General features: G+C 60.0%; 102 protein-coding genes, 2 tRNA genes and 3 pseudogenes. 52 read left to right on the forward strand and 55 right to left on the reverse strand.

All coding sequences use genetic code 11. The features are described from left to right. The first annotated feature begins 8 nt into the window (after positions 1-8). Entirely contained in the window at positions 9-4,550 is a 4,542-nt protein-coding gene (locus tag LG31_RS20140; RefSeq protein ID WP_238567514.1) for a choice-of-anchor K domain-containing protein, read from the forward strand. Between the two features lie 69 nt (positions 4,551-4,619). On the opposite strand, the gene LG31_RS0111305 is transcribed toward LG31_RS20140, so the two are convergent. Beyond that, on the reverse strand, positions 4,620-5,114 hold the full coding sequence (locus LG31_RS0111305; protein ID WP_033114575.1) for a hypothetical protein: 495 nt from the start codon (positions 5,112-5,114) through the stop codon (positions 4,620-4,622). 176 nt (positions 5,115-5,290) lie between these two features. Between LG31_RS0111305 and LG31_RS0111310 the strand changes: the two genes are divergently transcribed. Next, the gene (locus LG31_RS0111310; RefSeq protein ID WP_033114576.1) at positions 5,291-7,255 is read left to right on the forward strand and encodes a sensor domain-containing protein; all 1,965 of its coding nucleotides are present in this window, start codon (positions 5,291-5,293) and stop codon (positions 7,253-7,255) included. A gap of 63 nt (positions 7,256-7,318) precedes the next feature. Here LG31_RS0111310 and rraB read toward each other — a convergent pair whose 3' ends face one another. Next, complete coding sequence (rraB, locus tag LG31_RS0111315) at positions 7,319-7,654, reverse strand: ribonuclease E inhibitor RraB (protein WP_033114697.1); 336 nt, start codon at positions 7,652-7,654, stop codon at positions 7,319-7,321. Between the two features lie 264 nt (positions 7,655-7,918). Here rraB and LG31_RS0111320 point away from each other — a divergent pair. From LG31_RS0111320 to LG31_RS0111330, 3 genes and pseudogenes are all read left to right on the forward strand, one after another. Beyond that, a tRNA-Phe gene (locus tag LG31_RS0111320) sits at positions 7,919-7,994 on the forward strand. 4 nt (positions 7,995-7,998) lie between these two features. Next, a tRNA-Asn gene (locus tag LG31_RS0111325) sits at positions 7,999-8,074 on the forward strand. Between the two features lie 436 nt (positions 8,075-8,510). Further along, positions 8,511-9,784, forward strand: a pseudogene (locus LG31_RS0111330) (alpha/beta fold hydrolase). Positions 9,785-9,861: 77 nt separating this feature from the next. On the opposite strand, the gene LG31_RS0111335 reads toward LG31_RS0111330, so the two are convergent. From LG31_RS0111335 to LG31_RS0111415, 17 genes are read right to left on the reverse strand one after another with little or no spacing between them, the layout of a single operon-like run. Continuing rightward, on the reverse strand, positions 9,862-11,103 hold the full coding sequence (locus LG31_RS0111335) for a beta-ketoacyl-ACP synthase (RefSeq protein WP_033114577.1): 1,242 nt from the start codon (positions 11,101-11,103) through the stop codon (positions 9,862-9,864). Further along, entirely contained in the window at positions 11,100-11,825 is a 726-nt protein-coding gene (locus tag LG31_RS0111340) for a 3-ketoacyl-ACP reductase FabG2 (RefSeq protein WP_033114578.1), read from the reverse strand. Before LG31_RS0111340 ends, LG31_RS0111335 begins: the two co-directional genes overlap by 4 nt. Next, positions 11,822-12,280, reverse strand: coding sequence for a hotdog family protein (locus LG31_RS0111345; RefSeq protein ID WP_033114579.1), 459 nt, complete (start codon positions 12,278-12,280; stop codon positions 11,822-11,824). The genes LG31_RS0111340 and LG31_RS0111345 overlap by 4 nt, the downstream gene beginning before the upstream one ends. Continuing rightward, positions 12,277-13,443, reverse strand: coding sequence for a beta-ketoacyl-[acyl-carrier-protein] synthase family protein (locus LG31_RS0111350; RefSeq protein WP_033114580.1), 1,167 nt, complete (start codon positions 13,441-13,443; stop codon positions 12,277-12,279). Before LG31_RS0111350 ends, LG31_RS0111345 begins: the two co-directional genes overlap by 4 nt. Further along, complete coding sequence (locus LG31_RS0111355) at positions 13,440-13,997, reverse strand: DUF3261 domain-containing protein (RefSeq protein WP_033114581.1); 558 nt, start codon at positions 13,995-13,997, stop codon at positions 13,440-13,442. The genes LG31_RS0111350 and LG31_RS0111355 overlap by 4 nt, the downstream gene beginning before the upstream one ends. Next, positions 13,994-16,309, reverse strand: coding sequence for an MMPL family transporter (locus tag LG31_RS0111360; RefSeq protein WP_050513448.1), 2,316 nt, complete (start codon positions 16,307-16,309; stop codon positions 13,994-13,996). Before LG31_RS0111360 ends, LG31_RS0111355 begins: the two co-directional genes overlap by 4 nt. Beyond that, on the reverse strand, positions 16,296-16,892 hold the full coding sequence (locus tag LG31_RS0111365) for an outer membrane lipoprotein carrier protein LolA (protein ID WP_033114698.1): 597 nt from the start codon (positions 16,890-16,892) through the stop codon (positions 16,296-16,298). The genes LG31_RS0111360 and LG31_RS0111365 overlap by 14 nt, the downstream gene beginning before the upstream one ends. Further along, a complete protein-coding gene (locus LG31_RS0111370) occupies positions 16,892-17,314 on the reverse strand; it encodes an acyl-CoA thioesterase (RefSeq protein WP_141689715.1) in 423 nt (140 codons plus the stop codon). The genes LG31_RS0111365 and LG31_RS0111370 overlap by 1 nt, the downstream gene beginning before the upstream one ends. After that, positions 17,307-18,857: an HAL/PAL/TAL family ammonia-lyase gene (locus LG31_RS0111375; RefSeq protein WP_420796191.1), complete on the reverse strand. Its 1,551-nt coding sequence runs from the start codon at positions 18,855-18,857 to the stop codon at positions 17,307-17,309. Before LG31_RS0111375 ends, LG31_RS0111370 begins: the two co-directional genes overlap by 8 nt. Positions 18,858-18,864: 7 nt before the next feature. Then, positions 18,865-20,541: a glycosyltransferase family 2 protein gene (locus LG31_RS0111380; protein ID WP_033114585.1), complete on the reverse strand. Its 1,677-nt coding sequence runs from the start codon at positions 20,539-20,541 to the stop codon at positions 18,865-18,867. Further along, on the reverse strand, positions 20,538-20,903 hold the full coding sequence (locus LG31_RS0111385; RefSeq protein WP_033114586.1) for an ApeI family dehydratase: 366 nt from the start codon (positions 20,901-20,903) through the stop codon (positions 20,538-20,540). The genes LG31_RS0111380 and LG31_RS0111385 overlap by 4 nt, the downstream gene beginning before the upstream one ends. Beyond that, positions 20,903-22,294, reverse strand: coding sequence for an AMP-binding protein (locus tag LG31_RS0111390; protein ID WP_033114587.1), 1,392 nt, complete (start codon positions 22,292-22,294; stop codon positions 20,903-20,905). Before LG31_RS0111390 ends, LG31_RS0111385 begins: the two co-directional genes overlap by 1 nt. Further along, on the reverse strand, positions 22,291-22,854 hold the full coding sequence (locus LG31_RS0111395; protein WP_033114588.1) for a COG4648 family protein: 564 nt from the start codon (positions 22,852-22,854) through the stop codon (positions 22,291-22,293). The genes LG31_RS0111390 and LG31_RS0111395 overlap by 4 nt, the downstream gene beginning before the upstream one ends. After that, positions 22,854-23,099 (reverse strand): acyl carrier protein, encoded by a 246-nt coding sequence (locus tag LG31_RS0111400; RefSeq protein WP_033114589.1) that lies wholly within the window; start codon positions 23,097-23,099, stop codon positions 22,854-22,856. Before LG31_RS0111400 ends, LG31_RS0111395 begins: the two co-directional genes overlap by 1 nt. Positions 23,100-23,104: 5 nt before the next feature. Further along, entirely contained in the window at positions 23,105-23,365 is a 261-nt protein-coding gene (locus LG31_RS0111405; RefSeq protein WP_033114590.1) for a phosphopantetheine-binding protein, read from the reverse strand. Next, positions 23,346-24,140 carry a lysophospholipid acyltransferase family protein gene (locus LG31_RS0111410; protein WP_050513449.1) on the reverse strand — a complete coding sequence of 265 codons (795 nt, stop codon included), beginning with the start codon at positions 24,138-24,140 and terminating at the stop codon, positions 23,346-23,348. The genes LG31_RS0111405 and LG31_RS0111410 overlap by 20 nt, the downstream gene beginning before the upstream one ends. Beyond that, the gene (locus LG31_RS0111415; protein ID WP_033114591.1) at positions 24,125-24,838 is read right to left on the reverse strand and encodes a beta-ketoacyl synthase chain length factor; all 714 of its coding nucleotides are present in this window, start codon (positions 24,836-24,838) and stop codon (positions 24,125-24,127) included. The genes LG31_RS0111410 and LG31_RS0111415 overlap by 16 nt, the downstream gene beginning before the upstream one ends. A 252-nt stretch (positions 24,839-25,090) precedes the next feature. Between LG31_RS0111415 and LG31_RS0111420 the strand changes: the two genes are divergently transcribed. The 3 genes from LG31_RS0111420 to LG31_RS0111430 are packed head-to-tail and all read left to right on the forward strand — an operon-like array spanning position 25,091 to position 26,792. Beyond that, the gene (locus LG31_RS0111420; RefSeq protein WP_033114592.1) at positions 25,091-25,486 is read left to right on the forward strand and encodes a hypothetical protein; all 396 of its coding nucleotides are present in this window, start codon (positions 25,091-25,093) and stop codon (positions 25,484-25,486) included. A gap of 12 nt (positions 25,487-25,498) precedes the next feature. Continuing rightward, on the forward strand, positions 25,499-26,560 hold the full coding sequence (locus tag LG31_RS0111425; protein ID WP_033114593.1) for a methyltransferase: 1,062 nt from the start codon (positions 25,499-25,501) through the stop codon (positions 26,558-26,560). 19 nt (positions 26,561-26,579) lie between these two features. Then, a complete protein-coding gene (locus LG31_RS0111430) occupies positions 26,580-26,792 on the forward strand; it encodes a hypothetical protein (protein WP_050513450.1) in 213 nt (70 codons plus the stop codon). Positions 26,793-26,833: 41 nt separating this feature from the next. Here LG31_RS0111430 and LG31_RS0111435 read toward each other — a convergent pair whose 3' ends face one another. Both LG31_RS0111435 and LG31_RS0111440 read right to left on the reverse strand, forming a co-directional pair. Further along, entirely contained in the window at positions 26,834-27,742 is a 909-nt protein-coding gene (locus tag LG31_RS0111435; protein ID WP_033114594.1) for a pseudouridine-5'-phosphate glycosidase, read from the reverse strand. After that, entirely contained in the window at positions 27,736-28,827 is a 1,092-nt protein-coding gene (locus LG31_RS0111440) for a PfkB family carbohydrate kinase (protein WP_033114595.1), read from the reverse strand. The genes LG31_RS0111435 and LG31_RS0111440 overlap by 7 nt, the downstream gene beginning before the upstream one ends. Positions 28,828-29,030: 203 nt before the next feature. Here LG31_RS0111440 and LG31_RS0111445 point away from each other — a divergent pair, with 203 nt between their 5' ends. Next, positions 29,031-29,495: an RNA methyltransferase gene (locus LG31_RS0111445; RefSeq protein WP_033114596.1), complete on the forward strand. Its 465-nt coding sequence runs from the start codon at positions 29,031-29,033 to the stop codon at positions 29,493-29,495. Positions 29,496-29,501: 6 nt separating this feature from the next. Here the strand turns inward: LG31_RS0111445 and LG31_RS0111450 are convergent, their stop codons facing one another. Then, positions 29,502-30,254 carry a substrate-binding periplasmic protein gene (locus LG31_RS0111450; protein ID WP_050513454.1) on the reverse strand — a complete coding sequence of 251 codons (753 nt, stop codon included), beginning with the start codon at positions 30,252-30,254 and terminating at the stop codon, positions 29,502-29,504. 194 nt (positions 30,255-30,448) lie between these two features. On the opposite strand from LG31_RS0111450, the gene LG31_RS0111455 reads away from it, so the two are divergent. Then, positions 30,449-30,880, forward strand: a complete 432-nt coding sequence (locus tag LG31_RS0111455; protein ID WP_033114597.1) for a universal stress protein — start codon at positions 30,449-30,451, stop codon at positions 30,878-30,880. 67 nt (positions 30,881-30,947) lie between these two features. On the opposite strand, the gene LG31_RS0111460 is transcribed toward LG31_RS0111455, so the two are convergent. The 4 genes from LG31_RS0111460 to crp form a co-directional block, all read right to left on the reverse strand. After that, the gene (locus LG31_RS0111460) at positions 30,948-31,583 is read right to left on the reverse strand and encodes a murein L,D-transpeptidase catalytic domain family protein (protein WP_033114598.1); all 636 of its coding nucleotides are present in this window, start codon (positions 31,581-31,583) and stop codon (positions 30,948-30,950) included. A 177-nt stretch (positions 31,584-31,760) separates the two neighbouring features. Further along, a complete protein-coding gene (locus tag LG31_RS0111465) occupies positions 31,761-32,873 on the reverse strand; it encodes a porin (RefSeq protein WP_033114599.1) in 1,113 nt (370 codons plus the stop codon). Between the two features lie 327 nt (positions 32,874-33,200). Next, a complete protein-coding gene (locus tag LG31_RS0111470; protein ID WP_033114600.1) occupies positions 33,201-34,001 on the reverse strand; it encodes a putative RNA methyltransferase in 801 nt (266 codons plus the stop codon). Between the two features lie 108 nt (positions 34,002-34,109). Further along, entirely contained in the window at positions 34,110-34,748 is a 639-nt protein-coding gene (gene crp, locus LG31_RS0111475; protein WP_005335304.1) for a cAMP-activated global transcriptional regulator CRP, read from the reverse strand. A gap of 333 nt (positions 34,749-35,081) precedes the next feature. On the opposite strand from crp, the gene LG31_RS0111480 reads away from it, so the two are divergent. Next, complete coding sequence (locus tag LG31_RS0111480; RefSeq protein WP_033114601.1) at positions 35,082-35,486, forward strand: OsmC family protein; 405 nt, start codon at positions 35,082-35,084, stop codon at positions 35,484-35,486. A gap of 49 nt (positions 35,487-35,535) precedes the next feature. Further along, positions 35,536-35,832 (forward strand): MliC family protein, encoded by a 297-nt coding sequence (locus LG31_RS0111485; protein WP_033114602.1) that lies wholly within the window; start codon positions 35,536-35,538, stop codon positions 35,830-35,832. Between the two features lie 88 nt (positions 35,833-35,920). On the opposite strand, the gene LG31_RS0111490 is transcribed toward LG31_RS0111485, so the two are convergent. Genes LG31_RS0111490 through LG31_RS0111500 form a run of 3 tightly spaced genes read right to left on the reverse strand, consistent with a single transcriptional unit; the run spans position 35,921 to position 37,617 of the window. Beyond that, entirely contained in the window at positions 35,921-36,454 is a 534-nt protein-coding gene (locus LG31_RS0111490; protein WP_033114603.1) for a DUF4136 domain-containing protein, read from the reverse strand. Between the two features lie 16 nt (positions 36,455-36,470). Further along, positions 36,471-37,340 carry a phosphoribulokinase gene (locus LG31_RS0111495; protein WP_033114604.1) on the reverse strand — a complete coding sequence of 290 codons (870 nt, stop codon included), beginning with the start codon at positions 37,338-37,340 and terminating at the stop codon, positions 36,471-36,473. Positions 37,341-37,392: 52 nt separating this feature from the next. Further along, positions 37,393-37,617: a YheU family protein gene (locus tag LG31_RS0111500; protein WP_033114605.1), complete on the reverse strand. Its 225-nt coding sequence runs from the start codon at positions 37,615-37,617 to the stop codon at positions 37,393-37,395. A 99-nt stretch (positions 37,618-37,716) separates the two neighbouring features. Between LG31_RS0111500 and LG31_RS0111505 the strand changes: the two genes are divergently transcribed. Beyond that, complete coding sequence (locus LG31_RS0111505) at positions 37,717-38,868, forward strand: GGDEF domain-containing protein (RefSeq protein WP_033114606.1); 1,152 nt, start codon at positions 37,717-37,719, stop codon at positions 38,866-38,868. On the opposite strand, the gene LG31_RS0111510 is transcribed toward LG31_RS0111505, so the two are convergent. The 3 genes from LG31_RS0111510 to LG31_RS0111520 all read right to left on the reverse strand — a co-directional run bounded on the left by LG31_RS0111510 (position 38,847) and on the right by LG31_RS0111520 (position 41,610). Beyond that, positions 38,847-39,833 (reverse strand): hydrolase, encoded by a 987-nt coding sequence (locus tag LG31_RS0111510; RefSeq protein WP_033114607.1) that lies wholly within the window; start codon positions 39,831-39,833, stop codon positions 38,847-38,849. The genes LG31_RS0111505 and LG31_RS0111510 overlap by 22 nt on opposite strands. Before the next feature lie 68 nt (positions 39,834-39,901). Continuing rightward, the gene (locus LG31_RS0111515; protein WP_033114608.1) at positions 39,902-40,801 is read right to left on the reverse strand and encodes a chemotaxis protein; all 900 of its coding nucleotides are present in this window, start codon (positions 40,799-40,801) and stop codon (positions 39,902-39,904) included. 149 nt (positions 40,802-40,950) lie between these two features. Continuing rightward, positions 40,951-41,610, reverse strand: a complete 660-nt coding sequence (locus LG31_RS0111520; protein WP_033114609.1) for a hypothetical protein — start codon at positions 41,608-41,610, stop codon at positions 40,951-40,953. 39 nt (positions 41,611-41,649) lie between these two features. Here LG31_RS0111520 and LG31_RS0111525 point away from each other — a divergent pair, with 39 nt between their 5' ends. Together LG31_RS0111525 and slyD are read left to right on the forward strand one after the other, a co-directional pair. Next, positions 41,650-41,853: a YheV family putative zinc ribbon protein gene (locus LG31_RS0111525; protein ID WP_033114610.1), complete on the forward strand. Its 204-nt coding sequence runs from the start codon at positions 41,650-41,652 to the stop codon at positions 41,851-41,853. Between the two features lie 143 nt (positions 41,854-41,996). Further along, entirely contained in the window at positions 41,997-42,668 is a 672-nt protein-coding gene (gene slyD, locus LG31_RS0111530) for a peptidylprolyl isomerase (RefSeq protein WP_033114611.1), read from the forward strand. Positions 42,669-42,750: 82 nt separating this feature from the next. Here the strand turns inward: slyD and LG31_RS0111535 are convergent, their stop codons facing one another. Together LG31_RS0111535 and LG31_RS0111540 are read right to left on the reverse strand one after the other, a co-directional pair. Next, positions 42,751-42,966: a SlyX family protein gene (locus LG31_RS0111535; RefSeq protein WP_033114612.1), complete on the reverse strand. Its 216-nt coding sequence runs from the start codon at positions 42,964-42,966 to the stop codon at positions 42,751-42,753. Positions 42,967-42,980: 14 nt separating this feature from the next. Next, positions 42,981-43,949 carry a WD40 repeat domain-containing protein gene (locus LG31_RS0111540; RefSeq protein ID WP_033114613.1) on the reverse strand — a complete coding sequence of 323 codons (969 nt, stop codon included), beginning with the start codon at positions 43,947-43,949 and terminating at the stop codon, positions 42,981-42,983. 118 nt (positions 43,950-44,067) lie between these two features. Between LG31_RS0111540 and fkpA the strand changes: the two genes are divergently transcribed. Beyond that, positions 44,068-44,862, forward strand: a complete 795-nt coding sequence (gene fkpA, locus LG31_RS0111545) for an FKBP-type peptidyl-prolyl cis-trans isomerase (protein WP_033114614.1) — start codon at positions 44,068-44,070, stop codon at positions 44,860-44,862. A gap of 151 nt (positions 44,863-45,013) precedes the next feature. Then, entirely contained in the window at positions 45,014-46,420 is a 1,407-nt protein-coding gene (locus LG31_RS0111550) for a sigma-54-dependent transcriptional regulator (RefSeq protein ID WP_033114615.1), read from the forward strand. 56 nt (positions 46,421-46,476) lie between these two features. On the opposite strand, the gene LG31_RS0111555 is transcribed toward LG31_RS0111550, so the two are convergent. The 3 genes from LG31_RS0111555 to LG31_RS0111565 all read right to left on the reverse strand — a co-directional run bounded on the left by LG31_RS0111555 (position 46,477) and on the right by LG31_RS0111565 (position 48,308). Continuing rightward, positions 46,477-47,346 (reverse strand): tetratricopeptide repeat protein, encoded by an 870-nt coding sequence (locus tag LG31_RS0111555; RefSeq protein WP_033114616.1) that lies wholly within the window; start codon positions 47,344-47,346, stop codon positions 46,477-46,479. Positions 47,347-47,459: 113 nt separating this feature from the next. Further along, positions 47,460-47,795 (reverse strand): hypothetical protein, encoded by a 336-nt coding sequence (locus LG31_RS0111560; protein ID WP_033114617.1) that lies wholly within the window; start codon positions 47,793-47,795, stop codon positions 47,460-47,462. A gap of 171 nt (positions 47,796-47,966) precedes the next feature. After that, on the reverse strand, positions 47,967-48,308 hold the full coding sequence (locus LG31_RS0111565) for a DUF2956 domain-containing protein (RefSeq protein ID WP_033114618.1): 342 nt from the start codon (positions 48,306-48,308) through the stop codon (positions 47,967-47,969). A 259-nt stretch (positions 48,309-48,567) separates the two neighbouring features. Here LG31_RS0111565 and ushA point away from each other — a divergent pair, with 259 nt between their 5' ends. Beyond that, positions 48,568-50,295 (forward strand): bifunctional UDP-sugar hydrolase/5'-nucleotidase UshA, encoded by a 1,728-nt coding sequence (gene ushA / locus LG31_RS0111570; protein WP_033114619.1) that lies wholly within the window; start codon positions 48,568-48,570, stop codon positions 50,293-50,295. A gap of 470 nt (positions 50,296-50,765) precedes the next feature. Here the strand turns inward: ushA and LG31_RS0111575 are convergent, their stop codons facing one another. Further along, positions 50,766-51,626 carry a Tim44 domain-containing protein gene (locus LG31_RS0111575; RefSeq protein WP_033114620.1) on the reverse strand — a complete coding sequence of 287 codons (861 nt, stop codon included), beginning with the start codon at positions 51,624-51,626 and terminating at the stop codon, positions 50,766-50,768. A 135-nt stretch (positions 51,627-51,761) separates the two neighbouring features. On the opposite strand from LG31_RS0111575, the gene LG31_RS21275 reads away from it, so the two are divergent. The 4 genes from LG31_RS21275 (at position 51,762) to LG31_RS0111595 (ending at position 55,076) form a co-directional block, all read left to right on the forward strand. Continuing rightward, complete coding sequence (locus LG31_RS21275) at positions 51,762-51,953, forward strand: hypothetical protein (protein WP_033114621.1); 192 nt, start codon at positions 51,762-51,764, stop codon at positions 51,951-51,953. Positions 51,954-51,989: 36 nt separating this feature from the next. Continuing rightward, on the forward strand, positions 51,990-53,384 hold the full coding sequence (gene dnaB, locus LG31_RS0111585; protein ID WP_033114622.1) for a replicative DNA helicase: 1,395 nt from the start codon (positions 51,990-51,992) through the stop codon (positions 53,382-53,384). Between the two features lie 199 nt (positions 53,385-53,583). Beyond that, positions 53,584-54,657, forward strand: coding sequence for an alanine racemase (gene alr / locus LG31_RS0111590; RefSeq protein ID WP_033114623.1), 1,074 nt, complete (start codon positions 53,584-53,586; stop codon positions 54,655-54,657). Continuing rightward, positions 54,657-55,076, forward strand: coding sequence for a secondary thiamine-phosphate synthase enzyme YjbQ (locus LG31_RS0111595; protein ID WP_033114624.1), 420 nt, complete (start codon positions 54,657-54,659; stop codon positions 55,074-55,076). The genes alr and LG31_RS0111595 overlap by 1 nt, the downstream gene beginning before the upstream one ends. 120 nt (positions 55,077-55,196) lie before the next feature. On the opposite strand, the gene pepE is transcribed toward LG31_RS0111595, so the two are convergent. From pepE to LG31_RS0111635, 8 genes are all read right to left on the reverse strand, one after another. Further along, positions 55,197-55,922: a dipeptidase PepE gene (pepE, locus tag LG31_RS0111600; RefSeq protein WP_033114625.1), complete on the reverse strand. Its 726-nt coding sequence runs from the start codon at positions 55,920-55,922 to the stop codon at positions 55,197-55,199. A 250-nt stretch (positions 55,923-56,172) separates the two neighbouring features. After that, complete coding sequence (locus LG31_RS0111605; RefSeq protein WP_033114626.1) at positions 56,173-57,981, reverse strand: carbon starvation CstA family protein; 1,809 nt, start codon at positions 57,979-57,981, stop codon at positions 56,173-56,175. A gap of 217 nt (positions 57,982-58,198) precedes the next feature. Next, entirely contained in the window at positions 58,199-58,936 is a 738-nt protein-coding gene (btsR, locus tag LG31_RS0111610) for a two-component system response regulator BtsR (RefSeq protein ID WP_033114627.1), read from the reverse strand. Beyond that, positions 58,930-60,624 (reverse strand): sensor histidine kinase, encoded by a 1,695-nt coding sequence (locus tag LG31_RS0111615; RefSeq protein WP_033114628.1) that lies wholly within the window; start codon positions 60,622-60,624, stop codon positions 58,930-58,932. Before LG31_RS0111615 ends, btsR begins: the two co-directional genes overlap by 7 nt. A gap of 246 nt (positions 60,625-60,870) precedes the next feature. After that, positions 60,871-62,136, reverse strand: a complete 1,266-nt coding sequence (locus tag LG31_RS0111620) for an endonuclease/exonuclease/phosphatase family protein (protein ID WP_033114629.1) — start codon at positions 62,134-62,136, stop codon at positions 60,871-60,873. Between the two features lie 80 nt (positions 62,137-62,216). Continuing rightward, positions 62,217-63,017 (reverse strand): heme ABC transporter ATP-binding protein, encoded by an 801-nt coding sequence (locus tag LG31_RS0111625; protein ID WP_033114630.1) that lies wholly within the window; start codon positions 63,015-63,017, stop codon positions 62,217-62,219. A gap of 11 nt (positions 63,018-63,028) precedes the next feature. Next, the gene (locus tag LG31_RS0111630; protein WP_033114631.1) at positions 63,029-64,060 is read right to left on the reverse strand and encodes a FecCD family ABC transporter permease; all 1,032 of its coding nucleotides are present in this window, start codon (positions 64,058-64,060) and stop codon (positions 63,029-63,031) included. Continuing rightward, on the reverse strand, positions 64,057-64,908 hold the full coding sequence (locus tag LG31_RS0111635) for a heme/hemin ABC transporter substrate-binding protein (RefSeq protein ID WP_033114632.1): 852 nt from the start codon (positions 64,906-64,908) through the stop codon (positions 64,057-64,059). The genes LG31_RS0111630 and LG31_RS0111635 overlap by 4 nt, the downstream gene beginning before the upstream one ends. 167 nt (positions 64,909-65,075) lie before the next feature. Here LG31_RS0111635 and hutX point away from each other — a divergent pair, with 167 nt between their 5' ends. Beyond that, complete coding sequence (gene hutX / locus LG31_RS0111640) at positions 65,076-65,588, forward strand: heme utilization cystosolic carrier protein HutX (protein WP_033114633.1); 513 nt, start codon at positions 65,076-65,078, stop codon at positions 65,586-65,588. Then, entirely contained in the window at positions 65,585-66,142 is a 558-nt protein-coding gene (gene hutZ, locus LG31_RS0111645; RefSeq protein ID WP_033114634.1) for a heme utilization protein HutZ, read from the forward strand. Before hutX ends, hutZ begins: the two co-directional genes overlap by 4 nt. Positions 66,143-66,219: 77 nt before the next feature. Here hutZ and LG31_RS0111650 read toward each other — a convergent pair whose 3' ends face one another. The 3 genes from LG31_RS0111650 to LG31_RS0111660 are packed head-to-tail and all read right to left on the reverse strand — an operon-like array spanning position 66,220 to position 68,190. Further along, on the reverse strand, positions 66,220-66,603 hold the full coding sequence (locus LG31_RS0111650) for a hypothetical protein (RefSeq protein WP_033114635.1): 384 nt from the start codon (positions 66,601-66,603) through the stop codon (positions 66,220-66,222). Between the two features lie 37 nt (positions 66,604-66,640). Then, complete coding sequence (locus LG31_RS0111655) at positions 66,641-67,195, reverse strand: cysteine hydrolase family protein (protein WP_033114636.1); 555 nt, start codon at positions 67,193-67,195, stop codon at positions 66,641-66,643. Between the two features lie 26 nt (positions 67,196-67,221). Continuing rightward, on the reverse strand, positions 67,222-68,190 hold the full coding sequence (locus LG31_RS0111660; protein WP_033114702.1) for a ChaN family lipoprotein: 969 nt from the start codon (positions 68,188-68,190) through the stop codon (positions 67,222-67,224). Positions 68,191-68,371: 181 nt separating this feature from the next. Here LG31_RS0111660 and LG31_RS0111665 point away from each other — a divergent pair, with 181 nt between their 5' ends. The 28 genes and pseudogenes from LG31_RS0111665 to htpG all read left to right on the forward strand — a co-directional run bounded on the left by LG31_RS0111665 (position 68,372) and on the right by htpG (position 108,283). After that, positions 68,372-70,477 carry a TonB-dependent hemoglobin/transferrin/lactoferrin family receptor gene (locus LG31_RS0111665; RefSeq protein ID WP_033114637.1) on the forward strand — a complete coding sequence of 702 codons (2,106 nt, stop codon included), beginning with the start codon at positions 68,372-68,374 and terminating at the stop codon, positions 70,475-70,477. Positions 70,478-70,613: 136 nt separating this feature from the next. Then, positions 70,614-71,492 (forward strand): LuxR family transcriptional regulator, encoded by an 879-nt coding sequence (locus LG31_RS0111670; protein WP_238567515.1) that lies wholly within the window; start codon positions 70,614-70,616, stop codon positions 71,490-71,492. Between the two features lie 228 nt (positions 71,493-71,720). After that, positions 71,721-72,239: a type VI secretion system effector Hcp1 gene (gene hcp1, locus LG31_RS0111675; RefSeq protein WP_005332563.1), complete on the forward strand. Its 519-nt coding sequence runs from the start codon at positions 71,721-71,723 to the stop codon at positions 72,237-72,239. 333 nt (positions 72,240-72,572) lie between these two features. Further along, positions 72,573-74,513 (forward strand): annotated as a pseudogene (locus tag LG31_RS0111680) (type VI secretion system Vgr family protein); the annotation flags it as partial. Positions 74,514-74,627: 114 nt separating this feature from the next. Further along, the gene (locus LG31_RS0111685) at positions 74,628-76,016 is read left to right on the forward strand and encodes an SEL1-like repeat protein (protein WP_420796192.1); all 1,389 of its coding nucleotides are present in this window, start codon (positions 74,628-74,630) and stop codon (positions 76,014-76,016) included. A gap of 691 nt (positions 76,017-76,707) precedes the next feature. Continuing rightward, positions 76,708-77,211 carry a type VI secretion system contractile sheath small subunit gene (tssB, locus tag LG31_RS0111690; protein ID WP_033114640.1) on the forward strand — a complete coding sequence of 168 codons (504 nt, stop codon included), beginning with the start codon at positions 76,708-76,710 and terminating at the stop codon, positions 77,209-77,211. 38 nt (positions 77,212-77,249) lie between these two features. After that, the gene (gene tssC, locus LG31_RS0111695; RefSeq protein ID WP_033114641.1) at positions 77,250-78,731 is read left to right on the forward strand and encodes a type VI secretion system contractile sheath large subunit; all 1,482 of its coding nucleotides are present in this window, start codon (positions 77,250-77,252) and stop codon (positions 78,729-78,731) included. Positions 78,732-78,737: 6 nt separating this feature from the next. Continuing rightward, on the forward strand, positions 78,738-79,169 hold the full coding sequence (gene tssE / locus LG31_RS0111700) for a type VI secretion system baseplate subunit TssE (RefSeq protein ID WP_033114642.1): 432 nt from the start codon (positions 78,738-78,740) through the stop codon (positions 79,167-79,169). Positions 79,170-79,172: 3 nt separating this feature from the next. Continuing rightward, positions 79,173-80,939, forward strand: a complete 1,767-nt coding sequence (gene tssF / locus LG31_RS0111705) for a type VI secretion system baseplate subunit TssF (protein WP_033114643.1) — start codon at positions 79,173-79,175, stop codon at positions 80,937-80,939. Beyond that, positions 80,903-81,901: a type VI secretion system baseplate subunit TssG gene (gene tssG / locus LG31_RS0111710; protein WP_033114704.1), complete on the forward strand. Its 999-nt coding sequence runs from the start codon at positions 80,903-80,905 to the stop codon at positions 81,899-81,901. Before tssF ends, tssG begins: the two co-directional genes overlap by 37 nt. A 2-nt stretch (positions 81,902-81,903) precedes the next feature. Next, positions 81,904-83,133, forward strand: coding sequence for a type VI secretion system-associated FHA domain protein TagH (gene tagH, locus LG31_RS0111715; RefSeq protein WP_033114644.1), 1,230 nt, complete (start codon positions 81,904-81,906; stop codon positions 83,131-83,133). Continuing rightward, on the forward strand, positions 83,133-83,645 hold the full coding sequence (gene tssJ / locus LG31_RS0111720) for a type VI secretion system lipoprotein TssJ (protein ID WP_033114645.1): 513 nt from the start codon (positions 83,133-83,135) through the stop codon (positions 83,643-83,645). The genes tagH and tssJ overlap by 1 nt, the downstream gene beginning before the upstream one ends. A gap of 2 nt (positions 83,646-83,647) precedes the next feature. Continuing rightward, positions 83,648-84,982, forward strand: coding sequence for a type VI secretion system baseplate subunit TssK (gene tssK / locus LG31_RS0111725; RefSeq protein WP_033114646.1), 1,335 nt, complete (start codon positions 83,648-83,650; stop codon positions 84,980-84,982). Positions 84,983-85,005: 23 nt separating this feature from the next. After that, positions 85,006-85,785 carry a type IVB secretion system protein IcmH/DotU gene (gene icmH, locus LG31_RS0111730; protein WP_033114647.1) on the forward strand — a complete coding sequence of 260 codons (780 nt, stop codon included), beginning with the start codon at positions 85,006-85,008 and terminating at the stop codon, positions 85,783-85,785. A gap of 19 nt (positions 85,786-85,804) precedes the next feature. Next, positions 85,805-88,447, forward strand: coding sequence for a type VI secretion system ATPase TssH (gene tssH, locus LG31_RS0111735; RefSeq protein ID WP_033114648.1), 2,643 nt, complete (start codon positions 85,805-85,807; stop codon positions 88,445-88,447). Positions 88,448-88,449: 2 nt separating this feature from the next. Next, positions 88,450-89,988, forward strand: coding sequence for a sigma-54 interaction domain-containing protein (locus tag LG31_RS0111740; RefSeq protein ID WP_033114649.1), 1,539 nt, complete (start codon positions 88,450-88,452; stop codon positions 89,986-89,988). Continuing rightward, on the forward strand, positions 89,988-90,593 hold the full coding sequence (gene vasI / locus LG31_RS0111745; RefSeq protein WP_033114650.1) for a type VI secretion system-associated protein VasI: 606 nt from the start codon (positions 89,988-89,990) through the stop codon (positions 90,591-90,593). The genes LG31_RS0111740 and vasI overlap by 1 nt, the downstream gene beginning before the upstream one ends. Positions 90,594-90,602: 9 nt before the next feature. After that, entirely contained in the window at positions 90,603-92,045 is a 1,443-nt protein-coding gene (gene tssA, locus LG31_RS0111750) for a type VI secretion system protein TssA (RefSeq protein ID WP_033114651.1), read from the forward strand. A 42-nt stretch (positions 92,046-92,087) separates the two neighbouring features. Then, the gene (gene tssM / locus LG31_RS0111755) at positions 92,088-95,585 is read left to right on the forward strand and encodes a type VI secretion system membrane subunit TssM (protein ID WP_033114652.1); all 3,498 of its coding nucleotides are present in this window, start codon (positions 92,088-92,090) and stop codon (positions 95,583-95,585) included. Positions 95,586-95,631: 46 nt separating this feature from the next. After that, on the forward strand, positions 95,632-97,062 hold the full coding sequence (locus LG31_RS0111760; protein WP_033114653.1) for a VasL domain-containing protein: 1,431 nt from the start codon (positions 95,632-95,634) through the stop codon (positions 97,060-97,062). Positions 97,063-97,364: 302 nt separating this feature from the next. Then, positions 97,365-97,652 (forward strand): type VI secretion system PAAR protein, encoded by a 288-nt coding sequence (locus tag LG31_RS0111765; protein ID WP_033114654.1) that lies wholly within the window; start codon positions 97,365-97,367, stop codon positions 97,650-97,652. A gap of 10 nt (positions 97,653-97,662) precedes the next feature. Beyond that, positions 97,663-99,705: a type VI secretion system Vgr family protein gene (locus LG31_RS0111770; protein WP_033114655.1), complete on the forward strand. Its 2,043-nt coding sequence runs from the start codon at positions 97,663-97,665 to the stop codon at positions 99,703-99,705. Next, complete coding sequence (locus tag LG31_RS0111775; protein ID WP_033114656.1) at positions 99,705-100,541, forward strand: DUF4123 domain-containing protein; 837 nt, start codon at positions 99,705-99,707, stop codon at positions 100,539-100,541. Before LG31_RS0111770 ends, LG31_RS0111775 begins: the two co-directional genes overlap by 1 nt. Next, positions 100,542-103,742: a T6SS effector BTH_I2691 family protein gene (locus tag LG31_RS0111780; protein ID WP_033114657.1), complete on the forward strand. Its 3,201-nt coding sequence runs from the start codon at positions 100,542-100,544 to the stop codon at positions 103,740-103,742. Continuing rightward, entirely contained in the window at positions 103,742-104,485 is a 744-nt protein-coding gene (locus LG31_RS20145) for a hypothetical protein (protein ID WP_050513451.1), read from the forward strand. The genes LG31_RS0111780 and LG31_RS20145 overlap by 1 nt, the downstream gene beginning before the upstream one ends. Positions 104,486-104,649: 164 nt before the next feature. Next, positions 104,650-105,344: pseudogene (locus LG31_RS20485) on the forward strand (IS1 family transposase). Between the two features lie 257 nt (positions 105,345-105,601). Continuing rightward, positions 105,602-106,204 carry a recombination mediator RecR gene (gene recR / locus LG31_RS0111790; RefSeq protein ID WP_033114658.1) on the forward strand — a complete coding sequence of 201 codons (603 nt, stop codon included), beginning with the start codon at positions 105,602-105,604 and terminating at the stop codon, positions 106,202-106,204. A 165-nt stretch (positions 106,205-106,369) separates the two neighbouring features. Continuing rightward, entirely contained in the window at positions 106,370-108,283 is a 1,914-nt protein-coding gene (htpG, locus tag LG31_RS0111795; protein WP_033114659.1) for a molecular chaperone HtpG, read from the forward strand. 105 nt (positions 108,284-108,388) lie between these two features. Here htpG and LG31_RS0111800 read toward each other — a convergent pair whose 3' ends face one another. From LG31_RS0111800 to pspF, 6 genes are all read right to left on the reverse strand, one after another. Then, positions 108,389-109,174, reverse strand: coding sequence for a peptide ABC transporter ATP-binding protein (locus LG31_RS0111800; protein WP_033114706.1), 786 nt, complete (start codon positions 109,172-109,174; stop codon positions 108,389-108,391). A gap of 32 nt (positions 109,175-109,206) precedes the next feature. Beyond that, the gene (locus LG31_RS0111805) at positions 109,207-110,205 is read right to left on the reverse strand and encodes a peptide ABC transporter ATP-binding protein (RefSeq protein ID WP_033114660.1); all 999 of its coding nucleotides are present in this window, start codon (positions 110,203-110,205) and stop codon (positions 109,207-109,209) included. Then, positions 110,205-111,098 carry an ABC transporter permease subunit gene (locus tag LG31_RS0111810; RefSeq protein WP_033114661.1) on the reverse strand — a complete coding sequence of 298 codons (894 nt, stop codon included), beginning with the start codon at positions 111,096-111,098 and terminating at the stop codon, positions 110,205-110,207. Before LG31_RS0111810 ends, LG31_RS0111805 begins: the two co-directional genes overlap by 1 nt. A 35-nt stretch (positions 111,099-111,133) precedes the next feature. Then, on the reverse strand, positions 111,134-112,093 hold the full coding sequence (locus LG31_RS0111815; protein ID WP_033114662.1) for an ABC transporter permease: 960 nt from the start codon (positions 112,091-112,093) through the stop codon (positions 111,134-111,136). Between the two features lie 2 nt (positions 112,094-112,095). Continuing rightward, a complete protein-coding gene (gene sapA / locus LG31_RS0111820; RefSeq protein WP_033114663.1) occupies positions 112,096-113,691 on the reverse strand; it encodes an ABC transporter substrate-binding protein SapA in 1,596 nt (531 codons plus the stop codon). 83 nt (positions 113,692-113,774) lie between these two features. Beyond that, complete coding sequence (gene pspF / locus LG31_RS0111825; protein ID WP_033114664.1) at positions 113,775-114,815, reverse strand: phage shock protein operon transcriptional activator; 1,041 nt, start codon at positions 114,813-114,815, stop codon at positions 113,775-113,777. Positions 114,816-114,840: the final 25 nt, after the last annotated feature.

Genomic DNA, 114,840 nt, shown 5'->3' on the forward strand with positions numbered 1-114,840 from the left:
CGGGTGCGGTGACCACCACTATCACCGACGAGGCGGTACCGGGAGCGGAAGACACCGTGTATGCCCAGATCGAGGTGGATCAATCCAGGGTGGTGGAAGGTGGCGCGCTCAAATATACCGTGAGCCTGGTGGACAAGGACGGCAACGCCGTGACACTGCCGGCAGGCAAACTGGTGACCCTGAACTTGGCATGGAGCGGGGCGGCGGCCAATGATGGCGACACCAGCGGTCGTCCGGCCAGCGTGACCATCGGTGCAAACGGCAAAGCCGAATTTACTGTTACTACAGTAAACGACACCATTTATGAGATAGATGAAAAGCTTGCTGTAACTATCAGTGGTGTGAAGACCAATTCAGCATTTGAAGCTATCTCGATAGTAAATGGAAAAGGTAGTGCTGAGAGCGTCATTGTGGACAACGATGCTCCCCCTACCGTGGTGATCAATAAACCTGCGGTGGTGTCCGAAGAGGGGCTGGCCAACGGGTTGCCTGATACCACAGGTAATACAGATACCACGAATGCGACCGTCGCCAGCGGGACTATTACTGTGGGTGATGCCGATAGCAGTAGCGTTATGGTCAGCCTCACTGGTCCGTCCGGGCTCAAGTCCGGCGGGCTGGATGTGAAGTGGAACTGGGATGCATCAGGCAAGGTGTTGACCGGGTATACCGGTACCTTGGGTGGTGCGGACTATAAGGCTGTGCTTGATGTCAAACTGACCGCACCTGCAGGAAGCACCAAAGGCGATTGGGGTTATGACGTTACTCTGAAAGGAGCCCTCGATCATCCGGTGACTGGTGCCGAGGACACGCTGAGCTTCAACGTCGGAGTCTCTGTGTCTGATGGTCAGAGTACTACGGTTGGTTCGCTGCCCATCACGGTTGAAGACGATGCTCCCATTGCTCTTGCCACCGATGGTGTTTCCGTCACTAAGACAAACATTCCGAATGTATTGACTGGTCTGTTTGATTTGACTCGGTACTCGGCAACAGCAAACCAGAGAGAGCTTGATCTGGACGGGTTTAAAATCACGGCAAAAGGATTCAAGTCGTCGACCGATTCAACTCTTATTGCTGCAGATGTTAATGCTTCAACGGCTGGGCTTGGCGTTGCCAGTGGCGATAGCCCTTATCACAACCTGGCCAATGAAGTGGATTTCCGTCTCTTTGACAATGGCAAGTCTGCATCTGAGGAGCTAATCGTCAAGCTCGATCCGGGAACCGTGGCCTATGGTGCCAACATCAAGTTCAGCCAGATGTTTGGCGGCGAGAAGGAGAGTGGTGTCGTGGAGTTTTACCGCGGAGGAGTATTGATCTCCACACTGACATTTAGCTCGGATGCGGCAGGTGGAGAGTACAACCAAAACTTCCAGGTGCAGCAGGGCGGTTTTGACACCATGGTGATCAAGGCCACCAACAACGGCAACACCAATACCTCAGACAACAGCGACTTTACCGTCAAGTCTATCGAGTTCATAGGCTCCTCTACCCCGCAGGCTATTGCCTATGGTTCGGGTACAGTTGCAACGCAATGGGGGGCGGATGGTAAAGGTTATATGGCGCTGGACATCAAGCCGGAAGATTTTGAACGTGGCCTGCTGACGGCCACTGGCTCCCCCATCACTATCAGCAAGAGTGGGAACAACACCCTGCTGGGGAATGATGAGAGTGGCAAATTGGTCTTCAAGTTGGAGTTCACCCCTGCTACCGGCAAGTGGGAGTTCTTCCAGTATGCCGAGATGCAGCGTCCGGACGATGGCGACATCGACTTTACCTTCAAGGCATATGATCGCGACGGTGATGGCTCGCAGGGCAGCTTTGCTGTCAACCCGCTAGTACGCCCGACAGTGGTCAATATAACAAGTGACAGCGAGCTTGAAGGTACTAGTCTGCAACATGTCGTGACCCTGAGCGGGGTGACTAATGTGGCGACCGAGTACAACTTCTCCATTGCTGGCACTGGAACAAATGCCGCGACAAGCGCTGATTGGGGAAGGCCAACATTTAGCAATGGTGTGACTTTGAGCGCCGATGGCAAGAGTGTGAGCGTTCCTGCAGGGGTGACCAGCTTCACAGTCACTGTTCCTACGGTGAACGATCGTCTGGTTGAGACTAACGAGACTCTGCAAGTGACTGTGGGTGACAAGAGTGGCACCGGCACCATAGTCGACAATGATTTCTCGGTGCGGCTCGGTGGTGGTCTGGTCGATGAGGATGGTTTGTCTGGTGGCAACGCCGTCTTGCCCGAGCCTGTCGGGACGCCGACCAGCGGTCCGCTTTCGGTGACTCAATCGCTGCAGGTTACCGATGGCAATGGTGGCAACGTATCCGGCGTTCAGCTCAAGTTGGTCAGCATCACCGGATTGAGTGGCATTACCGGCATTGATGGCCAGCCCGTGAATGTGGTTCAGGATGGTGCGGGTCTCAAAGGTTACTTTGGAACCAATCCGGCCAATGTGGCCTTTACCGTAACGGTAGACAACAGCGCCAATCCGCCGAGCTATACCTTCACCCTGATCAAGCCGCTCAGCCACCTTGTGGATGGTCAAAGCAGTGTATTGAGCAGTCAGGATGAGCTGCGTCTCACAGTGAATTATGAGGTGAGCAAAGCTGGTTCCGATACTGCTACCGGTTCTTTCGATGTCGCCGTGCGTGATGATGTGCCGGTTGCTGTGGTCGATGATGCCAAAGTTAATGTGGTTGTTGATTCATTCCAAGTTTCGGGGGTTGATGCTAACTGGGTAAATTGGAGTGGTGGTTCGTATGTCAAAGTCAGTGACTCTGATGATGTTAACCCAGGTAAAGATCAGATTCGTTGGGGTGGGGGTAGTAATCCGTCTGGCTACGGCTTCCTGGACAATGATGCGGCATTGAATGGCGCAATTCCGATCAATGAAGAGATCAAACTGGGCACATTCACTCACTACAACAACCCGATTTATAACGATGCTATCAGTGCTGCAACGATGGAGGTCACTTTCTCCGTAACTGATGTACTGGGACGGGTCACACCAATAAAACTTGTTGTGAATTTCAATCATAACGAAACCCCCAATGACAAATGGGGGAATGGTGATGACATCATCTCGATCGGTAATACGACCGCAACCTTCAACTTTGAAGGTAAGGCATACACGCTGGAGGTACTGGGTTTCCGCGATGCGGGTGGCAATGTGGTGAAGACTATTTACACCAAAGAGAATGCCAGCAACAGCTTCGATCTGATCGTCAAGTTGGTGGAGGGATCTGGTTATCAGCTGCCGCAGACCACAGGAAATGTGCTGGCCAACGATCTTGCCGGTGCTGATGGTGGCCTGAGTGTCATTGGCTACGGAGTCGGCAGCAGCTCGACCACCTATACCAACGGCGCTGGTACCCAGGTAGTTGGTCTGTACGGGGTGCTGACCATTCTGGCCAACGGTGCCTATACCTATCAGGTCACCAAGAATGGCAGTCAAATCCCGGCTGATGCGCGCGAGGTGTTTAGCTACAGCGTGCGCGATGGTGATGGCGACACCACCAACAGTACTCTGACCATCAGCGTCAATCCGGTGGACAGCAATGGGGTACCGGTTCATCTGCCGCTGACTGTTGATGGTACTGACCTCAATGACTCCATCGTGGTGCGCAATGGCGAGAATGCGGCTAATCCTGACCGCATGGATGTTTCCTTCGGCGGTAATCTGCTGGGCGAAGTCACTACCAGTAACGGCGGCACCGACCATATGCATAGCGGTACCAGCTACAACAAGGGAAGTGCCGACCAGATCGTTAGCAGCGGTGCTGGCAATGACCACATTGAAACCGGCAGCGGTAACGATGTGATTTATGCAGGCAAAACCGGGGCAGATGGCTTCGGTACCGATGATTCGTTGCAACTGACGGTAGATCAGCTCAAGGCTCATCACATCATGACCGGCAGCTTGTCTGGTGCCGATGCCATGCTCGATGGTGACGGTCTGTTGCTGAGTGTTGATGTCAGCAGTAGCAAAGCAGATGTGGTCAATGGTGGCAGTGGCAATGACAAGATCTACGGGCAGTCAGGTTCCGATATCCTGTTTGGTGGCACCGGTGACGACTACATCGATGGGGGCAGTCACAACGATGCGCTGCGTGGTGGTCTGGGGAACGATATCCTGATCGGCGGGCTCGGCAACGATGTAATGCGTGGTGACGGTGGTTCAGATACTTTTGTCTGGAACAAGGGGGATACCGTATCCGGTTCTCTGACCACGGATTACATCATGGACTTCAACAAGGGGTCAGGCACATTCAACCTTTCGGAAGGTGACAAGCTGGATCTGCGCGATCTGCTGGATCACGACGGTTCTCACAACCAGAACGATCTGAAGTCTTTGCTCTCCGTTTTAGAGAAAAATGATGGGGTGCATCTGTTTATCAAAGAAGATAGTAGTGCAGCAACACCTACTCAGGAGATTGTGTTGATGAACCACACCTTTGGCAGTCTGACGGGAGGGTCGGCGACCACGTCCAATCAGGTGATCGATTACATGTTGAATAATCACATGCTCGATATTGATAAGCCGTAAGCACTATCAGCTACGTAATAAAAAGCGGCAGAGCAATCTGCCGCTTTTTTATTTTGAAGCGAAGAAAAATCAGTTGCCGAGGGTGGCGAACAGGCTCTGCTCCAGGGTGCCGCGAGAGACACAGACCGGCTTGATGGAGGGGGCCGGTACGCGCTCGCCTGAGGATTCAACGAAGAACAGCTCGGTGTTGCCCTTGACGTTGACAGTCGCCACGCTGCTGTTGCCGCTCTGGGTGATGATCAGGTTGATCTGCAGGTTGGGGTTACCCAGCGCTACTTTGGAGCCCATGGTACCGCAATCCAGCCACTCCAGACCGTCGGCAGAGTGCTCGACGTTGGCGGTCATCAGGCCGGAACCGCGTTGGCTGTTTTCGATGTTGAGGCCGTGATCGGTGAACCACTTCTCGGCACGGGCCCATACCAGGTCAACCGGGATCGCCATCTCCTGGGTATTGTTGGTCGCCTTGGCAATCGGCGGGTTGTAGCGGTACTCTTCACCACCATTGTTGTCACCGGCACAACCGACCAGCAGCAGCGCCAGAGCGCCTCCCATAATCTTTTTCATCTTCTTTCTCTCGTCCATTTCATCCGGCCATTGGCCAACCGGCGCCTATTATCTCCGGAGCGACAATCTCTGTCAGCAAGCATCCTGCATCGAGCGTGTTATTGTGCCAGTCAGGTCGCTTTACAAAACCGGTTTGCTATCATAGATTTGCTCGAAATTCCTCCATAAGCGCCCCTGTGAACAACATGCTCACCCCGGATCTGCTGCAGCAGATCATCGACCATCTGCCAATGAGTATCTTCTGTCGGGATAAGCATGGGCGCTACCTCTTTGCCAACCGCATGTTTGCCAGCGAGGCAGGTTATCCCTCGCCTGCCGAGGTGGTCGGCAAGACGAATGCGCAGATGCCGTGGGGAGACATCTTTGGCGAAGAGGACAGACAACTGCTGGCGAAAGGGGAGCCGCTGCTTTACCAGCAGCTCCACTGCAACAGCGGTGGCAACACCAGCTGGATGGAGATCCACAAGGTGCCGCTCTATGACCTGCAGGGCGAGCCTTATGCCGTGTTTGGCGTGGTCAACGAGATTGCGCAACGAAAAAACCTCGAACAGACGGTCAAGAACCAGCAGGTGCTGCAGCGGTTTTTGCTGGATGCGATCCCCGATATTATCCGCTTCGATGACCATAACGGCGTGCTGCTGGAGTGCAATCAGGCTTTTCTCGACTTTATCGGGCAGCGGGCCGAGGAGGTGCTGGGCCACCAGATCCCCTATCGCCTCTCTGCGCCGCAAGGGATGGATCAGGGAGAGTGCTGCCTGCTGGACGCCAGTGGCAAGGGGCGGCATATGGAGATCACCCGGGTGGATGTGTCCGATGGTGATGGCCACTCCCTCGGCGTGCTGACGCTGGGTCGCGATATCACGGGGCTGCGTACCACTCAGGCCCAACTGCAACAGGAGCAGCACTACGACAGCCTGACCGGCTTGCTCAAGCTCTCCCGCTTTCTGCAGACCAGCCGCCATCTCGGGGGCCGCAATGCCACGCTGGTGCTGGTCGACCTGCACCATTTTCGCGAGATCAACGATCGCTTCGGGATCCGGATTGCCGATCGTCTGCTCAGTCAGGTGGCCAAGCGGCTGCAGCAGTTGGCGCCGCCGCGCTCGCTGCTGTGCCGGGTGGCGGCTGATGACTTCAGCCTGCTGCTGCCCGAGCTCAGCGAGCCGTTGCCAGGGTGGAGCCAGCAGTTGCAGCAGCAGCTGATGGAGCACTATCAGGTGGAAGAGCACCGCATCCAGATCCCGGTTTTCCTCGGGCTGGCTCAGGGCAAGGCCAATGATGCCGAACGGCTGCTCAGCCATGCGGAGGCGGCATTGGCGCAGGGCAAGCGGCAGCAGCACTACACCACCCTGTTCGATCCTGAGCTCCATGCCAAGCTCAAACGGCGTCAGCTCATCGCGGCCCAGCTGCCACTGGCCATCAAGTCGGCCCAGCTGGTTGCGGTCTATCAACCCATCGTCTGCAGCAGAACGCTCCGGTTGCACGGCGCCGAGCTGCTCTGTCGCTGGCCCCATCCCGAGCTGGGGATGATCTCCCCCGACGAGTTCATCCCGCTGGCAGAAGAGATGGGGGTGATCGGCCAGCTTGGTCAGCTGATGCTGGAACAGGGTTGTGCCCAGCTGGCGCAGTGGCAGGCGGCTTGCCCGGAGATGATGCTCTCCATCAACCTCTCGCCGCTGCAATTTCGTGATCCGGTCCTGTGCGAGCTGGTACAGGGTTGTATTGTCCGCCACGGGCTCAAGGCCAGTCAGCTGGAACTGGAGATCACCGAAGGGGTCTTGATGGAGAATGCCGACCAGATAGAGACCAACCTCGACAACCTGATCGCCGCCGGCTTCCAGCTGGCCATCGATGACTTCGGCACCGGCTACTGCTCGCTGGCCTATCTGCCGCGGCTCAAAGTCGCGACCCTCAAGCTGGATCGCAGTTTTACTCAGGGTCTTGCCAGCAACACGGCGACGACCGCTATCGTCCGTTCCGTGATTGGGCTGGGCCATGAGCTCGGGATCCGCATCACGGCCGAGGGGGTGGAGACGCCGGAGCAGCAGCAGTGGCTGACCGATGCCGGTTGCGATCGTCTGCAAGGTTACCTGTTCAGCCGGCCGCTGCCGCCGCAGGAGTTCGCCGCCAGCTATCTGGGCTGACTTCGTGCCAGAAACAACAAGGCCACCTTGCGGTGGCCTTGTTGTTTGGCGATGGGGACAGGATCAATCCTGGAAGTAGGTGCCCCAGCCATCGTAGTCCACCCCGTATTTTTCGAGGATGGGCAGCATCTTGGCGATATCGGCCACGATGGCTTCGACATTCAGCTTGCACTCGATGGTGGCATCGAAGCAGAAGATGGTGGCGCCGTCATCCAGTTCCATCTCTTCGGCATCGGTCACTTCAAAACCGGCCTTGAACAGGTCAACCGCTGCTTTTTCCAGACGGTCGAAATCCTGGCAGGCGAAGTGGTGTTCAATGTCGTAATCCGCGTCAGGGTTGCTGCCGTCGGCCAGCAGCTCGTTGACGATCTCTGTGGTCTCTTCACGCCACTCTTGCATATTCAGACTCATATTGCCTCCAGGCGGTATCGTTGCGGCAAAGCATACTCGCACAGCGCATCCGGCTCAATGCGGCAAACCTGCAGAAGCGCTGATTTCCCGCTGTTTGGTGATGAATGGCACAGGAGAGTGGTGTGGCGAGCCAGGTTTTTGCCCCGAAACGGTCAATAACTCCCCGTTACGTTCAGTTGTTGAGCGAACGGAATTTTTATCGTGCCAGCGTGGTTGACACCGTGCGCCGGAAAGGGTTTAATGCGCGCCGTTGCCCAGATAGCTCAGTCGGTAGAGCAGGGGATTGAAAATCCCCGTGTCGGCGGTTCGATTCCGTCTCTGGGCACCATAATTCCTCCTTAGTTCAGTCGGTAGAACGGCGGACTGTTAATCCGTATGTCACTGGTTCAAGTCCAGTAGGAGGAGCCAAATTCGAAAAGCCCGCTCAATCGAGCGGGCTTTTTCATTTCTAGCTGCCGTTGCAGGCGGCTAAAAAGAGCGTCGCGCCACAGGTGGCACTGAACAGCAGCATGCCGGTCTGCAACATGCTGCCAGGGCATGGCTTTTTCTCTCTTTTTCCGGCCCTGATCCACTTTGGTTTCATCACGTTCCCTTATCCATTTTGACGGCCTGAATACCTGCACTCCTCTGCAGGCTCGCCATCTTTGTTGAATGAGTGCATGGCGTCAATCTCCCGGCCAAGAGAATAATTCAGCAAGCAATCTCCTCCCTGACTGCGCGATTCAATCCTCTTTTTGCACCCTTTGAAGCAGCTTCCACATTCGCAAAAAGCGGCATGACCCGGCTGGCGAGCGAGGCTAAGATGGGCTGAGCCTATTCCGACCTCGACATGGAGAGAGTCAAGATGAGCAGCCCACTGCACTACGTACTGGACGGCATCCACTGCGAGCCGCACTTTTTTACCGTTCCACTCGATCACGACGATCCCGATGGCGAGAGCCTGACCCTCTTTGCCCGCACTTTGTGCCGCAAGGAGCGGCTCGATGACAAGCTCCCCTGGCTGCTCTTTTTGCAGGGCGGCCCTGGTTTCGGGGCGCCGCGCCCGACCGCCAACAGTGGCTGGCTCAAGCGGGCGCTCGAAGAGTTTCGGGTGGTACTGCTCGATCAGCGGGGCACCGGCATGTCAAGCCCCATCCACAGTCATACACTGGCCAAAATGACCCCGGCTGAGCAGGCGGAGTATCTCAGCCATTCCGCGCCGACAGCATAGTGCAGGATGCCGAGTTTATCCGGCAGGAGCTGAGCCCCAACCATCGCTGGAGCCTGCTGGGGCAAAGCTTTGGCGGTTTCTGCTGTCTGACTTATCTCTCGCTGTTCCCCGACAGTCTGCGGGAGGTCTATATCACCGGCGGCATCGCGCCGATTGGCCGCAGTGCAGAGGAGGTCTACCGCGCCACCTACCAGCGGGTGGCCGACAAGAATCGCGCCTTCTTTGCCCGCTTCCCCCATGCCCAGCCCATCGCCAACCGGCTGGCCAACCATCTGCACCAGCACGATGTGCGGCTGCCCAACGGCCAGCGCCTGACGGTGGAGCAGTTCCAGCAGCAGGGGCTGGATCTGGGGGCCACGGGCGCCTTCGAGGAGCTCTACTATCTGCTGGAGGAGGCCTTTATCGGCGACAAGCTGAGCCCGGCGTTTCTCTATCAGGTGCAGAGCATGCAGCCATTCAATACCAATCCGCTGTTCGCCATCCTGCACGAGGCCATCTACGCCGAAGGGGAGGCGACCCGCTGGGCCGCCGCCCGGGTCAGAGAGGCACTTCCCGAACTGAACTGGGCACCCGGCAAGGATTTCGCCTTCACTGGCGAGATGATCTTCCCCTGGATGTTCGAGCAGTTCCGCGAGTTGCTGCCCCTGAAAGAGGCTGCCCATCTGTTGGCCAACAAGGCGGACTGGGGGCCGCTCTATGACCCGGCCCAGCTGGCCCGCAACCAGGTGCCGGTGGCCTGCGCCGTCTATGCCGAGGATATGTATGTGGAGTTTGACTACAGTCGCGAGACGCTGCGCGGTTTGGGTAGCAGCCGCGCCTGGATCACCAACGAGTATGAGCACAACGGCTTGCGGGCTGATGGTGAGGTGGTGCTCGACAAACTCATCGCCCTGAACCGGGATCGCTGAGGCGGATAGAGACGCCGGATTGCGGATAAAACAAGGGGCCATATCGGCCCCTTTTTCGTTGCTTGCGGTGATGTTACTTATTTTGTCTCGTCGCGCCAGCGGCGGAAGATCAGCGAGGTGTTGATGCCGCCAAAGGCGAAGTTGTTGGACATCAGATACTCGATCTCCAGCTGTCGTCCTTGACCCGTGATGTGGTCGAGGGGCTCGCAGGCAGGATCCGGGTTGGCCAGATTGAGGGTCGGAGCAAACCAGCCGTCGTGCAGCATCTCAAGCGACAGCCAGGCTTCGATGGCGCCACAGGCGCCGAGGGTATGGCCGAAGTAGCTCTTGAGCGAGGAGATGGGGGTTTTGTCACCGAAGATGGCGGCGGTTGCCTGGCTCTCGGCGATATCGCCCCGCTCGGTGGCGGTGCCGTGGGCACTGATGTAGCCAATTTGCTCCGGACGCAACCCGGCCTGATCCAGCGCCATCTGCATGCAGAGCTGCATGGTCTGGCTCTGGGGTTGGGTAACGTGGGCCGCATCGCAGTTGGTGGCAAAGCCGACCAGCTCGGCGATGATGGGCGCACCGCGGGCGAGGGCATGTTCCAGCTCTTCGAGCACCAGAGTGCCAGCTCCTTCGCCGATCACCAGTCCGTCGCGATCCCGGTCAAACGGGCGCGGGGTGAGCTCGGGGGTATCGTTGAGCTGACTGGTGGCAAACAGGGTATCGAACACCACAGCTTCGGAGGGGCAGAGCTCCTCCGCGCCACCCGCCACCATCACGGTCTGGTAGCCGTGGCGGATCGCCTCGTAGGCGTAACCGATCCCCTGGCTGCCGGAGGTACAGGCGCTGGATGTCGGGATGACCCGGCCACGCAGGCCAAAGAAGAGGCCGGTGTTGACCGCCGTTGTGTGCGGCATCATCTGCACATAGGTGGTGGCGGTGATGTTGGCGGTGGTCTTGTCGTTGAGCATGGCGCCAAAGGCGCTGATGGGCGCCGTGCTGCCGGTGGAGGAGCCATAGGCGATACCGGTGCGGCCATCGCTCAGCACCGGTTCGTTCAGCAACTTCGCCTGCTCCAGCGCCAGCTCGGAGGCCACGGTCGACATCTCGGAGACTCGCCCCATGGCGCGGATCTTCTTGCGCGGATAGTGGGCCGGCAGGGCAAAGTCGCTGATCGGTGCGGCTAGCCGGGTGTTGAGCCCGTCATAGACGCCCCACTCGTGCATGGTGACCACGGCGTTGCGCCCTGCCTGCAGGCGCGGTTTGACGCTGGCCCAGTCGTTGCCAAAGGCGGTCACACCGGCCATGCCGGTGACTACGACCCGTCGATTCATATCAGGCCTCCGTTGATGGAAATTACTTGCCGGGTGACATAGCCGGCGATGTCGGACATCAGGTAGGAGACCAGACCGGCCACCTCCTCAGCCTGCCCCATGCGTTTGAGGGGGATCATCTTGAGCGCTTCACCCTCAACTTCCGGGCTGACCATGCCGGTATCGATCAGCCCTGGCGCCACGCAGTTGACCGTGATCCGCCGTTTGGCGAGCTCTAGTGCCAGCGCCTTGGTCGCGCCGATAAGGCCGGCCTTGGAGGCGCTGTAGTTGACCTGACCGCGGTTGCCCATGATGCCGGAGACCGAGGAGAGGGTGACGATGCGCCCGCCGCGGCGCAGCCCGATCATCGGCATGATGCAGGGCTTGAGCAGGTTGTAGAAACCGTCGAGGTTGGTGTGAATGACATCATCCCATTCGTCATCGGTGAGCGCCGGGAAGGCGCCGTCACGCACGATACCGGCATTGCAGACCACGCCGTAGTAGGCACCGTGCTGCTCGATGTCGGCTTCAAGGCGTTCGCGGCACAGCTCGCGATCGCCGATATCGAACTGGATCAATCGCCCGGCCCCGCCGTGCGTGGTGATCTCGTCGAGGGTCGCTTGCGCCCCCTGCTGGTCGCTGTGGTAGTGGACGACCACGGTGAAACCGTCGGCCGCCAGCTTGAGGGCGATGGCGCGGCCAATGCCCTTGCTGGCGCCGCTTACCAATACGGTCGAGTTCATTGTTTCTGCTCCAGTAAATCTGTCAGTTGCGCCTCGGTGGGCTGATAGGTGCTCAGGCGGGCTCTGGCACACTCGCGATCCCCAATCCAGATGCTGCATTCAAAGCTGGCCATTCCGGCATCCTGCAGCAGGCAGTGCGCCTCGATGCGCAGCAGGCTACCGGCGCCAAACACGGGCAGCTGGCTCTGGTATTTGCGGGTTCCGAGCAGCATGCCGATCCGCACCGGCTCATGGTGCTGGTGCGCCTGCATACCGGCCCAGGCAGCGATGGTTTGCGCCATCAGTTCGATACCGCACCAGCCGGGCAGATCGCCATTGTCATCGAGCAGCAGCGCCTGCCTTGCTCCCACCACCGTTTCGCAGCAGACACTCTGCTCGTCGTGCGCCGTGACGCGCTCGAGCAGCAGCATGGGCGCGCGATGGGGAAGCAGTTGTTCTATGGGAGGAAAAGTCATGATGCCTCTTTGCCAAAAATCAGGCTGACGTTGTTGCCACCAAAGGCAAACGAGTTGGACATGATGATATCGACCGGCCCCTGATCCTGAACAAGGGCGATGGGGCCCAGCGCCGGATCGGCGGTTTCACTCTGTGGCGGTAGCGGCAGGGCGCGCTCGATCAGCAGGCAGCAGAGCGCTGCTTCGGTCGCGCCGGCGGCCCCGAGGGTGTGGCCGGTCAGCACCTTGGTCGAGCTGACCGGCACCTTGTTCGGGAAGAGGCGCGCCAGCGCGCGGCTCTCCATCTCGTCGTTGAGGCGGGTGGCGGTGCCGTGGGCGTTGACGTAGCCGATCCGCTTAGCCTCAAGGCCGGCGCGGGTCAGCGCCATCTGCATTGCCCGCTCGGCCCCTTCCCCTTGCGGGTGCGGCGCCGAGATATGCCAGGCATCCGATGACTCCCCATCCCCCAGCAGGGCAAGCGGAGCGGGCTCTGGGCTCACCAGAAACAGGGCTGCCCCTTCACCGATATTGATGCCGTCGCGCCCGGCAGCAAACGGCTGGCAGCGCTGTTCACTCAGGGACTCGAGACTGTCAAAGCCGTTGAGGGTGAGGCCGCACAGGGAGTCGGCACCACCGACCAGCGCCACATCGGCCTGACCGCTGGCCAGCAGGCGGCGGGCGGTGATGAAGGCGCGGGCGCTCGACGAACAGGCGGTCGAGATGGTCATCGCCGGCCCCTCAAGGCCAAGGTGAGCAGCGAGAAACAGCGAGGGTGAGCCGAGCTCCTGCTGCACGTAGTCAAACTGCGGTGGCAGCGCCTCGCCACGCTCGCTCGCCGCAACGGCGGCCTCGGCCTCGCCGATGCCGGAGGTGCTGGTGCCGAGCACCAGCGCTATCCGCTGCGGGCCGACGCGGGCGATAGCGGCGTTCACTTCGTCTTCGATATCGGCCAGCGCCGCGAGCAGCAGCCGGTTATTGCGCGAGTCGTAGGGGGGCCGTGTCACCGCTGGCAGCGGATGGCACACCCGGCCAACCGGCGAGGTGCGGCCATCGACCAGCGTCCAGCGCTCGCCATCAAGCGGGCTGGCGCCACGGGTGCGCCACGCCTCGAGGGCGGCACTCACCTCATCCTTGCCACGGCCGAGGGCGTTGATGAGGCTGTAGGCGTGAATGTAGAGGGTCATTGCGCCAGATTCTCCAGTTGCAGGCGGTAGCCAAAGCGGTGCTGAGTCAGGCTGACCGGCTCGCGCTGGCCTTGCCAGCTCTGATAGCGGATCTCGGTGACCAGCACGCCAGCAGGGTCGGTGAGGCGGCGAAATTCCCCTTCATCGACCAGCTGCCAGCCCGCTGGCAGATGGGATTGCCACTCGGCCAGCGGCCAGTAGCAGAACATCACGTCAGCCAGCACCTGAGCCGGTGGGGGCAGGGCATTGCCGGGCAGTGGGATCAGCCGCTCGCTGTGAATGCCGCTTTGGTCGTATTGCACCTTGAAAAGGCGCGCCCCGGTCGGCATCAGCCCGACCAGGGTGATGCCCTGATGGCCGGCTTCCAGCGCGGTGAGCAGCTGATACTGCTTGTCCTCGACGCTGGCGATCAGCAACTGCTGGCGGTTTAGCGGTTCGGCGCGCTGGGGCGCCGGCAGTGAGAGGGGGACGCCCGGGGCGATAAACGCCTCAATTCCTTGCTGGCTGCTGCACCCGGTCAGCAGTACCAGCAGCAAGTACCAGTATCTCATCATGACTCCGCTGCTGGCCGCGGGGCCAGCACCATGGGCGATAACAGAAACGCGGTGAAGATCCCGCCGCTCAGCACTATCCCGAAACCGGCGATGGCCGGGGTGTTGCTGAGCGCCAGCAGGCCGAAGGCCAGCAGGGTGGTGAGGTGCGCCAGCAGGATGGCGAGCAGGGTCGATTGCTGGCGGGCAGGCTCGCTGCCGCAGTGGGCGAAGAAGAGCCCGTAATCGATGCCGATGCCGAAGATCAGGCTCAGCGCCAGCACGCCAAAGAGGGTGAGCGGCTGGGCACTGAAGCCGAGTAGCGCCAGCCCCATGGCGATAGCCAGCCCGTTGACCAGCAGGATGCGCAGGGTCAGGCGCCAGCCGATGCGATGCCAGAGCAGCCCCATCACCAGCACCACCGCGACCAGCAGCAGCTCGGCGAGCTTGAGGCGGTAATCGGCAAAGAGCTGGCTCCACTGGCTGCGCTGATCCTGCCAGATAATCCCGTCATGCTCGTCGGCCAGACGGGCCAGCGCGGCGGCATCGTGAATGCCGGCCAGCGGCACCCAGATCCCGACCCGGCCATCGGGCAGGGCGTACCAGAGCAGGCGGCTCCCTTCGCTGACCGGGCTGGTTAGCCACGCCTCGGGGGTCAGCAGATCCAGGGGGCGAGCGCTGGCCTCCACCGGTACACCGGCAGCCTTGAGGGCGGTAATGACGCCCGGTTGCAGCGCCATGATGGCCTGATGATCTGCCTGCTGGCGTGCCTTGGAAGGGATCCACTGGCTGATGGCTACAAACTGGTCGAGCACCTTGTGCTGGCGGGCCAGCTCAAGCTGATCCGCCAGTGTTTCGAGCCGGGTGAGGGCCTGCTCGCCATCGCTGCCCACCACCAGATAGCCGGTCATGCCGCCCTGCTGGCCGGTCAGTTGCTGGATCTGGCGCTCCTGCGCCTGCAGCTCGTGGGGCAGGGGTTGCAGCTTCTGGATATCGTCATCCACTACGAGGCGGCTGATGCCGATGGCGCTGATCACCAGCACCAGTAGCGGCAGCCAGCGGCGCAGGCCGCCCGGTCGCTGCCAGGCCTCAATCCAGCGCACCTGCCAGTGGCGGATGGGCAAAGCCCCCTGCGGCAGGTCGCCCAGCCAGTAGGGGAAGAGCAGCAGCACGGTCAGGAAGGCGGCCAGCAAGCCTGCCAACGCGCAGATGGCGAGCTGCTGCAGCCCCGGGAAGGGGGCGAGCCAGAGCAGGGCATAGCCGATCAGGGTAGTGAGCAGCGCCAGACTCAGCCCCGGCAGCAGGTGGGCGCGAGTCTGCGCCGGTGTCTCGTGGCCATGCAGGCGCCGCTCGCTCAGGAAGTGGATGGCGTAGTCGATGGAGATGCCGATGAGGCTTGAGCTGATCACCAGGGTGAAGACGTGGATCTCGCCAAATACCAGCAGTACGGCGCCGAGCCCCCACAGCATCCCCATCGTCAGCGGCAGTAGGGAGAGCAGCAGGGCGCGCACTGAGCGAAACGCCAGCCAGATCAGCACAATGACCCCGACAAGGGAGCCCAGCCCGATGGTCGAGATATCCTGCTCGGCGAGCGTGCTGGCGTGCTGGCTGTAGAAGAGGGTGCCGCGGCGCAGCAGTTCGACGCCCGGATAGTGCTGGCGCAACTGCTGCTCGGCGGTTGCCAGCTCAGTGAGCAGCTGGCGGTTACGCGCCATGTCGAAAGCGGAGAGGTTGAGCTCGGCCCGCACCATATACCAGCGGCGGCCATCCGGCCCGGTGCTGCTGAGCCAGCCCTTTTCGTCCAGCTGCATCGGACTCTTCTGCTCAAGCACTGCGGCGCGGGTCAGCAGCAGGGGATCGGCCTGCCACTCGGCGCGCGAGACACCGCCAAAGGGGGAGTAGATCTGCCCCAGCACCCACTGACTCCACCCCTCCGGGCCACTGGCCAGCCGTGCCCGTGCGCTCGGCGTGAGGTGTTGCCACGCCATCTGCCGCATGTAGCTCTGCCAGGCGCCGGCGAGGGTCGGCTGGGCCGCCTTCAGATGTTCCAGTGAGTTGATGCCGGCCAGCTGCTTGCTCCACGCGGTCGCGGCGGCTTCACCATTTTCGCCGGCGGGCAGGCTCACCAGCCACACCAGCTGCCGGTCGAGGTTGCCGAGCAGTCCGGCCCGGATTTCCGGATGCCACTGCTGGTGCTCCTCCTTGGGCAGCAGATCCATCACGCTGGTATTGAAGCGGGCGCGGGGCAGGGCCAGCGTCAAGGCAAGGCAGACCGCTACGCAGAGCAGTAGCCACAGTCGCCCCAGCAGGCGCCACTGTTTCTCAGTGAGCATCAAAACGGGATCGCTCCTCGGCATTCAGGGGCAGGGTTTTAAGCTGCCAGTCAACAAAGCGGATCAGGGTGACATCGCCCTGTTTGTCATGGATGGCGAGCGATGCGAGCTCGTGACGCCCCTTGAGCACCAGACTGGCGAAGACCTTGTCGAGAGGTGAGCGGATGGGCTCGAGGGTCAGGGTCCACTCCTCCCCCTCGCTGGAGAGGGTGTGGCGAAAGTAGCTATCCAGCGCCGCTTCGCTCGGGTCGAACAGGGCCAGCATCAGGTTGCTGAACTCCAGCAGTTGCGGGCTGTCGAGGGTCTGGGCCGGTTGACCGGGAAGCTGCTGCACCATGCGCGTCGGCGTGAGGGTCAGGGTCAGGGGAAAGGGCTTTTGCTGCTGCCACCAGAGCCCTTGGCCCTTTACCAGCAGCAGCTCGCCGCTGGAGCGTAGCGCCTGAGTGAGGCCGCTAATCTGGCGCTCCTGCTCGAAGCGGGCGCTGCGGGCATCCGCCGCCGTGAGCTGTTGCTGCACATCGGCCAGGGTGATTGCCAGCGTTGGCCAGGAGAGCAGAGCCAGCAGCAGAAGGGTGAGGCGGGCCATCATTCGCTCACCCCCAGCTTGTCGAGCAGCACCTGTGGCGAAGCGAAGCACATCTCGCCGCTCTGCTTGCTGACCGCCACCTGCACCGTGTAACCCTTGCTGGTGCGCTTGCCGCTCTGCGGGTCATAGAGGAGGTAATCGATCTTGAGGCGGTGCTGGTACTCGACCAGGGTGGCGCGCACCCGCACCGTCTGGCCAAAGCGCAGCGGGGCTATGTACTTCATCCGCACGTCGATGACCGGCCACAGATAACCAGAAGCCTCCATCTGCGGGTAGTTGTAGTCGATGCGATCGAGCAGGGCACAGCGGGCCAGCTCGATGTAGCGCAGGTAGTGGCCGTGCCAGGCGACGGCCATCATGTCCACGTCGTGGAAGGGGACGGTGACATCGACCTCGGCACTCAGTTGCCAGGGCTCAGACATGGGATACCTCGTCATAAATCGGGTAGTGACGGGCCTGCAGGCGGGCCATCATGGCGCGCAGCTCGGCCTCCAGCGGCCGGTCTTCACAGAGGAAGGGGTGATCGCGGCGTACCGACTCGACAGTGGCTGCGAGCGCCGGACTGAGGGTGGTCAGGTCATTGCCCTGCAGGGCGAGGCGCAGCTCGACCCCCTGCACCGCCGCCAGCAGACTGGCGCTGGCCACCTGTTCGGTCAGGGTCAGCACCCGCAGTGCATCGCGGGCGGCGATGGTGCCCATGCTCACCTTGTCCTGATTGTGGCACTCGGTCGAGCGCGAGAAGACGCTGGCGGGCATGGTGTGCTTGAGGGCTTCCGCAGTCCAGGCCGAGGCGCCAATCTGCACCGCCTTGAAGCCGTGGTTGATAAAGCGGCGCTCGTCGCTTGCGCCGGAGAGGTTGCTCGGCAGCCCCTGATTGAACTTGCTATCGACCAGTTGGGCCAGCTGACGGTCGAGCAGATCGGCCAGATTGGCCACCGCCACCTTCATGCTGTCCATCGCCATGGCGATATGGCCGCCGTAGAAGTGGCCGCCGTGCATCACATGCTCCCCGTCACCGTCGATGAGGGGGTTGTCGTTGGCGCTGTTGAGCTCGTTTTCGATAAGCGTGCGCCACCAGGGCAGGCTGTCGGCCACCACGCCGATGACGTGGGGGGCGCAGCGCAGGGAGTAGCGATCCTGCAGCCGGTTGCTGTGGTGCGGCAGCTCGCCGCTCTGCAGATCGGCGCGTAGCCAGGCGGCGATCTGCTGCTGGCCAGGGTGGGGTTTGGAGGCAAACAGGCGCTCGTCAAAGTGGAAGGCGTTGCCCTCCATCGCCACGCTCACCAGCGCGGTGATGCGGGTGCAGAGCCGCATCAGGTAGTCGCAGCGGGAGTAGGCGAGGCAGGCGAGCGCCGTCATCACCGAGGTGCCGTTCATCAGTGCCAGCCCCTCTTTCGGGCGCAGCTGGAGCGGTGTGATGCCAAGCTCGCGATAGAGGTCGGCCGCGCTGGTCAGCTCCCCGTTGCGGTAGAGTTCTCGCTCGCCGATCAGCGCCGCCGCCACGTAGGAGAGCGGAGTGAGATCGCCGCTGGCACCGACCGAACCCTCTTCGGGAATGCGCGGCAACAGGTCTTGCTCCAGCAGCCAGGTGAGCCGCTCAAGCAGGGACAGACTGACGCCGGAAACTCCCTGTGCCAGCGAGTTGAGTCGGGTTGCCAGCACGGCACGGGTGGCGGCCAGACTCAGGTTCTCGCCCATGCCACAGCCGTGAAAGCGGGTCAGGTGCAGGGGCAGGGTATCGACCAGATCGAGCGGCACTGCGCGGGTGACCGAGTCGCCATAGCCCGTGGTGACCCCGTAGATCACCCCTTCCTCGGCGAGCAGCCGGTCCAGATAGTCGGCACCGCGCTGGATGCGGGCCCGGAACTCGGGGGCCGGGTTGAGGCGTGGCGTGGCGCGCCGTTTGGCCAGCGCGACGACGTCTTCGATGGTGAGGGGTCGGGCCCCGAATTGGATCTCGTGCATGCCTTGATCAGTCCTGCTCATCGGTCAGATGCCAAAAGTCGAAAAAGTTGAACCACTCCAGCGGCGCACGCAGACAGTGGTGTTCCAGCCGGTTGGCATAGTGTTGCACTCGCGCCTCGAGCTGCTGCTGGCGTCCGGCGCGTGGCAGGGGCGAGCCATCGGCGAACGGCTCGAAATGCACCCGAAAGCGCCCCTGCTCCCGCAGCCCGAACATCAGGTAGGTGTGGCAGCCGAGGATGGCCGACAGCGCAAACGGGCCGAGCGGGAAGGGGGCCTTAGCGCCGAGAAAATCGGCCCAGACCACCCGCTTCTCTTTGGTCACCGAAGTGCGATCACCGACGATCACCACCCACTCCCCCGCCTCGATGCGCGATTTGAGCATGATGGCGGTATCGGCCCCCAGCTCCTGCACCTGCACCAGATTGAGGCCGGAGTCGGGGTTCACCTCCTGCAACAGGGCGTTGAAGCGGGCGGCGTGGCGGGTAAAGACCAGCGCCGTGATGCGTACCCCTTGCGCCTTGCTGCCAAGGGCGCGGCACAGCTCCAGATTGCCCAGATGGGAGCCGATGATGAGGGCTCCCTTGCCGCGAGCAGCCTCGTAATGGTGCGGGTTCACCAGCTCGATGTCGTCGAGACCTATATCGCCGCGCCAGGCGGCCAGTTTGTCGAGCGCCGCCTCGCCAAAGCGCAGGAAGTGGCGCAGGCTCCCCACCGGCTCGGGCAGCGGCTGGTTGAGCTCGGCTGCGCGTGCGGTGAGGCGCGCAAGATAGTCGCGGGAAGCCTCGCGCTGGCTGCGCCCGGTCAGCCAGAAGTAGCTGATGACAGGCAGCAGCAGGGCCCTGAAACCCGGGCGGCCGAGCAACCGGTAGCTCCAGAGCATGGTGCGGATGCCGAGCAGGGTGCCGCGCTCCGGGGTGCGCGACCAGTGTTCCCGTCCGCGTGTTAACAGCTGGCCGGGGACGCGCAGCAGGCTGGTTGCTCCGTCACGCAGCAGGGTCAGCACCAGACGGGTGTGCATCCAGGAGATGCGCAGGTTGTCGTGCAGCGGGTTGAAATGGGAGAGGCCGTTCTCGGGGTAGTGCACCTTGACCGGAATAAAGCGCACCGCCACGCCGCGCCAGTGCAGGCGCACCATGATTTCGATGTCGAAATCCATCCGCTCGCCGAGGGGGCACTGCTCAAGCAGTTCGCAGCTCGCCTCGACCGGGTAGACGCGAAGGCCGCACATGCTGTCTTTGATTTCGAAGGAGAGCGTCTCGATCCAGACCCAGACGTGAGTCAGGTAGCGGCCGTAGAGGCGACCCTTGGGCACCGTCTCGTCATATTCGGGGGCGCCGGAGATCAGCGCTTGCGGGAAGCGCTCCGATTCGGCCAGCAGATCCGGCAGGCGGGAGAGATCGTGCTGGCCATCTGCATCGACCTGCAGGGCGTGGCTGAAGCCGCGCGCTCTGGCAGCCAGCAGCGCCGTCTTGACGGCCCCCCCCTTGCCACGGTTGTGCGGATGGCGAAGTAACGTGACCCAGCCTGCATGTTCGGCTGCCAGCTGATCGAGCAGGGCGGCGGCGGCCGGCTCGCTGCCATCATCGACCAGCAGGCAGGGAAGTTCGAGCGGCGCGAGTTCACGTAGCACAGCCGCGAGAGGGGCTGCGTGGTTGTAGCAGGGGATGATGATGCAGGGCGTCACGATAGCTTGACCCGTCCGCAGCTGGCGAGCGGCAGTGTATCGACATCCTCTGCGCTGCCGAGACGATATTCAAAGCGCAGCTGGCCGTCGCCATGAGCGCGCAAGATCAGCCAGCAGCGATCGTCAGGGCGCAATGGGCGTTGGAACTTGAGTTGATCCATTCCCTGAAACTCGCCGGTGAGCAGGTTCTCTGCGCGGGCGAAGTGAATGGCCAGTTGCAGCTGGGTGACCCCGGGCAGCAGGGGCGCACCGGGAAAATGGCCCGCAAACCAGGGCAGATCGGCACTCAGGTGCAGCAGTAGCTGCACGCTATCGGAGGTGGCCTGACGTGCCTGCAGGGCGGGCAGCAGTGAACTATTCATCAGGTGGGTACTCCGGGTTGTTGCAGTGGCGTCTGGTCAAATGCCTGACGCAGCGCCACACCGTCGCGTTTACCCGCACCGGTCAGGGGCAACGTCTGAAAAAGTCTGATGCTGCGCGGCAGCGCCACCGGCTCGAGCCACGGACGAAGCTGCCGACGCAGCTGTTGCAAGAAGGCGCCGTGGCCAAGGCGGGTGAAGCTCTGCATTCCCTCTTGGCTGAGCACCAGTGCGGCGCCAAGTACCTGACGTCCGCCCTGCTCAAGGGGCAAGACGGCGGCATCGAGTACCCCCTCCAGCGCCTTGATGCGCAGCTCGACATCGTCGAGCGAGATTCGTTTCTCCTCGAGCTTGACGATGCGATCGCGTCGGCCAAGCAGGTGAAAACGGCCTGCCGTGCCTTTGTCGCCATCATCACACAGGGCGATGCGATCGCTGCCGACCCAAGGCTCGGCTTCATCCATAAAGGGTGAGCGCAGCAGCAGGGTCTGCTCTTCGTCACAGCTTACAGTGACACCGGCAAAAGGGGTCCAGGGGATATCGGGCGCAGAGCTCTGGCGCCAGCCGATGCCGCCGGTCTCGCTGCTACCGTATATCTCCACCGGCAAGGAGCCGAGCAGCGCAGCGCACTGGCGTGCATCTTCATAGGCGAGCGGGCCGCCGGAGGAGAAGATCAGCCGGCTGCTGCTGCCCGCAAGGGCTGGATCGAGCCGTGACAGGAAGGCGGGCGAGCTGACCAGTGCCCATGGCTCCTTTTGGCCGCTCAGTTGCTCCGGGTAGTCGGTCTGGCTGCGGGCAAACGGAATGCCGAGCGCCAGTGGCAGCAGGATGCGAAAGAGCAGGCCGTAGATGTGCTGATGGCTGACGCTGGAGAAGAGTCGCGCTCCTTCAAGGTGCTGATGCCACAGGGCGATCTGGGTTCGGACCTCGACCTCAAGCAGCGGCCAGGGTTTGGTGATCCCCTTGGGCTGGCCGGTAGAACCCGAGGTGTAGAGGGTGATCTCGGGGGCCAGCGTCGCTATCGCTTCCGTGGCTGGCAATGGCTCGCCGGCTGTAACGGCCTCGATGCGCAGCACGGTGCATGAGAGCGGCAGCGGTTCATCGCAAAGCAGCCCATCGAAGGCATCTTGATCCAGCAGCTCCTGCAAGCCAGCGAGGCGCTGGTGGCCGGGCAGCACTACGGCTTGCCCAGCCATGGCGCAGGCGAGCAGCGCCTGACAAAAGTGGTAGCTGTCGCCGGTGCAAATAGCCCAGCGCTGCGCCGGCATTACGGCGAGCTGGCGGGCGAGCAGCAAGGCGCGCTGGCGCAGCTGTGCCAGCGTCCACGCTCGTTGGCCATCGAAGGTGACGACACGGTTGCCATCTGCCTGCAGCAGTTCATCGAGCAGGGTCATGCGCTATCCCGTTTCATGACGCGCTGGCGAACCAGCCATTCACCGCCCATTAGAGCGCCCATCAGCAGATAGCTGACAAGGCCGTTGTAGAGGCTCCAGAGCGCCAGATCGCCGTGCCAGACTGTCCAGCCAGAAAAGAGGCCGTTGCCGATAAAAAAGAGGCACCAGACCCGGGTCACCTTGCGGGTGTAGCGAACTCCCCGCTCCGGCAGATCCGGCGTGGTGAGGCGGGCCAGCCGCTCAACCAGGGTCATAGGTTGACCGAGGCTCCAGCCAAACACTCCCAGCAGGGTCGCGTTGACGGCAATCGGGTAGTACAGCAGCCAGTCGTGCTCGCGAAACCAGAGGTTGAGGCCGATCAGCAAGAGGCCAATGGCCCCGAGCCAGCGGGTCGCCCAGCGCCACGCGCCCGGCAGGGCTGTGCCGGCAAACAGGCGAATGGCAAACAGAGGCAACAGCAGCAGAGCCAGCAGGCCTCTCTCCCCGTGCGACAGGCCAAGATAGACCAGCAGGGGATAGAGCAGCAGCAGGGCTCCCGCCAGCAGGTTGATGCGACGCATTACTCGGCGAGCAGGCGTTCGACGGCGTCAACCACGTCGGCGACGGTGCGCACTGACTTGAACTCTTCCGGCTTGATCTTCTTGCCGGTCAGTTTTTGCAGGTGCACCACCAGATCGATGGCGTCGATGCTGTCGAGCTCGAGCTGCTGGTAGAGTTTGGCATCCATGGTGACGTCTTCGGGGTCGATTTCGAACAGCTCAACCAGGGCGCGGCGAATTTCGTTGAAGATCTCATCTCTGGTCATGGCGATTATCCCCGCTGCTGGTTGACGAGGGCAGCCAGGGCTGCAACAGAGGCAAAGTGACGACGGGTATTCTCGTCATCAGCCGAGAGCACGATGCCGTAGCGTCCCTTGATCGCCAGTCCCAGCTCCAGTGCATCGATGGAGTCGAGCCCGAGACCGTCATTGAAGAGCGGGGCGTCGGTGTCGATATCGGCAGTCGTCATGCCTTCGAGGTTGAGGCTGTCGATGATCAGTTGTTTGATTTCTTCAGTTAATGTTTGTTGCATCTTGAGTCCATACAGAGGCGGATTGGGCCGGGCTCAATACCCGTTTGAAATAGTGAGTGAGATGCCGCGCGGCCAGCGAAGGGGCCTCTTCGTGCGGCATCAGATCCCGAGCCTGACACTGGGGCAGAAACTCTACCGTAAAGAGTGGCTTGTGCGCGGGAACATGGAACCATTTGTGCTGTTTGGTCAGAAACGGGGCCGAGCAGTGAATGCGAACCGGTTGCAGCCTGGCCTGACAACGGACGGCCAGATGGGCTGCGCCGCGCTGCAGTTGCAGCGGCTCGCCGGGGGTTGTGCGGGTGCCTTCCGGAAAAACCAGCAGTACTGCACCTTGTTGCAGGCGTTCACAACATACCGGTAATAATGTTTCGGCCGCGGCATTGGGAATATAACCGGCTGCCCGCACGATGCCGGCGACAAACGGATTATGCCAGAGCGCCTCTTTGACAATACAGTCACACTCCGGCATGTAAGCAGCCAGCAATACATAATCGAGCAGGCTGGGATGGTTGGCCAATACCAATACGCCGCTCAATTGCTGGGGCATATTGTTAAAGCGATAATCCAGCACCCTTAATTGCCTGAGCACATTGAGGAAAAAACGAAAACTTATTCTGATGGTGCTTTGGGCAAGGTGGCGACGCGTTTCCCCGCGCACCAATAACCAGAGCAGTGGAAACCAGACCAGCGTCAGCAGCAGGCAGCCAATTCCGAACAGGGTAAATCCCAGCATGGTACCAATCAGGCGCCAGAGCCGGTTCAATTGCGCTGCCATAGCCACCCCCTGCGACCGTCGGTGATCCGAAATTCTGGCATGTCATCCAGCAAGGCGCGCCAGCACGCGAGTGCATCGCTCTTGCCGGTTGCGCCAGTGTCCGTCGCCAGCGCATTCCCCTGCCACTCATCGCCCCGGCTCAGCAACAGCGCCACCGCATGGGGCGGCGGTTCATCGCCGAGCCAGGGTTGGCTAAATGCCGGCAGCACCCCCTCAAAGGCCACTACCAGTACCCGCTCCATACCGTCGGCGAGCATGCCGATGGCCTCCTGCAGGGCGGCGGCAAACGTGCCGCTACCTGCCGCCAGCGAACTCATGGGGATGGGCTGCTTGCCCTGAATGGAGGTGAGCCCGGCAGCAGTGTTGTGTACTGACTGGGAGAAATCAGTGGGGGAGAGGCTGCGCGCCTGTGCCAGTGCTGTCAGCAAGCCAATGGAGCGATCCAGCTCTCCGTGGCGGCTGGCAAACACGGCACCCTCTACCGTATGGCGCGACATCATATCGAGTGCCACTTCTACCGCAAGGCGGCTACCCAGGCTCATGCGGCGCGCCACCATCATGGGGATATGGGGCGTTGCCAGAGGCGATTGCGTTTGCCAGATACCCTCTTTCGCCCACTCTTGCCACTGCTCCCGGGTGGTGAGACCCGGCGCCAGCGCGCAGCTTTCAACGATGGAAAAAGAGGACTTCTTGTACACGAAACAACCTTGACCGGGTGATGCTAACAGGGAGACTCGACCACGGGCTCCACCAGTGGTTCAGCTCCAGTTAAGGATTTGAATAGGACGTGCATATTACCACCATTTCAAATCAAGAACAGGGGCAAGCAGTGACGCAAGTTACAAGTATGAAGAAAGTATTCCCCCTCACCTTTATTTATTGAAAGGACACACATTTTATTGTCTCATTGGGTCGGCTTTGACAGGTTCCAATTACAAAGGGTTACAAAAATGAAAATGCTCAAAATTATTATCAGCGCATTAACACTGCTGTTGGTTACCGGTTGTTCAACTTCCCAGCCGGTCATGAATATGACCAATAGTCTGGTTCCGTCCAACCTCAGCGAACAGGATGTTTCTCGCGCCATTATTAATGCCGGTGTTAGCAAGACTTGGGTAATGCGTGAAGAGCGTCCAGGGTTAATTACGGGGCATATTCAGGTTCGTCAACATCAGGCCAATATCAGCATTCCCTATAACACAACTAACTATTCCATTAATTATGTGAGTAGTGTCAATTTAAATGATAAGGGTAAAGGAAAAATTCACCGTACTTATAACCGCTGGATTAACGGTCTGAACCAGGCCATTCAACTCGAATTGAATCGCGCCAGCAGCAACAAGTAAGGTCGGTGTCTCTTGAATCATTATCAGTCGGATCGTCATAACGCTCTGGATGCCATCAGCCAGGCCCAGCGGATCGCTTTTGCTCCCATGCTGTTTCAGGCTGCCTGGAGCTTGCGCGAGTTCGGCATTCTGGCGTTTCTAGCCAAAGAGCGGCAAGGGGCGACCGCTGCACAGATCGCTGAGGCGACCGGCTTGACCGAGTATGCGGTCAGTGTACTGCTCGACATGGGGCTGGGGGGCGGCATCTGCCACCTCAACGGGGAGTGCTACCTGCTGGACAAGGTGGGTCACTATCTGCTGAGCGACCCCATGACCCGGGTCAACATGGATTTTGTCCAGCACGTTTGTTACAAGCCCCTTGCCCACCTGCAGCAGGCCATCGAAAGTGGCACGCCTGCCGGGCTCAAGGAGTTTGGCGACTGGTCAAATCTCTATGCCCATCTGAAGGATCTGCCGGAGCCTGCGCGAAGCAGCTGGTTTCGTTTCGATCACTTCTATTCGGACTGGGCGTTCAAGCAGGCGCAGGATCTGGTGTTTGGATACGAGCCGCGTCACCTCTACGATCTGGGGGGCAATACCGGCAAGTGGGCCATCTCGTGTGCCCGGCGCAGCCCCGAATTGCAGGTGACCATTCTCGATCTGCCCGAGCAGATTGCCATGGCCAGCGAGCAGATCCGGGCCGCGGGGCTTGCCGAGCGGGTTCAGGGTTATCCTGTCAACTTGCTGTCGGAGCAAGCGTTGCCCGCTGAGGCGGACATCTGGTGGATGAGCCAGTTTCTCGACTGCTTCAGCCATGACGAGATTGTGGCCATGCTGCGGCGGATCAGAAGTAGCATGAAGGAGGGGGCCAGGTTGTGCATTCTGGAGCTGTTCTGGGATCGGCAGCCGTTCGAGGCAGCGAGTTTCAGCCTCAATGCCACCTCTCTCTACTTTACCTGTCTGGCCAATGGCAATAGCCGCTTCTACCACTCCAAGGAGTTGTACCAGTGTCTGCGCGAGGCCGAGTTCCATGTCGAAGAGGATCACGACATTCCGGGGCCGGGCCATACCCTGCTGGTTGCCAAGCCATTGTGATAACGCCGGGAGAAGTGACATGAGCACAGTACAGATGAAATGCGTTCTGCTGATTGCGGGCGTGCTGCTGACGGGGTGTGCCGAGATGAAGGGGGTTGGTCGAACGATTGGCCATACCTCTCGCGACGTCACCCGGGAGATCGGTCATACGACCCGTGATGTGACCAAGGAGATAGGTCACGGTACGCGCGATACCGTCAAGGGCATCGGCAACGAGATTAAAAACATGTGATAGCAGGAGGGCCAACAGGCCCTCCTTTCATTTGCGCTTGATTACAGCGCGGCGGCGATGCGGGCACCGAGCGCCGCGTTGTTCAGTACCAGCTGGATGTTGGCCGCTAGCGAGTTGCCGCCAGTCAGCTCGCAGACGCGTGCCAGCAGGAAGGGGGTCGACGCCTTGCCCTTGATCTCCTGCTCGTCCGCTTCATGGAGCGCCCTGGCAATGGCTGCGTCGATATCGGCTTTAGGCATGGCGTGTGCGGTCGGGATGGGATTGGCCACCACGGCGCCGCCCGCTAGTCCAAGCTCCCACTTGAGGCGCAGCGCCTCGGCGATGGCTGCCGGGGTATCGAGGCGATAATCGACCTTGAAGCCGCTCTCGCGGGTGTAGAAGGCGGGCAACTCTTCGGTTTGATAGCCGATCACCGGCACCCCTTGCGTCTCCAGATACTCCAGGGTCAGCCCGATATCGAGGATCGATTTGGCCCCCGCACAGACCACTGCTACTGGCGTTTGTGCCAGCTCCTGCAGATCGGCCGAGATATCGAAGGTCTCCTGCGCGCCGCGATGTACCCCGCCGATACCGCCGGTGGCAAATACCCGGATCCCCGCCATGGCAGCGATGATCATGGTGGAGGCGACCGTGGTGGCCCCCATCCCCTTGCGCGCCAGTACGAACGGAATGTCGCGGCGGCTGCACTTGGTCACGCTGTGGCCTGCCTGGCCCAGCGCTTCCAGCGCACCCGCATCGAGACCCACCTTGAGACGGCCGTCGAGGATGGCGATGGTCGCTGGAATGGCGCCGTTATCGCGCACCACCTGCTCCACCTGACGGGCCGTCTCCACGTTCTGCGGATAGGGCATGCCGTGGGAGATGATGGTGGATTCGAGGGCGACGACCGGTTTGCCCGCGGCCAGCGCGGCGGCAACTTCCGGTTGGATATCGAGGTAAGCGTTCAGCATGAGTACTCCTCCAGTATGCGGTCAACGGCGGCCTTGCAGAGACCGGAAAAAACGGTATCGGAACAATTGACGGTGAGGGCGGCGCAGCCCAGGGCAAAGCGGGTGGTCTGGGCAATGTCGAGCTCTTGCAGCCAGGCGTGTGCGAGACCAGCCATAAAGGCATCCCCGCCGCCGGTCACGTTGAGCACCGGACTGCCCAGCACCGGCAGGTGGCCCTGCTGCTCGCCATCGCTGTAGAAGATCCCCTGTTCACCCAGACTGAGGAACAGTCGCTTGACCCCGGCGCGGTGGAACCAGGCGGCCACCATGGGCCAGGTTTCGGGCCCGGCGATGGTCATGCCACACAGTTGTTCTGCCTCGCTGCGATTGGGCTTGAGGGTGTGGATCTTGCCGAGCCAGGGGCGGATCTTCTCCACCTTGGCCACCGAAACGGTATCGACAAAGATGGCGTGCTCACCTTGCCGCTCGAACAGCCAGTCGAGGGTATGGATAGCCAGATTGGTATCGAGCACCCAGAGCCGGGCACCGCCGAGAAAGCCACCGAGTGGGGTCAGGCGGGCAGGAGTGAGCTGCTCTATGATGGCCATGTCGTTGATGGCGCAGCTCATTTCGCCGCTGCCATCATGCAGGCTGAGATAACAGGAGGTGGTGTAGCCATCGAGCACCAGAGTCTGGCGCACATCGACGCCGGCCCGCTGGCTTACCTCCAGCAGATGGTGACCATACTGGTCGTTGCCGACTGCAGTCAGCAGTCGGGTATCACTGCCGAGCCGCGCCAGATTCTCGGCGATATTGCGACCAACACCACCCGCCGAGGTGCGCACCTTGCCCGGATTGGAGTCGCCGAGCAGCAGGTTGTCGTGGCTGGTGCCGCAAATATCCATATTGGCACCGCCGATCACCACCACGTAGGGACCCTCTCGCAGTACATAGCCTCTGCCTTGCACATACCCCTGCCGGATCAGGCTTGAGATGTGGCTGGCCAGCGCAGAGCGGCTGATGCCGAGGCGATCGGCCAGCTCCTGCTGGGCAATCATGGGATCCTGACGCAGCAGGGCGAGGATCTCTTGTTCACGCTCAGTCATAGACAAACATCCATTTGCAAACGTTTGTCCATTATTGCTGGGAAACGTTTGCTGGCTATCAACTTGTACAAAATTTGTCGGTTTGCGCACAAAAAATCGGCATCCGTGATGGCGCGACGAGTCGTTGAGCCTGGCGAGGTACTTTTAACGGGTCGGTGACTCCGCTGCGGCTTATAATGGTCGCCGCAAGATGAGGAGAGATGATGGAAAAGAGAGCATTCTGCTGCGTAGGGCTGGTTAATCCCAAATCCCCGGAAAATGTTGGTGCCGTGATGCGTGCTGCGGGTTGCTACGGGGTGGATGAGGTCTACTACACCGGCAACCGCTTCGAGCTGGCGCGCCGCTTTGCCACCGATACCAAGCAGATGGTGGAGAAGATCCCGCTGCTCGGGGTGGATGACCTGATGGCGTTTATCCCGCAGGGATGCGTGCCCGTGGTGGTCGATCTGATCGATGGCGCCACGCCGCTTCCCGACTATGTCCATCCGGAACGCGCTTTTTATATCTTCGGGCCGGAGGATGGCACCCTGGATCCCAAGCTCTATGGAGCGGTGAAAGATGTGGTTTATGTACCGACTCAGGGCTGCATGAATCTGGCTGCATCGGTCAACGTGATCCTCTATGACCGACTGGCCAAGGGGTATTGCCATAACAGCCAGGAAGAGTAGGAAGATTTAACGGATGGGGGCTACTTTTGCCTTCTGCTCCATCTCCTTGATAAAGCCCTGGTAATAGTCGTAGAGCTGATGGCGTCGATAGATATTGGCCAGCTCGCCGCTGCGGATCAGATTGACCATCTCCCTATCCCAAAGTTGCTGCAGGGTTTCCCCTCGCTCGCTGTCGCTAAAAACAGGATAGGTGGGGATCCAGCGCAAAAATATGCGGCTCATGCTGGTGGGGGGCGGATTGGCGACATGCAGCACACCGACGGTCATGTAATAGCGATAACGCTCCTTCTCAAGCAGCTGGATGGCCATCTCGTAGCTGTCCACTTCATGCCAGTTCATGGGTACTGATATGTATTTGTCCAGTGCCCAGCCCCGCTGCCATAACACCTGCTGGCCAGCCAGACTCTGCTCCCCCTGCCATTTCGGTTGCCACTGCTTGAGCATGATGACAGAGAGATCGTCAGCTGAATCTGGGTATTCCGGCATACGCACATCGTCCAGCTCATGTTGATAGACTCCCAGTGCCATGTCCCCCTTGTTACGGGTTACCATGGCGAGGGCCCGCTTGTAGGGAACAATATGGGGGACGATGGTGTAACCATGGGGTTGATAGATGCTATTGACCAAATCAAGGTAGAGCCCTTGTCCATCGGTTTGACAGAAACCGGGCCAGTTGTCGCAATAGACGTGGAGTGATTCTGCGCGGCAGAAGAGAGATGCGCAGAGATAACAGACCAACAGACAACCGATACGCAGTATGGTCACAATCGGCCTCTTGAGGGCAGCTAAAAAGGAGGAGTTGATACTCTATTTTACACCATGCTCTCTCCGGAAGGTGCGGTAACCATCCCTTCGAATGCTCGTTTTGCGACAGGGTCGAGAGTTATTTGCAATCGGGTTGATATGATCTCGTTGAGATTCAATAGCACCCCAATCAGTAGAGGAGACTGCTTATGCCATCGATCAAGACACTGCTTTGTCCCGTCGACTTTTCTCAAATGTCCAAAGCGGTTCTCGACTATGCCGTATTCATGGCGCAAAGCCATGATGCCCGGCTAAAGCTGGTTCACGTCGTCGATCAACTGCATGGTTTTGACAGCTACAAGATCCTGCACATGACTGCTGTCGAGATTACTCACGAGATGGAGCGTCAGGCTAGGACCCAGCTCAAGGAGCTGGTGGCTACCTTGCCGATTCCCGCAACGTTTGACATCCGTTTTGGCCGCGCGGCTGATGAGATCGTCATTCAGGCCAATGATGATGAGGCGGATCTCATCGTGATGGGGAGCCATGGTCGCTCCGGCATCAGCCACCTGCTGGTGGGCAGCGTTGCCGAATCAGTGGTGCGTCATGCCCCCTGCCCGGTGCTGGTCGTTCGTCAATAAAACGAGCTGTACGGTTATTTAAAAACAAGTGCTCAAGAAGAGGGCCAGCGATTGCTGGCCCTCTTCTTTATCCGTGCGCGTAGATCACGCTCCCCCCCTTGATGGTATCTATGATGGCTCTGGCCTGCTCCTGGGGAAGGGCAGGGCAACCCCAGCTTCTGCCCAGCTTGTCATATTTGAGCAGATGGCGCGGGCTGGCATAGTCTGCTCCGTGCACCACGATGGCCCGCTTGCGGGCATTGCTGTTCAAGCCCGGAGTCAGACCATCCAGCCGCAATGAGTAGCCATGCTTGCCAAGATAGGTTTCGGCGGTGCGATAGACACCGAGCGAACTTTTCATCGAGTTGGGCTGGTTGGAGAATTGATGGGCGGCCAGTTCGCCAGAGTTGCGACCGTGGCTGACCCAAGTGTAGTAGAGCAGTTTGTAGCGTTTCATATCGATGACCAGCAGCCGGCGCAGGGTGGATGGTTTGCTGTAATCGATGATGGTCAGAATGGATTTGTTTTTATGGCGCACGCTCTGGTAGCTATTGAGCGCTTTGCGAAAGGTTTGCTGATCGAGTTTGCCGGCGAGGCCGAGCTGACGGTAGAGGCTCTTGTCCCAGCTTGCCTGCGCGGGGGCGGTAAAACCGAGACTTCCCAACAGCAGCGACAGTATCAACCACATCTGCCACCAGATCTTGTTCCAGAACAGTCGTTTCATCCGTGAATGTCCTTCTGTGCACCATTTTTGTATGCAGAGAGCGGCACTTGGCGACTCTCCGCTCGATAGTTATATGCAAGGTGCTGAAAAGGCGCAATAAAAAAACCGGCCGCAAGCGGCCGGAAGAAATTCAAACAGTAGACATTGATTTCACAGGTATAACTGACTTCTAAAAACTTAGAAGTTGTACTGCAGGGCTACAGCAACAACGTCATCGGTGTTCTGACCCAGGGAGTTGATGGACTTGCCATCTACGGAATCCAGCAGGTTCAGTTTGTAGTCGATGTAGGCGTTGAAGTTGTCGGTGAAGTTGTACCAGGCACCGATAGATACGTACTCGGTGTAGGTATCATCGATACCGTGAGCGCCATCTTTCACGTCAGTGCGCAGGTAGGCCAGAGAAGGCTTGAACTTGCCGATGGTGTACTGGGCAACGGCTTCGTAACCATCCATCTTCTCGGCGTAGCCGTTCTTGACGAACAGGTGATCTTCACCGTGGGAGTAGGTAGCGGCCAGGTAGAGGTTATCAGCAGCGTACTTGGCACCAAAACCCATCAGCTTGGCATCTTTCTCGCCACCGAAGGCAGCGTATTTAGCCTGCTCATCAGTCTTGCCTGCCTGGTTGTATACGGCACCCAGGCTCAGACCCATGTTGAAGTCATAGTTGGCGGAGAAGGCAAAACCTTCTTTGGAGCCGGTGCTGTTCCAGGTGGTGCCAGCAACATACGGGTTGTTACCGTTGAAGGATTCGTTGATTTCGCTGCGGCCGGAGTTCTGCGGATCATTGTTACCGGTGAACTGGGCACCCAGGGTCAGACCCTGATAGGTGTAGATGTACTGGGCCAGGCCATTGGTACGGCCGGTACCGAAAACTTCGGTATTTTTACCCAGGCCGTCACCGCCCCACTCGGGCAGTACGTCGGTGTAGTTGTTAACGGCTTTGGTGAACAGGCCATCCTGACGACCGTAGCTGAAGGCACCGAAGCGGTCGTGCTGGATACCGGCGTAGGCATAACGCAGTTCATCGTTGTCAGAACCGGAAGTCGGCAGGTTGTATTCGGCAAAACCGAACGCTTTCATTTCCGGAGCAATTTTGGTTTCGCCCGCAACGTGCAGACGGAAATAGCTCTGGTCACCTTCGGCGCTGTTGTTGTCAGTGCCATAGTAAGCACCTTGAGCGCGGCCGCCGATGTCCAGCTTGGTGTCGTTCTGGTTGTACACAGTAGCAGCATGGGCACCGCTCGCCAGCAGCAGGCTGGAGATGGCCATAGTCAGTGCAGACTTCTTCATATGCTTATTCCTCTGATGTAAACACTTCCGAACCTGTAATCGGTTCTGTTAAATCGGAAATGGTCCGATAGCCACACGGTAGGCGCCCTAACCTTGACTGGCGCTGAATCTATCCGTGTTTAATTGGCGCCATAAGGAGATGAATGTGTTGAGTGTGTCAGGCTTGCACAGTTTAAAAGTCTAGTTAATTCAAATTGTTAGTTTTTTAATCTAACTTTTGCTGGGGGGAGGGCAAAGGGGAGAGCAATGATGGAGCGTGTGAACCAAATCACGTTTTGATGTTCAAAGGGGGTCTGCGAGAGCAGTGGGCCTGCTCTCGCACTGTGATCAGAGCGGTTTTTGCCACAGGGTCAGCAGCAGATCCTGTTCCAGTTCATCGGGTCCCTGATGGGTGAACGCGTGGCGCTGTTCACCAGTGGCCCGCCAGCCGAGGCGGCTGGTCTCCAGAATAAAACTGCGTAGTCCCTGATCGAGAGTCTGGGAGAATTGAGCGCGTTGCTGCGCAATCTTGGTCAGGCCTGCGAGGGACGGCCAGCTGAGCGGGTGTTCCATGCTGATCGGGTTGAGGCTGACTCTTAGTTGCCACTGGTGGCGGGGGCCCGGTTGCAGATAGAGCAGATAGCCGCCCGGTGCCAGCCAGTTGACCAGCTGCTCGGTTTTGAGCTTGAGGTCGTTGACCAGCAGCAAATCAGCGGAGTTTGGCATAAGCGGGGCTTTGGCTGGATCGGCAATGACGAAACTGCCGTCAGGCTGTGCCTTGGTGGCGGCAAAGATGGCATTCTTGGCGATATCGACGCCGGCAAATTGCCAGCCCGGCAGGCGTTCGGCCAGCGCGCGGCAGTAGTAGCCCTCGCCACAGCCCAGATGGATCAGTTCGCGCGGCTCGAGAGGGGCGAGCAGGCTGGCCATTGCTTCGACCAGCGGCAGCTGGTGGCCCTGCTCGAGAAAGTGACGCTTGGCGCGCATCAACGCCCGGCTGTCGCTGTCCTTGGGGTTTTTCTTGCCGGGGATGAGATCCAGATAACCTTCCGGGGCGGGATCGAAGTGGTGCTTGTTGTCGCAGTAGCGACCATTGGAGGCTTCATGCAGATGAAGCTGGCTGCGGCAACGGGGACATTGAAGGTGCATAGCGATTCTCTTGGCGAAAGCTGGAACGGGCGTTCGGGATTATAGGGGAGGTGATCAAAAAAGGCTGCCGTAGCAGCCTTTTGGAGCCAGTGGTCCGGGACCAGTGGATCAGCGGGTACCGAATACCACAATGGTTTTACCGTGGGCAGAGATGAGCTCCTGCTCTTCCAGCATCTTGAGGATGCGGCCAACGGTTTCACGGGAGCAGCCGACGATCTGGCCGATCTCCTGACGGGTGATCTTGATCTGCATGCCATCCGGGTGGGTCATGGCATCCGGCTGTTTGGCCAGGTTCAGCAGGGTTTGGGCAATCCGGCCGGTTACATCCAGGAAGGCGAGGTTACCCACTTTCTGGCTGGTGTGCTGCAGGCGTTTGGCCATCTGGCCGGAAAGGCGCATCAGGATATCAGGGTTGACCTGGATCAGCTGACGAAACTTCTTGTAGGAGATCTCGGCAACTTCGCAGGAGCCCTTGGCGCGCACCCAGGCAGAGCGCTCGGGATTTTCGTTCTCTTCGAACATACCCATCTCACCGAGGAAATCCCCCTGGTTGAGATAGGAGAGGATCATCTCTTTGCCCTCGTCATCCTTGATCAGCACGGCAACCGTGCCCTTGACGATGTAGTAGAGGGTTTCCGCTTTTTCACCCGCGTGGATCAGGGTGCTCTTGGCGGGGTACTTATGAATGTGGCAGTGCGACAAGAACCATTCCAGGGTGGGATCGCTTTGCGGTTTGCCAATAACCATGAGAATTCCTCTGTAGTGTCTTTTTATGGACTCGAGCGTCCAGGCAAGCAGCCAACTCTTGCCATTCCTTGTATTAGTCGCAGTAGGATAAGAGCCTTTGTCTGTGCTGACAAGGCTTTGCGCCCTTTTGAATAGAGCCCTTTGAGTAATGCCTGCTGCGCCGCTTCAGCCATTCTAGGGAAGATAGGGAGGGGAGATGTTGATTTTGATCTATTAACCTCCCAATCATCTTGCCCCTGTGGTTACCCGGTCGGGTGAAGAGATGCCGAAGCCGTGATGGCTGGGGTATGCTAGGAGCATCATGAGCACAGGCTTAACCAAAGAGGATGCGAGATGAAAGCCAAGGTCAGCTGGGTTGAAGGGATGAAGTTTGTCGGGGAGAGCGAATCGGGGCACAAGGTGATCCTGGATGGCGCCAACCCGGGCGAGGGGGCCAGCCCGCTGGAGATGGTGTTGCTGGCCGTGGGTGGTTGCAGCTCCATCGACGTGGTATCCATTCTGGAGAAGGCGCGTCAGGTCGTGACGGCTTGCCATGTTGAACTCGACGGTGAGCGGGTTGACAGCGTGCCCCGGGTCTTTGAAAAGATAAATCTCCATTTTGTGGTGACCGGCAAGGGGCTGGCAGAAAAGCAGGTCGCCAGAGCGGTCGAGTTGTCGATGGAGAAATATTGTTCTGTTTCCCTGATGTTGGAAAAAGCGGTACAAATTACCCATAGTTATCAAATTCTTGAGGCTTGATAACCGAAGCGTTGTTCCATCGATAACGCCATGACATAAGGAAAGTGCAATGAAAAAAATGATCGCTCTGCTTCCCCTGTTGGGTCTGGCTGCGTGCACCAGCCCGCAACCCACCAAGTATCAGTACAGTCAGTACCAGTGCGGGGAAGAGCTGTTGGCCATTACCTATGACGCTCAGGCTGACATGGTGCAGTTCCCCTATGCCGGGGTCTATCACAAGCTTGGCCGTGTCGAATCGGATAACGGTGCCAAATATTCCGACGGCGTGACCACCTTCTGGAATCAGGACAAACAGGCGCTGCTGACCCAGAAAGGGGTCACCCTGCTCACCTGCAAGCTGAAGTAATTCCGGCGCGTGCCAATAAAAAGAGCGGCTTGTCATCTGACAAGCCGCTCTTTTTATTCAAATCATCAGCAAGAAACTGATGAGGACGTCAGTGGGTTGGTACAGGTGCCAGCAGTTTGGCTGCGAGCTGCTGGCTGAGAGCCTGGCGCTGGTTATCGGCAATGGCGGCATCGCTGGCCAGCGAGATGGCGCTGCTCCAGACGGCTTTCTGGGTTTTGCGGTCGAGCAGCACTATGGCCAGGGTGCCCTTGCGCTGATCCGGTGCGGCCTGCACCCCGGGTGTCATGCCAAGGCGGGCAAAAATCTGGCCATCACTGATATCCTTGTCACCCGCCACACCGATAGCGACCCAGAGATCCGCTTCATCAAGGGGTACGCTCTGCCACCCCTTGCCATTGAGTTCTTTACTGACGGCATTCTGGATGGGTTCGAGCCACCCTTCGGCCTGATCGCCGGCAAACTGATACTGTTCGGCTAGGGCGTAGCGCGGAGTGGCGCCGAAGGTCCAGTCACCGAGCGAGCGAGCCACCATGGTGCCGGGTTCAAACGTTGGTGCTGACGGCCCGCTGCTGCAGCCACCCAGCAGGGCGAGCAGCACCACAGAGAGAGAGGCAAAGCGCATCATAAGCTCCTTTGTATCAGGTGATTTTGCCCGTTTCGAGCAGTTGCTGGATCAGCGGCTTGAGGATCAGCTCCATCGCAAAGCCCATTTTGCCACCCGGAACAACGATTGTGTTCATCCGCGACATGAATGAGCCGTCGATCATCGAAAGCAGGTAAGGGAAATCGACCTGCTTGATGCCGCGAAACCGGATCACCAGCATACTCTCGTCCAGGCTCGGGATCACCTTGGCGCTGAAAGGGTTGGAGGTATCCACCGTCGGTACCCGCTGGAAGTTGATGTGGGTGCGGGAAAACTGCGGGGTAATGAAGTTGATGTAGTCATCCATCGAACGAACAATGGAGTCGGTTACCGCCTCACGGGAGTGACCCCGCTCCGAGGTGTCGCGAATGAGTTTCTGGATCCACTCCAGGTTGACGATGGGCACCACGCCGATAAGAAAATCCACGTGGCGTGCCACATTGTGATCTTCGGTGACCACGCCGCCGTGCAACCCCTCATAGAAGAGCAGGTCGGTATCGTTCGGCAGATGCTGCCAGGGGGTGAAGGTGCCGGGCATCTGGTTGAAGGGCACCGCTTCATCAAAGCTGTGCAGATAGCGACGGTACTGGCCGGTGCCATCCTGGCCATAGCCCTGAAAGAAACTCTCCAGCAGCCCGAAATCATTGGCCTCGGGGCCAAAATAGCTGATATGGCGTCCCTGTTCACGGGCCTTGCGGATCGCTACGTCCATCTCGGGGCGGGTGTAGCGGTGAAAACTGTCACCCTCGACCACTGCCGCCAGGTAACCAAGCTGATGAAACATGGAGCGAAAGGCGATAGTGGAGGTGGAGGTGCCGGCACCGGATGAACCGGTGACGGCAATAATGGGGTGCTTGGCCGACATAGAATTCTCTCTTCCTTGGAAATTCCGTTATAAAGGCAGGCTTTGGGTTCGGTCAAGCCGACTCGTCAAAGCGATCTTTGGGCACAATATTGACCGACTCGTGCAGCTCGCTGTAGACGATCACCGCCTTGCCTTGCTGTAATTGGTTGCGCACTTCCTCAACCTTGGTACCCAGTGATACATCCTGTTCGCCATACTCGGTTCCTTCCTGCAGTACGAAATGTTCGATCAGGTTGGTCAGGGTGTCGGCATCCAACTCTTGCCAGGGAATTATCATGAAGGGATCTCGATGCAAAAAGATATAACCACCGAGCTATTGTTGTGTTGAATTGCGCGAGTGCAACCAATTTCTACTTTTTTCGCCGGAGTCCGAGAGATGTTGTCTGAAGAGCAGCGCAGTGCGCCGTTAACCCTGGCGGATCATCTGGATCAGGCGCGCCGGCAGGCCATTGGTCGCGGCATGGCGTGGTTCTGGTTGCTGAACTGGCTGGTGGTGCTGTTTCTGGCGATTCGTTATGAGGTCTACAGCCAGGCTGGCCTTGCCAGTGATCACATGCTGCCATGGAGTTTTCAGAGTGAGCTGGCCCTGGTGATGGTGGCGTTGTTGTTGCTACCTGTTATCAGCCTGTTTTGTGACCATCTGCAGGATCGCACCTGGTTGCGGATAGCGGCGCTGGTGATGGTGATCTGGGGGGGGATCTGGACCCTGCATATCTACACCCTTGGTCAGGTCGAGCTGCGTGGCGGCCTCAGTTATGCCCACGGGATCATGCGGCTCAACCTGCTGGCGGCACTCATCGCGTTTTATCCCGATCGCAAGGTGTTTTACGGCTATCTGTTGGGGCCGCTGACCGCTGGCGTGGGAGTCGCGCTTTTTTTGCAGGTCGATTTTCCCCAGGTCTACCTGCTTGGCGTGCTGTTCGGCATTATCGCACTGGAAGTGGGACGACGAATGCTCAACCGCTGGTTCGAGCTGGCGATCGTGCGCGAACACGAGAATCTGGCCCTGCTGCGCCGCCTTGACCGGCTGGCCAAGCAGGATCCGCTGACTGGCGTGGCCAACCGGCGTCACTTCAATGTCGAACTGGAGCGAGGGCTTGCCCATAGCAGTGAGAGCGGCATGCCTCTCTCTCTCATTCTCATTGATGTGGACTACTTCAAGCGTTTCAACGACCGCTATGGTCATCAGGCCGGGGACATATGTCTCAAGGAGGTGGCAACCGAGCTCACCCATTCGGTTCGTACCCCGTCAGATTTGGTTGCCCGTTATGGCGGTGAGGAGTTTGTCCTGTTGCTGCCGGATGCGGATCAGCAGGGGGCTCGTGAGGTGGCGCGGCGGCTGCAGGACGGGATGGCCAGCCTGCAGCTGGAGCATCAGGCTTCCGATATCGCCTCCTGGGTGACGGTGAGTCAGGGGATTGCCACACTACTGCCCGGTGAAAGTGCAAGCCAGCTGCTGGAGCGGGCTGATCAGGCGCTCTATCGGGCCAAGGAGTCGGGGCGCAATCAGTTCTGTGTCGCGGCCTGACTCTGTTCGGCGATCCAGCGGCTGATCCGCTCGTCCAGCCAGAAGCGGGGACGCCACGGGGTGCCGTGCAGGAAGCCGACATGACCGCCACGACGGCTCAATTCATAGCGCACATGGGGCGAGAGCTGCTCGGGGCGCGGGATGACGGCGTCGGACATAAAGGGATCGTCGGCGGCGTGCAGGATCAGGGTAGGGATGGGGATCTGGCCCAGCAGTGGTAGCCCCGAGCAGCTCTGGTAGTAGTGGCTGGCGCTATTGAAGCCATGCAGCGGCGCGGTCACCTGTTCGTCAAAGTCGCGTAGAGTGGCAATTTGTTCCACTTGCTTTGGTTGCCAGCGCTCGCCCGCTTTTTGCTGCTGACTGATCTTGTTTAACAGATTGCGGCGCATGGTGCGCAGCAGGTAGTTCTGATAAACCTTGGAAAATCCCTGATTGACCCGCTCGGCACAGCTGGCCAGTTGCAGCGGGGCCGAGACCACCACCGCCGCCTTCAGCGCCGCAGGGCAGGCGCGCGCCAGCAGATTGACCAGCATATTCCCCCCCAGTGAGAAACCGATGGCGATCAATGGCTTGTCCGGAAAACGCCGGCTCAGCTCGGCAATAACCTCTTGGGCATCGTTAATGGCGCCGGAGTGATAGGCCTGCAGTTGGCGATTTGGCTCGCCACTGCAGCCGCGAAAGTGCATCAGTACCGCCGCCATCCCCTGTTGTTGCAGATGGCCAAACAGCCCCTTGGCGTAGTGGGAGTGGATGCTCCCCTCCAGGCCATGAAATACCACCACCAGCGGCTGCGTATCAGCCGTGATCTCGCCGCTCCATGCGAGATCGACAAAATCCCCGTCAGTCAGTTCGAAGCGCTCGGCCACAAATCGTGCCGGAGTCCGGCGCAGCCATTTGGGCAGAATGGTTTGCAGGTGGGGATTGCGTGCCCACCATGGGGCGTGGAAGTGGCTTTCTGTGAGCATGGCGATGATCCGCTACAGCGATAGATATGATGACAAACCGGCGAGCAGGGCTGCCCGCCGGATGGGGATCAGACCAGCAGTTTGTCGTGGTGCTCGGCACCGCGCAGCATGGCCTGGATCAGCTCGTTGGCCTCAAACTTGGTCAACGCCTCGTGGGCGCCCACCTGATGGGCACGTTCGACGCTGATTTCGCTCGAAAGAGAGGTATGCAGAATGATGTAGGCGCCGGCCAGCTTGCTGTCGCTTTGCACCTCGAAGGCGAGTTCGTAGCCATCGAGCCCCGGCATTTCGATATCGCTCACCAGAATGTCGATCGGTGTTTTCTGGCTTGCCCGCTCCTGCATCAGGGTCAGCGCGTCCTTGCCATTGGTGCTCACCTCATAGGGGATATTGATGTAGTCGAGCGCCGCCATCAGCTGGCGACGGGCGACGGAGGAGTCATCCACCAGCAGGATCCGCATCGGCTTGATCCGCTCGCGCTGCACATCGGTCAGCACCGGATAGAGGTGGCTCGGGTCATCGGGGTAGACCCGCGACAGGATGAGTTCGACGTCCAGCAACTGGATCAGCTGATCGTTGACCCGGGTTACCCCGGTCACAAAGACGTTGTGACCCAGCGAAGTGGGAGGCGGCTCGATATCGCGCCAGTTGCACTCGGTGATCTTGTCGATGCCGCGCACCAGAAAACCGACCAGAGTGCGGCGGCAATCGGTGATGATGATAAAGCAGTGCGGCATCTCCTCCTTGCTGATGGGGCGATAGCCCACCGCCATCGCCATGTCGATTACCGGAATGGTGGAACCGCGCATGTTGGCCGCTCCCAGCACGGTGGGGTGAGAGTGGGGCATGGCCGTCAGCTGGGTATAGGGCACTATCTCCTTCACCTTGAGAGTGCCGATGGCAAAAGATTGCTTGGCAGAGAGATGAAACAGCAACATGCCCTGTGATTGATTGGCTTTGCTCGTCATGGCAGGTGTCCTGTTGGTCGAAACGGTGGCTGTCATTTCTGGCCTCTAGCATAAAGGATTGCGGGGGCGATGGCCCCTTTGTTAACGGCCATCTGGCAAAAAGCTGGACTCAATCAGCCAAGATTTTAGCTCATTGGCTCCGGACGGCCCTATTCCCCCTTATCTTGTACCACTCCCCAGCGCTGGCAAGCAGCTTGCAGAGTAGCTGCATCGCCATAACCCAGTTTGTTGGCGACCTGAGCGGCTTTGCTGCCCCCCTTGAGGAGTCTGAGTGCCTGCAGCAGTTGCCACTGTTGTTGTAGTTCTTCCCCTGCCAGCGGTACGTCGCCAAGTTGCTGCCACTGAGTCAGGGCTTGTGCTTCGCCGCGGGACAAAGCCTGCCAGCATTGCTGCAGCGCTTCATTATCCTGTGGCTGGATGGTGCATTGCTGCAGTTCATCGAGGATCACCTGCAGGCGGTGGCCATAGGCCCCTTGCCACTCTTGCGGCCGTTGCCACAGGGCAAGGGAGTCGAGCAGGACATCGAGCAGGGGCGTGGCTTGCAGCCAGCCTGCCTTCTGCGGCTGGGTCACGCGCAAAGAGACGTTCAGCTGATCGTAATCACAACCGCTGAGCGGGCTGAAGGCGGCCAGCGCATCGGCACAGAGCCAGAAGCAGCTGCCAGCCGGCAGCAGGAGTTCATGCTGGCCAAGTCTCAGCAGCGCCGCGCCCCGGGTGATCCGCAGCAGTTGTCCGACCGGCGTGCGTTTGCGGTTGCCAGCCTGCAGGCCGTGACAGGAAAAATGGTGATACTCGATGGCGTGATGCATGTAAAAACCCTGATATGATGCTGCCTGGAGGTAACAAATATGGAAACCAGACGTAAAAAACGCTTTATTGCCGGTGCGGTTTGCCCGGCGTGCGGCAAGTTGGACAACATGATGCTGTATATGGAGCATGGAGTCGAGAAGGTGACCTGCGTCGCCTGCGGTGATACCCAGGTGCAGACGCCGGAAGAGGTGGAGCGGGTAACCCGTGAAGCCGAAGAGGTGATCGGCGTATTTCGTCCCTGATAGCCATAAAGAGTGCAGGGAGTTGTTGCCCAAACTGGTAGCATCGCCGTTTTTTTCATCGCCCGCTGACGGGGCATGGCATATGCGCGGCCCGCTTTTTAGGTTATTCTGGGCCCGTTTTTTTCTATCCGCAGGATCCTGACATGAAAGTAGCTCCTCTGAGCGTGGTTACGCTGGAATACACAGTCACCGACGAGCACGGTGAAGTCATCGACAGCACTGTCGGCAAAGAGCCGCTGGTCTATCTGCACGGCACCCGTTATCTGGTTTCCGGCCTCGAAGCCGAGCTGGAAGGTCGTGCGGTAGGTGAAGCCTTCGAAGTGACCCTGACCCCGAGCCAGGCCTACGGCGAATACGACGAGTCTCTGGTGCAGGAAGTGCCGGGCGAGCTGTTCGACGGCATGGAAGTCTCCGAAGGGGATACTTTCGTAGCTGAAACCGACGATGGCCACCGTCCGGTGACCGTGGTTGAAGTGTCCGAAGAGTTCGTCAAAGTGGATGGCAACCATCCGCTGGCTGGCGTGACTCTGGGCTTCAAGGTCGAGATCAAGGACGTGCGCGCTGCCACTGCCGAAGAGCTGGCTCACGGCCACGTTCACGGTGCCGGCGGTTGCGGTCACGACCATGGTCATGACCACGATCACGGCCATGGCGGTTGCTGCGGTGGTCACGGTCACGACCACGACGAAGAGCAAGCTCACGGCGGTTGCTGTGGCGGTGCCGGTCACAGCCACGAGCATGACCACGGCGACGACCATGGTCATGGCGGCTGCTGCGGTGGCGGCGGTTGTGGTGGCAAGGGCCATCACCACTGATCACGGCCACGCCGATGATAAAAAACCCGCGATTTATCGCGGGTTTTTTATTGGGCAACATTTGCCGGACAGGCGCCACCCATCAGTAGTGAGGGGGCGGGGTCTCTTCGGCCATGCTGGCGATCTGGCTCGGTTGCACGCTCTTGAGCTTGTCGATCAGCAGCTGGATCTGGTGCTTGAGCCGGTCGAGCTCGCGCCCCTGGGTGGTGACCTCGTCGTTGAGCAGCTCTATGGTGTACTCCGCATAGGCGAGACGGGTTTCCAGGGTTTCGATGCGTTCGTTTAAATGCTGACTCATGGGCCTGCGGGTCCTTACTTGATGGTCCAGATTTCGGCCAGGCCACTGGAGCTGGCGCTGACAAGGTGGCTATTGTCGCGCAAAGCCACGCCGTAGACCACTGCACTGGGCGGTTTTACCTTGGGATGGGGCGAAACCAGCCAGCTCTGCAACAGGGCGCCATCGCTCACCTGCCATAGCGAGAGCTGGCGGGAAGGGGCACCGGTGATGAGCCACTTGCCGTCGTTGGCGAAGCGGGCGCTGGTGTAGACCTCGAACCTGTGCCCGAATTGCAGCTGGCTCACCTCTTTGCCGGTTTTCAGATCCCAGATGCTGCCCCGGCTGCTGTCCGCGGTGAAGGCGTAGCGACCGCCCGGCTCCAGCCGTGCCATCACTACCCGGCCGCCATGGTTGAAGCGCCAGACTACCTGACCGCTGCGGGTATCCCACAGATAGGCGCTGTAGTCGTTGCCACCGGTCAGGGCATAACGGCCGTTGGCGGAGAGATCCACCGTATTGATCTGCTCGGTGTGACCGAGAAACTGCAAGCGCCGTCCGGTTTGGGTGTCGACCCACTCCGCTTTGCCATCTTCACGTCCGATCAGCACATTGCGTCCATCAGCCGAGAGAGCAATGTCCCTCAGCCTGGATTCAGGAAGCGAGTAGTAGCCTTGCGATTGGCCGTTCTGGAGTTGCCAGATGGCAAAGGTGGTGGCTGCGGCGGTCACGGCGTGACTATCCCCTTGCGCAAAACGGACGATGGAGACCAGGTCATCGGGGGAGTCGGATTGTTTCCAGCGCCAGCGCTGGCGGTTCTGCTCCAGATCCCAGACCACGACCCCCTGGCCGAGGCTGGAGACGATGGCCTGCTTGCCGTCACTGGCCAGATCGGCGGCGAGCAGACCGGAGCTGGCGAGGGAAAGTTGCCGGTCTGGTCGGGCACTCTGCTCGCAGCCGGTGAGCATGAGGCAGAGCCCTAGCAGATAAATGGCACTTTTTATCATTTTTGATGTCTCACGCTTTTGTTACCTGCAATCACGGCGTTAGTATAAGGCGCTTATCACGATAAACCTCTCATTTCACGATGGAACCGAGAGCGGTATTTGGAGTTTGGAGAAACTGATGAACAAATTTCTGAAGGTGTCCCTGTTGGCTGCGGCGGTTGCCGTAGGTCTGACTGCTTGCCAAAAAGACGAGAAGCCGGCTGCCAATAGCGCCGAGGTGAAGGCAGAGGCCAGCAAACCGGCAGCGTCTACCAAGGCGCAGAGCTTTGAAGAGCAATCCGGTTACGCCATCGGCCTCTCCATGGGTCGCTACATTGCCAACACCCTGGAGCGCCAGCAGGAGCTGGGTATCAAGCTGGACAACGCCGTCATCCTGAAAGGGGTCACCGATGGTCTGGGCAAAGAAGCCAAGATGACCGACGAAGAGATCCAGAAAGTACTGCAGCAGTACGACGCCAAGATCAACGAGCTGACCAAGGCTAAAGCCGAGAAAGATGCCGTTGAGAATCTGAAGAAAGGCGAAGAGTTCCTGGCCGCCAACGCCAAGAAAGAGGGCGTGAAGAGCACTGAATCCGGCCTGCAGTATCAGGTCGAGAAGATGGGCACTGGCGCCAAGCCGAAGGCGACCGACATCGTCAAGGTTCACTACACCGGTACTCTGACCGATGGCACCAAGTTCGACAGCTCCGTTGACCGTGGCGAGCCGGCGACCTTCCCGCTCAACCAGGTTATCCCGGGCTGGACCGAAGGCGTACAGCTGATGCCGGTTGGCTCCAAGTTCAAGTTCTTCCTGCCGTCCAAGCTGGCCTACGGCGAGCACGGTGCTGGCTCCATCCCGGCTAACGCCGTGCTGGTGTTTGACGTCGAGCTGCTGGCTATCGAGAAGCCAGCTGCAGAAGACGCCAAGAAGTAATTCCTTTGTATCGATGAAAACGGCTCCTTAAGGAGCCGTTTTTACTTGCGCATCCTCTCGTTTCGCGGGATAAACTGAGAGCATTGCGCATGTGGATATCAGCGGTAGCGCTAAAAATAAAGAACAAAATCAATTAACAAGGATCAATCCTGTGGCTGAGAACGCACCCCGTGTCCTGTTGGTGGAAGATACCCGGAGTCTGGCTGTAGTTTATGAGCAGTACCTGCGCCAGGATGGCTATGAGGTGGTGCTGGCCGATTGCGGACAGCAGGCGCTGGAGGTGTTGCTGACGAGCCCCCCTCCGGTGGTGCTGCTTGATCTGGAGTTGCCCGACATGTCGGGCATGGAGATCCTGCAACAGATCACCGAACAACAGCTCCCCTGCGCCGTGGTAGTGATCACTGCCCACGGCTCGGTGGATGTGGCGGTGGAGGCGATGCGTCTCGGTGCCTTCGATTTTCTGACCAAGCCGTTTGACAGCAAGCGGCTCTGCGCCACAGCCCGCAATGCCTTGAAACACCAGCAGTTGAGCTCACTGGTCGCTCACTATCGCGAGAACTTCGAGCGGCAATCCTTCTTCGGTTTTATCGGTGCCTCCATGGCGATGCAGGCGGTTTATCGCATCATCGAGAGCGCGGCGCCGAGCAAGGCGACCGTCTTTATCACCGGCGAGAGCGGTACCGGCAAGGAGGTGTGTGCCGAGGCGATCCACCAGTGCAGCCCGCGCCGCGAGCAGCCCTTTATCGCCCTCAACTGCGCCGCCATTCCCCACGATTTGATGGAGAGCGAGATCTTCGGCCATGTGAAGGGCTCCTTCACCGGAGCCCAGGGCGATCGCAAAGGGGCTGCCAGTCTGGCGGACGGCGGCACCCTGTTTCTCGACGAGATCTGCGAGATGGATCTCGACCTGCAGAGCAAGCTGCTGCGCTTTATACAGACCGGCACCCTGCAGCGGGTCGGCAGCGGCAAACTGGAAACCGTGGATGTGCGCTTTATCTGCGCCACCAACCGGGATCCCCTGCTGGAAGTGAAAGCAGGCCGTTTTCGCGAGGATCTCTACTACCGGCTCCACGTCATCCCCCTCTATCTGCCGCCGCTCAGGGAGCGGGGCGAGGATATTCTGCTGCTGGCCCGCAGCCTGCTGCAGAACTATGCGAAGGAGGAGAACAAGCGCTTTCGCGACTTCGATGCCGCCGCGGCGCGGGTGCTGCTCGACTACCCTTGGCCCGGCAACGTGCGCGAGCTGCAGAACGTGGTGCGCAACATCGTCGTGCTTAATGACAAGGAGCTGGTCAGCCCGGATATCCTGCCACCGCCCCTCAATGGCTTGCGTGCTCTGGCTGTCACAGCGGCAGCTGCCCAGCAACCCGCTGCAACAGCCGCCACTCCCGCTGCTGGCGGGCCGATCCGGCCGCTCTGGCTGGTGGAAAAAGAGGTGATAGAGCAGGCCATCGCCAGCTGTGATGGCAATATTCCCAAGGCGGCGGCGTTGCTGGAGATCAGCCCCTCCACCATCTATCGCAAGAAGCAGGGGTGGGAAGAGGCCAATCTGGCCTGAACCAGCTTGCCAAAAGAGAAGGGCGGCCAGAGTGCCGCCCATATCTTTTGAGTCGTTCAGAGTTTGGCGAGGCGTTTGAGCCGGGCCAGCCGCTCAGCCTCATGGCTCTTGCTCCAGCTATCGCGCGAGAGCAGAAACCAGGCGCGGGCAAAGTATTCGGCCGCCGCCGGATCATCCAGCGCCAGCGCATTCTCCCCCAGCTCCTCGAACAGATCGCCATCTTCCGCAGCGCCAGCTTCGCTCATATCGGCCTTGAGCTGGGTCAGTTCGGCCATGGCTTGTTGATGCAGACCCATGGCCCGGCTCAGGCGAGCCAGACTCCAGCGGGCGATAAAAGCCTTGCCCTGCTCCTGATGCGCTTCATGCCAGCTCAGGCACTTCTGTTGCAGCGCTTTCGCCTCGTCAAATCGCCCCAGCTCGAACAGGGTCCAGCCCAGATTGTGGTAAATGGCGGGTAGCCAGCTGCGCACCCGCTCATCCGGGCTGCGCTCGGCCAGCTCCATCCCCAACTGATGCCAGCGGCTCTGCTCCGCCGGCAGCACCGTCATGGCCACCATCTGGGCGGCATCAATGGCGAGATAGAGCTCCTTGCTCTTGAGCCCTTGCTGCCAGGCTTGCTCAAACTGCGCTTTGGCCTGACTCTGATCGCTAGCGGCATGGAACAGGCGGCCCCGCTCGATATGCAACCTGACCCGGGCTTTGGGGGTTGCCCCTGTGAGGCGGTTCTCTACATCATCAAGGATCTGTATGGCTTGCTCTGGCTGGTGTTGCAGGGCGTGGGTGCGGGCAATCTGGGTCAGCAGCTCCAGCTCGAGCTGCAAATCCTGGTCGGCGCGCGCTGCGGGCAACAGGGCATCGAAGCGCTGGGCAGTGGCGACGGGATCCTGATAGTCCCATAGCTCCATGAAATCGGGCGGATTCTCCATCTGGCCTCCTGGCTGGCGATCCTTGCACCAAGATGCCTGCAGGTTATTGATTGCACAAGGGGCGCTCGTCACAGAGCACCCCTTGAGTCATGTCAGCGTCAGCGGCCAGCTGGTCAGTAGACCATGGCCAGACTCATCAGCATCAGGCCGAGGGCGGCAAAGGCGCCCTCCTTGATGGCCAGACGTGGCACCAGTGCCTTGGGTAGACCCGGAAACAGGCTCAGGGCAAAGCCAAGGCCCGGCATCAACCAGTGGAAGGCGGGATTGCGCAGGGCGGGATCGGCGGCGCCATTGATGATGATCAGCAGAATAAAAAGGGTAAAGGCGGGCAGAATAAACCAGCGCACTGTGCCGACGGCAACGGCCCGCAGCGGCGAGATGCGATAGAGCAGCATGGTCACCAGAAAGAGTACAAAGGGGGCCAGCAGGTAGAGCGGAGCGGGGTTCATAACGAATTTCCTGAAAACAGATGACCAGACAGCTTGGGTTGGCAACAGCGTGGATTAGCAACAGTTGGGCTGGGAACAGACAGTGCCGAGATTTAATCAGTCTTCAATTAGCCTGGCCAGCCTGATGGCCCGGCTCTGTGAAGAGGATCCCGGACAAAGGTTTGCAGCCTCTTAGCGCAACCACAACCAGACGGCGACAAAGCCGAGCCAGCTGGCGGCCAGCAGGGCCCATGGCAGCGGATGGTGGCGAGTGACCTCGATGACCTCAAGGGCTTCATCCTGTTCGTCTTGCTGCACTTGCTGGTTCTGTTTCGCTTTGGTCTGCAGCTTCTTCTGGCGACTGGCTTCGCGAGCCCGCGCCTTCATCTGCTTTTTATACTCGTCGATCCCTTTCTGGATCCCCTGAGCGATAAGCTGGGTCTGCTCCTTGGTCTGCCCCGGCTTCTGGTTGGCACGGGCAATTTTCATCGCCTCCTGCTGGGTCTCGGGGGAAATCTTGTCGTACTTGGCCATCAACACACTCCTCGGGCATGGGGGAGGGAGTATGCCACAAAACCGCGTGTCGTGGGGCTTGGCCAGACATGGCTGCAAATGAGAAACACCTCAATAAAAGCATTTAAAAATCAGTAGCAAAGGGTAAGTTTGGCCATCGATCACAATTAACAACATTTGTGAGTCGCTGATGAAAATTTCTTCTTCGTTGTTTGTTATATTTGGGCCCGACCTGCTGGATGGGGTCGCTAAATAACAAAACAATCAAGGTGATATGGAAATGAATAATAACGTTATCAAAGGCGGCGTGGCCCTGGCCGTGCTGGCGGCACTGACGGGTTGCAATATCTCCAAAAACGACAGCGTTGCACCCTGCACCGAAAATGTCTGCAAACTGACCATTCTGCACACCAACGATACCCACGGCCGTTTCTGGAATAACGCGGAAAACGAATATGGCATGGCCGCCCAGAAGACGCTGGTCGAGCGGTTGCGTAGCGAGGCCAAGGCGGCTGGCAGCACTGTGCTGGTGCTCTCCGGCGGTGACGTGAATACCGGGGTACCCGAGTCGGATCTGCAGGATGCCGAGCCCGATTTCATGGCGATGAACAGCATCCGCTACGACGCCATGGCGGTGGGCAACCACGAATTCGACAACCCCCTCAGCGTGATCGAGAAGCAGCGCAAGTGGGCCAGGTTCCCCATGCTCTCCGCCAACATCTATGACAAGGCGAGCGGCAAGCACTACTTCGACCCCTACAAGGTGTTCAAGCTGGAGAACGGTCTCAAGGTCGCCGTGCTGGGCCTGACCACCGAGGATACCGCCCAGCTGGTGGATCCCGACAACGTGAAAACCCTGGAGTTTCGCGATCCGACCTCGGAAGCGGCCAAGCTGGGCAAGCAGATCCGTGCCAAGAAGGAGGCCAATCTGGTCTTCGCCATCACCCACATGGGCCACTATGCCGATGGCCAGCACGGCAGCAACGCGCCGGGCGATGTGGAGATGGCTCGCAAGCTGCCAGCCGGTACCCTGGATGCCATTATCGGCGGCCACTCCCAGAATCCGGTCTGCATGGAGCCGGGCAGTGCGAACAAGTACGCCAACTTCAAGCCGGGTGATGCCTGCCTGCCGGATCAGCAGAACGGCACCTGGATCATGCAGGCCCATGAGTGGGGCAAATATGTGGGCCGTGCCCAGTTTGACTACCAGAATGGCAAGCTGACCCTGACCAGCTATGAGCTGATCCCGGTCAACCTCATCAAGCGCAATGCCAAAGGCGAGGCGATCGATGCCAACGGTGTCGTGACCAAAGACCCGGCCAAGATGCAGTTCGTACAGGACGAGATCGTGAAGGATCCCGAGCTCTACAACACCCTGCTCACCTATCAGGAGAAGGGTCAGCAAGAGCTGAATGTCGTCATTGGCTCGGCAGATGGCTTGCTGGTAGGGGATCGCAACTCGGTGCGCAACAAGCAGACCAACCTTGGCCGCCTGATCACGACGGCGACCACCGGCAAGCTGGGCGTTGACTTCGGCATCGTCAACTCCGGCGGTGTGCGTGACAGCATCCCGGCTGGCGATATCACCTATCGCAGCGTGCTGCTGGTGCACCCCTTTGGCAACACGGTCAACAAGGCGGTGATGAAGGGGAGCGAGCTGGCGACCTATCTGGGTCAGGTTGCAACCAAAACCCGCAACACCGGTGGTTATGCCCAGTTTGGCGGCATCAATATGGCGGTGGATTGCCAGGCCAAGAGCGTGAATATCACCAGCATCGGTGGCAAGGCGTTTGACCCGGCAGCTACTTACAGCTTCGCTATCCCGAGCTTCAGTGCCTCCGGTGGCGATGGCTATCCGAAGATCGATACCATCAACGCCGGCCTGGTCGATGCTGCAGTGCTGAAGGAGTATATCGAGGTCAATAAGACCATCAACGTTGCTGGCTATCAGCCTGCCAACGAGGTGAGCTATCTGAACACCACTACTCCAACTGAAGGGTGCAACTAAGCATCCTTGCACAGCCATCACAGGAGCCGTATTTGGCGGCTCCATTCAAACAAATCCCCGGGATTTGCCCGGGGATTTTTTTATCTTGTGACGATGACTGGAGCCGCTTGTGCTGTTGCTGCCCGGCGCTTGGCATCCCGGCGATAAGCCGCTCTTTCCCTTTATCCTGCCGTCCATACTCGTCGCTTTCCGCTCTGCGACCTCTTGGTTAGATCGGCCATATCCCCTTGAAGGCGCGCTGGCAGCGCTAAAGGCACAAGGAGACGCGCATTCTGCCACTATAAATTTAATTTATAGGTTTTGCTGAAATGTCCTCATTTTGACTTATGCCAAGCCGGTTTCAGGAGAGGGACCTTGCCATAGCCGTTTACCAGCCCTGACAAGCCTTCATCCGACTTGTGCGGCCAGACCGTGAGGCAAAAAAGAGGCAGCCGGATGGCTGCCTCTGCGGTTTTTTATGAGCGCTGCGATTAGAGCTGCTCGATACCAACGATATGCCAGGGGGCATTGTTCTTGGCCAGATCGCGCTCGAGGTGCCACACCTCCTTGATGTCCTCCTCGACCTGCTCCTGACGGTCCATGTAGCGGCCGCTGAAGCGCACGCTCACCTGGGCCCAGTCGCTGCCGTAGTCGGCGCGCACCAGCTGGGTATCCACATACATCACTTCGGTATGCTGGTCGCCAGTCAGTTCGGCGCGCTCGGCTTTGAGCTGCTCGAACAGCTCGGGGCTGACGTATTCGCGCACTTTTTCCAGATCGTTCTTGTTCCACGCCTCTTGCAGAGTGCGGTAGTGGTCGCGGGCACCGGCCAGGAAGCCGTTCATGTCAAAGCCCGGTGGCAGGCGGAACGGCACATCGCTGTCGGCAAAGCCGGTGGCTTGCGGTGCGCTGTTGCTCTGCTCAAACTGCTGCGGGGCAGCGCTCTGGGGCGGCTGATAGCCGGCATAGGCCGTTTGTTGCGGTTGTGGCGCCCCCATCTTGCCCCGGCGCATGGCCCGGAACAGGAAAACGGCACCCAGTGCCAGCAGGGCGATCAGCAGGAAGTCCATCCCTTGCAGACCTTCAAAGGCGCCGCTGCCCAGCAGGTAGGCAAACAGGCCACCGGCCAGCAGACCGCCCAGCAGACCACCCATCATGCCGCTCTTCTTCGGCGGGGTTTGGGCACCCAGGGTCGGGTTCTTGTTGTCGACCGGTTTGGCCGCAGGCTGTGCCGGCGCTGTCTTGTAACTTTTGCCGAAGGATTTGCCGCCACCAAACTTCTTGGCCTCGGCGTGCGGTGCCCCCAGGCCGATGGCCAGGATCATGGCAAACAGGGTCAGCATCTTTTTCATTTTGACTCTTTCACTCTCGTCTGTAGTTGGGGCATGCTCTGCTTAGGCAAGCTCAGCAAGGCGCATGGCAGGCTGCCTGTCCCTAAATGTGTCGCAGCTTGTGCCGATAAATACCATGACAGGCATGAATTATTCATGAACGAATTACCACCTCGCGTGGGTCTCGATGTCAGGAGTGTGCAGCATGAAAAGCAGACGATTGAGCCGCAAAGAGCGCAAGATGCGCAGCAAAACCAGAAGCAGCAAGAACGAACAAACCCTGGTCTGGCCCTTTATGATGATATGAGCCGCCAGATAGGGCTCGCCGTAGTTGGCTTTCTTTTGTAAAATTCCCGTCCCCTTCCCGCTGCGGTTTTTATGTGTATGGCAGAGCAAGTGACGGCGAAAAAAGACGCCAAGACACAACAGCTGAAAGTTCCCCCCCACTCTTTTGAGGCCGAACAGTCCGTACTGGGCGGCCTGATGCTGGATAACGACGCCTGGGATCGGGTCGCCGAGCGGGTGATCGACAAGGATTTCTACAGCCGTCCGCACCGGTTGATCTTCCAGGCCATGACCCGCCTCTCCAACGCGGGCAACCCCATCGACCTCATCACCCTGCAGGAGGAGCTGGAGCGCTCCGAACAGCTGGAGGAGGCAGGTGGCTTCGCCTATCTGGTTGAGATCGCCAAGAACACCCCGAGTGCCGCCAACATCAACGCTTACGCCGAAATCGTGCGCGAGCGGGCGGTGGTGCGGGAGATGATCTCGGTCGCCAACGAGATCGTCGAAGCGGGCTACGAGCCACAGGGGCGAACCTCCGGCGATCTGCTCGACCTGGCCGAGAGCAAGGTATTCAAGATTGCCGAGCAGCGCACCAGCGCCAACGAGGGGCCCCAGCCGCTCAAGCTGATCCTCGAGCAGACCGTCGACAAGATTGAAGAGCTGTTCAAGACCCCCCACAACGGGGTGACCGGCGTCTCCAGCGGATACAACGATCTGGACAAGATGACCGCCGGCCTGCAGCGCTCGGATCTGGTCATCGTCGCCGCCCGTCCCTCCATGGGCAAGACCACCTTTGCCATGAACCTGTGCGAGCATGCGGCCCTCACTGCCGACAAGCCGGTGCTCATCTTCTCGCTGGAGATGCCCTCCGAGCAGATCATCATGCGTATGCTCGCCTCGGTCGGTCGCATCGACCAGACCAAGGTACGTACCGGTCAGCTCGACGACGAGGATTGGGCCCGCCTCTCCTCCACCATGGGATTGCTGCTGGAGAAGGGCAAGATGTATATCGATGACGCCTCCGGCCTCACCCCGACCGATGTGCGCTCCCGCGCCCGCCGGGTGGCGCGCGAGCATGGCGGCCTCTCGATGATCATGGTGGACTACCTGCAACTGATGCGGGTGCCGGCGCTCTCTGACAACCGTACCCTGGAGATCGGTGAAATCTCCCGCTCCCTCAAGGCGCTGGCGAAAGAGCTGCAGTGCCCGGTAGTGGCACTCTCCCAGCTGAACCGAAGCCTGGAACAGCGAGCCGACAAGCGTCCGGTCAACTCGGATCTGCGTGAATCTGGCTCCATCGAGCAGGATGCGGACTTGATCATGTTTATCTATCGTGATGAGGTTTATCACGATGACAGCCCGGACAAAGGGATTGCCGAGATCATCATCGGCAAACAGCGTAACGGCCCCATCGGCCGGGTGCGCCTCACCTTCCAGGGTCAGTTCTCCCGGTTCGACAACTATGCCGGTCCGGCGTTTGATGACGATTATTGATAAGTAACAATCAGGGCAATCCTGTGGTCAGGATTGCCACCACCGCTCTGACCCGCTTGCCATTTATTGAGAGGCAGCCCGTCAGAGCATGTTTTCCCGGTTCGACAATTATGCCGGTCCGGCCTTCGACGACGATAAGTGAGTGGCGGTCTTCGGCCCGATGAGGGGGAGACCATTTGTGCCCTCGTAAGGGAAAACCATGAAAGCGGCTACTGCCCAAATCAACACTGCGGCCTTGCGCCACAACCTCGCCGTGGTCAAGCGCCACGCTCCCGCTTGCAAGATCATCGCTGTGGTCAAGGCTAACGCCTATGGCCACGGACTGCTGCCGGTCGCCCGCACCCTGGTGGATGCGGATGCCTACGCAGTGGCCCGGATCGAAGAGGCGCTGATGCTGCGCTCCTGCGCCGTGGTCAAGCCCATCGTGCTGCTGGAGGGTTTCTTCTCCGCCGACGATCTGCCGGTGCTGGCGGCCAACAACTTGCAGACGGCGGTTCACACCTGGGAGCAGCTCGAAGCGCTGGAGCAGGTCGAGTTGCCAGCCCCCGTGGTGGCCTGGCTCAAGCTCGACACCGGCATGCACCGGCTCGGGGTGCGTGCCGACGAGATGCCCGCCTTTATCGAGCGCCTCGGCAAGTGCAAGAACGTGGTGCAGCCGTTCAACATCATGACCCACTTCAGCCGCTCCGATGAGCTGGAGCAGCCCACCACCCGCGAGCAGATCGACTTGTTCAGCAAGTTGACCGCGCCGCTGGCGGGCGAGCGGGCCATGGCCAACTCGGCGGGCATTCTGGCCTGGCCGGACTCCCACTGTGACTGGGTGCGCCCCGGCGTCATCCTCTATGGCGTCTCGCCCTTCCCCAACACGGTGGCGGCCGATTACGATCTGCAGCCGGTGATGACCCTCAAGACACAACTGATTGCAGTGAGGGATCACAAGGCGGGCGAGCCGGTGGGCTATGGCGCTAACTGGGTGTCCGAGCGCGATACCCGACTCGGGGTGATCGCCATCGGCTACGGTGACGGCTATCCGCGCATGGCGCCCAACGGCACTTCTGTGCTGATCAACGGCCGCATCGTGCCGTTAGTCGGACGTGTCTCCATGGATATGAGCACCGTCGATCTTGGGCCCGGTGCTACCGACAAAGCGGGTGACGAGGCGGTGCTGTGGGGCGAGGGGCTGCCGGTGGAGCGGGTGGCCGACGAGATTGGCACCATCCCCTACGAGCTCATCACCAAGCTCACCTCCCGCGTCTTTATGGAATACGTCTGATGTGGCAGCAGTGCCTGTTGACCCTAAAGCCCCGTTCGCGGGGCTTTCATCTGGTGACAGACGAGTTGGTGGCCAAACTGCCGATGCTGGCGGATTACCGGATCGGCATGGCCCATCTGCTGCTGCAACACACCTCCGCCTCGCTCACCCTCAACGAGAATTGCGACCCCAGTGTACGCAGCGATATGGAGGCCCATCTGCACCGGCTGGCGCCGGAAGATGCCCCCTACTATCGCCACACCTATGAGGGGGCGGATGACATGCCCGCCCATATCAAATCCTCCCTGCTCGGGGTGAGTCTTCTACTGCCAATCCGCGATGGTCAGCTGGCGCTCGGCACCTGGCAGGGGATCTGGCTTGGCGAGCATCGTGTCGATGGCGGCGCCCGCAAGGTGCTGGTGACTCTGCAGGGTGAGTAATCAGGCTGCAACCAGCTAACAGGCAAGGATAAAAAAGAGGGATGGCGCCGAGCCATCCCTCTGTCGTTTCTACGGTTTTGTGAGCTATCCGCTTGCCAGTGGCACGGCGCTCTGCGTGGCTCAGCCGACCTTGAACGGCGTCAGCTCGGCCAGCGGGCTCGCGTCCATAAAGGCTTGCGGCTCCTGACCGTGTTTGAAGATCTTGAAGTCCTGATCGCGGGCACTCCAGTACTCGATGGTGTCACCGCTGATCTGCAACAGGCTCGCTTCGCGCAGGGCCACCACATATTCGCTCGGGTTGATGGCGCAGAACTCCGCCAGACGCTCGTCGCGGGTCTCGCCCATATGGCCGCTGATGCTGGCGTCCAGATAGTGGGGGTTGATCTGCAGCGGGAACAGGCCCAGCGCTGGCAGCACGGCGGCGTTGCAGACCGGCATGTCGTTGGTGGTGCGGATGCTCGGGGTCGCCACGTTGCAACCGGCGCTCCAGCCCACATAGGGGACGCCACGTTCGCGCACAGCACGCTGGATCGGCACGATCAAGCCATTTTCGTGCAGCAGCTGGTTGAGGCGCCAGGTGTTGCCGCCGCTGATAAAGATGGCGTCGGCCTGATTGACGGCATCGACCGGATCATCGAAGTGGTGAATGCTGATGGTCTCGATCCCGAGGCTCTCGGTGAGATCATTGGCGCGGGCATCCCAGTCGCTGCGGATCACCGCATAGGGGATCAGCAGAATGCGTTTGACCGGTTTGCGGGCCAGCAGGCTCTGCACCCGGTCGCGGGCCCAGCCGAGCAGACCCGGAAATTCATTGGCTTTACCATTGCTAAGCAGAAGCAGTTCCATCAAATCGTTCCTCAAAAAGTGAAAGCGGAGGAGGGAGGGCCACCGGATCCGCCGTGCGGCCGGATGGCAAGAGCGGGCATGCTACCACCATTGGCGCGGCGGTTCTGTGATCGAGAGGCCCATTCAACCGCTATGGATGGATAACCCAATGCCAAACGGTGGATTAATGAGCCGTGGTCAACGCGCCAGCCAACGCCAATAAAAGACCCCGCCGCAGCGGGGTTATGTCAGGGTGAAAGCCACTTGCCTATCAGGAGGCGGTTGCTTCCACCACCTTGTAGGAGGGCTGCTGACGCAGCTTCCACAGCTCGCTCCATTTGCGCAGGGCGGAGAGCAGGATCAGCATCCCCAGCACCAGCATGATGAGGGAGATGATGCCGTTCATCGGGTTGTAGCCCTTGGCCGCGGCGTTGAAGTAGACGTTGCTCATCATCCAGTAACCGGCGTAGTTGACGGTGACGAACAGGTAGGCCAGCGGGATGAGGCAGGTCAGCATGTAGCGACGCTTGCTGGCCAGTCGCAAGATGATGGTGGCACCGATGATCAGGCCCACCGAGGCCATCAGCTGGTTTGATACCCCGAACAGCGCCCACACCGAGCCGATATCGCCGGACATCAGCAGATAACCCCACATCACGCAGGCGAGCACGCTGGCCCCGATGGCGCCCGGCATCCAGTCGATGCGCTTGAGGGGCGGGTAGAACTCGCCGAAGAAGTCCTGAATGAGGTAGCGGGAGACCCGGGTGCCGGAGTCGACGGCCGTCAGGATAAAGACCGCTTCGAACATCACCACGAACTGGAAGAAGTAGGAGGCGAGGTTACTGAACCAGGGCACCTTGGTGAAGATGTAGGACATGCCCACCGCCAGGGTGACGGCGCCACCGGTGCGACCGTTCAGATCCATGCCGATCTCTTGGGAGAGGAACGGCAAGTCCACCACCTGCATCCCCAGTTTGGCGAAGGCTTCCGGGGTGGCGTTGATAGCGAAGTAGTCCGCCGGGTGCAGGGCAGTGGCGGCGATCAGCGCCATCACGCCCACCACGCACTCGGCCAGCATGGCACCAAAGGCGACCGGCAGGATGTCGTTCCACTTGTCCACCAGTTTCGGGGTGGTGCCGGAGCCGATAAAGGCGTGGAAGCCGGAGATGGCGCCACAGGCGATGGTGATGGAGATAAAGGGCCAGACCGGGCCGCCCAGTACCGGGCCGCCGCCGTGGACGAACTGGGTCATGGCGGGGAACTGGATCTCCGGGTTGATGCAGATAACGCCGATCACCAGCGCGCCGAACACGCCGATCTTCATAAAGCTGGAGATGTAGCCGCGCGGGGTGAGCAGCAGCCAGACCGGTAGCGCGGTGGCGAAGAAGGCATAGATAGGCAGCGCCAGACTGATGGTTTCGGCACGCAGGGTCAGCCAGGCACCGAAGGCGCTCTCCTGCACGTAGGGGCCGAAGAAGACACAGGCCAGCACGGCGGCAAACCCGACCCAGGAGGCGGCTTGCAGGTTGCCGGTCAGCTTGTGCCAAATTCCCACCACCATGGAGATGGGGATGGTCATGAAGACGGCGAACACGCCCCAGGCGTTACGCTCCAGCGCGTGTACCACCACCATGGAGAGACCCGCCATGGTGATGGTGATGATGAAGAGCATCGCGAGCCCGGTACACCAGCCGGCGATGGGGCCAAGCTCGGCCTTCGCCACCTCGGAGAGGGACTTGCCCTGATGCTTCATGGAGGCGAACAGCACCACGGTATCGTGCACCGCGCCGCCGATGACGCAGCCGATCAGCAGCCAGAGAAAGCTCGGCAGGTAGCCGTACTGGGCCGCCAGTACCGGGCCGACCAGCGGGCCGGCGGCGGCGATGGCGGCAAAGTGTTGACCGAAGTTGACCCACTTGTTGGTCGGCACGTAGTTCTTGCCATCTTCCAGCTGGTGGGAGGGGGTGACCAGTTTGTCGTCAGCCTGCAGCACCTTGCGCACAAAGAACACGCCGTAGAGGCGATATGCGATGGCGAGGATGCAGAGTGCCGCAATGACAAAAGTGATTGCGTGTTGCATGGGGGAGTTTCCTTTTCCTGTGGCCAGTCTGGCCGGGCTCAGGCTGCACTCTACCCATGCGGTGGGGAAAGGGGAGCGCAGAAAAGGTCAGTGGCCGGGTTCTGCCCGCGAGTGGCAGAAAAGCGGCCCCGAGTGGTTTGGCGGGTGTGCTGACGGGCGTAGTAAACGGGTGAGTGGTCGCTGGCAGAGCAGGAGCGGGGTGACGCGTCGCACCCCATCAGGGGATATCGAGTAGCTCCTTGAGGGGTTTGAGGTAGCGGCGACTCACCGGCACCTTGTGGCCGCCCTGAGTCACCACCTCCGCCAGCCCGCCGTCCAGCAGCAGGATTTCGCGGATCTGGCCCGGGTTGAGCAGGTACTGGCGGTGACAGCGCACGAAGCCGGTCTTCTCTTCCAGAGTGCGCAGGGTCAGCTCGGTGGTGCCATGCTGCTGGCCGCTGATCACCCGGTTGCCGGTGAGATCGCTGTGGATGAACTCCACCTCACCAAGGGGCAGCAGCAGAATACGGTTGTGACCGGTGCAGGGAATGCTGCGCAGGGGCTGGGCGATGTGGGTCGGGTCCGGCAGCGGTTGGCCTGCCAGCTCACCTTTTGGAGAGAGCAGCCGCTGGATGCGCTCCAGCGCCTTGTTCATCCGCTGTGCCGTGACCGGCTTTAGCAGGTAGTCGAGGGCGTTCTCTTCGAACGCACGTAGGGCAAACTCGTCGTAGGCGGTGATGAAGACGATGTGGGGGCGCAGCTCTGGATCCAGCATGCTCACCAGCTCCAGCCCGTTGATGCGCGGCATCTGGATGTCGAGAAACAGCAGGTCGGGTTTGAGGCGATGGATGGCGGGCAGCGCCTCCATGGCGTGGGCACACTCTCCCAGCAGGCGGATATTGCCCGCCTGCTCCAGCAGCAGGCGCAGCTCCTCGCGGGCGAGGGGTTCATCGTCAACGATCAGGGCGGTCAGCATGGGCTCTCCTGCAGGGGAAGGGTGATCCTCACCCGGGTTGATTGATGGGGGACGCAGTCGATGGCGACGCCGTACTCGGCGCCATAACGAGCCTTGATGCGCCGATCCACTATGTTCATGCCAAGGCCGCTCCCCTCCTGTTTCATCTGGTAGAGCCCGGCGTTGTCGCACACCTCCAGCACCACCCGCTGGGCCTCAACCCGGGCGGTCAGGGTCAGCAGGCCGGGTTCGAACATCTGGGAGATGCCGTGCTTGACCGCGTTCTCGACTATGGGTTGCAGGGAGAAGGTGGGCAGCCGGTACTCCAACAGCGGCTCGGGAATATGGATCTGCACGCTCAGGTGCTCGGCGAAGCGGGCCTGTTCGATGTGAAGGTAGGCGTTCACATGCTCCAGCTCGTCGGCCAGGGTCACCTCGTCCCCCTGCCGCTTGAGGTTTTTGCGAAAGAAGGTGGAGAGGTTGTGCACCAGGGTGCGGGCGCTTTCGGGATCGCGCCGGATCACCGCCGACAGGGTGTTGAGGGCGTTGAACAGAAAGTGCGGGTTGATCTGCGCCTGCAACAGCTTGATCTCCGACTGGGCCAGCAGCCGCTTCTGCTCGTTATATTTGCCCGCCAGGATCTGACCGGAGAGCAGCCGGGCGATCCCCTCTCCCAGGGTGCGGTTGATGGAGGAGAAGAACTTGCGCTTGGGTTCGTAGAGCTTGATGGTACCCACTACCGATCCCTCTTCCCCCCGCAGCGGAATGACCAGCGAGGAGCCGAGCCTGCAGCCGGGGTGGATGGTGCAGCTGTAGGGGATGAGGTTGCCGTCGGCATAGACCACCTCGTTATGCTGGATCGCCTTGAAGGTGTGCTGGGAGTTGATGGCGGTGCCCGGCAGGTGGTGATCCTCGCCGATGCCGATAAAGGCGAGCAGCTTCTCCCGATCTGTGATGGCCACCGCGCCCACCCCGGTCTCCTCGTAGAGAATGCGCGCCATCTGCTGGCACGCCTGCTGGGTGAACCCCTTGTCCAGTACCCGCATCGCCCGCTCGGCGATCTTGAGGGCGCGGGCGGAGAAGGCGACCGAGTACTTCTCCAGCATGGCGCGGTGATCGAGGATCATCCGCATGAACATGGCGGCCCCCAGGGTATTGGCCACCAGCATGGGGGCGATGATGTTCTCGATAAGGTGGATGGCATCATTGAGGGGGCGGGCCACCAGCAATATGATCCCCATCTGCATCAGCTCGGCAACCAGCGCCACCGACCCCACCACCCAGGGGCTGAACAGCAGATCGAGCCGGTGACGGGCCACGAAGTGGCGGTGCACCAGTCCGCCGAGCAGCCCTTCGGCGATGGTGGAGAAGGTGCAGGCCAGCGCGGTAAAGCCCCCCAGCGAGTAGCGGTGGATGCCGCCGGTGAGCCCCACCAGCAGTCCCACTACCGGGCCGCCGACTATACCCCCCAGCACGGCGCCGATGGCGCGGGTATTGGCGATGGAATCCTCGACCCTCAGGCCAAAGTAGGTACCCATCACGCAGAAGCCGGAGAAGATGAGATAGCAGAGGATCTTGTGGGGCCAGCTCAGGGTCACCTGAGTGAGCGGCATGAACAGCGGCGTCTTGGAGAGCAGCCAGGCGATTACCAGATAGACGCAGAGCTGCTGGAACAGCGAGATCACCAGAGTGAATTGTTCAAACGCCACGGCTCGTTGCCCCGGTAATGGTTGGTCATTTAATGGACGCGGAGTATTAGCAAACCCCATACCCCCTTGCAAGGCAGGGTTATCGGAATGGTGGCGTAGCGCACGATTTGCAGCATCCTCTGCCGCAGTGGCGGACGCTAACTGTCAGGTTACTCAGCATGGAGCCTGAGCCAGTGGCAGACATGGCGATATTGCGGCCACAAAAAGGGGGCCAGAAGGCCCCCGAATTGGCAGTCAGTGGGTGGCTCAATCGAGTTTGAGGTCGACCCAGACCAGACGGTGATCCGAACTGACTCCCTTGGCGATGCCGAGTTTCGCATCATAGACCAGGTGATAACCCGCTTCGAAGCTGGCCGGCCAGTAGACACCGCTCTTCACCGCGTTGAGGTTGGCGGAGGGGATGACGTGATCCAGCTGCAGTACGCTGGTGTTGGTGATCCGCTCCGGGTTGGGACGATTCAGATTGCGTTTGCAGTCGGTCCCCTTGCTGACACACTCCGGGCCCCCTTCGCTGACCGGGATCAGGGTGCCATTGGTGATGGCCTGATTCATCAGCGGATTGTTTAGCAGATCCTGAATGGCGCTCAGGTCACCGTCACCGGTTTGCGGATCGGCATTGAGATCTCCCGCGATGACAAACTTGGCGTTTTGCTTCAACCCACCCTTGGTGCCCTTGTCATCGGCCATGTAGTTGAGCCCTTTGACGTAGTCGTTCCAGAAGGCGATCTCGGCGCGGTTGTGCTTGATGGTGTGACGCGCCGCGTTGGCAAAAATCGGCGGGGTCGGGTGGGAGATCAGGAAGTGAATGACCTCTTCACCCTTGTCGGTCTTGATCCGTACCGGCACATCTGCATGGTTTTTGGAAGAGAGGGGATATTTATCCCAAACCTCACTGGCATACCAGCTACCACCACAAACACGGCTGTCCGGGATCGGTGCCTTGGAGTTGTTGCAGTCGTCGATGACGGGGTTCTTCTCGTTCGGCATATCCTTCCACTTGAAGTTCTGGAAGGTTCGGATCTGCTTGGTATCGATCGGGTACTTGGACATCACCGCAAAGGCGTACTGGCCGTGATAGTTGCCAAAGCCCCAGGCATCGTCGGGGCCGCTGTTGACCTTGCCGTCGAGGTTGAGGTCGTAGCCACTCATCAGGCCGGTATTGGTGGCGAAGTTTTGCAGCACCGGATAGCTGATGGCCGTCACTTCGCTGTGCTGGGCGTGGGCCAGATAGTTGTTGTTGAAGGCTTGCAGATCGGTAGTGCTTTCGCCTTTGCCGTCGTTGTCGAACTCGTTGAGCAGGAACACATCCGGACGGGTGCGCTGGATGATCTCCGCCACATTGCGGATCTGCTGCACGTTCAGAGCCTTGGTCTTCTCTGCCCCGTTCAGACTGCCGCCTGCGAGGCGGGCCAGCAGGGCATCCTGCTCGGTGCGGGTCAGCGCCAGCTCACCGGTCAGCATGCCGGCAGCAGTGCGGTCAAAGGCAACATTAAACGTGGCAAAGCGAATCATGTGGGCACCTGCATTGGTTAACAGGTTGCCATTATAGGGGCGTGGCTTCCCTTTCTGGCATATCCCCTCGGAAAAAGCAGCTATACCACCATCGGCAGGCCGCTTTCTGGATGGTGGAGCACCTGAGCCGGATAGCCGTAGAGGCGGGAGATAAGCTCGGGGGTGAGCACTTCGCCCGGCGTGCCATCGGCCATCAGTTTGCCCCGCTCCAGCATCACCAGTCGGTCGGCATAGCGCGCCGCCAGATTGAGATCGTGCAACACCACCAGCACGGCGGTGTTGCGGCTGGCCAGCGCCCGCGCCATTGCCAGCAGCTGGTGCTGATATTTGAGATCCAGCGCCGAAGTGGGCTCGTCGAGCAGCAGCAGCCTTGGCTGTTCCGATTGCTCCGGTGAATCAGGGGCTTGCCAGATCTGGGCCAGTACCCGGGCAAACTGCACCCGCTGCCGCTCACCGCCGGAGAGGCCCGGATAGAGCCGCTTGGCCAGATGTTCGACCCCGGCATGGGTCATGGCGGCAGCCACTATCTCCTCCTTGCGGCGGGTGGGTTCGCTGTGGGGCAGGCGCCCCATGGCGACCACCTCTTCACAGAGAAAGGGGAAGTTGAGCGACGAGCTCTGCGGCAGCACACCGAGCCGGTGGGCCAGCTGGCTGCTATCCCACAGCTGACGCTCCCGGCCAAACAGGGTGATGGTGCCTTCATGGGGCAGCTCACCGGTCAGGCATTTGAGCAGGGTGCTCTTGCCCGCCCCGTTGGGGCCGAGCAGGGCGGTCAGGGTGCCGCAGTTCAGAGTGAGATCGAGCTCATCCAGGATCTGGCGCTGGCCACGGCGCAGGCTCAGCCTGGAGCAGGTCAGCAGGGGGGAGGCAAATCGTTCCATAGCAATCCGTGTTAGAGCGCGCGGCGGCTCTTGATCAGCAGCCAGATGAAAAAGGGTGCACCGAGCAGGGCGGTAATGATGCCGACCGGCAGCTCGGCCGGGGCCAACAGGGTGCGCGCCAGCATGTCGGCCCCCAGCAGCAGGGCGGCTCCCATCAGGGCTGAGAGGGGAAGCAGTCTGACATGGTTGGGGCCGGCCAGCAGCCGTACCAGATGGGGTACCACCAGTCCAACAAAGCCGATCATTCCCGATACCGCCACCGCCACGCCGACACCGGCGGCGGTGAGTAGAATCAGGCGACGCTTGAGCGACTGCACATCGATCCCCAGATGGCGGGCTTCCCCTTCGCCGAGCAGCAGGGCGTTGAGGGGATTGGCATCGCGCATAAAGAGCCACAGCAGGGCCGCCAGCGTAAGCAGCGCCAGCACCATGTCGGCCGGTTTGCCGGCGGCCAGGGTGCCCATCTGCCAGAGGCTGAGATCCCGCAGCATCTGATCGTCGGCGAGATAGCTGAGCAGGCCGATCACCGCGCCCGAGAGCGCCGTGATGGCGACCCCGGCCAGCAGCATGACGGTCACCGAGGTGCCACCTTCCCGGGTTCCGAGCAGATAGACCAGAGTGGTGGTCAGCGCACCGCCGAGAAAGGCGAGCAGCGGCAATAGCCCGACGCCGAGCAGCTGTTGGAGGGACTGACCGAGAGGGGCCAGCAGCACGATGGCAAGGGCCGCACCGAGCGCCGCACCGCCGGAGACCCCTATGATGCCGGGGTCTGCAAGGGGATTGCGAAACAGCCCCTGCATCACGGCGCCACAGAGCCCGAGGATCCCGCCGACTGCGATGCAGAGCAGGGTGCGAGGGAGTCTAATCTCCTGCACGATCAAGAGCTTGTGGGCCTCAATCCCGCTCCCCTGTCCGGCATAGAGTGCGCGCAGGCTCTCGCTCAGGGTGAGCGCCATCGGCCCGGTTGCCAGCGAACCGAGCAGCAGCAGGGCGAGGGCGGCCGTGGTGAGGGCCAGCAGCCAGGGGAGGGGCAAGCGCATCATGACCCCTGTTTGAGCCACTGGGCGATCTGGTTCGCCTGCTGCAGGGAGTTGAGGCTCAGGCCCCCTTGCAGGGCATGGCCGTCGATGGCGTGAATGGCGTTGCGCTTGCCGGCCGGGGTGGCGGCCAGTGCGGGTACTTCGGCCAGCACCTTGGCCGGATCGGCGTAGCGTTGCCAGTCACGGCCGCTGACCAGCACCAGATCGGGCTGCATCTCGATAAGGGATTCGGCGGAGACGGGTTTGTAGTTGCGCAGCGTGGCTGCGGTATTGGTGCCGCCAGCCAGCGTAAGCAGGGCGCCGGCGGTGGTGTCGCCCCCGGCAATGCTCACCGGTTGCCCCTTGTGCAGCAGCAGGAAGGCAACTTTGAGCGGCTTGTTAAGTTTGGCTTGTGCCGCCAGCTGTTCGGTCTGGCTCTGGATCTGCTGTTTGAGCTGCTCGCCCGCGGCCTTGTCATCCAGCAGGCTAGCCAGGGTATCGATACGCTCATTGAGGTTGGCCAGGGTCGGTGCCGTTTCCAGTACTTCTACGTTGACCCCGGCACGGCGCAGCTGATCGAGGGTTGGCGCCGGTCCCATCTCGTCGCTGCCGACCACCAGAGTGGGTGCCAGACTGAGGATCCCTTCGGCTGCCAGTGCGCGCTGATAACCCACCTTGGGCAACCCTTTTGGCAAGGGGCTGCTGACATCGGTCGCAACGAGGCGATCGTCGCCACCGAGCGCCAGAATGAGTTCAGTGGTGGCCGGGCCAATACTGACGATGCGGGTATTGGGCGCTTCGGCAGCATGAGTGAACAGGGGGAGCAGAGAGCTGCTCAGCAGGGTGAGTGCGAGGGCAAGAGGACGGCCCATGCTAACCTCCGACAATAGGGTGAAACGGATGTGCCGCCGAGAATATCAAGGGTTTGAATAAAATGCACTGAGAATGATAGCAATTATCAATTGCATTGATTCTGGTGCTTTATTAGAGTAGCCGCCATGATAAACAGCGAGGCTGGTGCCTCGCCGAGGGAGAAACGATGAGCATTGCACAACGCATTCAGGAGATGCTGGAGCAGGATCCCAGCGCTCACCCTTCAACCATTGCGACCCAGCTGGCCGTCAGCGAGTGGGAGGTGGTTCGCCAGCTGCCCGCGGAGCTGGTGACCCTGTTGCCCGCCGATCGCGCACAAGCTCTGCTGGACGATCTGGCCGACTGGGGTCCGGTAACTACCATCGTCGAGTCGGAAGGTTCCATCTTCGAAGTGAAGGCGCCGTTCCCGAAGGGGAAAGATGCGCGTGGCTACTACAACCTGATGGGGCGCGACGGTGAGCTGCACGGTCATCTCAAGCTCGACAACGTAGCGGGGATTGCGCTGGTCAGCAAGCTGTTCATGGGCAAGGAGGGGCACTCCTTCCAGTTCTTCGGCCATTCCGGTCGCTGCATTTTCAAGGTTTATCTCGGCCGCGATGAGAAGCGCCAGTTGCTGGCCGATCAGGTCACCCGTTTCATGGCCCTGCGCCACCCGTCTCAAGAGGAAGTAAAAGCATGAGTGAACGTCAGGAGCGTCTGCAGAACCGTCTGCAACCGGAGATCCGCGAGTTTCGCGACAGCTGCCGTACCCTGCAGCTCGCCACCGTCGACAGCGAAGGCAATCCCAACGCCAGCTATGCGCCGTTTGTGCTGCAGGAGGATGGCTACTATGTGCTGATCTCCGAGATCGCCCGCCACGCCCGCAACCTGCAGCAGGTGCCCCGGGTATCCCTGATGCTGATCGAGGATGAGAGTGGGGCCCGCGAGCTGTTTGCCCGCAAGCGTCTGACGTTTGATGCCGTTGCCGAAGTGGTCGCCCGTGACGACGCTCGCTGGAGCAAGGCCGTGGCTGCACTGGAAGGGCGTTTTGGCGAGATCATCAAGGGGCTCTCCAACCTCAAGGACTTCAAACTGTTCCGCCTCAAGCCGGAGCAGGGGCTGTTCGTCAAGGGCTTCGGCCAGGCGTTCGCGGTCTCCGGTGACGAGCTGGTGGATTTCGTCCATCTGGTGGAAGGGCACAAGCGCATCGACAACGGTGCCGAGCTCACCAGCCCGGCCGATGCGCCGGTCTGACGACACGACATCAGTCACAACAAAACGGGCAGCCAATTGGCCGCCCGTTTTTTATTGCGTTATCTCATCCGGATTGCTTAATCCTGCCAGGAGGCCTTGTTGGGGAAGGTGCTGCGATCGGCAGCGGTTGCAGTCTCGTTACACTCACCCCGCACCTTCCAGGAGGTCTGGCTCAGTACTATGTACCCTTCCCTGCAGTACTTTTTGCTGGCAAGGGTCTGGGTCAGCAGGTTCTCCTGCAATGCTTCCCGCTGCTCCAGCAACCGTTGACTCTGGGCCGCAGAGAGGCCGCGCGGCAAGGTGTCGTTGGGCGCGGCTTCAAAGGTGAACCGCTTGCTTCCCTCCTCGTTGATGTGGGTCAGAAACAGAGGTTCCGGCCCGTCATACTTCTGGCCGGGCAAGCTGGAGCAGGCCGACAGCAGGGGAACAATCAACAACAGGGTGGCAGACAACTGGCGCACGACAGACTCCGGTGAGAAACGAGGCGAGGCTCGCAGATTAGCACGGCTGCAGGGCGGGTGTTACTGCCAGCAGTTCGTCGGTGGTGAGCAGGGTGACACTGCGCCCCTCCGGCAGGCTGAGGTGGCGCCACATCCAGTGATGGTGCTCGATGATCTGGAGCGCGTTCAGGTGTGGGCGGTCGGCGGTGGTGTGGCCATCGCTCAGCACCAGCACCTCGAAGCCATGAGAAGCGGCACTGCGCACCGTGGTGTCGACGCAAAAATCGGTGGCACAGCCACAGATAATCAGTCGATCGACCGGCTGCTCAGCCAGCAGGAAGGCGAGCTCGGTGTCGAGAAAGCTGTCACAGGCCGTCTTGCGTACCCGGCTCTCTCCCTTGGCCGGTTGCAGCGCACTGTGCAACTGCCAACCCGGGGTGCCCGGTTCCAGTTCGGTACCGGGGGGCGAGTCATGCTGGATATAAATGACCCGTCCCTGCTGCTGCCTGACATGGGCCGCCGCCCGGTTGATATTGGCCAGCATTTGTTCCTGGCGGTAACGGGGCTCGTTGAACAAGCCTTGCTGCACATCGATGATCAGTAACACATCCATTTTCTTACCCGCCGTTTCCTTGAAGATTAGGGTTGCAGCCACTGGCTGCAGTCACGACTGCGGGATTGATGCAGCGCGCCCATATCTTGCTTCATCTCGTCACTGTTTTGCCAGCGCTTAGGCAGCGGCATGATGGTTACCTGCACATCGGCTGCGCGATCTGCAACAGAGGTCTCATCTGTACGGGGGACGACCAGTGCCACCTTGAGTGCCGGATTGCGGCTGGCGATGCGACTGGCAATCCCGAGCCCTCCCTCGACGTGGAAATTGCCGGCGATATGCATGATCTGCTGGCCCGGGTGCTTGGCGAGATAATCCACCATGCTCTCGGCGATGGTGTCGTCCCAGCTGGTCTGGGCGGCGAAGCGGCGGGCGTTGCTGTCGGCATCTCCATGGTGCATGGAGGCCATGAACTTCTGGCGATAGGGGTCATCACCCAGCGTCAGTTGGCGGGCCAGTTGGCTGCGGCGCGTTGCCGGCAGTTTGTCGATCCAGGCGGCACCTTCCTGACCGATGCAGCTCACCAGCGGTTTGGGGGCGTTGGCGGCGATCACCGGCATGTGGTGCGCCTTGGCGAACTCCACCAGCGGGCGATAGTCGCTCGGGTAGTTGGGCCAGGCATGCCCTTCACGGATGAGCGCAGCTTCACCTATCTTGCCTGCCAGATAGGCATCAAGGGTCGCTTGATCGGCCCGGCTGAACTGCTCCATGGAGAGGGTCAGCTCCCGTCCGTTTTGCTCTGCTTGCTGATACAGGGCGCTCAGCAGCCGTGACTGCAACAGGTGGATGGCTGGGTGGGTGTGCAGTTCACCCACCAGAATGATGTCGGCCTCCGCGAGACGGGCAGTGGCCTGATCCAGAGTCAGGGCTTCCTGCTGCGAACCACCCAACTGATAGTCATAGAGGGTCGCCAGTGGTGGGGATACTGGTGGCTGGCTGGTGGCGCAGCCAGCCAGCAGCAGGGGCAGAGCAAGCAGAGGGAGTCGTTTCATCAGCAATCTCGCGGCATAGAGAGGCCCGAACAGGGTTTGTGTCACAGGCATAAAACAGGAAATAGCTGGCAGTGTAAAACTAACAATTCTCTTTTTAAATGATAATGATTCTTTTTTATTGATCTTTGGGTTGGGGTGGGTAAGATGCGGCCTGTTTGATAATAGTTCTCAATAAGGATTCGCTGTGACCCATCAAAACGCACTCTCTCTGGTCGCGCTCGCCGTAGCGGCCGGTCTCTCCTCCCAGGTCTTTGCTGCCACCCAAAAGGCAGATGAAGTCGTGGTCGTCAGCGGCTCACGGATGGAGCAGAAGCTGGAAGATGTCTCCGGCCCCATTTCGGTGATCACCGCCAAACAGATCGAAGAGCAGGTGGTGACCGATGCTGCTGATCTGTTCCGCTATGAACCCGGTGTCGCCGTGCTGGGCGGGCAGGGAGATGCCCAGACCTTCATCATCCGCGGTATGGGTGAGAACCGGGTCAAGGTGGTGCGTGACGGGGTACGCCAGAACGATGCCTACAGCAAGGGCGGAGTGGGTCAGAGCTATTTCGATACCGACATGATCAAGCAGGTGGAAGTGGCCAAGGGGCCAGCATCCGCGGCTTATGGTTCTGATGCGCTGGGTGGCGTTATCGCCATCACCACCAAGGATGCCAGCGACTTTCTCAAGGGCAAGGATAGCTATCTGGATGTGACCAGCGGTTACGCCTCCAGCAGCCACCAGAAGATGGCTGGCTTTACCGGCGCCCTGCGTACCGGTGACGTGGAGAACCTGCTGCGTTACACCTGGCGCGATGGTGGCGTCACCCAGAACTACGATTCAACCAAGAACGATTTCGATATCGGCACTCACGCCCTGCTGCTCAAGAGCAAGTGGAACCTTTCAGATGAGCAGTTCCTCAAGCTGACCGTCGACTATCTGACCGATGGCGAGGAGCCGGACGCGGTCAAGCTCAACAAGGTGGGTAGCAGGATGGCGCAGGTTTTCGAGCAGCCCATCACCGACAAGCAGACCGATAACCTGTCGCTGGTGCTGGATCACGGCATCGCGTTGAATCAGGGTTGGGCCGACCGGATGGATACCAAGGTCTACTTCGGACGTACCAAGCAGACACTGGATCAGTACGCCTCATCCAAATATCCGGTTAACCCGCGCAACCCCTATGTGACCAAAAACTCGCTGGATCACAACGTGTTCGAGCAGAAGAACCTCGGCGCTCAGCTGCAGTTCCACAAGGCGGTGGCCAACCATCGTCTGGCCTGGGGAGCCGAGTATGAGCACACCGACAACGAACGCTCCCGCTACAAGGGACCGACCAAACCGAATGATTTTGTCGGCTACAACGAGCTGAGCTTCCCGGCTACCACCAGCGAGCGTGGCGCCCTGTGGGCCTTCGACGAGATGAAGTTTGGCGAGCGCTGGGTGCTGACGCCGGGCGCCCGCTACGACTACTACCGGATGACCCCGGACAATGATCCCGCCTACACCGGGGATCAGTTGCACAAGTTCTCCGAAGGGGAGATCTCGCCCAAGCTCGGACTGGTGTTCAAGGCGCACGAGGCGGCCAACCTGTTCGCCCAGTACAGCCACGGCTTCAAGGCTCCCATGTATGACAGCTCCTTCTCCACCCTGAACCATCAGGCGTATGGCTATCGCATCGAGCCGAACCCGAACCTCAACCCGGAGAGCAGCGACGGGATCGATCTCGGCGTGCGTGGCAGCCACAACGGTTTCAGCTACGAGGTGGCCAGCTTCTACAACAAGTTTGATGATTTCATCGAGATGGTCGAAGTGGGTAAAGAGGGGCGCACAGCCGTCTACCAGTATCAGAACCTGAGCAAGGCGACCACCAAGGGGGTCGAAGCGAAAGCGGATTACTGGCTGACCGATCTGGTCAACGTCTGGGGCAACCTCGCCTACATCGACGGCAAGGATGGCGATGGCAACTACATCAACAGCCTGAGCCCGCTCAATGGCTCGGTCGGCGTGCGGCTGGAGCAGGAGAAGTGGAACTTCAACACTGCGCTGCGCTTTGCCGACGACATGGACAAGGTACGCAAGGATACCAAGGGCAACGAGTATGCGAAGGCGGCCGGTTGGGGCGTGGTGGACATGTATGCCCAGTTCAACCCGATGCAGGATCTGCAGCTCAACGTCGGTCTCTTCAACCTGTTTGACAAGGAGTACACCCGTTACGAACGCATTGCCGGCCGTGATGCAGGTTCTGATAACAGCCTGATGACCGAGCCGGGCCGTAACCTCAGCGCCCGCGTCAAATACACATTCTAAGAAGCGACAACACACGCAATGAACCCGGACTTGAGTCCGCTACGAATCCCCGCCCTGACAGGCGGGGATTTTTTTATGAGGCATCCGGAGATTGTGATGCCAGTTCGTCATAGAGGCCATAAAAGCAGCATTTTCTTTGCGTAAACAAGATATTGTGCTATTTGTTCCATGCTTAATAACATCTAGAACAGTTTGGCAACGGGGAAATGCGCTTTTGACTTCTACATCCCCCCACACTTTCGAGACTACCAACGCACTTGAGCTGATCACCCGGTTCAATGACGCATCCAATGAACAGACAATACTCGCTCTGCTGCGCCAGATCTGTGAGTTGATGGGATTTGACTACTTTCGCTTGGGATTTATCTCGCCCAGCTCCATTCAGCGGCCGGATGTGCGGATCTTCAACGGCTGCCCGAGCGACTGGGTTGCACTTTATGAAGAACGCGGCCTTTTCGCTGTGGATCCTGTCGTGCGCAAAGGAATGGCTCAAAGCACGCCAATTCTTTGGGCCAACCTCATCACCGAATGTTGTGACCAGCAAGACAGCGCCGGGCTGGAAGTGATGCTGTTGGCTCAGGAGGCTGGCTTGCGCGATGGCATCACCATCCCCTGGCACGGTGCAAATGGTCATATTGGACTGTTCTCATTGATTACCAGTGAGCCCCGCACCGAACATCAATGGTTGACTGCCATCCCGTTTCTGAGCTGGCTGGCGACCCATATCTTTGAAGCCGTAGCCAGGGTCTGCATTGCTGCCATGCCTCCTCGAGAGATGTTGACCACTCGCGAGCTGGAGGTGTGCCAATGGGCTGCAGAGGGCAAACAGGTCAGCGATATTGCCCAGATCCTCGATATCAAACCCAGAACCGTGACCTTCCATCTGGAGAGAATTGCGGAGAAGCTGGGGGCAAGCAGCAAAAATCAGGCGATTTCCTGGGCCCTCAAGCAGGGGGTGGTCAAGCTCAATATTGATGCCGCGCAGGTCGAGAATGTGCTCGATAACAGTGAGTAGTTCTGTTCTAGGCAATCAATTGCTCATCTGGTAGATGAAATTGCTGTCTGTGCGAACTGTGCCGGTTAAAATGTTCTGCCTGCGCAATTTATTGCATGGTTACACTTGGGGTGCTCAGCAGGTAATGGTTAAGGTGTTGATTTTTAAAAGGTAAAAAAATGGCATGGTCGCTGCTAATAGTCTGGTCGAGTGCTATCTCGTTTAACCAATCTATTTAGGAGCATACACATGCCAACTCCATGTTATATCAGCATCGAAGGTAAAACCCAGGGCAATATCACCGCCGGTGCCTTCACCTCCGATTCCGTCGGCAACATCTTCGTACAAGGTCACGAAGACGAGATGCTGGTACAAGAGTTCCAGCACGTTGTGACTGTCCCGACCGACCCGCAATCCGGTCAGCCGGCTGGTCAGCGTGTCCACAAGCCGTTCAAGTTCACCGTTGCCCTGAACAAAGCCGTGCCGCTGATGTACAACTCCCTGGCTTCCGGCGAGATGCTGCCGAAAGTGACCCTGAAGTGGTACCGCACCTCTGTTGAGGGCAAGCAGGAGCACTTCTTCTCCACCGTGCTGACCGATGCCACCATCGTTGACATCGACTGCCAGATGCCGCACTGCCAGGACCCGGCGAAGTCTGACTTCACCCAGCTTATCCAGGTCTCCATGGCTTACCGCAAGATTGACTGGGAACACACCGTTGCCGGTACTTCCGGTGCGGACGACTGGCGTGCGCCCATCGAGGCCTAATCCTCGTTTTGAAACTTTGGTATTCCTTGCAAGTAGTTATGTGTCTTATGGGCCGGTTGCCAAACCGGCCCTCTTAGCCCGTATTTCTCCGGCCCGCTCAGGTAGCCGGAGCTTTTCTGTTTTGCCATCCCTCTGCCGCGGTTTCGATTCATGCGGGGGGATGGCAAAGCACTAAAGGGTGTCCTGTGATGCAGACCCAATCCGCCCGTAACCCGTGTTCGCCGCTATCTTGGTTGCCCGTTGTGGCACCGGAGAGGGCGGTAGCGTGGTTTGGCGGTTGGGGTTTTGAAGAGGGGCGCAGACATCGCGTGGCCGTGACAAGAGGGGAGAGCCATGGCTAATCAAACCGGATTGCAATTTACCGTCAAGGTGGGGGCGCTGCCCGAGAGCACCTTCGTGGTGGCGAGTTTCCAGCTGGACGAGGGGCTGAACCGGCCGTTCAACCTGCGCCTTGAGCTGGCCAGCAGCCAGCCCGATGTCGACTTTGGCGCCGTGCTGGACCAGCCGTGCGAGCTGATGGTGTGGTACAACGGCGAGCTGCAGCGCAGGGTGTGCGGGGTAGTGAGCGAGTTTGCCCAAGGGGACAGCGGCTTTCGCCGTACCCGTTACCGCATTGAGGTGAAACCCGCCCTGTGGCGGCTGGGGCTGCGCCAGAACTCACGCATCTTTCAGGCGCAGAAGCCCGATGAAATCCTCAGTATCCTGCTGCAAGAGCACGGCATCACCGATTACGCCTTTGCGCTCAAGAATGAGCATGCCCAGCGGGAGTATTGCGTCCAGTATCGCGAAAGCGACCTCGATTTCGTGAACCGCCTCGCTGCCGAAGAGGGTTTGTTCTACTTCCACGAGTTTGAAGCAGGCAAGCACCGCATCGTCTTTGCCGACGACGCGGCAGCCCTGACGGCCGGCCCCGAGCTCTTCTTCAACCTCGGCAACCGCTCGCTGGAACAAGGCCCTTACGTGCGCCAGTTCCACTACCGCGAGGCGGTACGGCCAAGCGATGTGGAGCTCAAAGACTACAGCTTCAAGACCCCGGCCTATGGCCTCTCCCACAAGAAGCAGGGTAGCGAACTCGAGCACCAGCGCGATACCTACCAGCACTTCGACTATCCGGGCCGCTACAAGCAGGACCCGAGTGGCAAGGCGTTTACCCAGCACCGGCTCGATGCGCTGCGCAATGATGCGGTGGCGGGTAGCGGCAAATCCAATAGCGCCGCGTTGCTACCGGGCCAGCACTTCTCACTCACCGAACACCCCAACGGCAGCCTTAACACCGACTGGCAAATCGTCCATATCCGCCACACCGGTGAACAACCCCAAGCGCTGGAAGAGGAGGGGGGTAGCGGCCCGACCGTCTACCACAACGAATTTGGCGTAGTGAAAGCCAGCACCACCTGGCGTGCCCGCATCGGCAGCTCCGAGGCGCCCTACAAACCGATGGTGGATGGCCCGCAAATCGCCATGGTGGTGGGCCCCGAAGGGGAGGAGATTTACTGCGACGAACATGGCCGGGTGAAACTGCAATTCCCGTGGGACCGCTACGGCAACTCCAACGACCAGAGCTCCTGCTGGGTGCGAGTGAGCCAAGGCTGGGCCGGTGGTCAGTACGGCATGATGGCCATCCCGCGTATCGGCCACGAGGTCATTGTTAGCTTCCTAGAGGGAGACCCCGACCAGCCCATCGTGACGGGTCGCACCTTCCACGCCACCAACCGGCCGCCGTATGAGCTACCCGCCCACAAGACCCGCACCGTGCTGCGCACCGAGACCCACAAGGGCGAGGGCTTCAACGAGCTGCGTTTTGAAGACCAGGCAGGGCAGGAAGAGATTTACATCCACGGTCAGAAGGACCTGAACGTGCTTATCGAAAACGATGCGGCCTGGCATATCAAGCATGACGAGCATCGGGATATCGACAACGAGCGGGTCACTCGCATCAAGGGCAATGACCACCTGACGGTGGAGGGGGAGAAGCGTGACCACATCAAGGCGGACTATTCGCTGACGGTGGATGCCTCCATGCATCAGAAGCTGGGGCAGAGCTGGCTTGCTCAGGCGGGGCAGGAGATGCACGTCAAGAGTGGTGCCAAGGTGGTTCTGGAGGCAGGGTCAGAGATCAGCGTCAAGGTCGGTGGCTGCTTTATCAAGGTCGATGGGGGCGGGGTCACTCTGGTTGGCCCCACCATCAAGATGAACTCGGGTGGTGCTGCCGGATCTGGCTCCGGGTGTTCGACCCAAGCGCCTCTGTTACCCAAAGCCGTCGTGCCGGAACCTCGCTAGGGGTGCTGCTGATGCAGCGCGGCATCCATTTTCACATTTACGGGTGTTTCGGGTGGTGATGATTTCATATCGTCATTGCCCGGCACCCTTCGTTCGTTATTTTTACTTATGCAAAAAAGCAAAATGAATAAAAAAAATTTATGGTGCGTGCTGGCTGTCGCTCTGCTAGCCGGTTGTGCCACGACAAACTCGTCTGTGAGTGATGCCAAGCTTGCTAAAGAGGCAAAACAGGGCAATGGCAAGGCGCAGTATGAACTTGCCAAACGGCTGGCGGCGCAGCCCGACTATCCGCAAGCCATGCACTGGATGCAGCAGGCGGCAGGCCAGAGTGGTCCTCTGGCTGCCGATAACAAGGTTCGCGGAGCTGCCGCTCTGCAGGTTGGCCACTGGTATCAGTTGGGATTGGGCGAGCCGAAAAGCCCGCAACTGGCGGAACAGTGGTGGCAACGGGCATCCCGGCTGGGCAATCGTGAAGCCAGCTATCAGTTGGGGCTTTCCTGTCGCAGCGAACATCAGGGCAAGCTGGCAAGTGACTGTCTCGACTGGTTTGAGCGGGCGGCCAGGCAGGATCACGCTGGGGCTCAGTTGATCCTGGGGGAATGGTATGCCAGCCAGCCTGGTGCCGATCAGGATGCCATCGAGTGGTTGGAAAAGTCAGCCGAGCAAGGTAACCGCGATGCCCAGTATCAGCTTGCGCTGCGTTATCAGCAGGGAAAGGGAGTGGTCAAACGTCCCGATATTGCCATGCGCTGGTTCGAGAAGGCGGCAGCCCAGCAGCACCCTGATGCTCTCTATGTCCTTGCCACCGAGGCAAGCCCCAGAACGGCATTCGAGGCCTATCAACGCGCCGCCAATGCCGGTTCTACACCTGCCCAGCTCTGGCTTGGCATGGCCTATCTGGCGGGTGAGCTGGTCGCAGCCGATCCGGCATTGGGACGCTACTGGCTGGAGTTGGCGGCAGGTAACGGCGCTCATGAAGCGGAGTACCAGCTTAGCCTGCAGCAGAGCGATGCATCGTCGCGGGAGCACTGGTTGTCGCTGGCGGCGCAAGGGGGGATCAGCAAGGCTCAGGTCGAGTTGGCCACTTTGCAGCAGGAGCGGGGAGAGCTGGAGTTGGCCCGTGAGGGGTTCGCGCTGGCCAGCAAACAGGGTGAGCTGGATGCTCAATACGCCTATGGCGAGATGCTGCGTCTCGGTCAGGGGGGCAAGGAGGATTATGGCCTTGCCCTGAAGCAGTACCGGCTTGCGGCCAATGCCGGTCATCGGGAGGCGCAATATCGCATGGGGATGATGCGGGATCAGGGTCTGGGAGCCCCGCGCAACAGATTGCATGCTTATGCATGGTATTTGCTGGCGGCTACCGACGGTAACAAGGAGGCAACCCAGGCGAGAAATGAACTGGAAAAAGAGATGACCGAAAAGGAGAAAAGCGCTGGTCAAAAATTGGCGCAGCACTGGTTTGATCGTCTTGCCAAAGGTAAACAACTGGACAGTTGATAAACAGTATGTTGATGGGGGAGTTGGCGTTTCCCATTCTTCCTGATAATGGTGTTTATGAATTTAATTATCAGTGAGCAGCCTTGGTGTGCTCTCATTGATTGCCTGATAGCTGATTTCTGCTCATTGATTGTGCGGGATGATGTGAGCAAGATGCACTGATTTCCTTGAAGAGGTGGACGACAGAAGCTGTCGTTCACCTCTTTTTTTGTCATTTTTTTTGGGAGTTTTCTGACGGCAAATTCAGCTATTGCGGTTGGCTTTTTTGAGAGGGGGTTGTTAATTACTTACCGTAATAAACGCGTGCAGTGCACACACAGAGATTTTTGTGTAACATGTTGATTTTATTTGTTTTTATTTTATGTTGAATTTGTTTTTTGCTTGGTGGATAGAAATGAATCATTGACTTGACAATATATGGACATATACCATGCGGCGCAAATGGCTCTTAAGCCAAAATGACCTCAAACAAAGAGTTGAGGCGTATCGGGTTGTATAGATAACAAGATGGATATTGTGTTTTTGATTATTAGAGCAATTGCTTGAGATATATCGAAAACGCATCCTTGGTCGATGCTATTGCCACCGAAAATAGCGATGGCACCGTCAACTGTCATTTTTTACAGTTGCCGGAGAAAGTGTTGACTATAAGCTTTGTGGCCTTGTTGGCCCTTAACTTGGTATTTAGAGCATGGGAAAAGGAATTGACGGCGCCACTGTTGCGCCCAAAGAGCGTATCAATATCAAATATGTACCGGCAACCGGTGGTCAGCAGGCGGAAATTGAACTTCCGCTGACCATGATGGTAGTTGGTAATATGAAAGGGCGTACCGAAGAAACCCCTATCGAGGAGCGCCAGACCGTCTCCATCGACAAGAATAATTTCTCTTCAGTCATGAAAGAATCCGCACTGGAACTGAAGTTTTCCGTTCCCAATCGCCTGGAAGAAAACAGCCAGGACGAGATGCCGGTTTCGATCAAGATCCAGTCTCTGGAAGATTTCACCCCGGACAGCGTTGCCCAGCAGGTTCCCGAGCTGCGCAAGCTGCTTGAACTGCGCGAAGCACTGGTTGCCCTGAAAGGGCCGTTGGGGAATATCCCTGCCTTCCGCAACCGCTTGCAGGATCTGCTGTCCAGTGATGAAGCCCGTGAGCAGCTGCTCAAGGAGCTGGATTTGATTAAGCCTGCCGAGTGATCGCCGGGTTGGATTGACTGAACGAGAAAGGAAAAAACATGTCTTTGGTCGAAGAACAGGTTCAAGCGGGGGCAGCTGTCGCCTCCTCGTCCTCCCTGCTGGACGAAATCATGGCGCAGGCTCGCATCACTCCGGTGGATGAGGGTTACAGCGTCGCCAAGCAGGGAGTTGCAGCTCTGATCGCCAATATTCTGGATAGCGGCTCTACCGCCGAGCCGGTCAACAAGGCGCTGGTTGACAGCATGATTGTCGAGCTCGACAAGAAGCTGAGCAAGCAGATGGACGTCATCCTGCACGCCAAAGAGCTGCAGGAGATGGAGTCCTCCTGGCGCTCCCTCAAACTCCTGGTGGATCGCACCGATTTTCGCGAGAACATCAAGATCCAGGTGCTGCACGCAACCAAGGAAGAGCTGCTGGAAGATTTCGAGTTCTCGCCCGAGATCACCCAGTCCGGTCTCTACAAGCATGTCTATTCAACCGGCTACGGTCAGTTCGGCGGTCAGCCGATCGGTGCCGTGATCGGTGACTACGCCTTTACCCACAGCTCGCCCGACATCAAGCTGATGCAGTATGTCAGTGCCGTCGGTGCCATGGCCCACGCCCCCTTCATCTCCTCTGTCGCACCCGCCTTCTTCGGCGTTGACAGCTTCACCGATCTGCCCTCCATCAAGGATCTGAAATCGGTGTTCGAAGGACCGGCCTACACCAAATGGCGTTCCCTGCGTGAATCGGAAGATTCCCGCTATCTGGGCCTGACTGCGCCGCGTTTCCTGGCCCGTCTGCCCTACGATCCGACCGAGAACCCCATCAAGGGCTTCAACTACAAGGAAGATATCAGCTCGGATCACGACCACTACCTGTGGGGCAATACTGCCTATCTGATGGGCACTTCCCTGACCGACAGCTTTGCCAAGTACCGCTGGTGCCCGAACATCATCGGCCCGCAGAGCGGTGGTGCCATCCACGATCTGCCGGTGCACGTCTATGAGGCGATGGGTCAGCTGCAGGCGAAGATCCCGACCGAGGTGCTCATCACCGACCGTCGCGAGTATGAGCTCTCCGAAGAGGGTTTCATCACCCTGACCATGCGCAAGGATAGCGACAACGCCGCCTTCTTCTCTGCCAACTCGGTACAAAAGCCCAAGGTGTTCCCCAACACCAAAGAGGGCAAAGAGGCGGAGACCAACTACAAGCTGGGTACCCAGCTGCCCTACATGTTCATCATCAACCGTCTGGCGCACTACATCAAAGTGCTGCAGCGCGAGCAGATCGGCTCCTGGAAGGAGCGTCAGGATCTGGAGCGCGAGCTGAATGGCTGGATCAAGCAGTACGTTGCCGATCAGGAGAACCCGCCGGCAGACGTGCGCAGCCGTCGTCCCCTGCGTGCAGCCCAGATCAAGGTGCTGGATGTGGAAGGCGAGCCGGGCTGGTATCAGGTCGCCATGGCCGTGCGCCCGCACTTCAAGTACATGGGGGCGAGCTTCGAGCTCTCTCTGGTAGGTCGACTGGACAAGGAATAATGACCGATGCCGTATCTCTCTTCCTGGGATAGAGGAAATACGGCCAGTCTGTTTGATCGCATCAGGGGGGAGGGGCATGGCTCCTCCCCCCGTTCGGAAGTGGAGGTGCTGGTCGATTCCGTAAAACGGCAACTCGATCAGATCCTCAACACCCGTCCCGGCAACTGCCGCAGCGCGCCCGATCTGGGGGTCATCGATCTTAACGATGCCACCCAGGGGAGTGCCGATATCAAGGGGCGGATCCGGGAGGCGATCCGGCAATGCATCCGCCGGTATGAACCGCGGATCGTGCATGTGGATGTACGTTCACCCGACTATCAATCGAGCCCGCTCGAGATGTCGTTTCTGGTGACCGCCCACGTCAGGCTGGAACATATCGATCACGTTACCTCGTTCAACGTCCATATGGACAGTCACCGTCACTACCGCATGGTCTGATCAATGTCGCTGGAACATTACTTCAGGGATGAACTGGCTTTTTTGCGCCTGCAAGGGCGCGAATTTGCCACTGCCTATCCCGAACTCACCCGCTTTCTGTCTGAGCAAAATAGCGATCCGGACGTGGAGCGCCTGCTGGAAGGGTTCGCCTTTCTCACGGGCAACCTGCGCGCCAAGATTGAGGATGAGTTTCCCGAGCTGACTCACGGTCTGCTCAATATGCTCTGGCCCAACTACCTGCGTCCCGTACCCAGCATGACCATCATGCAGTTCTCGGTCATTCCGGGGGCCATCGCCCAGCCGGCGCTGGTGAGTCAGGGATGCCAGCTCGACAGCCTGCCGCAAGATGGCGTGACCTGCCACTTCCAGACCTGTCACGATGCCTGGGTCTATCCCGCAGACATCCAGCATATCTCGGCGCAAAGCGGCAACGATCTCTCCACCATCTCGCTGGATATCGCCCTGCATGCACCGCTTCCTCTGAGCGAGCTGCAGCTCGACAAGCTGCGTCTCTTTCTTGGCGGGGACAGCTACACCGCCTATGAACTCTATTTCTGGCTCTCCAACCAGCTCTCCCACATCGAGCTGGAGGTCGACGGCAAGCGGTTCCGTCAGGAAGCCAAGGCACTGAAACCGGTCGGCTTCGAGCGCGAGGATGCGTTGTTGCCCTATCCGAACAATGTCTATTCCGGTTACCGGATCCTGCAGGAGTACTTCTGCTTTCCGGAAAGTTTCCTCTTCTTCGAGCTCTCGGGCGGCGAGTGGCCAAAGCAGCCGCTGCCGGTCAGCGAGTTCAAGATCCATTTCTGTTTCGACCGCCCTCTGCCGGCGGAGCTCAAGATCCGTCCCGACTCTTTCATGCTCAACTGCGTGCCGGCCATCAACCTGTTCCAGCACGACAGCGAGCCGGTCAATCTCAATGGCCGTCAGGCGGAGTACCCGCTCAAGGCGAGCTATCGCCATGCCGACAGCTTCGAAATCTTCTCGGTCGACAAGGTCGAGGGGTGGGTCGAGGGCAATCTGGGTCGCTCCCGCGGCACCCCGCGCATCTATCAGCCGTTTGAAAGTTTTCAGCACCAGATTGAGCGGGCCAAACAGCGGCTGGCGCTCTACTACCGGGTGCGGGTCAAGGAGTCGGTGAGCGGCGATGGCTTTGAGCACAGTCTCTCGTTTGTGCGCGGGGATGAGACCATCGCCCACGATCTGGACGAGTCCATCTCGGTGACGCTCACCTGTACCAACCGTTCTCGCGCCGCCCGCCTCAAGGTCGGCAGCGTCTGCGTACCGACCGGCAGCTCCCCCTCGTTTGCCACTTTCCGCAACCTGATCCGGCCGACCCGGCCGCTGCGTCCGGCCCTCGATGGCAGCCTGCACTGGACCCTGATTTCCAACCTGTCACTCAACTATGTCTCCCTGCTGCGGCGCGATGCGCTGGTGCAGGTGCTGCGCACCTACGACTTTCCGGCGCTGCATGACAAGCAGGCGGAACAGGCATCGCGCAAACGGCTGGCGGGGATCGAGGAGATCGAGACCACGCCAGTGGACCGGCTGGTACGCGGCATGCCGGTGCGGGGGCTCAAGTCGGTGCTCTCCATTCGCCAGTCCGCCTTTGGCAGCGAAGGGGAGCTTTATCTCTTCAGTACCGTGCTGGCGCACTTCTTCTCGCTCTATGCCAGCGTCAACGCCTTCCACCTGCTTGAGGTGGTCAATCTCGATAACAAGGAGCGCTATCAATGGCCAGTCCAGATCGGTCAGCACTCCCTGATGTGACCTGCGCAGGGGAGGCGCCGCGCTTTAACTTCTTCCAGCTGGTCGAACTGCTCAACCGGCTGGAGGGGGCGGATCAGGAGCGTGGTCTCGACCACCTGCCGGGTGACGAGAAGATCCGCTTCAAGGCGACTGCCTCCCTCGGCTTTCCCACCAGCGATGTGCTGCAGTTTGGCCGTGATGAACGGGGCCGCCACGAGCTTGAGGTCGCTTTTCTCGGCCTGCACGGCAGCCAGTCGCCGATGCCCGGCTACTACCTCGACTCGCTGGCGTGGGAGTACGCCCAGGGGGAGCAGAAGCTCGGCCTCTTTCTCGACTTCTTTCATCACCGTCTGCTGACCCTGCTGCACCGGATCTGGCGCAAGTATCGCTACCACGTCCGTTTTCAGGACAACGGTGAGGATGGCTTCTCCCGCCTGATGTTTGCCCTGGTGGGGCTTGGCAACGAGGCCGTCTGCCAGAGCCTGCCTGTCAACCGGGCCAAGATGCTCTCCTATGCGGGCATGCTGGCAAGTCCCAGCCGCTCGCCCGAGGTGGTGGCCGGTCTGGTGGCCCACTGTTTCGATCTGGCCGAGGTAGAGGTGAGTGCCTGGCAGTGGCGCAAGGTGCCGATCCATCCGGATCAGCAAAATCGTCTGGGGGGGGCCTGCGCCACCCTGGGCGGGGATTTTGTCATCGGCGACAAGGTGAATGATTGCGCCGGTAAGTTTTTGTTGAAGATCAACAACCTGAGTTTCAGCCAGTTTCTCGGATTTCTTCCGAACGGGGAGCACTTCCAGTCGCTGGTGACCTTTGTCTCCTTCATCTTGCGCGATCAGCTGGCCTGGGATCTGCGTCTTGGCTTCGGTCAGGAGCAGGCGAAGGGGCTGCGACTCGGTGAAGAGCAGAGCGCCCGTCTGGGGTGGAGTACCTTTCTCGGCCAGCCACCGAGCGAGCCGTTTGTGACCATATGTGTGCAGGAGTGAATGTGGACGAGTTTAATCAGCAACTTTCCCTGGTGGTGCTCAACAGCGAGCAGCTCGATGGTCGCCAGCAGGTGCAGTACCGCTTCGACGAGATGGGCGGCACCCTGGGTGCTTCCGAGCAGGATGACTGGCAACTGAAGGATCGGTTGGGGGCCGTGCTGCCAGCCCACGCCCGGGTCGAGCTCAACGACGGGCGCTTTTGCCTGTGCGATCTGAGCGGCCAGACCTATATCAACGGCGCCACCTCGCCCATCGGACGGGCCCGCAAGGTGCATCTGGAGCAGGGAGACGAGCTCATCGTCGGCCCGTTCCGCCTGCGCGCCTATCTGGGGGCCATTACGCCGGAGCAGAGCCTGCATCAGGTGCTGGGAACCCATCCGGCCGAGCAGCTTGACGAGTGGCTGGCGGGCGAAGAGCCAACAGCCGGTGTGGCGGATCCGCGCCATCTCGCCGTCGACCCCTTGCTGGCCCTGCAACAGGAGCGCGCCATCAATCCGCTGGCCGAGAGCCGCATGCAGGCCGAGCTGCACCCTCAACCGGAGATGGACACCCTCTCCCTTGCCCCTTTTTCTGCTGTCGAGAACACCATGAACCAAGAATTTCTGGATATGCCCACCATCGAGAACCATCCCGATTTCATGCCGCAAGAGGGAGTCGATCACGTCGCCCTGACGCCGCTGATGCGCGGTTTGGGTCAGAACCTGCAACTGGAAGATACCCGTCAGGCGCACGACATGCTTGAAGAGATGGGCAAGACCATGCGGGCCATTGTGGAGGGGCTGCTCCAGCTGCAAAACGATCAGGCGGCGCTGGCCGACAAGCACCTGCGCCCGATTGAGGACAACCCGCTGCGTCTTGGCCTTGGTTATGACGAGACCCTGGCGGTGCTGTTTGCCGAGCAGAAGAGTCCGGTGCACCTGAGCGCGCCGGCCGCGGTGGCCGAGAGCCTGCACAACGTGCGCATTCACCACGTGGCGAACCAGCAGGCCATCAGTGCGGCGCTTGACAGCATCCTGCAGGCCTTCTCGCCGGAAGCGCTGCTCGGCCGGTTCGAGCAATACCGCCGCAGCGGCGCGCCGGGTATGGCTGATGAAGGGTGGGCCTGGAATATGTACCAGCACTACTATCGCGAGCTCACCTCTGCCCGCCAGCAGGGGTTCGACAAGCTGTTCCATCAGGTTTACGCCCAGGCGTATGACCAGGCTGTGCGGCAGCAACAGGGACTGATTTGATGATACGTGCGCTGATGCTGGGGGCGGCTCTGCTGGCCCTCGCCGGTTGTACCACCATGGGCAAGATGGCTGACGTCGCCATGAACCCGGATATCCAGGTGGGGAGCAACAATGATCAGCCCTCTACCTTGGGGCTGAGTCTGGTCGCCGAGCCTGACGTCAACCCCAACGAGAGCGGGGAGGCGGCACCTATCGAGTTTCAGGTAGTGCTGCTGGCGGAGGATTCCAAGCTGCTCGCCACCGACTACGACCAGGTGACGGCAGATGTGGAGAAGGCCCTTGGCAAGAACTACCTCGACCATCAGGAGTACACCCTGCTGCCCGGCCAGTTCAAATACCTGCCCCCCGTCAAGCTCGACGAGAAGACCCGTTACATCGGCGTGATTGCACGCTACGCCGATCCGGACAGCGCCGAGTGGCGCAAGGTCATCAAGATCAAGAGCAAGGGAATGGCCTATCAAATCCTGGTGCACCTGCGCCTGGATGAAGTGGAACTACAAAAAGAAGAATAACCATGTCGAGTCGAAATCGGGTTATCTGGCGTGAAGGGCTCTTTATCAAGCCCCAGCACTTCCAGCAACAACAGAGGCATTCGGATTACGCGCTGCACGCTCGCCTGAGCGCGCTCAGCGACTATTTCTATGGCTTGCAGTCGCTCGCCATCAATGAGGATTACCTCGGCTTTGGCCGCATCGCGCTGGTGGGGGCCACCGGCATCCTGCCGGACGGTACCGTGTTCAACATCCCGAACGACGATATGCTGCCGACGCCGCTGGAGATCACCGACGCTTCGGTCGCCAACCAGAAGGTCTATCTGGCGCTGCCGCTCTCGGTGAGCGGGGTCAACGAGGTGGGGCAGGGTGGTCAGGTCGCTACCCGACTGCAGGCCCATCGCCACGATGTGCGAGACCTGCACAGCGAAGGGGGGGACGTGGTCTCCCTCGAGGTGGGGCGGGTCAGCCTGCGCCTGATGCTGGAGCGGGAGGATCGCAGTGCCTACGCCTCCTTGGCCATCGCCCGCATTCTGGACAAACGTCCGGACGGCGGTCTGGTGCTCGATCCCAACTTCATGCCCTGCAGCATCAGCGTCTCTGCCATCCCGACCCTCAAGCGCTTCCTCGGCGAGTCAGCTGGCCTTGTGGCCGAGCGGGCTCGCAGCCTCTCCCAGCGCATCGCGGCGCCGGGTCAGCAGGGGGTCGCCGATGTGGCCGAGTTCATGATGCTGCAGCTGCTCAACCGCGCCGAGCCCCAGCTCTCCCATCTGGCACGCCTTGGCACCCTGCATCCCGAGCGGCTGCATGAGGCGCTGGTACAGCTGTGCGGCGAGCTGATGACCTTTACCGACGAGTCCCGCCTGCCGCCCGAGTTCCCCGCCTATCGTCACGACGATCAGCAGGTGAGCTTCGAGCCGGTGATGCTGGCCCTGCGTCAGGCACTCAGTACCGTGCTGTCGCCGCGAGCCGTTTCCATCCAGCTGCGCAAGCACCAATACGGCATCATGGTGGCCATGGTGAGCGAGAGCGAGCTGATGCAGAGCGCCGACTTCGTGCTGGTAGTGCGTGCCCGCATGCCGCAGGAGCAGCTGCGCAAACAGCTGTTGCAGCAGACCAAGGTGGCCTCCAGCGACAAGATCCGCGAGCTCATCAGCCTGCAACTGCCGGGTATTCCGCTGCTACCGCTGCCGGTGGCGCCGCGCCAGCTGCCCTACCATGCCGGTTACAGCTACTTCCAGCTCGACCGTCAGAGCCCGGCCTGGCAGATGCTGGCAGTGGGCAACACGCTCGCCTTCCACATCGCCGGCGATTTCCCCGAGCTCGACATGCAGCTCTGGGCCATTCGTAGCCAGTGATCGCACCAAGGAAACAAGCAGAGATGACCACGGACATTATCAAGAACGAGCAACTCAGCGACCTGCTGTTCGATCATGCCGAGCAGCTGGACATGGATTCGGACTACTGGTTCCGCCTGCGTGGCCAGAGCATCAACCCGATGATCGATGCGGTGACCCCCTTGCTGGGGCTGGTGCAGCGGGTGCGCCTGCTGTCGCGCTACGACCGGGTGCCCGAGCTCTATCAGCAGGTGGTGACCGAAATCCAGGCCATCGAGCAGGAGTTGATGGCTCAGGGTTACGAGAACGGGGTCGTCCTCTCGTTTCGCTACATCCTCTGCACCTTCATCGATGAGGCCGTGATGGGCCGTGACTGGGGCAGCCAGAGCGAGTGGTCGGAACATTCGCTGTTGACCCGTTTCCACAACGAGACTTGGGGTGGCGAGAAGGTGTTCGTGCTGCTGGCCCGCCTGCAGGAGGATCCGGAACGTTACCGCGACATTCTGGAGTTCATCTATCTCTGCCTCTGTCTCGGGTTTGAGGGGCGTTACAAGGTGATGAGCCAGGGGCGCGAGGAGTTCGAGCGCATCGTCCGCCAGCTGCACAAACAGCTCGCCCCCGAGAGCAGCGGCGAGGCACCCAGCGTGTTTCACCTCGACCTCGGTCGGCAGGCAGCTCGCTATCAGCTGCGCAAGCAGGTCTCCCTGCGCACCCTGTTCATGGGAGGGGCGCTGATCCTGGCCATCATCTTTGGCCTCTATCACCACCAACTCAATAACCAGACCCAGGACGTACTGCGTCAACTGGGCGAATTATTAAAATAAGTACTAAGGAGAGCACGCCTTGATCCGTATAGAACTGCCAGTACTGGTGGAAAGACTCAACCCTATCTGCCGTCACATGCTGGAGGAGGCCGCGGCCCTCTGTGTCAACCATCAGGGAGCCGAGATCCGCATCGAGCATCTGTTGCTCAAAATGCTGGATACGCCGCTCAGCGATGTCCGTCTCATCTTCAAACGCGCCGACGTGGAAGTGGAGGAGCTCAAAACCCTGCTGCAACCGGCGGCTGCCGACAACGGCTATGGCCAGGGTTATCCCTCCTTCTCGCCGCTGCTGGTCGAGTGGCTGCAAGACAGCTGGCTGCTCGCCTCCGCCGAGATGCAACACGCCCAGCTGCGCAGCGGCGTCATGCTGCTGGTGCTGTTGATGACCCCGCAGCGTTACCTGCCGGGCTCGGTGACCCGTTTGCTGGCCAACGTCAATCGCGAGCTGCTGCGCCAGCAGTTCGACGAGTGGGTCAAGGAGTCTGCCGAGACGCCGGTGACCAATCCGGCCAATGGCAACACGGCACCGGCGGCACTGCCGACTGACGCCACCCTGCTGGCCCGCTTTACCGTCAATGTTACCGAGCAGGCCCGTCAGGGTTCGCTCGATCCCGTACTCTGCCGGGATCACGAAATCGATCTGATGATCGACATCCTGTCCCGTCGCCGCAAAAACAACCCCATCGTAGTGGGCGAGGCGGGCGTCGGTAAAAGCGCCCTGATCGAGGGGTTGGCCCTGCGCATCGTGGCGGGTCAGGTGCCCGAGAAGCTGCGCGGGGTTGAGCTGATGACGCTGGATCTTGGTGCCATGCAAGCGGGCGCCTCGGTCAAGGGGGAGTTCGAGAAGCGCTTCAAGGGGGTGATGCAGGAGGTCAAGGAGTCGGTGCGTCCGGTCATCCTCTTTATCGACGAGGCACACACCCTGATCGGTGCCGGCAACCAGGCTGGCGGCATGGATGTCTCCAACCTGATCAAGCCGGCGCTGGCCCGTGGCGAGCTGCGCACTATCGCCGCCACCACCTGGAGCGAGTACAAAAAGTATGTCGAGAAGGATGCGGCGCTCTCCCGTCGCTTCCAGTTGGTCAAGGTGAGCGAACCGAATGCCGATGAGGCCACAGTGATCCTGCGCGGCCTGCGCAGCATCTACGAGAAGGCCCACGGGGTGCTGATCGACGAGGAAGCCCTGCAAGCAGCTGCCCAGCTCTCCGCCCGTTACATCTCCGGCCGTCAGTTGCCGGACAAGGCGATCGACGTGCTCGATACCGCCTGTGCCCGGGTTGCCATCAACCTCACCACCCCGCCGCGCGCCGTCAGCCATCTGCAAAACGAACTGCGCCAGCGCGAGCTGGAGATCCGCCAGCTGGAGCGCCAGCGCCTGATCGGGTTGGGTGACAACGAAGAACGCCTCGCCGAGCTGCAAGAGGAGCAGCTGCGTTGCCGCGAATCGCTGGCGGAGCAGGAGTCCCGCTGGCAGCAGCAGCAGGGGCTGGTTCACCGGATTATCGAGCTGCGTGCCGCTCTCCTGGCTGATCAGCAGGATGAGATGCTGGCCAGAGAGGCACTGGATTTGGCGGATGCGCCCCTCGATCCGCAAGCGGCTGCCGAGCAGCTGGCCACCCTCGAGAGCGAGTTGGCCGATCTGCAGCAGGGAGAGGTGCTGGTCTCCGCTCATGTCGACAAGACCCAGATTGCCGCCGTCATCGCCGAGTGGACCGGGGTACCGCTCAATCGTATCTCCCAAGGGGAGCTCGATGTGGTGACCCGTCTGCCGGAGTACCTTGGCGAGCTCATCAAGGGGCAGGATGTGGCGGTGGCCCACCTGCACAAGCACCTGCTGACCGCCCGCGCCGATCTGCGTCGTCCCGGCCGTCCGCTGGGGGCCTTCCTGCTGGTGGGGCCAAGCGGGGTCGGCAAGACCGAAACCGTGCTGCAGATTGCCGAGCTGATGTTCGGCGGCCGCCAGTATCTGACCACCATCAACATGTCCGAGTATCAGGAGAAACACACAGTTTCCCGTCTGATCGGTTCGCCTCCCGGCTATGTCGGCTTTGGCGAGGGTGGCGTGCTGACCGAAGCCATTCGCCAGAAACCCTACTCCGTGGTGCTGCTGGATGAGGTGGAAAAAGCGCACCCGGATGTGCTCAACCTCTTCTATCAGGCGTTCGACAAGGGCGAGCTGGCGGATGGGGAAGGGCGGATCATCGACTGCAAGAACGTGGTCTTTTTCCTTACCTCCAACCTCGGTTTCCAGACCATCGTCGAGCATGCCGAGCAGCCCGATGTGCTGCTGGATGCCCTCTATCCCGAGCTGGCCGCCTTCTTCAAGCCGGCCCTGCTGGCGCGGATGGAGGTGATCCCCTATCTGCCGCTCGGTCACGACACTCTGGTGCAGATCGTGGGTGGCAAGCTCAACCGGCTGGTCAAGCTGCTCAAGGCGCGTTTTGGCGCCGAGGTGGAGCTCGATGGCGAGGTGGCCGAAGAGATCCTGCTGCGGGCCAACCGCAGCGAGAACGGTGCGCGCATGCTCGAATCGGTTATCGATGGTGCTCTGTTGCCGCCGGTCTCTCTGCAACTGCTGCAGCGTCTCTCGGCCGGTGAGCCCATCAACCGGGTTCGCTTCTCTGTGGTCGATCACCAGTTCGTGGCCGAGGTGGAGGGCTGACCATGGAACAAGCCCTCGCATTCGCCCTCGCACTCACCGAGCAGCGCGACGAAGCCCACCTTTGCCACTGGTGGAGCTCGACCCTCCATGCCAGCTTTCAGCCAAAAGGGATCCTGCTTGGCATGCTGGATGTGAGCGGTCGCCAGCTCGAATGCAAAGGCTGGGTCAAGGGGCAGGAAGTGGCGCTGGGGCTGGCGGTGGATGACTTCTCCCATCCGCTCGCCTATGTGCTGCACAAGGCGCAGTCCCGTACCTGGGACTCCCTCTATGGCGGTGCCCGCATCGAGCACGCCGGTTTCCGCGCACTGCTGGCCAATCTGGGCCAGCAGTGCGGGCTGCACGCGTTCCCGCTGATGGATGGCAAGGGCAAGCCGTTTGCTGTGCTGGCCCTGCTCGATCGGGGCGAGGTATTGCAGGAGTGGGCCGAGGGGCCCGAGCTTGCCAGTCTGGCGCAGGTCTTTTGCAACCAGCTCACCCTTATTCGCGATCTGGGGCGCAGCCGCCGGGATCAGAGCGTGCTGCGCGACTCTCTGCGTCAGATAAAGGGTGAAGAGGATCGTCTGCGCCAGCACGAGAAACTGCTGGGCGAGCAGTTGATCGGCCAGTCGGCGGTGATCTGCGGTCTGCGCGAGCAGATCGCTCAGGCGGGCCGCCACAAGCTGACCGTCCTCATTCAGGGGGAGACCGGCAGTGGCAAGGAGGTGGTCGCGCGGCTGGTGCACCAGTGCTCAGACCGGGCTCACAAGCCCTTTGTTGCCATCAACTGTGCCGCCATTCCGGAGAACCTTATCGAGAGCGAGCTGTTTGGTTATCAGAAGGGGGCCTTCTCCGGCGCGCTCAGCAACAAGAGCGGGCTGGTCGAACAGGCCAACGGTGGCACCCTCTTTCTGGATGAAGTGGGCGACATGCCCGCCGCCATGCAGGCCAAGCTGCTCAGGGTACTGGAAACCCGCAGCTACCGGCCGCTTGGCGCCGAGCAGGAGCGTCAGTCTGACTTTCGTCTCATCGCCGCCACCCATCAGCCGCTCACTCGCCATGTGGAGGAGGGGCAGTTCCGCGCCGACCTCTACCACCGCCTCTGCCAGTGCCTGCTGCTGATCGCCCCGTTGCGCGAACATATGGAAGATGTGCCGCTGCTCTGCCAGCACTTCATGGCCCACTTTGCCGCTCAGGATGGCAAGGCGCTGGCAGGGTTGCAGCGCAAGTTTTTGAAGCAGCTGCAAACCTATGACTTCCCGGGCAATGTGCGCGAGCTGCGCAACCTGCTGGAGGTCGCCTGTGCCCATACCAGCCATGGCGAGGAGGTGGGGCTGGAGGCACTGCCGCCAGAGCTGCGCGAGCGAGTCTGCGTCGAGTTGCCCGGCGCACTGGATGACTACAACCACATCCGCGATCTGCGCCGCGCCATGCAGCAGTACGAAGCCTCTGTGATCGAAGCGCGCCTGCGCTACTTCCAGGGCAACCGGATGCTGGTGGCAGAAAGCCTCAATATTCCCAAGCGCACCCTGGATCACAAGTGCCAGAAACTGGAGGTGAGCTGATGAGTCTGCTCGCATTGGTGCCGCTGCTGCTGGCCAGCAGTGCGGCGCAGCCATCCCCGGAGTTGGCTCAATTGCAGGCGTGCCGGCGCGAACCGTCGCCCTTGGTGCGTCTGGCCTGCTATGACGCCATCGGGAAAGATACGGTCGGGAGTGAAGAGGGGGCGGTCTCCCGCTCCCCTGCCTGGCAGGCGATCCTGACCCAGGAGCAGGGGCGTCAGCCTGACAGCCCCCCTTTTCTGCCTCTGCTGGATGAAGCGGGCGGCAGCGTCACCCTGACCCGTCCTGCCCTGCGCGGTGCCACCCTGGCCATCGGTTGCGTCAACAGCATCACCCATATCCGGCTGCGGCTCGATAACCCCTGGGTGGGGGAGCGGGTGCAGATAGCCCTGGATGGTGAGCCAAGTCGCCAGTCGCAGAGCTGGTTTGTCCGGGATCAGGGGCTGCTGCTCGAGTATGGCCGCGGTTTGCCCGCCATCGAGGAGCTCAAGCGCTGGATCGGGGCTCGTGAACTGCAGGTACAGGCCGACAATGGCGCCATCCTGCGGGTGGATCTCAGCGGTCTCAAGGAGGCACTGCAGCCCGTGCGCCAGCAGTGTCGCTGGTAAGGGGGCGCAATGAGTTATCAACATCCCTGGTGTGGCCGCCTGCTGACCCCTCTCTCTACCGAACTGGTGAAGGGGGCCGTGCCTGCTGACGAGCCGCGCTGGGATTATGTCGAGACCGAGCTGGTCAAGCTGGGCTCGCTGGCCCACAGCCAGGTCGATCTCAATGCGGTTGCCGAGGCGTGCCTCGTGCTGCTGGAGAGCAAAACCAAAGATATGCGGGTGCTGGCCCAGTTGCTGCGCTGCCTGCAGCATCCGGCCAAGGCGACCCCTATGGGGACGGCAATCCTGCTGCTGGAGTGCTGGATCCGCGACTACTGGTCGCTCGCCTGGCCCGGCAACGCCACCCAGAAACAGCGATTGATGGTGCAGATCGTCAAGCGTTTTGAAGGGGTATTGCCACGGGTATCGGAGAGCGCCTCGGCGGCGGAGCTGGCCGGTTTGCTGGCTCGCGCCGAACAGCTGGAGGCTGCGTGGCTGGCGCTTTGCCCGGACAAGGGCGAGTTGCTCGACCCGCTGGTGATGGGTCTGAAACGGGCCCAGCGCCAGCAGGTGGCACAGGCGCAGGCCGATGAGGCTGGCACGCCGCAAAGCAGCGCGACCGTGGCGCCAGGTGCCGCTGTGTCCGGCATTCCCGTCACTACCTCGAGTGCTGCGCAGGGGAGTGCGAGCTTGCGTCCGGCGGTGGAGATCGACAGCTCCAACGATCGGGCTTGGCGCCAGACCCAGCTCAAGGTGGCGGAGCTCCTTATCGAGCGTCAGCCGGAGGCCGCAGTGGGCTATCGCCTGCGTCGCCACGCTATCTGGGCCGGTATCACGACGCCTCCCATGACGGCGCAGGGCAGCAAGACCCAGCTTGCGCCCATGTCGGTTGACATGGTGGATGAGTATCGCGCTGCGATGAATGCCGCCGATCAGGGGCTCTGGCAGCGGATCGAACAGAGTCTGACGCTGGCGCCCTACTGGTTCGAGGGGCACATGCTCTCGGCCATGGTGGCGCAGAAGCTCGGCTTTGCCACGGTGGCGCAGGCCATCATGCAGGAGCTGGATACCTTCTTGCAGCGTCTGCCGACGCTGCGGGAGCTCACCTTCAGCGACGGCACCCCCTTTCTGTCGGCCGAGTGCAGCCGCTGGTTGCAACCAGCCAAGGGGGGGAGCAGTGACGGGCAAGGGGGTTGTTCTCTGGCCGAAGAGGTGGCTCTGCGCCATGGCGAGCAGGGGGTGGCTGCGGCGCTTGCCCTGCTCGATGAGCGGATGGCGCAACTGAAAGAGCCCAGAGCCCGCTTCCATGCACAACTGGTGCAGGCGGAGTTATTGGAACAGGAAGGCATGAATTCGCTGGCTCGCCAGCACTACCAGCACTTGTGGCAAGAAGCCACCCGTCTGGGACTGTCGCAATGGGAACCGGGGCTGGTGAGCCGTCTGGAACGTCATGCGACCGCCTTGGCGCAATGAGTGTCGAAATGAGTCATTGAGTCGGAGTTGAATCACAATCTTATGTTCAAAACCATCTTTACCTTTCTGCAGCAACAGCTGCCGAAACTGAAACCCTCCTGGCCTCTGCTCGGTGCGGTGCTCTGGGTTGTCGCCCTGATCCTGGTGTGGTGGCTGGGCCCCCGCATCGAGATCCGCGACGCTCGTCCCTTCGAGCCGCTGTGGGGGCGGGTGGTGTTCACCCTGCTCTGGCTCTGGCTGCTGCTGGGGGTTGTCTCCTGGCGCGTATGGCGCAAGATGCAGCAACTCAAGGCCGAGCGGAACCATGAGCTGGTACTGGAGCAGGATCCTGTCAAGGGGCTCCTCGATCGCCAGGCGCTCTTTCTCGACCGCTGGCTGGCAACCCTTGGCGAGCATCTGGGCAAGGGGGCGCTCTATGCCATGCCTTGGTATCTGGTATTGGGTCTGCCCGGCAGCGGCAAGAGCAGCCTGATCCACCGCGCCAACCCGGCCAACAAGCTCAACCCGAGACTCGACACCGAGCTGCGTGAAGTGGCGCAGGATCAGCTGGTTGATTGTTGGCTGGGAGAGCAGGCGGTGATGCTGGATCCCGCTGGCGAGCTTCTGTCCCAACCCGATGGCGAGCAGGAGCCGCTGGCGCGCAAGCACGAGCGGCTCTGGCTGCACCTGCTCGGCTGGCTCAATGAACATCGCCGTCGCCAGCCCCTCAACGGACTGGTGCTGACCGTGGATCTGGCCTGGCTATCCCATGCCAGCGTGGCCGAACGCAAGGCCTATGCCCAGCTGATGCGCTCCCGTCTGCAGGAGCTGTCGGCCACCATGAATACCCGCTTGCCGCTCTATGTCACTTTTACCAAGCTCGACCTGCTGCGAGGGTTTGACGTGGTTTATGAGCAGCTCGACAAAGAGGCCCGTGAGGCGGTGCTGGGGGTGACCTTCAAGCCGGACGAGCGTCAGGGCAAGGGGTGGCAGGATGATCTCTCCCTCTTCTGGGACGAGTGGGTCGACAACCTCAACCGCAACCTGCCGGCACTGATGCTGGCCGGGCTGGATGCCTGCCGCCGCAGTGCGCTTTTCTCCTTTGTCCGCCAGCTGGCGGGCCTCAAGGAGTATGTGACCGAGCTGCTTGCCGAGACCCTGGCCATCGAAGAGAGCAAGCCGCTGCTGGTGCGCGGTGTCTATGTCAGCTCCGTCTATCAGCAGGGGGTGCCGTTCGATGCGTTTGCCCAGGCGGCCTCCCGCCGCTACAACCTGCCAGAGCCCATTCACTCTGCACTGCGCGGGGAGTCCAACACCTATTTCGTGCGCAAGCTCTTCTCCTCGATCATCTTCCCCGAGGCCCATCTGGCGGGCGAGAACCGGCTGCATACCCTCTATCGTCGCCGCCGCATGGCTATCGGCCTCAGCTGCCTGTCGCTCTTCTCGGCAGCCCTCATCGGTGGCTGGCACTACTTCTACCGGGTCAACGAGGAGGCCGGTCGCAACGTGCTGACCAAGGCGCAGGCCTTTATGGCCACCAACGAGGTGGCCGATGAAGAGGCGTTTGGCGTGAGCCAGCTGCCGCGTCTCAACCTTATTCGCGAGGCGACCTTCTCCTTTGGCAACTACCGTGAGCGGATGCCGGTGGTGGCCGATCTTGGCCTCTATCAGGGGGACGAGATCGGCCCCTATGTGGAAGGCTCTTACCTGCAACTGCTGAGCCAGCGTTTCCTGCCGGCCCAGATGCAGGGTCTGCTGGAAGATCTCGATCGGGCGCCAGCGGGTAGCGAGGAGAAGCTCGCCATCCTGCGGGTGATGCGGATGCTGGATGACGCCTCCGGTCGCAACAAGGAGCTGGTGGCCCAGTACATGGCCAGCCGCTGGCAGAAGGCGTTCCCGGGGCAGGGGGCGTTGCAGGAGCAGTTGATGGGTCACCTCAACTACGCCCTCGATCATACCGACTGGCACGCTGCTCGCGCCGCCCGTGATCAGGCCGCCATTACCGCCTTTGCGCCCTTCAAGGAGCCGGTCTACGGCGCCCAGCGCGAACTGGGCAAACTGCCCATGTATCAGCGGGTCTACCAGAATCTGGTGGTGAAGGCGGGTGATGTGCTGCCGCCTGATCTCAACGTGCGTGACGAGGTGGGCCCTACCTTCGACACCGTGTTTACCCTGCGCAACGAGAGCGCCGGTCAGGTGCCGCGCTTGCTGACCTGGCCCGGTTTCAGCGACTTCTTCCTCAAGCAGGACAAGGCGCTGCTCGATCTGACCGCCATGGATGCCTGGGTTCTTGGCCAGCGCAAGCTGAGTCAGTTGAGCGAGGCCGATCGCAAGGAGATCACCCGTCAGGTCAACGATCGTTATGTCACCGACTACGTCAACCAGTGGCAGAAACTGTTGACCAATCTGGATGTGCAGCCCCTGGAGAGCCCGGAGCAGGCACTCGATGTGCTCTCGGCCATCACCGGCAACGATCAGCCGTTCCAGCGGGTACTCGCCTCGCTGGATGACAACACCCGCATTCGCAAGATCTCCGATGTGGAGGGGGATCCGGGTCAGGCCATTACGGCACGGATCGGGCGTCCCTTTATGGCGACCAATGCGGCGCTCAGCGGCCGTGGCGAACAGGGGCCCCTCATCTCCGAGGTGAACCAGAAGCTGGTTGATCTGCAGCACTATCTGGAGCTCATCGTCAACGCGACCGAGCCGGGTCAATCGGCTCTGAAGGCGGTGCAACTGCGCCTGACCAACAAGTACGCAGACCCCGTATTTGCCCTCGAGCAGTATGCCCGTGGTCTGCCCGAGCCGCTCAACCGCTGGGTTGGTCAGCTCTCCGAGCAGACCTCCCGTCTGGTGATTGATTTGGCCATGTCCTCCCTCAATCAGGAGTGGCAGGAGAAGGTGCTGACCCCGTTCAACAGCCAGTTGGCGGATCGCTATCCGTTCAACCCGAGCTCTGCCAAGGATGTGCCGCTCTCCGAGATGGAGCGCTTCTTTGCCCCGGGCGGCACGCTGGACAGCTTCTATCAGGTCAACCTCAAGCCAATGGTCGAAGGCGGGCTGATGGAGGGTGAACTGAGCTCACCCATCCAGGCCGAGCTGGTCAAGCAGCTGGATCGCGCGGCGCGCATCCGCCAGATCTTCTTTAGCCCGCAAGGCAATCTGGAGGTGCAGTTTGCCCTCGAGCCCATCGAGCTGACCGCCAACAAGCGGCGCAGCGTGCTGAATCTGGATGGCCAGTTGCTGGAGTATGCCCACGGTCGTCGCACCAAGGTGCCGCTGGTGTGGCCCAATACCATGCGTGACGGAGCCGAGAGCAAGATCACGCTGGTGCCGGCAGCTCGCGAGCGCTCGCCGCGCAGTGAAGGCTTCGTCGGGCCCTGGGCCATGTTCCGCCTGATGGACAAGGGCGAGCTGACCCAGGTGAGTGACGCTACCTTCGATGTGCGCTTCCCGGTGGATCAGGGGGCCATGACCTATCGCGTCTATACCGACAGCGCCCAGAACCCCTTCACCGGCGGCCTGTTCAGCCAGTTCAGATTGCCCGAATCCCTCTATTGATTAGGTCGGGGGCACCCTGTGCCCCCTTCATCCGTTGGAAGCCGATATGTCACAGAATCAACAAGGCCAGCAGGCGCTCAAAGTGGGGCGTGACCCCAGAATGTTGCCGGAGTACGAAGCACTGCGCGCCGAGATCAACAAGCTCAGTCACGCCTCACGTCCCGAAGTGGATTGGGCCCTGATCCACCATCTCGCCAGCCAGATTTTCGAAAAACATGGCGTCGATCTGCAGACCGCCATCTACTTCACCCTGGCCCGTTCCCGCATTCAGGGACTGAGCGGTTTTACCGAAGGGTGCGAGTTTCTTGCCAACCTCATCGTCACCCAGTGGGATAGCTTCTGGCCGCCGGTGCATCAGGAGCGGGCCCGCATCGAGATGCTGGACTGGTTTATCGCCCGCATCAGCGACGTGATTCGCCAGTACCAGATCAGCCATGAGGACAAGCGACTGATCTACCGCTGCGAGCGGGCGCTGCAGCTTATCAGCGAAAAGCTGCACAACGCGGGTCTGAGCCGCATTCCCCGGGTTGAAAACCTGATCCACTTTATCGAGGGGTATACCCACCTCTTTGACGAGACCGAGATCGTCATCGTCTCCGACGAACCGGGTCTCAAGGAGGATATGCAGATCCCGCCGATGGTCTTCTTCAAATCGGATATGGACCACGAGCACGGAACGCCGATGGCATCGGTTGCCCCCGCTCTGCCGCAGGGCAGCATTCTGGTGGGGCGCGAGAAGGGGCAGGTCAAGCCGACAGTGCTCAAGATCGAGCAGCATCGCAAACAGCGTCCGGCCTGGTTCTGGTTTGGCTGTGGCCTGCTCAGCTGCGCTCTGCCGGTCATGGCATGGCTGGGCTGGCAGCACCAGCAGCAGGAGAAGGTGATTGCGATGCAGCGCCTGCAACAGCCGGCCGCCGAGTTGCCGCGCGTGCTCAGCTATGACGATATCCGTCAGGCGCGCATCGTGCTGGGGGAGCAGGCGGTGCAAGGGATGGAGAGCGAGCTGGTGGCGCGCTATCAGGCCCAGCTGAACCGGCTGGAGCAGACCTCGCCGCTCTACTGGTATCACTATGGCGAAGGGCTGCGCAACTCGTTGCAGATGCTCTATCCCGACTCGCTAGCGGTCAAGGCGCTGGACAAGCAGTGGCAGAACGCGCTGGTGGGGCAGGGGAGCAATAACAACACCATTCCCACCTACCTTGATGCCCGTGCCGGTGTCGATGCGCTGATCGACCAGTTGCAGGAGCTGGAGCGTCAACGCAAGACGGTGACCATCTCCTATCTCAAATCCCAGCTCTATGAGGTGCAGAAAAACCTGATGCAGGAGACGCCATTCAGTCTGCGTCTGAGCGAGCTGGAGGCGAAGAAGGCTTCGCAGGAGCCCATCACCGCCGCCGAGTTGAAGGGGCTGGAGAGCGACCTGAAAGCGCTCAACATCCGCCTCTATCAGCTGCAGCAGGGTGATCTTGGTAGTTGATTATGTTGTTCTGCGCAAGATGTTGCGCGCAAAAAAGTGAAACAGACCGGAAAGGCAACCTTTTGTAGTCAGGTTGCTATTTCTGCGCAATACCTTGCAGCACAATCGCTTGCTATATCGGCTGTTGGTGCATAATGCACTGATTTTATTTAAAAAATATTGAATGTTTGGAGTGGCACACTCTGTGCTGCCACGACGCAGCCTGTTTTGCCCCGTGCTTGCCGCTACAGCCTGTTGCTGTTGTGTGAGGGGCGTGGGGATAGGGCGCAGACCCGTTATCCCCGCTCATATGGAGAATCACTATGTGCCCGACTATCGCACTGCTCGGTGACATTGGCACCGACCACGACGGTTTTCACCCCTCACCGGTCAGCGCGGCCAGTCCCGATGTATTCCTCGATGGCAAACCGGTAGCCCGTCAGGGCGATCCGCTGGAGCCTCATGACAAGCCCAACAACCCGCCTCATCCCCGCGCCATTGCCGGTGGGGTCGGCTCGGTGCTGGTCAACGGCAAACCTATCGCCGTCACCGGTACTGCGGTTGATTGCGGTGGCGTCGTGATTGGATCCGGCAGCGGACAGGCAGGATAAGGAGCAGATCATGGCACAAAGCACCGGATTGCAATTTACCGTCAAGGTGGGGGCGCTGCCCGAGAGCACCTTCGTGGTGGCGAGTTTCCAGCTGGACGAGGGGCTGAACCGGCCGTTCAACCTGCGCCTTGAGCTGGCAAGTAGCCAGCCCGATGTCGACTTTGGCGCCGTATTGGACCAGCCGTGCGAGCTCATGGTGTGGTACAACGGCGAGCTGCAGCGCAGAGTGTGCGGGGTCGTGAGCGAGTTTGCCCAAGGGGATAGCGGCTTTCGCCGCACCCGTTACAGTCTTGAGGTGAAACCCGCCCTGTGGCGGCTGGGCCTGCGCCAAAACTCCCGCATCTTTCAGGCGCAAAAGCCCGATGAAATCCTCAGCATCCTGCTGCAAGAGCACGGCATCACCGACTACGCCTTTGCCCTGAAAAACGAGCACGCCCAGCGCGAATACTGCGTCCAGTATCGGGAAACAGACCTCGATTTCGTTAACCGCCTGGCCGCCGAAGAGGGGCTCTTCTATTTTCACGAGTTTGAAGCAGGTAAACACCGCATCGTCTTTGCCGACGATGCCGCAGCCCTGACTGCCGGCCCCGAGCTTTTCTTCAACCTCGGCAACCGCTCGCTGGAACAAGGCCCTTACGTGCGCCAGTTCCACTACCGCGAATCGGTACGGCCAAGCGATGTAGAGCTCAAAGACTACAGCTTCAAGACCCCGGCTTACGGCCTCTCCCACAAAAAGCAGGGCGCTGAGCTTTCGCATCAACGGGATACCTACCAGCATTTTGACTACCCGGGGCGCTACAAGCAGGACGGCAGCGGCAAGCCCTTTGCCCAGCACCGGCTCGATGCCCTGCGCAATGACGCGGTGGCGGGCAGTGGCAAATCCAACAGCGCCGCGTTGCTGCCGGGCCAGCACTTTTCACTCACCGAACACCCCAACGGCAGCCTCAACACCGACTGGCAAATCGTCCATATCCGCCACACCGGTGAACAGCCGCAGGCCTTGGAAGAAGAAGGTGGCAGCGGCCCGACCGTTTACCACAACGAATTTGGCGTGGTCAAAGCGAGTACAACCTGGCGTGCCCGCATCGGCAGCCCTGAGGCGCCCCACAAGCCGATGGTGGATGGCCCGCAAATCGCCATGGTGGTGGGTCCCGACGGTGAGGAAATTTACTGCGACGAGCACGGCCGGGTGAAGCTGCAATTCCCGTGGGACAGATATGGCAGCTCCAACGACATGAGCTCCTGCTGGGTGCGAGTGAGCCAGGGCTGGGCTGGCGGTCAATACGGCATGATGGCGATTCCGCGCATTGGCCACGAGGTCATTGTGAGTTTTCTGGAAGGTGACCCCGACCAGCCCATCGTGACGGGTCGCACCTACCACGCCACCAACCGGCCACCGTATGAGCTACCCGCCCACAAGACCCGCACCGTGCTGCGCACCGAAACCCACAAGGGCGAGGGCTTTAACGAGCTGCGCTTTGAAGACCAGGCGGGACAGGAAGAGATTTATATCCACGGTCAGAAAGACCTGAATGTGCTGATAGAGAACGATGCGGCGTGGCATATCAAGCACGATGAGCACCGTGATATCGACAACGAGCGGGTCACCCGCATCAAGGCCAACGACCACCTGACGGTGGATGGTGAGAAGCGTGACCAGATCAAGGCGGACTACTCGCTGACGGTGGATGCCTCCATGCATCAGAAGCTGGGTCAATCCCTGCTGGTTGATGCCGGTCAGGAGGTGCATCACAAGGCTGGCATGAAGATCGTGATGGAGGCCGGCGCCGAGTTGACCCTCAAGGTGGGCGGCAGCTTTGTGAAGCTGGATGCCGGTGGCGTCACGCTAAGCGGTGGCTCCATCAAGATGAACTCCGGCGGTAGCCCGGGATCTGGGTCCGGTTGGGCTGGGCAGATGCCGAGCCAGCCCGGTGCGGTTGAGGTTGTTGCCCCCCCTGTGCCTATGGATCCGGTGCGCCAGATTGCAACGCTCAAATCGGCAGAGCCGGTCTGTGAGATTTGTGAACAGCTGGCCAAGGGGGAGAGCCAGTAATGGTTTTGCCCGAGTTTGATTTGGCCAAAGGAGAGCACCTCTATCTGCTGCTCGATGGCGGGCAGATCCCCGAGCTTGAACGGCAGTTGTTTGAGGTCACCGATAGCCCCGTTTACCAGCCACTTTATCTCTACGCTCCATGGGATAGTTTGCGGGAGGTCTCCCCCTGTTTGGTTGAGGCCAGCGAGCCCTTGCTCAGCTGGTTTCAGACGCTGCCCGCCAATGCCGGATGGCTGCTTTCGTCCCCTTTGTCCCTTTTGCCGCTGGCTGATCAGTTGCGCCAGCTTATCGAGGTCGAAAGTCCCTACGGTAGCCGTATTTTGCTCAAACTAGCAGCGCCGGAAACCATGGCATGTCTATTGGTGGATGCAGATCCCTGGTATTGGCGAGGGATAACACAGGTCTGGCTGCCAACCCGCACCGGTTGGCTCCATTGGCAGGTCAAAGAGGCACTTGCCGAGCCGATTGGCGATACATGCAGACTGACTGATGCACAGTGGGCACGTTTGAGTGACGTGAGCTGGCAACACCAGCTGGATGCAACTTATCACCACATGGCGCACTGGTTTCCTGCCCGGTTGGCGCAGCTGAGTGATCCGCAGAACTGGATTGTCCGCTGGGCTGAGCAGGCCTATCAACTTGGATTTCAGACCGAACGCGACCTGCTGCTGTTTTTCAATGTGCTGGGATTTGTCGGCGAGGAATGGTGGCAGGGGGATGACTACCCGACGCTGACCAAACTGCTGACAGCGCCTTCGGCGCAAACCCCGTCACAACGTGTGGAGCTGGCGGCCAGTTGGGCTGAGCATCACGCATTACCACAGGAGTTAAGCTAAATGGGCCAACAAAACCAAGCCAAGGGTGGACCCAATCAGGTGGCCATGGCGACCAGCAACAAGGATTGCAAAAGCCCGGTTGGCACCTGTCCCTTTAAAAACAAAGAGATTGCCCTGGTACCGGTGCGCTATGCCCTCGATGAGCCTTTCGCACCTCCTCAGAAGCAGCCGCATCCCTTGCCCGCCGGAGCGGGTTTTGTGGCACCGCTCAAGCTCAAGGAGAGTTGTTATGCACTGCGCCAGCTGCGCGATGGCTGGCTCTATGTCTATGACGAAAAAGCCAAGGTGTTGGATGAATATGAAGTGAAGGAGGCGAATTTCATTAGTCAGAGCAAGGGCAGCAAGAGCCATCTGCTCTATCCGGCGACTCACTCTCTGTCCCTCATTTATTCTCCCCAGCGCTGGTCTGGGCGTATCAGGAAAGAGATGGAGAAGAACAGCGGCTTGCGCAGTGCCTGGATGCGGCAGGTCAAGCTGGGCAGTTTTGCCAGCACCATGAAGGCCGCTCATTGCGGCTTGCCTGATGCTCTCGATCTGGTTGCGGATCTCGGTATGCCAAATAACGGCTTTGTGCTCTCTTGCACTCCACTGGTCAAGCCAGCCGAAGAGGATAAGCAAGGGATAAAACTGTTGGTACACAAGCCAGCGAGTTCACCAGCCGCCTACAAGGCGGGAATGCCGGATCCCCAAAGTGCCATGGTAGTGGCTCTGGAGGATCCGCTGGCCGATCTGGCAGACCTTTCCATGAAGGTCAATCAACTGTTGGCCAAGCGCGAAGCCTTGATGGGCAAGAATGAGACACTGCGCAAGGCAAACACGCACAAGCTGATGATGGCCGAGGTGACGCGCAATCTGACCAGGGTGCGCCTCGATGAGAAAGAGTTACCGGCCTCCGTCAGGGGCAATGTGGCCAAGACCCATGCCTTTGAAGAGGCACTGGATGATTATCTTGGGGATCGCTATCTCGCCGATATAGAGAACATGGCGGCAGAGCCGGGTGTAATAAGGTGGGACTCCCCTCTGGAAAAACAGGCCGAGGCCAAGTTGAAGATCCTGCGGGAACAATATGGTTTCAATCCATCCCACAAGCAGGTAAGTCAGTGGAAAGAACGCGCAGCGTTCCAGGGCGAGGTCAATTGGAGTGGCCTCAATGCCTTTATCAAGCAGTATCAGGTGCCACTCAATGAACTGGATCTGGCTTTGGGCCGTGCCCATGAGGACCTGCGCAATGGCCTGACCCGCCTCAAAGCCGATCCGCTGCCCTTTGGTCTGGACAACAAAACAGCCAAGGGGCAAGCCTATCTGCAAACCCTGTTTGCCGAAGCGGGGCAGGCCCTCTCCCTCAGTTGCAGCACAGAGGGCAACAAAAAAGCGCTGGAAAAACTGCTTGGCGAGAAGGTCAATGACAACTTGCTGGCGCTGGCCCCCTATGGCTTTGACGCCGCGCTACACAAAGGGCTGAGTGAACAGACTGTCGACAATGTCTGGCTCAGCGCCTCCTCTGGCGACATGTCAGCCCTCTTCGGTAGAACGGCCGACCTGGAGGCGCTACTGGGTGACGACGGGCTCAAGCAGAAACCCTGGTTTCAGGCTGCCGAAGCCGTGATTGACGCCATGAAGGCGGCAGCAAAGTCATTGGCCAAGGGGGCGCATGCCCAGATCATGGCGGCCATCTTGCCCCACGCCTGGAAGAACAGCCTGGCAGGTAATCTGAGGCTGGTGCTGCTGGAATCACTGCTCGGTGACCAGCCGCTGCAGGTCAACAGCGGCTATCGGATGCTATCCAAGAGCTTCAAGCAGAAGGTCTGGATCATTACCAAACAGATGGCAGCCATCAGCTCGCCACCAGCGGGACACAACACCACGGTGCAGGCCATCAACGGCGATCTGCGCAGTCTGCAGCAACAGCTGGATGCCTTGATCGCCCGTGAGATGCCCATGCTGGTGAAACTCAAGGGTGAATACTACCAGCAGCAGGCCAGACAATATATCGGCGACTATCTGGCAAGTGTGCGCAGCGGTGTAAATCAGCGCATCACCGCCATGAACGAGAGAGTCCCCAATCTGACTACCTTTGGCGGGCTGGTTGCCCTGCTCAACCTCTGGAACCTGACGGTGGTCATGGCCGGAACGGCGCAAAATGCCCAGTCGGTTGGCCGGTTGCGTGCCAATATACAGCTGGGCTCGGCCTTCGCCTGGACCGGCAATGCCATCGCCGCGCTCTATCAGGGGGCGGTGTGGGGGCAGTTGAAACCACTCACTGCGGATGGGGGTAAGAGAGCCCTGACTGCAATTCCGATAAAAGTGGCCATAAAAGAGGGCGAACATGCCGCGCTGGTGAAAACCTTCTCACTGCGTATGCTGGCCTTTTCTGGCTTGGGCATGGCGGCGGCCGGGGCAGAGCTTTGGGATACTTGGCAGGCTAGTAAGGACCCCCTGATAAGCGGCATGGAAAAAACACTCTTGCAGATGAAAGCCGTGGTGTTATTTGGGCAAGGTGGCATCTTCCTCATTCAGCTTGCGTATTTAGGTGTCAATAGTTTAGGTTTTTCATCCATCGCAGCTATCTGTGCAAGCTGGATGGGGATTGGCTTCTTTGTGCTGGGGGCAGCCTATCTGGTCGTGACTGTACTGCTCAATATCTTTAAAACTTCGGATCTGGAAAAGTGGCTGCTGCAATCCACCTGGGGCAAGCAGCCTGCTGGCTGGTCTGCCGAAGACGAGTTGGCCCGCTTCGAGGTGCTGGTCAATAAACCGGGGGCCAGCTTGAGTGTGGTGCGCTCGGCCCCTCAGGGGTGGATGGATACGGGTCGCCCCCAATGGCAATTGCAGCTCTCGCTGCCTGCTCATTTGCGCGGGCAGACCATAGGGCTGAAGGTCATTAGCCAACCGCTCGCCAAGGCTGGCCAGATGATACCGGCCCGCTCTAAAGAGGAGCTGGCGCGCTATCAGGTCGCCATGCAGCCCAAAACGCTGGAGATACAGCGCGGACGTTGGGATGAGCTGGTCTATACCCTGCCGCTGGGGATCGATATCAATACTACCATCAAGCTGGAGCTGGGTTATCTCGGGGGCATGGTGCAGCAGGAATTTATGTTCAAGGGCAGCAGTAGCAGTAGCGGCCCAATCACATTGGCGACAAGCTCCGGCGGCTTAGGTACCATGCCCGCGTTGATGGTCGGCAAGCAAGGGAACAGATAATGGACAACGCAAACGAAGTCATTGGGACTAATGAGCAGGAGACCCCTTTTCATCAGCTACCGCAGGAGGAGCAACAGCGCATTATCGATGCCAATCAAAAAAGGGTTCGTGAAGCGCCAACTCTCCATGAATGGGGTATCAGGGTCCCCACGCCATTCGCTTGGCTAATGATTCTAACAGTTACAACAATTATGACGTTGTTCGCTGTGGGTTGCGTATTGCTTGCTGGCGATGGTGATTGGGGGTTTGCTTATCTAGCATTCAGTGTCGCTATGGCAATGACACCTTATTTTCGCTATTTGGTTATGGCGGATAAGGATTACCACTACCGGTTAACCACTGAAGGTGTCATCGTTACTTATCAGGATGCGATTCCTGAAGCGGCCTATACCATAGTCCGTGGTTTGGCGTGGTTTGGCGTGACGGTATGCGTGCTTGCAGTCGCCCTGCTGGGGCCATTGGCCCTGGTGGGGGCCGGTGGTATGGCGCTCTTGGCAGTATTTTTTACTGACTTTAAAAGTGAAGTGACAGAGCATGAAACCATGTTTAAAAAAGAGTGGCCCTACACGCTTTCTATTTCCAATAGGAAAAAAGCACTTAGATTTGAATCCACCCCCTTTAAAATATCATATAGCGATAGCATATATTGTAAGCCTGAGGATTTTGAATGGGTTGTTGAACTTATTAAAACGCAGATTAGGTGCGTCGAAATAAAGCTTATAAAGGGCCATCCTACCACGTAATGTTATTCACTAATAACAAGCATAGAGTCGATATGTAAATTAATCCGGGCTTGTTATTTAGATATTGAATGGTGGAGGACGAGCTGGCACGCTTCGAACTGCTGGTGGTGATACCTCCAATCGGTTGAACCGATACAATGGGTGCTTTTGAGGCTGATCGCATCATGGCATCCATCGTCGTTCACTGCCCTTGTTGCAACTCTGACCAAGTATATTTGCCATGGTAAGACCCCTGCTGGCCATGTTCGCTATCGTTGCTCTGCCTGTCCCCACGTCTTTCAGCTCACCTGCACCTATGAAACCCGCAGCCTGGGGTCAAAGAGAAAATTGTTGATATGGCGTTCAACGGCTCAGGTGTTCGTGATACTGCTCGCGTCCTCAAAATTGACATTAACACCGTCATACGCACCCTAAAAACTCTCCCCAAGGCAAGTAACCTCCGAAAAGGTAGTGCTCGATGATGTGGTGCTTATCTGTGAACTTGATGAGCAGTGTGCTTATGTCGGCAACAAAAACCATCATCATTAGCTTTGGTATGCCTTTGATACCAAGAGAAAACGAGTCGTGGCCTTATACCTTTGGCCCACGCGACGATGAGACATGCCGCCGCTTGCTGAGCCTGCTTTCTCCGTTCCAGATGGGCTTTATCACCAGTGATGACTGGTGAATCTATGCCAGAGAGGTACCGAGCTAGATTTATCTGACCGGGAAGATATTCACCCAGCGTATTGAGCGTAACAACCTGACGCTTAGAACACGCTTCAAGCGATTGGCCCGCAAAACCATCAGCTTCTCTCGTTCCGTTGAGCTCCACGAGAAAGTAATTGGAACCTTTATCGAAAGGTTTCATTTCAACTGATTTAGAGACATCACCCTGGTTCGCTACCATGTGATGAATAACTTGTGCAACCAGAATCATTACTGGCGATGAGGAGGTGGTCAGCTCTACACCTCTCGGATTATCCGCGTCTTCCTGATACTCAAGGGGGTTTTCAGTCTCACCGGATAGCGCGCTGGCGCGGGCTCGGGTATAGTCCTGCGCCAGTTGCGTTATCCAGTTCAGCTGACCCGCGGTTATCCAGAGAGTGGTGCGGGTTGGCCAGTGTGAGGTGTGTTATGAAATTCAGTCCCCTGCTCGACGAGATGATGAAAGCCCTGCAGGTACTGCCGGGGGTGGGGCCCAAATCGGCGCAGCGGATGGCTTTTACCTTGCTCGAGCGCGAGCGCAGCGGCGGTTTGCGGCTGGCCCAGCTGCTCTCCCGCGCCCTGACCGAGATTGGCCACTGCAGCCACTGCCGCACCTTTACCGAGAACGATCGCTGCGATATCTGCGCCAATCCCAAGCGGGAAGAGAACGGTCTGCTCTGCGTGGTGGAGAGCCCGGCGGACGTGGCCGCCATCGAGCAGACCGGCCAGTTTTCCGGTCGCTACTTTGTGCTGATGGGCCATCTGTCGCCGCTGGACGGCATCGGCCCGGAGGAGCTGGGACTCGATATTCTGGAGCGCCGCTTGAAAGATGAGACGATCAGCGAACTGATCCTCGCCACCAACCCCACCATCGAGGGGGATGCCACCGCCTGGTATATCGCCGATATGGCCCGTGCCGCCGGGGTGGAGGTGAGCCGCATCGCCCATGGCGTGCCGGTGGGGGGCGAGCTGGAGCTGGTGGATGGCACCACACTTTCCCACTCCCTGATGGGGCGCCAGCGTCTCAAATAAGGGGCTGGATAGGATTGTGCCATTACGGCCTGATCAGAAAATCGGCAGTTGAATGGAAAAAGGGGGGGAATGAGCAGGATTGCACATTCGCCCCCTTGATATTTGGATCGTTGTCCCCATCTAGGTTGGGCGTATGTTCAACCCGATGTTTCTGAGGATTGGTCCATGACCCAAAGTGTTCATGCCGAAACCCACGGCTTTCAAACTGAAGTCAAACAACTGCTGAGCCTGATGGCTCACAGCCTCTACTCCAACAAAGAAGTATTCCTGCGCGAGCTGATTTCCAACGCATCCGATGCGGCGGACAAGCTGCGCTTCAAGGCGCTTTCCGATGCCTCTTTGTTCGAAAACGACGGCCAGTTGCGTGTGCGCCTGGTGGTGGACAAAGAGAAGCGTACCCTGACCATCTCCGATAACGGGATCGGTATGACCCGTGATCAGGTGATTGAGCACCTGGGTACCATCGCCAAGTCCGGCACCGCAGAATTCTTCAAAAACCTCTCCGGCGATCAGGGACGCGATTCCCAGCTGATCGGTCAGTTCGGGGTCGGTTTCTACTCCGCCTTTATCGTTGCCGACAAGGTGACCGTGGTTTCCCGCGCAGCCGGTACTGCTCCGGAGCAGGGCGTGCAGTGGGAGTCGGAAGGGGAAGGCTCCTTCACCGTCGCTGACGTGACCAAAGAGGGTCGCGGTACCGACGTCATCCTGCACCTGCGCGCCGAAGAGGAGGAGTTCCTCGACGACTGGCGCCTGCGTTCCGTGGTGAGCAAATACTCCGACCACATCAGCGTGCCGGTCGAGATGTTCAAAGAGGGCACCCCGGATCGTGAAGAGGATGGTGAGACCATTGTCGGCACTCCGGGTGAGTGGGAGCAGGTCAACCGCGCGACAGCACTGTGGACCCGCAACCCGAAAGATATCAAGGACGAAGAGTATCAGGAGTTTTACAAGCACGTCGCCCACGACTTTGAAGATCCGCTGCTCTGGGGTCACAACCGGGTGGAAGGGGCGCAGGAGTACACCAGCCTGCTCTACGTGCCGGCCCGCGCTCCGTTCGACCTCTACAACCGCGAGCAGAAGCACGGTCTGAAGCTCTACGTGCAGCGCGTCTTCATCATGGATGACGCCGAGCAGTTTATGCCGACCTACCTGCGCTTCGTCAAAGGGGTGCTGGACTCCAACGATCTGCCGCTCAACGTCAGCCGTGAAATCCTGCAGGACAACAAGGTGACCGCCTCCCTGCGCAAGGCTTGCTCCAAGCGCGTCCTGACCATGCTCTCCAAGCTGGCGAAAGACGATGCTGAGAAGTACGCCAAGTTCTGGAGCGAGTTCGGCAATGTGCTCAAAGAGGGCCCGGCCGAGGATTACGCCAACCGCGAAGAGATCGCCAAGCTCCTGCGCTTTGCCAGCACCGCTGGCGAGGGCGAAGCCCAGACCGTTTCGCTGGAGGATTACGTTGGCCGCATGAAGGAAGGTCAGCAGAAGATTTACTACATCACCGCCGACTCTTATGCCGCAGCCAAGAACAGCCCGCACCTCGAGATCTTCCGCAAGAAGGGCGTCGAAGTGCTGCTGATGTGGGAGCGTGTGGACGAGTGGTTGATGAGCCACCTGACCGAGTTCGATGGCAAGCAGCTCATCTCCGTCACCCGTGGCGAACTGGATCTCGGCGATCTGGAAGATGAAGCATCCAAGCAGGCGCAGGAGGAGGCCGAAAAAGCCAACGCCGGTCTGGTTGAGCGGGTCAAGAAGAGCCTCGGTGAAGCGGTGAAAGAGGTGCGTGTCACCCACCGTCTGACCGACTCCCCCTCCTGCATCGTCACCGACGCCTACGGCATGAGCACCCAGATGATCAAGCTGATGCGCGCCGCCGGCCAGCCGGTGCCGGAGCAGAAGTACATTCTGGAGCTCAACCCCGACCACGCGCTGGTGAAGAAACTCGACACCATTCAGGATGAAGCGCTGTTTGGCGAGTGGGTCACCCTGCTGCATGAACAGGCCCAGCTGGCCGAACAGGGCGGGCTGAACGATCCGGCGAGCTTCGTCTCCCGCATCAACCGCCTGCTGCTGCAAGCCTAAGTTGCAACTCCGATAACAAAAAGCCCACTGCATGCAGTGGGCTTTTTTGATCCTGCCGTGTGAGAACGGCGAAACACGGCGGCAAGGGAGGTGGCCAGCGCCTCTCTATTTGCGATATTCGTTGTTGTAGTTCTGGATGAGACGTCGGGTCACCTCATGCTGGGGGTCGGCAAACACCTTGAGGGTCTTGCCGCGCTCCACCACCCGCCCTTCATGCATTACCAGCACCTCGTCGCTGATATGGCTGACGATACCCAAATCGTTGGCCACCAGCACATAGCTCAGCCCCATGGTCTCCTGCATCTCCAGCAGCAGGTTGATGATCTGGGAGCGTACCGAGATATCCAGAGTGGTGAGTGCTTCGTCGGCCACCACGATTTTGGGGTTGAGGATCAGAGCCCTCGCCAGAGCCACCCGCTGCTGCTGACCGGAGGAGAGCATCTGCGGGTAGAAGAGGGCGTGATCGGGCAGCATGCCCACCATGCGCAGGGTCTGCACCACCTTCTCGCGGCGCTCCTCTTCGGTCATTTCGGTGTTGAGGCGCAGCGGCGTCTCCAGAATTTGGCCGACCCGGATCTTGCGGTTCAGTGAGGTATTGGGATCCTGAAAGATCATCCGCAGCAGCTTGCAGCGGGTCTGGTAATCGCCATGCACCATCAGCTGGCCGTCGATGGCGATGTCACCGCTGGTGGGCTCGATCATGCCGGCCAGAATGCGGGCCAGGGTGCTCTTGCCGGAGCCCGCTTCACCGACGATGGCCAGGGTCTGGCCAACTTCAAGGTCAAACGAGAGGGGCTTGATCGCCTCCACTGCCTGACGACGGAACAGGCCGGTACGGTTCTGGTAGGTTTTGCTGAGGCCCCTCACTTGCAGCAGGGAGGGCTCAATCACATGTGCCTCTCTGGCGGGTGCGTTACTGGTCATCATTTTTTCGGCTCCTCCATGTTCAGAGGGAAGTGGCAGCTGAACTGGTGTCCCTTCACCTTGTTCATCACCGGGGTCTGTACGCACTGCTTCTGGGCATAGGGGCAGCGCGGGCCGAGTCGGCAGCCGATAGGCAGGTGCTGCAGTGGCGGGATGACGCCGGGCAGGGTTTCGAGGCGCGACTTGTGGCGCACCAGCTTGTCAAAGTCGGGGATCGACTTGAGCAGTGCATCGGTATAGGGGTGATGCGGCGTCTCCAGGATCTGCTCGCGGGTGCCCACCTCCACCATCTGGCCGCAGTACATCACGTTGATGGTGTCAGTCAGGTTGGCGATGGCGGCGATGTCGTTGCTGATGATGAGGATGGTGGTGTTGCCCAGCTTGTTCATCTTGTCCAGCAGCCGCAGGATCTGGGAGTGGGTGGTGGACTCCATGGCGCTGGTCGGTTCGTCAGCCACCAGCAGGCGCGGCTGGTTGGCAATCGCCATGGCGATCATCACCTTCTGGCACATGCCATCAGACAGCTCATGAGGATAGGCGCGCATCACCTTGCGGTGATCCTTGACCCCGACCCGGTGCAGCAGGGCGATAGCCCGCTTCTTGCGCCACTGGAAGCGCTGCCAGAACTGTCCCTCGAACGAATCGGTCGGGATCGCCTCTTCCAGCTGGGTGCCGATCTCCTCGGAGGGGTCGAGACAGCTGATGGGATCCTGGAAGATCATGGCGATCTCGCGGCCCATGATGCGGCGCCGCTCGCGGGGCTCCATGGTCAGCAGATCCATGTCGTTGAAGCGCATCCGGTCGGCGCGCACCGTCCAGTTATCCTTTTCGATGCCGACGATCACTTTGGCGATCAGGCTCTTGCCCGAGCCGGATTCGCCGACCAGTCCGCGGATCTCCCCCTCGTTGAGGGTGAGGCTCACCTTGTCCACCGCCTTCACCTTGCCCTGCGGTGTGTCGATCTCGATGGTGAGATTGCGTATATCTAGCAACGGCATCAGTCATTCCCCTCTTTGAGCGCTTCACGGATGCCTTCACCGACCAGATTGGTGACCAGCACGCTGAACAGAATGGCGATGCCGGGCAGGGTGACGGTCCAGGGGGCGAGATAGATGAGATCGCTCGAGTCAGCCAGCATGGCACCCCACTCCGACTGGGGCGTCTGGGCGCCGAGGCCGAGAAAACCGACCGCCGAAATATCGAGGATGGCAGCTGAGAGGGTGCGGGTGGTCTGGGCCACCAGGGTCTCGACGATATTGGGCAAAATGGCCAGCCGCATGATCCGCAAGGGGGGCGAACCATCGAGCCTGCTGGCGATGATGTACTCCTTCTGCATCTCGGCATGCACCGCGTTGTAGGTAGCCCGGATAAACGGCGGGATCAGCGCGAGGGTGATGGCGATCAGGGTGTTGCCAAGACCCGGCCCCATGATGGCGACCATGATGATGGCCATCAGCAGGGAGGGGATGGAGAGCAGGGTATCGAGCAGATGGTGCAGCACGCTCGATTTAAGCCCCTTGCTCATGCCGCCGAGGATGCCGATGGCAGAACCCACCACCATGGCGATCACCACCACGATAAGGGCGCAGCCGAAGGTGAGCCGCGCGCCGACCACCAAGCGGGAGAGGATATCCCGTCCCAGATCGTCGGTGCCGAGGAAGAAGTCGATATTGCCGTTGTTGGCCCAGGAGGGGGCCAGCAGCAGATGCTCGGCATGCTGCTCATCAATGCCGTAGGGCACCACCAGCGGCCCGAACAGGGTGATGATCAGCAGCAGCAAAAAGCCCCACAGTCCTGCCATGGCAAGCGGATTGCGGCTGTAGGAGGCCCACGTCTGCTCCAGCGGCGAGAGGATCTTGAGCTCGGGATAGATGTTCGATTTATCTTGCATAGGGTACCTGGCTCCTGGTCACGCCATGAGCGCGTTCAATCTTGTTTGGCATAGAGCTCTTTGCGCCGTGCCGGATAGATAAGGGTGGTGAGCAGCTCGGTGCTGACACTGATCAGGATGACGAAACTGGCGATGACCAGGGTCGCGCCGCGAATGGCGGCATAATCCTGCAGGGCGATGCTGCTGACCAGCCAGCGGCCGATGCCATGCCACTCGAACACCACCTCGGTGATCATGGCTGAGGTGAGCACACTGCCCAGTTGCAGACCGAGCAAAGGCAGTACCGGGGGCAGGGCGTTTTTCAGGCCATGGCGCCAGACGATCTGCCACTTGGAGAGGCCACGGCTCGCTGCCGCCCTGATGTAGTTCTGCTTCATCACGTCGATGAGCGAGCTGCGCACATGGCGGATCACCTCGGTCGTGGGTACCACAGCCAGCACCAGCGAGGGGAGGATCAGGTGGCGCAAGGCATCGTGCAGCGCCGCCTGACGCCAGGGCTCCTGACTCAGCAGCACGTCGATGACGGCGATGCCGGTGATGGGAGGCACATCATAGAGCAGGCTGATCTGTCCCGATGCCGGCAGCCAGCCGAGATCGAGGGAAAAGAACATCACCACCAGCAGCGCCAGCCAGAACACCGGCACCGCGTAGCCGATGAGGCCGGCGGTCATGATGGAGAGATCCAGTGGCTTGCCCTGTGACAGGGCGGCCAGGGTACCTAGCGGGATCCCTACCAGCAGCGAGATGGTGAAAGCGGCCAGACAGAGGATCAGGGTCGCCGGGAAGTAGTGGCGAATTTCGTCCAGCACCGGCAGTCCGGAGACGCTGGATAGGCCGAGATCTCCGGCCAGAATATGGCGCAGGAAGTCGGGGTAGCCGCTCCAGAAGCTCATCTGATGGCCGAGCAGGCGATAGTCCAGCAGGTAGGCGACAAAGGTCAGGGCCAGCAGGGTGATGAGCAGCAGGTTGATGCGACGCAAGGTGTATAAAAGCATGCTTACTCCCGGTGAGCCTGATTGAAGGAGGTGCCGCCAAAGGGCATCAGGATCAGCCCTTCAATGTCACTGCGGCTGACCTGGGTGCGCAGGGCATGGGCCAGCGGAATGAGGGGCAGCTGCTCGTTGAGCAGGGTCTGGGCGTAGTAGTAATTGCGCAGCCGGAATGCCAGCTGGGGCGTGGTGACTGCATCGTCCAGCAGCTGGTCGAACGCCGGGCTGCACCAGCGGCTGTAGTTGTTGCCCCGCTCGACCGCCGAGCAGCTCAGCAGCTGGCGGAAGAAGTTGTCCGGGTCGGCGTTGTCGGCGATCCAGCCGGAGAGCAGGCTGTCGTACTGACCGGCGGCCAGGCGTTTCTCGATGACGGGCCACGCCTGCTGGACGATCTTGAGCTTGATGCCCACCTTGGCCAGATCGCTTCGCATCAACTGGGCGGTCTTGAGCGCATCCGGGTTGTAGGGTCTGGCATCAGGTTGCACCAGCACCTGCATCTCGAATCCCTTCTCGAGCCCTGCTTCCTTGAGCAGCTTGCGGGCCAGCGCCAGATCCGGCTTGCGCATCGGCAGGCTGGGATTGTAGCCCCACGAGAGCGGTGGCAGCAGGCTGTTGGCGGGCAGGCCGGTATCGAAATAGACCGCCTGCAACAGGTTGTCGATATTGATGGTGCTGGCGATGGCCTGACGCACCTTGACGTTGTTGAACGGCGGCTTGCGGGTATTGAGGGCCAAAAATGCCACGTTCATCCCTGACTGTACCGAGAGGCTGAGATCGGGATGCTGCTTGATCACCGAGAGCTGGCTGGCGGCGGGGGTGCTCATCACGTCGCACTCGCCGGTCAGCAGCTTGGCCAGCCGCTTGGACGAGCGCGGGGTGATGTCGTAGACCAGCTGCTCGATCTGGGCCGGGCCGTTCCAGTAGCCGGGATGGCGCAGATAGCGGATGAACTCGTTGTGGCGATACTCCTTGAAGCTGAACGGGCCGGTGCCGATGGGACGGGTATCGAGCAGCGCCGGGGTACCCGCCTTGAGCATCTGCTCGGCGTATTCGGCAGAGAGGATCACCGCATAGTCGCTGGCCAGGGTCGCGAGGAAGGAGGCGTTCGGCTGGTTCAGCTCGAACACCACCTGCTGCGGCCCCTTCTTGTAGACCCGCTTGATCAGCTGATCCTGCCCCAGACTGTAGAAGAAGGGGTAGTCGCCGCCGGAGACGTTGTGATAGGGGTGGTGCTCGTCGAGTTGACGGGCGTAGGTAAAGACCACGTCATCGGCATTGAGGGGGCGGCTTGGCTTGAACCAGGGGGTGTGGTGGAAACTCACCCCTTTGCGCAGGGTCAGGGTATAGGTGAGGCCATCCTCGCTCACATGCCAGTTGGTGGCGAGCGCCGGCTCCAGTGCCAGGGTATTGGGGTTGACCTCCAGCAGACGGTCGTAGAGCGGACGAGCGCTGGCATCCAGCGTAACCCCGGTGTTGGAGACATGGGGGTTGAAGGAGAGGGGAGAGCCCTCAGCGCAGTAGATGAGTCCGGTCTTGGAAGCTTCGGATTGCTTGTTGCAGCCGGTGAGCAGAACCAGCAGACCGAGCAGCAAGGGTGTGAGCATTCTCATTGTTGAACCATGTTTTTGATACGCATCTGTTTTTATATGAATACGCCAGCACTGTGCTGGCTTTGTTGGTGTCGGTGTCAACCGGACTCTTTCTGGTCTTGTTCCGTATCGTTGTCGCCATCCTGCAGCTGATACTTGCGTAGCATGCCACGAAACTGGTGATAGCTTAAGGCCAGCAGTTGGGCGGCTTTGCGCTGATTATACTGGGATTGCTGCATCGCCTGCTTGAGTAAATTAATCTCGAACTCCGCTACCGCCTGCTTGAGATCGAGCGGCAACACCCCGGTTGTCGCACCTTGCGGCTCGCTTTTACTCTCCTGACTGCGAGCGGCTACGGGCCGCCAGGGGGAATCAAACGGATTGATCACCAGCTCGGCCAGCGGCAACTGGGGGTTACCCTGGCGGTAGATGCTGCGCTCCACCACGTTTTTCAGCTCCCGCACGTTGCCAGGCCAGGGGTAATCCTGCAGCAGCTGGGTCGCCTTGCGCGAGAAGCCTGCAAACAGCGGATAGCCCAGCTCCCGGGTCATGCTGTGGGCAAAGTGCTCCGCCAGCATCAGGATATCTTCCCGCCGCTCCCGCAAGGGGGGGAGGGTAATCACATCAAACGCGAGCCGGTCCAGCAGATCGTGGCGAAACAGCCCCTTGTCGGCCAGCGCCGGCAGATCCTCGTTGGTGGCGCAGACCAACCGCACATCCACCTTGAGGGGCTTGGCGCCACCCACCCGCTCGAACTCGCCATACTCGATGACCCGCAGCAGCTTCTCCTGCACCCGGGCGCTGGTAGTGGCCAGCTCGTCGAGAAACAGGGTGCCGCCATCGGCCCGCTCGAAGCGACCCTGATGGCGCTTGGCTGCACCGGTAAAGGAGCCCGCCTCGTGACCGAACAGCTCGGTCTCCAGCAGACTCTCGCTCAGAGTGGCGCAGTTGATGGTGACAAAGCTTTGATCCCAGCGCGCCGAGAGATAATGTAGGCGGTGGGCGATCAGCTCCTTGCCCGTTCCCCGTTCACCGATGATCAGCACGGGTTTGCGCAGCGGGGCGAGCCGTGAGGCCTGCTCGATGATCTCGAGGAATGCGTTGGATTCCCCCAGCAGGCTTTCCGTGGCCGTGGTCATAGTGATCCCTGTCGGTTGTTAAAGC

It is taken from the genome of Aeromonas lacus (assembly GCF_000764665.1).
Lineage (GTDB): Bacteria > Pseudomonadota > Gammaproteobacteria > Enterobacterales > Aeromonadaceae > Aeromonas > Aeromonas lacus.

Excerpts from the sequence above, each read along its gene's own strand:
- LG31_RS0111305 (WP_033114575.1), bottom strand. The coding sequence starts at position 5,114 with ATGAAAAAGATTATGGGAGGCGCTCTGGCGCTGCTGCTGGTCGGTTGT.
- rraB (WP_033114697.1), bottom strand. The coding sequence starts at position 7,654 with ATGCAAGAGTGGCGTGAAGAGACCACAGAGATCGTCAACGAGCTGCTG.
- LG31_RS0111335 (WP_033114577.1), bottom strand. The coding sequence starts at position 11,103 with ATGAATCGACGGGTCGTAGTCACCGGCATGGCCGGTGTGACCGCCTTT.
- LG31_RS0111340 (WP_033114578.1), bottom strand. The coding sequence starts at position 11,825 with ATGAACTCGACCGTATTGGTAAGCGGCGCCAGCAAGGGCATTGGCCGC.
- LG31_RS0111345 (WP_033114579.1), bottom strand. The coding sequence starts at position 12,280 with ATGACTTTTCCTCCCATAGAACAACTGCTTCCCCATCGCGCGCCCATG.
- LG31_RS0111350 (WP_033114580.1), bottom strand. The coding sequence starts at position 13,443 with ATGACCCTCTACATTCACGCCTACAGCCTCATCAACGCCCTCGGCCGT.
- LG31_RS0111355 (WP_033114581.1), bottom strand. The coding sequence starts at position 13,997 with ATGATGAGATACTGGTACTTGCTGCTGGTACTGCTGACCGGGTGCAGC.
- LG31_RS0111365 (WP_033114698.1), bottom strand. The coding sequence starts at position 16,892 with ATGGCCCGCCTCACCCTTCTGCTGCTGGCTCTGCTCTCCTGGCCAACG.
- LG31_RS0111370 (WP_141689715.1), bottom strand. The coding sequence starts at position 17,314 with ATGTCTGAGCCCTGGCAACTGAGTGCCGAGGTCGATGTCACCGTCCCC.
- LG31_RS0111375 (WP_420796191.1), bottom strand. The coding sequence starts at position 18,857 with ATGCACGAGATCCAATTCGGGGCCCGACCCCTCACCATCGAAGACGTC.
- LG31_RS0111385 (WP_033114586.1), bottom strand. The coding sequence starts at position 20,903 with ATGAATAGTTCACTGCTGCCCGCCCTGCAGGCACGTCAGGCCACCTCC.
- LG31_RS0111390 (WP_033114587.1), bottom strand. The coding sequence starts at position 22,294 with ATGACCCTGCTCGATGAACTGCTGCAGGCAGATGGCAACCGTGTCGTC.
- LG31_RS0111395 (WP_033114588.1), bottom strand. The coding sequence starts at position 22,854 with ATGCGTCGCATCAACCTGCTGGCGGGAGCCCTGCTGCTGCTCTATCCC.
- LG31_RS0111400 (WP_033114589.1), bottom strand. The coding sequence starts at position 23,099 with ATGACCAGAGATGAGATCTTCAACGAAATTCGCCGCGCCCTGGTTGAG.
- LG31_RS0111405 (WP_033114590.1), bottom strand. The coding sequence starts at position 23,365 with ATGCAACAAACATTAACTGAAGAAATCAAACAACTGATCATCGACAGC.
- LG31_RS0111410 (WP_050513449.1), bottom strand. The coding sequence starts at position 24,140 with ATGGCAGCGCAATTGAACCGGCTCTGGCGCCTGATTGGTACCATGCTG.
- LG31_RS0111420 (WP_033114592.1), top strand. The coding sequence starts at position 25,091 with ATGAAAATGCTCAAAATTATTATCAGCGCATTAACACTGCTGTTGGTT.
- LG31_RS0111430 (WP_050513450.1), top strand. The coding sequence starts at position 26,580 with ATGAGCACAGTACAGATGAAATGCGTTCTGCTGATTGCGGGCGTGCTG.
- LG31_RS0111435 (WP_033114594.1), bottom strand. The coding sequence starts at position 27,742 with ATGCTGAACGCTTACCTCGATATCCAACCGGAAGTTGCCGCCGCGCTG.
- LG31_RS0111440 (WP_033114595.1), bottom strand. The coding sequence starts at position 28,827 with ATGACTGAGCGTGAACAAGAGATCCTCGCCCTGCTGCGTCAGGATCCC.
- LG31_RS0111445 (WP_033114596.1), top strand. The coding sequence starts at position 29,031 with ATGGAAAAGAGAGCATTCTGCTGCGTAGGGCTGGTTAATCCCAAATCC.
- LG31_RS0111455 (WP_033114597.1), top strand. The coding sequence starts at position 30,449 with ATGCCATCGATCAAGACACTGCTTTGTCCCGTCGACTTTTCTCAAATG.
- LG31_RS0111460 (WP_033114598.1), bottom strand. The coding sequence starts at position 31,583 with ATGAAACGACTGTTCTGGAACAAGATCTGGTGGCAGATGTGGTTGATA.
- LG31_RS0111465 (WP_033114599.1), bottom strand. The coding sequence starts at position 32,873 with ATGAAGAAGTCTGCACTGACTATGGCCATCTCCAGCCTGCTGCTGGCG.
- LG31_RS0111470 (WP_033114600.1), bottom strand. The coding sequence starts at position 34,001 with ATGCACCTTCAATGTCCCCGTTGCCGCAGCCAGCTTCATCTGCATGAA.
- crp (WP_005335304.1), bottom strand. The coding sequence starts at position 34,748 with ATGGTTATTGGCAAACCGCAAAGCGATCCCACCCTGGAATGGTTCTTG.
- LG31_RS0111480 (WP_033114601.1), top strand. The coding sequence starts at position 35,082 with ATGAAAGCCAAGGTCAGCTGGGTTGAAGGGATGAAGTTTGTCGGGGAG.
- LG31_RS0111485 (WP_033114602.1), top strand. The coding sequence starts at position 35,536 with ATGAAAAAAATGATCGCTCTGCTTCCCCTGTTGGGTCTGGCTGCGTGC.
- LG31_RS0111490 (WP_033114603.1), bottom strand. The coding sequence starts at position 36,454 with ATGCGCTTTGCCTCTCTCTCTGTGGTGCTGCTCGCCCTGCTGGGTGGC.
- LG31_RS0111495 (WP_033114604.1), bottom strand. The coding sequence starts at position 37,340 with ATGTCGGCCAAGCACCCCATTATTGCCGTCACCGGTTCATCCGGTGCC.
- LG31_RS0111500 (WP_033114605.1), bottom strand. The coding sequence starts at position 37,617 with ATGATAATTCCCTGGCAAGAGTTGGATGCCGACACCCTGACCAACCTG.
- LG31_RS0111505 (WP_033114606.1), top strand. The coding sequence starts at position 37,717 with ATGTTGTCTGAAGAGCAGCGCAGTGCGCCGTTAACCCTGGCGGATCAT.
- LG31_RS0111510 (WP_033114607.1), bottom strand. The coding sequence starts at position 39,833 with ATGCTCACAGAAAGCCACTTCCACGCCCCATGGTGGGCACGCAATCCC.
- LG31_RS0111515 (WP_033114608.1), bottom strand. The coding sequence starts at position 40,801 with ATGACGAGCAAAGCCAATCAATCACAGGGCATGTTGCTGTTTCATCTC.
- LG31_RS0111520 (WP_033114609.1), bottom strand. The coding sequence starts at position 41,610 with ATGCATCACGCCATCGAGTATCACCATTTTTCCTGTCACGGCCTGCAG.
- LG31_RS0111525 (WP_033114610.1), top strand. The coding sequence starts at position 41,650 with ATGGAAACCAGACGTAAAAAACGCTTTATTGCCGGTGCGGTTTGCCCG.
- slyD (WP_033114611.1), top strand. The coding sequence starts at position 41,997 with ATGAAAGTAGCTCCTCTGAGCGTGGTTACGCTGGAATACACAGTCACC.
- LG31_RS0111535 (WP_033114612.1), bottom strand. The coding sequence starts at position 42,966 with ATGAGTCAGCATTTAAACGAACGCATCGAAACCCTGGAAACCCGTCTC.
- LG31_RS0111540 (WP_033114613.1), bottom strand. The coding sequence starts at position 43,949 with ATGATAAAAAGTGCCATTTATCTGCTAGGGCTCTGCCTCATGCTCACC.
- fkpA (WP_033114614.1), top strand. The coding sequence starts at position 44,068 with ATGAACAAATTTCTGAAGGTGTCCCTGTTGGCTGCGGCGGTTGCCGTA.
- LG31_RS0111555 (WP_033114616.1), bottom strand. The coding sequence starts at position 47,346 with ATGGAGAATCCGCCCGATTTCATGGAGCTATGGGACTATCAGGATCCC.
- LG31_RS0111560 (WP_033114617.1), bottom strand. The coding sequence starts at position 47,795 with ATGAACCCCGCTCCGCTCTACCTGCTGGCCCCCTTTGTACTCTTTCTG.
- LG31_RS0111565 (WP_033114618.1), bottom strand. The coding sequence starts at position 48,308 with ATGGCCAAGTACGACAAGATTTCCCCCGAGACCCAGCAGGAGGCGATG.
- ushA (WP_033114619.1), top strand. The coding sequence starts at position 48,568 with ATGAATAATAACGTTATCAAAGGCGGCGTGGCCCTGGCCGTGCTGGCG.
- LG31_RS0111575 (WP_033114620.1), bottom strand. The coding sequence starts at position 51,626 with ATGAAAAAGATGCTGACCCTGTTTGCCATGATCCTGGCCATCGGCCTG.
- LG31_RS21275 (WP_033114621.1), top strand. The coding sequence starts at position 51,762 with ATGAACGAATTACCACCTCGCGTGGGTCTCGATGTCAGGAGTGTGCAG.
- dnaB (WP_033114622.1), top strand. The coding sequence starts at position 51,990 with ATGGCAGAGCAAGTGACGGCGAAAAAAGACGCCAAGACACAACAGCTG.
- alr (WP_033114623.1), top strand. The coding sequence starts at position 53,584 with ATGAAAGCGGCTACTGCCCAAATCAACACTGCGGCCTTGCGCCACAAC.
- LG31_RS0111595 (WP_033114624.1), top strand. The coding sequence starts at position 54,657 with ATGTGGCAGCAGTGCCTGTTGACCCTAAAGCCCCGTTCGCGGGGCTTT.
- pepE (WP_033114625.1), bottom strand. The coding sequence starts at position 55,922 with ATGGAACTGCTTCTGCTTAGCAATGGTAAAGCCAATGAATTTCCGGGT.
- LG31_RS0111605 (WP_033114626.1), bottom strand. The coding sequence starts at position 57,981 with ATGCAACACGCAATCACTTTTGTCATTGCGGCACTCTGCATCCTCGCC.
- btsR (WP_033114627.1), bottom strand. The coding sequence starts at position 58,936 with ATGCTGACCGCCCTGATCGTTGACGATGAACCCCTCGCCCGCGAGGAG.
- LG31_RS0111620 (WP_033114629.1), bottom strand. The coding sequence starts at position 62,136 with ATGATTCGCTTTGCCACGTTTAATGTTGCCTTTGACCGCACTGCTGCC.
- LG31_RS0111625 (WP_033114630.1), bottom strand. The coding sequence starts at position 63,017 with ATGGAACGATTTGCCTCCCCCCTGCTGACCTGCTCCAGGCTGAGCCTG.
- LG31_RS0111630 (WP_033114631.1), bottom strand. The coding sequence starts at position 64,060 with ATGATGCGCTTGCCCCTCCCCTGGCTGCTGGCCCTCACCACGGCCGCC.
- LG31_RS0111635 (WP_033114632.1), bottom strand. The coding sequence starts at position 64,908 with ATGGGCCGTCCTCTTGCCCTCGCACTCACCCTGCTGAGCAGCTCTCTG.
- hutX (WP_033114633.1), top strand. The coding sequence starts at position 65,076 with ATGAGCATTGCACAACGCATTCAGGAGATGCTGGAGCAGGATCCCAGC.
- hutZ (WP_033114634.1), top strand. The coding sequence starts at position 65,585 with ATGAGTGAACGTCAGGAGCGTCTGCAGAACCGTCTGCAACCGGAGATC.
- LG31_RS0111655 (WP_033114636.1), bottom strand. The coding sequence starts at position 67,195 with ATGGATGTGTTACTGATCATCGATGTGCAGCAAGGCTTGTTCAACGAG.
- hcp1 (WP_005332563.1), top strand. The coding sequence starts at position 71,721 with ATGCCAACTCCATGTTATATCAGCATCGAAGGTAAAACCCAGGGCAAT.
- LG31_RS0111685 (WP_420796192.1), top strand. The coding sequence starts at position 74,628 with ATGCAAAAAAGCAAAATGAATAAAAAAAATTTATGGTGCGTGCTGGCT.
- tssB (WP_033114640.1), top strand. The coding sequence starts at position 76,708 with ATGGGAAAAGGAATTGACGGCGCCACTGTTGCGCCCAAAGAGCGTATC.
- tssC (WP_033114641.1), top strand. The coding sequence starts at position 77,250 with ATGTCTTTGGTCGAAGAACAGGTTCAAGCGGGGGCAGCTGTCGCCTCC.
- tssE (WP_033114642.1), top strand. The coding sequence starts at position 78,738 with ATGCCGTATCTCTCTTCCTGGGATAGAGGAAATACGGCCAGTCTGTTT.
- tssF (WP_033114643.1), top strand. The coding sequence starts at position 79,173 with ATGTCGCTGGAACATTACTTCAGGGATGAACTGGCTTTTTTGCGCCTG.
- tssG (WP_033114704.1), top strand. The coding sequence starts at position 80,903 with ATGGCCAGTCCAGATCGGTCAGCACTCCCTGATGTGACCTGCGCAGGG.
- tssJ (WP_033114645.1), top strand. The coding sequence starts at position 83,133 with ATGATACGTGCGCTGATGCTGGGGGCGGCTCTGCTGGCCCTCGCCGGT.
- tssK (WP_033114646.1), top strand. The coding sequence starts at position 83,648 with ATGTCGAGTCGAAATCGGGTTATCTGGCGTGAAGGGCTCTTTATCAAG.
- icmH (WP_033114647.1), top strand. The coding sequence starts at position 85,006 with ATGACCACGGACATTATCAAGAACGAGCAACTCAGCGACCTGCTGTTC.
- LG31_RS0111740 (WP_033114649.1), top strand. The coding sequence starts at position 88,450 with ATGGAACAAGCCCTCGCATTCGCCCTCGCACTCACCGAGCAGCGCGAC.
- vasI (WP_033114650.1), top strand. The coding sequence starts at position 89,988 with ATGAGTCTGCTCGCATTGGTGCCGCTGCTGCTGGCCAGCAGTGCGGCG.
- tssA (WP_033114651.1), top strand. The coding sequence starts at position 90,603 with ATGAGTTATCAACATCCCTGGTGTGGCCGCCTGCTGACCCCTCTCTCT.
- tssM (WP_033114652.1), top strand. The coding sequence starts at position 92,088 with ATGTTCAAAACCATCTTTACCTTTCTGCAGCAACAGCTGCCGAAACTG.
- LG31_RS0111760 (WP_033114653.1), top strand. The coding sequence starts at position 95,632 with ATGTCACAGAATCAACAAGGCCAGCAGGCGCTCAAAGTGGGGCGTGAC.
- LG31_RS0111765 (WP_033114654.1), top strand. The coding sequence starts at position 97,365 with ATGTGCCCGACTATCGCACTGCTCGGTGACATTGGCACCGACCACGAC.
- LG31_RS0111770 (WP_033114655.1), top strand. The coding sequence starts at position 97,663 with ATGGCACAAAGCACCGGATTGCAATTTACCGTCAAGGTGGGGGCGCTG.
- LG31_RS0111775 (WP_033114656.1), top strand. The coding sequence starts at position 99,705 with ATGGTTTTGCCCGAGTTTGATTTGGCCAAAGGAGAGCACCTCTATCTG.
- LG31_RS0111780 (WP_033114657.1), top strand. The coding sequence starts at position 100,542 with ATGGGCCAACAAAACCAAGCCAAGGGTGGACCCAATCAGGTGGCCATG.
- LG31_RS20145 (WP_050513451.1), top strand. The coding sequence starts at position 103,742 with ATGGACAACGCAAACGAAGTCATTGGGACTAATGAGCAGGAGACCCCT.
- recR (WP_033114658.1), top strand. The coding sequence starts at position 105,602 with ATGAAATTCAGTCCCCTGCTCGACGAGATGATGAAAGCCCTGCAGGTA.
- htpG (WP_033114659.1), top strand. The coding sequence starts at position 106,370 with ATGACCCAAAGTGTTCATGCCGAAACCCACGGCTTTCAAACTGAAGTC.
- LG31_RS0111805 (WP_033114660.1), bottom strand. The coding sequence starts at position 110,205 with ATGCCGTTGCTAGATATACGCAATCTCACCATCGAGATCGACACACCG.
- LG31_RS0111810 (WP_033114661.1), bottom strand. The coding sequence starts at position 111,098 with ATGCAAGATAAATCGAACATCTATCCCGAGCTCAAGATCCTCTCGCCG.
- LG31_RS0111815 (WP_033114662.1), bottom strand. The coding sequence starts at position 112,093 with ATGCTTTTATACACCTTGCGTCGCATCAACCTGCTGCTCATCACCCTG.
- sapA (WP_033114663.1), bottom strand. The coding sequence starts at position 113,691 with ATGCTCACACCCTTGCTGCTCGGTCTGCTGGTTCTGCTCACCGGCTGC.
- pspF (WP_033114664.1), bottom strand. The coding sequence starts at position 114,815 with ATGACCACGGCCACGGAAAGCCTGCTGGGGGAATCCAACGCATTCCTC.